97 protein-coding genes, 1 tRNA gene and 1 riboswitch (1 of these 99 running past the window's edge) are annotated in these 115,343 nt (G+C 57.4%); of the genes, 46 read left to right on the forward strand and 52 right to left on the reverse strand.

The window, feature by feature from the left end; translation table 11 throughout:
• Window positions 1-441: 441 nt before the first annotated feature.
• From ACZYUB_RS06430 to galR, 6 genes are all read right to left on the reverse strand, one after another.
• The gene (locus tag ACZYUB_RS06430; protein ID WP_463946496.1) at window positions 442-969 is read right to left on the reverse strand and encodes a GNAT family N-acetyltransferase; all 528 of its coding nucleotides are present in this window, start codon (window positions 967-969) and stop codon (window positions 442-444) included.
• A 666-nt stretch (window positions 970-1,635) separates the two neighbouring features.
• Window positions 1,636-2,673: a glycoside hydrolase family 53 protein gene (locus ACZYUB_RS06435; protein ID WP_463946497.1), complete on the reverse strand. Its 1,038-nt coding sequence runs from the start codon at window positions 2,671-2,673 to the stop codon at window positions 1,636-1,638.
• Window positions 2,670-3,791: a glycoside hydrolase family 53 protein gene (locus ACZYUB_RS06440; RefSeq protein WP_463946499.1), complete on the reverse strand. Its 1,122-nt coding sequence runs from the start codon at window positions 3,789-3,791 to the stop codon at window positions 2,670-2,672. Before ACZYUB_RS06440 ends, ACZYUB_RS06435 begins: the two co-directional genes overlap by 4 nt.
• 273 nt (window positions 3,792-4,064) lie before the next feature.
• Window positions 4,065-5,168 carry a glycoside hydrolase family 53 protein gene (locus tag ACZYUB_RS06445; RefSeq protein ID WP_463946501.1) on the reverse strand — a complete coding sequence of 368 codons (1,104 nt, stop codon included), beginning with the start codon at window positions 5,166-5,168 and terminating at the stop codon, window positions 4,065-4,067.
• 90 nt (window positions 5,169-5,258) lie between these two features.
• Window positions 5,259-6,497, reverse strand: a complete 1,239-nt coding sequence (locus tag ACZYUB_RS06450) for a maltoporin (RefSeq protein WP_463946503.1) — start codon at window positions 6,495-6,497, stop codon at window positions 5,259-5,261.
• Between the two features lie 527 nt (window positions 6,498-7,024).
• A complete protein-coding gene (gene galR, locus ACZYUB_RS06455; protein ID WP_463946505.1) occupies window positions 7,025-8,038 on the reverse strand; it encodes an HTH-type transcriptional regulator GalR in 1,014 nt (337 codons plus the stop codon).
• A 328-nt stretch (window positions 8,039-8,366) separates the two neighbouring features.
• On the opposite strand from galR, the gene galE reads away from it, so the two are divergent.
• From galE to ACZYUB_RS06490, 7 genes are all read left to right on the forward strand, one after another.
• Window positions 8,367-9,389: a UDP-glucose 4-epimerase GalE gene (galE, locus tag ACZYUB_RS06460; protein WP_463946507.1), complete on the forward strand. Its 1,023-nt coding sequence runs from the start codon at window positions 8,367-8,369 to the stop codon at window positions 9,387-9,389.
• Window positions 9,390-9,485: 96 nt separating this feature from the next.
• Window positions 9,486-10,526 (forward strand): galactose-1-phosphate uridylyltransferase, encoded by a 1,041-nt coding sequence (gene galT, locus ACZYUB_RS06465; RefSeq protein ID WP_463946509.1) that lies wholly within the window; start codon window positions 9,486-9,488, stop codon window positions 10,524-10,526.
• 7 nt (window positions 10,527-10,533) lie between these two features.
• On the forward strand, window positions 10,534-11,691 hold the full coding sequence (galK, locus tag ACZYUB_RS06470) for a galactokinase (protein ID WP_463946510.1): 1,158 nt from the start codon (window positions 10,534-10,536) through the stop codon (window positions 11,689-11,691).
• Window positions 11,692-11,698: 7 nt separating this feature from the next.
• Window positions 11,699-12,736 (forward strand): galactose-1-epimerase, encoded by a 1,038-nt coding sequence (galM, locus tag ACZYUB_RS06475; RefSeq protein ID WP_463946512.1) that lies wholly within the window; start codon window positions 11,699-11,701, stop codon window positions 12,734-12,736.
• 70 nt (window positions 12,737-12,806) lie between these two features.
• Window positions 12,807-13,805: an aldo/keto reductase gene (locus ACZYUB_RS06480; RefSeq protein WP_463946514.1), complete on the forward strand. Its 999-nt coding sequence runs from the start codon at window positions 12,807-12,809 to the stop codon at window positions 13,803-13,805.
• A 215-nt stretch (window positions 13,806-14,020) separates the two neighbouring features.
• A complete protein-coding gene (locus ACZYUB_RS06485) occupies window positions 14,021-15,727 on the forward strand; it encodes an ABC transporter ATP-binding protein/permease (protein ID WP_463946516.1) in 1,707 nt (568 codons plus the stop codon).
• A gap of 106 nt (window positions 15,728-15,833) precedes the next feature.
• Window positions 15,834-16,898 carry a transglutaminase domain-containing protein gene (locus ACZYUB_RS06490; RefSeq protein ID WP_463946518.1) on the forward strand — a complete coding sequence of 355 codons (1,065 nt, stop codon included), beginning with the start codon at window positions 15,834-15,836 and terminating at the stop codon, window positions 16,896-16,898.
• Here ACZYUB_RS06490 and ACZYUB_RS06495 read toward each other — a convergent pair.
• Window positions 16,862-17,113: a PilZ domain-containing protein gene (locus ACZYUB_RS06495; protein WP_463946741.1), complete on the reverse strand. Its 252-nt coding sequence runs from the start codon at window positions 17,111-17,113 to the stop codon at window positions 16,862-16,864. The genes ACZYUB_RS06490 and ACZYUB_RS06495 overlap by 37 nt on opposite strands.
• Before the next feature lie 112 nt (window positions 17,114-17,225).
• Window positions 17,226-17,316, forward strand: a riboswitch (TPP riboswitch).
• A gap of 61 nt (window positions 17,317-17,377) precedes the next feature.
• Between ACZYUB_RS06495 and thiB the strand changes: the two genes are divergently transcribed.
• From thiB to thiQ, 3 genes are read left to right on the forward strand one after another with little or no spacing between them, the layout of a single operon-like run.
• Window positions 17,378-18,358 carry a thiamine ABC transporter substrate binding subunit gene (gene thiB / locus ACZYUB_RS06500; protein WP_463946520.1) on the forward strand — a complete coding sequence of 327 codons (981 nt, stop codon included), beginning with the start codon at window positions 17,378-17,380 and terminating at the stop codon, window positions 18,356-18,358.
• A gap of 19 nt (window positions 18,359-18,377) precedes the next feature.
• Complete coding sequence (thiP, locus tag ACZYUB_RS06505; protein ID WP_463946522.1) at window positions 18,378-19,976, forward strand: thiamine/thiamine pyrophosphate ABC transporter permease; 1,599 nt, start codon at window positions 18,378-18,380, stop codon at window positions 19,974-19,976.
• Window positions 19,973-20,749, forward strand: a complete 777-nt coding sequence (gene thiQ / locus ACZYUB_RS06510; RefSeq protein WP_463946524.1) for a thiamine ABC transporter ATP-binding protein — start codon at window positions 19,973-19,975, stop codon at window positions 20,747-20,749. The genes thiP and thiQ overlap by 4 nt, the downstream gene beginning before the upstream one ends.
• 201 nt (window positions 20,750-20,950) lie before the next feature.
• On the opposite strand, the gene ACZYUB_RS06515 is transcribed toward thiQ, so the two are convergent.
• Complete coding sequence (locus ACZYUB_RS06515) at window positions 20,951-22,333, reverse strand: PhoH family protein (RefSeq protein WP_463946526.1); 1,383 nt, start codon at window positions 22,331-22,333, stop codon at window positions 20,951-20,953.
• 412 nt (window positions 22,334-22,745) lie between these two features.
• Between ACZYUB_RS06515 and parM the strand changes: the two genes are divergently transcribed.
• Together parM and ACZYUB_RS06525 are read left to right on the forward strand one after the other, a co-directional pair.
• Window positions 22,746-23,792 carry a plasmid segregation protein ParM domain-containing protein gene (parM, locus tag ACZYUB_RS06520; protein ID WP_463946528.1) on the forward strand — a complete coding sequence of 349 codons (1,047 nt, stop codon included), beginning with the start codon at window positions 22,746-22,748 and terminating at the stop codon, window positions 23,790-23,792.
• A 4-nt stretch (window positions 23,793-23,796) separates the two neighbouring features.
• Window positions 23,797-24,414 (forward strand): hypothetical protein, encoded by a 618-nt coding sequence (locus tag ACZYUB_RS06525; RefSeq protein ID WP_463946530.1) that lies wholly within the window; start codon window positions 23,797-23,799, stop codon window positions 24,412-24,414.
• 62 nt (window positions 24,415-24,476) lie between these two features.
• Here the strand turns inward: ACZYUB_RS06525 and ACZYUB_RS06530 are convergent, their stop codons facing one another.
• Window positions 24,477-25,949 (reverse strand): esterase-like activity of phytase family protein, encoded by a 1,473-nt coding sequence (locus tag ACZYUB_RS06530; RefSeq protein ID WP_463946531.1) that lies wholly within the window; start codon window positions 25,947-25,949, stop codon window positions 24,477-24,479.
• 357 nt (window positions 25,950-26,306) lie between these two features.
• Here ACZYUB_RS06530 and purH point away from each other — a divergent pair, with 357 nt between their 5' ends.
• From purH to ACZYUB_RS06560, 6 genes are all read left to right on the forward strand, one after another.
• Window positions 26,307-27,899 (forward strand): bifunctional phosphoribosylaminoimidazolecarboxamide formyltransferase/IMP cyclohydrolase, encoded by a 1,593-nt coding sequence (gene purH / locus ACZYUB_RS06535; RefSeq protein WP_463946532.1) that lies wholly within the window; start codon window positions 26,307-26,309, stop codon window positions 27,897-27,899.
• Window positions 27,900-28,023: 124 nt separating this feature from the next.
• Window positions 28,024-29,313, forward strand: a complete 1,290-nt coding sequence (purD, locus tag ACZYUB_RS06540) for a phosphoribosylamine--glycine ligase (RefSeq protein ID WP_463946534.1) — start codon at window positions 28,024-28,026, stop codon at window positions 29,311-29,313.
• Window positions 29,314-29,788: 475 nt separating this feature from the next.
• Window positions 29,789-33,949, forward strand: a complete 4,161-nt coding sequence (gene pulA, locus ACZYUB_RS06545) for a pullulanase-type alpha-1,6-glucosidase (protein WP_463946536.1) — start codon at window positions 29,789-29,791, stop codon at window positions 33,947-33,949.
• A gap of 333 nt (window positions 33,950-34,282) precedes the next feature.
• Window positions 34,283-34,477, forward strand: a complete 195-nt coding sequence (locus tag ACZYUB_RS06550; protein ID WP_460884804.1) for a hypothetical protein — start codon at window positions 34,283-34,285, stop codon at window positions 34,475-34,477.
• A gap of 333 nt (window positions 34,478-34,810) precedes the next feature.
• A complete protein-coding gene (locus ACZYUB_RS06555) occupies window positions 34,811-35,989 on the forward strand; it encodes a VF530 family protein (protein WP_463946538.1) in 1,179 nt (392 codons plus the stop codon).
• 27 nt (window positions 35,990-36,016) lie between these two features.
• Window positions 36,017-36,256, forward strand: coding sequence for a DUF2960 domain-containing protein (locus ACZYUB_RS06560; RefSeq protein ID WP_460884802.1), 240 nt, complete (start codon window positions 36,017-36,019; stop codon window positions 36,254-36,256).
• 83 nt (window positions 36,257-36,339) lie between these two features.
• On the opposite strand, the gene ACZYUB_RS06565 is transcribed toward ACZYUB_RS06560, so the two are convergent.
• The 4 genes from ACZYUB_RS06565 to ACZYUB_RS06580 all read right to left on the reverse strand — a co-directional run bounded on the left by ACZYUB_RS06565 (window position 36,340) and on the right by ACZYUB_RS06580 (window position 40,363).
• Window positions 36,340-37,530, reverse strand: coding sequence for a YcbX family protein (locus ACZYUB_RS06565; protein WP_463946540.1), 1,191 nt, complete (start codon window positions 37,528-37,530; stop codon window positions 36,340-36,342).
• 93 nt (window positions 37,531-37,623) lie between these two features.
• Complete coding sequence (gene yidA / locus ACZYUB_RS06570) at window positions 37,624-38,433, reverse strand: sugar-phosphatase (RefSeq protein ID WP_463946542.1); 810 nt, start codon at window positions 38,431-38,433, stop codon at window positions 37,624-37,626.
• A gap of 105 nt (window positions 38,434-38,538) precedes the next feature.
• Entirely contained in the window at window positions 38,539-39,741 is a 1,203-nt protein-coding gene (gltS, locus tag ACZYUB_RS06575; protein WP_463946543.1) for a sodium/glutamate symporter, read from the reverse strand.
• Window positions 39,742-40,093: 352 nt separating this feature from the next.
• Window positions 40,094-40,363 carry a metal/formaldehyde-sensitive transcriptional repressor gene (locus ACZYUB_RS06580; RefSeq protein ID WP_463946544.1) on the reverse strand — a complete coding sequence of 90 codons (270 nt, stop codon included), beginning with the start codon at window positions 40,361-40,363 and terminating at the stop codon, window positions 40,094-40,096.
• A 190-nt stretch (window positions 40,364-40,553) separates the two neighbouring features.
• Here ACZYUB_RS06580 and dmeF point away from each other — a divergent pair, with 190 nt between their 5' ends.
• On the forward strand, window positions 40,554-41,513 hold the full coding sequence (gene dmeF, locus ACZYUB_RS06585) for a CDF family Co(II)/Ni(II) efflux transporter DmeF (RefSeq protein WP_463946742.1): 960 nt from the start codon (window positions 40,554-40,556) through the stop codon (window positions 41,511-41,513).
• A 70-nt stretch (window positions 41,514-41,583) separates the two neighbouring features.
• On the opposite strand, the gene yjjG is transcribed toward dmeF, so the two are convergent.
• From yjjG to ACZYUB_RS06605, 4 genes are all read right to left on the reverse strand, one after another.
• A complete protein-coding gene (gene yjjG / locus ACZYUB_RS06590; protein WP_463946546.1) occupies window positions 41,584-42,270 on the reverse strand; it encodes a pyrimidine 5'-nucleotidase in 687 nt (228 codons plus the stop codon).
• 46 nt (window positions 42,271-42,316) lie between these two features.
• Complete coding sequence (locus ACZYUB_RS06595; protein ID WP_463946548.1) at window positions 42,317-42,784, reverse strand: hypothetical protein; 468 nt, start codon at window positions 42,782-42,784, stop codon at window positions 42,317-42,319.
• Window positions 42,785-42,958: 174 nt separating this feature from the next.
• Window positions 42,959-43,231 carry an HU family DNA-binding protein gene (locus ACZYUB_RS06600; protein ID WP_460884795.1) on the reverse strand — a complete coding sequence of 91 codons (273 nt, stop codon included), beginning with the start codon at window positions 43,229-43,231 and terminating at the stop codon, window positions 42,959-42,961.
• Window positions 43,232-43,637: 406 nt separating this feature from the next.
• Window positions 43,638-44,216: a YjaG family protein gene (locus ACZYUB_RS06605; protein WP_463946550.1), complete on the reverse strand. Its 579-nt coding sequence runs from the start codon at window positions 44,214-44,216 to the stop codon at window positions 43,638-43,640.
• Between the two features lie 149 nt (window positions 44,217-44,365).
• Here ACZYUB_RS06605 and ACZYUB_RS06610 point away from each other — a divergent pair, with 149 nt between their 5' ends.
• On the forward strand, window positions 44,366-45,310 hold the full coding sequence (locus ACZYUB_RS06610) for a D-2-hydroxyacid dehydrogenase (protein ID WP_463946552.1): 945 nt from the start codon (window positions 44,366-44,368) through the stop codon (window positions 45,308-45,310).
• Between the two features lie 525 nt (window positions 45,311-45,835).
• Window positions 45,836-47,308, forward strand: a complete 1,473-nt coding sequence (locus ACZYUB_RS06615; RefSeq protein WP_463946554.1) for a peptidoglycan DD-metalloendopeptidase family protein — start codon at window positions 45,836-45,838, stop codon at window positions 47,306-47,308.
• Between the two features lie 90 nt (window positions 47,309-47,398).
• Here ACZYUB_RS06615 and hemE read toward each other — a convergent pair whose 3' ends face one another.
• Window positions 47,399-48,463 carry a uroporphyrinogen decarboxylase gene (gene hemE / locus ACZYUB_RS06620; RefSeq protein ID WP_463946556.1) on the reverse strand — a complete coding sequence of 355 codons (1,065 nt, stop codon included), beginning with the start codon at window positions 48,461-48,463 and terminating at the stop codon, window positions 47,399-47,401.
• Between the two features lie 210 nt (window positions 48,464-48,673).
• On the opposite strand from hemE, the gene rsd reads away from it, so the two are divergent.
• Both rsd and ACZYUB_RS06630 read left to right on the forward strand, forming a co-directional pair.
• The gene (gene rsd / locus ACZYUB_RS06625; protein WP_463946557.1) at window positions 48,674-49,147 is read left to right on the forward strand and encodes a sigma D regulator; all 474 of its coding nucleotides are present in this window, start codon (window positions 48,674-48,676) and stop codon (window positions 49,145-49,147) included.
• Between the two features lie 98 nt (window positions 49,148-49,245).
• Window positions 49,246-49,638, forward strand: a complete 393-nt coding sequence (locus ACZYUB_RS06630) for a PilZ domain-containing protein (protein ID WP_463946559.1) — start codon at window positions 49,246-49,248, stop codon at window positions 49,636-49,638.
• A 69-nt stretch (window positions 49,639-49,707) separates the two neighbouring features.
• Here ACZYUB_RS06630 and radA read toward each other — a convergent pair whose 3' ends face one another.
• The gene (radA, locus tag ACZYUB_RS06635; RefSeq protein WP_463946560.1) at window positions 49,708-51,072 is read right to left on the reverse strand and encodes a DNA repair protein RadA; all 1,365 of its coding nucleotides are present in this window, start codon (window positions 51,070-51,072) and stop codon (window positions 49,708-49,710) included.
• A 94-nt stretch (window positions 51,073-51,166) separates the two neighbouring features.
• On the opposite strand from radA, the gene ACZYUB_RS06640 reads away from it, so the two are divergent.
• Complete coding sequence (locus tag ACZYUB_RS06640; RefSeq protein ID WP_463946562.1) at window positions 51,167-53,527, forward strand: PilZ domain-containing protein; 2,361 nt, start codon at window positions 51,167-51,169, stop codon at window positions 53,525-53,527.
• A 69-nt stretch (window positions 53,528-53,596) separates the two neighbouring features.
• On the opposite strand, the gene serB is transcribed toward ACZYUB_RS06640, so the two are convergent.
• From serB to ACZYUB_RS06680, 8 genes are all read right to left on the reverse strand, one after another.
• A complete protein-coding gene (serB, locus tag ACZYUB_RS06645) occupies window positions 53,597-54,601 on the reverse strand; it encodes a phosphoserine phosphatase SerB (RefSeq protein ID WP_463946564.1) in 1,005 nt (334 codons plus the stop codon).
• Between the two features lie 161 nt (window positions 54,602-54,762).
• Window positions 54,763-55,485 (reverse strand): purine-nucleoside phosphorylase, encoded by a 723-nt coding sequence (deoD, locus tag ACZYUB_RS06650; protein WP_463946565.1) that lies wholly within the window; start codon window positions 55,483-55,485, stop codon window positions 54,763-54,765.
• Between the two features lie 72 nt (window positions 55,486-55,557).
• Window positions 55,558-56,781, reverse strand: coding sequence for a phosphopentomutase (locus ACZYUB_RS06655; RefSeq protein WP_463946567.1), 1,224 nt, complete (start codon window positions 56,779-56,781; stop codon window positions 55,558-55,560).
• A 2-nt stretch (window positions 56,782-56,783) separates the two neighbouring features.
• Window positions 56,784-58,124: a thymidine phosphorylase gene (gene deoA / locus ACZYUB_RS06660; RefSeq protein ID WP_463946569.1), complete on the reverse strand. Its 1,341-nt coding sequence runs from the start codon at window positions 58,122-58,124 to the stop codon at window positions 56,784-56,786.
• A gap of 281 nt (window positions 58,125-58,405) precedes the next feature.
• Window positions 58,406-59,179, reverse strand: a complete 774-nt coding sequence (gene deoC / locus ACZYUB_RS06665) for a deoxyribose-phosphate aldolase (RefSeq protein ID WP_463946570.1) — start codon at window positions 59,177-59,179, stop codon at window positions 58,406-58,408.
• A gap of 242 nt (window positions 59,180-59,421) precedes the next feature.
• Complete coding sequence (locus tag ACZYUB_RS06670; protein ID WP_463946572.1) at window positions 59,422-59,592, reverse strand: XapX domain-containing protein; 171 nt, start codon at window positions 59,590-59,592, stop codon at window positions 59,422-59,424.
• A 237-nt stretch (window positions 59,593-59,829) separates the two neighbouring features.
• A complete protein-coding gene (locus ACZYUB_RS06675) occupies window positions 59,830-60,663 on the reverse strand; it encodes a TatD family hydrolase (protein WP_463946573.1) in 834 nt (277 codons plus the stop codon).
• A 152-nt stretch (window positions 60,664-60,815) separates the two neighbouring features.
• Window positions 60,816-62,021, reverse strand: coding sequence for a NupC/NupG family nucleoside CNT transporter (locus ACZYUB_RS06680; protein ID WP_463946574.1), 1,206 nt, complete (start codon window positions 62,019-62,021; stop codon window positions 60,816-60,818).
• A gap of 92 nt (window positions 62,022-62,113) precedes the next feature.
• Between ACZYUB_RS06680 and ACZYUB_RS06685 the strand changes: the two genes are divergently transcribed.
• Complete coding sequence (locus ACZYUB_RS06685) at window positions 62,114-62,428, forward strand: hypothetical protein (protein ID WP_463946575.1); 315 nt, start codon at window positions 62,114-62,116, stop codon at window positions 62,426-62,428.
• A gap of 372 nt (window positions 62,429-62,800) precedes the next feature.
• On the opposite strand, the gene prfC is transcribed toward ACZYUB_RS06685, so the two are convergent.
• Window positions 62,801-64,384: a peptide chain release factor 3 gene (gene prfC, locus ACZYUB_RS06690; RefSeq protein ID WP_463946576.1), complete on the reverse strand. Its 1,584-nt coding sequence runs from the start codon at window positions 64,382-64,384 to the stop codon at window positions 62,801-62,803.
• 164 nt (window positions 64,385-64,548) lie between these two features.
• Here prfC and ACZYUB_RS06695 point away from each other — a divergent pair, with 164 nt between their 5' ends.
• Complete coding sequence (locus ACZYUB_RS06695; RefSeq protein WP_463946577.1) at window positions 64,549-65,337, forward strand: substrate-binding periplasmic protein; 789 nt, start codon at window positions 64,549-64,551, stop codon at window positions 65,335-65,337.
• A gap of 90 nt (window positions 65,338-65,427) precedes the next feature.
• Here the strand turns inward: ACZYUB_RS06695 and ACZYUB_RS06700 are convergent, their stop codons facing one another.
• The 7 genes from ACZYUB_RS06700 to nudF all read right to left on the reverse strand — a co-directional run bounded on the left by ACZYUB_RS06700 (window position 65,428) and on the right by nudF (window position 73,167).
• Complete coding sequence (locus tag ACZYUB_RS06700) at window positions 65,428-67,758, reverse strand: methyl-accepting chemotaxis protein (RefSeq protein WP_463946578.1); 2,331 nt, start codon at window positions 67,756-67,758, stop codon at window positions 65,428-65,430.
• Between the two features lie 150 nt (window positions 67,759-67,908).
• On the reverse strand, window positions 67,909-68,511 hold the full coding sequence (locus ACZYUB_RS06705; protein WP_463946579.1) for a YitT family protein: 603 nt from the start codon (window positions 68,509-68,511) through the stop codon (window positions 67,909-67,911).
• Between the two features lie 224 nt (window positions 68,512-68,735).
• The gene (parE, locus tag ACZYUB_RS06710; RefSeq protein WP_463946580.1) at window positions 68,736-70,628 is read right to left on the reverse strand and encodes a DNA topoisomerase IV subunit B; all 1,893 of its coding nucleotides are present in this window, start codon (window positions 70,626-70,628) and stop codon (window positions 68,736-68,738) included.
• A gap of 19 nt (window positions 70,629-70,647) precedes the next feature.
• Entirely contained in the window at window positions 70,648-71,229 is a 582-nt protein-coding gene (locus tag ACZYUB_RS06715) for a YqiA/YcfP family alpha/beta fold hydrolase (RefSeq protein WP_463946581.1), read from the reverse strand.
• Window positions 71,229-72,011, reverse strand: coding sequence for a 3',5'-cyclic-AMP phosphodiesterase (cpdA, locus tag ACZYUB_RS06720; RefSeq protein ID WP_463946743.1), 783 nt, complete (start codon window positions 72,009-72,011; stop codon window positions 71,229-71,231). The genes ACZYUB_RS06715 and cpdA overlap by 1 nt, the downstream gene beginning before the upstream one ends.
• A gap of 65 nt (window positions 72,012-72,076) precedes the next feature.
• A complete protein-coding gene (locus tag ACZYUB_RS06725) occupies window positions 72,077-72,544 on the reverse strand; it encodes a DUF1249 domain-containing protein (RefSeq protein WP_463946583.1) in 468 nt (155 codons plus the stop codon).
• Window positions 72,517-73,167 carry an ADP-ribose diphosphatase gene (gene nudF, locus ACZYUB_RS06730; protein WP_463946584.1) on the reverse strand — a complete coding sequence of 217 codons (651 nt, stop codon included), beginning with the start codon at window positions 73,165-73,167 and terminating at the stop codon, window positions 72,517-72,519. The genes ACZYUB_RS06725 and nudF overlap by 28 nt, the downstream gene beginning before the upstream one ends.
• 265 nt (window positions 73,168-73,432) lie before the next feature.
• On the opposite strand from nudF, the gene tolC reads away from it, so the two are divergent.
• The 3 genes from tolC (at window position 73,433) to speE (ending at window position 76,296) form a co-directional block, all read left to right on the forward strand.
• Window positions 73,433-74,743: an outer membrane channel protein TolC gene (gene tolC / locus ACZYUB_RS06735; protein ID WP_463946585.1), complete on the forward strand. Its 1,311-nt coding sequence runs from the start codon at window positions 73,433-73,435 to the stop codon at window positions 74,741-74,743.
• Window positions 74,744-74,922: 179 nt separating this feature from the next.
• On the forward strand, window positions 74,923-75,369 hold the full coding sequence (locus tag ACZYUB_RS06740) for a hypothetical protein (RefSeq protein WP_463946587.1): 447 nt from the start codon (window positions 74,923-74,925) through the stop codon (window positions 75,367-75,369).
• A gap of 63 nt (window positions 75,370-75,432) precedes the next feature.
• On the forward strand, window positions 75,433-76,296 hold the full coding sequence (speE, locus tag ACZYUB_RS06745) for a polyamine aminopropyltransferase (protein ID WP_463946589.1): 864 nt from the start codon (window positions 75,433-75,435) through the stop codon (window positions 76,294-76,296).
• Between the two features lie 135 nt (window positions 76,297-76,431).
• On the opposite strand, the gene hldE is transcribed toward speE, so the two are convergent.
• Window positions 76,432-77,862 (reverse strand): bifunctional D-glycero-beta-D-manno-heptose-7-phosphate kinase/D-glycero-beta-D-manno-heptose 1-phosphate adenylyltransferase HldE, encoded by a 1,431-nt coding sequence (gene hldE / locus ACZYUB_RS06750; RefSeq protein ID WP_463946590.1) that lies wholly within the window; start codon window positions 77,860-77,862, stop codon window positions 76,432-76,434.
• A 122-nt stretch (window positions 77,863-77,984) separates the two neighbouring features.
• On the opposite strand from hldE, the gene lpxL reads away from it, so the two are divergent.
• Window positions 77,985-78,911 carry an LpxL/LpxP family Kdo(2)-lipid IV(A) lauroyl/palmitoleoyl acyltransferase gene (gene lpxL, locus ACZYUB_RS06755; protein ID WP_463946591.1) on the forward strand — a complete coding sequence of 309 codons (927 nt, stop codon included), beginning with the start codon at window positions 77,985-77,987 and terminating at the stop codon, window positions 78,909-78,911.
• A gap of 88 nt (window positions 78,912-78,999) precedes the next feature.
• Here the strand turns inward: lpxL and glnE are convergent, their stop codons facing one another.
• Window positions 79,000-81,864 carry a bifunctional [glutamate--ammonia ligase]-adenylyl-L-tyrosine phosphorylase/[glutamate--ammonia-ligase] adenylyltransferase gene (gene glnE, locus ACZYUB_RS06760; protein WP_463946593.1) on the reverse strand — a complete coding sequence of 955 codons (2,865 nt, stop codon included), beginning with the start codon at window positions 81,862-81,864 and terminating at the stop codon, window positions 79,000-79,002.
• Between the two features lie 179 nt (window positions 81,865-82,043).
• Window positions 82,044-83,570, reverse strand: coding sequence for a CYTH and CHAD domain-containing protein (locus tag ACZYUB_RS06765; RefSeq protein WP_463946595.1), 1,527 nt, complete (start codon window positions 83,568-83,570; stop codon window positions 82,044-82,046).
• Between the two features lie 165 nt (window positions 83,571-83,735).
• On the opposite strand from ACZYUB_RS06765, the gene ACZYUB_RS06770 reads away from it, so the two are divergent.
• From ACZYUB_RS06770 to ACZYUB_RS06780, 3 genes are all read left to right on the forward strand, one after another.
• Window positions 83,736-84,416, forward strand: a complete 681-nt coding sequence (locus ACZYUB_RS06770) for a TIGR00153 family protein (RefSeq protein WP_463946596.1) — start codon at window positions 83,736-83,738, stop codon at window positions 84,414-84,416.
• 18 nt (window positions 84,417-84,434) lie between these two features.
• On the forward strand, window positions 84,435-85,700 hold the full coding sequence (locus ACZYUB_RS06775; RefSeq protein WP_463946597.1) for an inorganic phosphate transporter: 1,266 nt from the start codon (window positions 84,435-84,437) through the stop codon (window positions 85,698-85,700).
• A gap of 186 nt (window positions 85,701-85,886) precedes the next feature.
• A complete protein-coding gene (locus ACZYUB_RS06780) occupies window positions 85,887-86,582 on the forward strand; it encodes a TIGR04211 family SH3 domain-containing protein (RefSeq protein ID WP_463946599.1) in 696 nt (231 codons plus the stop codon).
• Between the two features lie 83 nt (window positions 86,583-86,665).
• On the opposite strand, the gene gspB is transcribed toward ACZYUB_RS06780, so the two are convergent.
• Both gspB and ACZYUB_RS06790 read right to left on the reverse strand, forming a co-directional pair.
• Window positions 86,666-87,397 carry a type II secretion system assembly factor GspB gene (gene gspB, locus ACZYUB_RS06785; protein ID WP_463946601.1) on the reverse strand — a complete coding sequence of 244 codons (732 nt, stop codon included), beginning with the start codon at window positions 87,395-87,397 and terminating at the stop codon, window positions 86,666-86,668.
• A complete protein-coding gene (locus tag ACZYUB_RS06790) occupies window positions 87,397-89,013 on the reverse strand; it encodes an ExeA family protein (RefSeq protein ID WP_463946603.1) in 1,617 nt (538 codons plus the stop codon). Before ACZYUB_RS06790 ends, gspB begins: the two co-directional genes overlap by 1 nt.
• Before the next feature lie 203 nt (window positions 89,014-89,216).
• On the opposite strand from ACZYUB_RS06790, the gene ACZYUB_RS06795 reads away from it, so the two are divergent.
• On the forward strand, window positions 89,217-90,449 hold the full coding sequence (locus ACZYUB_RS06795; protein WP_463946605.1) for a multifunctional CCA addition/repair protein: 1,233 nt from the start codon (window positions 89,217-89,219) through the stop codon (window positions 90,447-90,449).
• Window positions 90,450-90,539: 90 nt separating this feature from the next.
• Here the strand turns inward: ACZYUB_RS06795 and ACZYUB_RS06800 are convergent, their stop codons facing one another.
• Genes ACZYUB_RS06800 through folB form a run of 3 tightly spaced genes read right to left on the reverse strand, consistent with a single transcriptional unit; the run spans window position 90,540 to window position 92,198 of the window.
• Window positions 90,540-91,337, reverse strand: coding sequence for an undecaprenyl-diphosphate phosphatase (locus ACZYUB_RS06800; RefSeq protein ID WP_463946606.1), 798 nt, complete (start codon window positions 91,335-91,337; stop codon window positions 90,540-90,542).
• The gene (gene folK, locus ACZYUB_RS06805) at window positions 91,330-91,848 is read right to left on the reverse strand and encodes a 2-amino-4-hydroxy-6-hydroxymethyldihydropteridine diphosphokinase (RefSeq protein ID WP_463946608.1); all 519 of its coding nucleotides are present in this window, start codon (window positions 91,846-91,848) and stop codon (window positions 91,330-91,332) included. Before folK ends, ACZYUB_RS06800 begins: the two co-directional genes overlap by 8 nt.
• Window positions 91,848-92,198 carry a dihydroneopterin aldolase gene (gene folB, locus ACZYUB_RS06810; RefSeq protein WP_463946609.1) on the reverse strand — a complete coding sequence of 117 codons (351 nt, stop codon included), beginning with the start codon at window positions 92,196-92,198 and terminating at the stop codon, window positions 91,848-91,850. The genes folK and folB overlap by 1 nt, the downstream gene beginning before the upstream one ends.
• A 123-nt stretch (window positions 92,199-92,321) precedes the next feature.
• On the opposite strand from folB, the gene plsY reads away from it, so the two are divergent.
• Complete coding sequence (plsY, locus tag ACZYUB_RS06815; protein ID WP_463946611.1) at window positions 92,322-92,930, forward strand: glycerol-3-phosphate 1-O-acyltransferase PlsY; 609 nt, start codon at window positions 92,322-92,324, stop codon at window positions 92,928-92,930.
• Window positions 92,931-92,965: 35 nt separating this feature from the next.
• Here plsY and tsaD read toward each other — a convergent pair whose 3' ends face one another.
• Window positions 92,966-93,982, reverse strand: a complete 1,017-nt coding sequence (tsaD, locus tag ACZYUB_RS06820; RefSeq protein WP_463946612.1) for a tRNA (adenosine(37)-N6)-threonylcarbamoyltransferase complex transferase subunit TsaD — start codon at window positions 93,980-93,982, stop codon at window positions 92,966-92,968.
• 197 nt (window positions 93,983-94,179) lie between these two features.
• Between tsaD and rpsU the strand changes: the two genes are divergently transcribed.
• The 8 genes from rpsU (at window position 94,180) to ACZYUB_RS06860 (ending at window position 101,774) form a co-directional block, all read left to right on the forward strand.
• Window positions 94,180-94,395, forward strand: a complete 216-nt coding sequence (gene rpsU, locus ACZYUB_RS06825) for a 30S ribosomal protein S21 (protein WP_377154016.1) — start codon at window positions 94,180-94,182, stop codon at window positions 94,393-94,395.
• A gap of 27 nt (window positions 94,396-94,422) precedes the next feature.
• Window positions 94,423-94,866, forward strand: coding sequence for a GatB/YqeY domain-containing protein (locus ACZYUB_RS06830; RefSeq protein ID WP_463946614.1), 444 nt, complete (start codon window positions 94,423-94,425; stop codon window positions 94,864-94,866).
• A gap of 147 nt (window positions 94,867-95,013) precedes the next feature.
• Window positions 95,014-96,786, forward strand: coding sequence for a DNA primase (dnaG, locus tag ACZYUB_RS06835; RefSeq protein WP_463946615.1), 1,773 nt, complete (start codon window positions 95,014-95,016; stop codon window positions 96,784-96,786).
• A 218-nt stretch (window positions 96,787-97,004) separates the two neighbouring features.
• Window positions 97,005-98,885: an RNA polymerase sigma factor RpoD gene (gene rpoD / locus ACZYUB_RS06840; RefSeq protein WP_463946744.1), complete on the forward strand. Its 1,881-nt coding sequence runs from the start codon at window positions 97,005-97,007 to the stop codon at window positions 98,883-98,885.
• 94 nt (window positions 98,886-98,979) lie between these two features.
• Window positions 98,980-99,056, forward strand: a tRNA-Ile gene (locus ACZYUB_RS06845).
• Window positions 99,057-99,226: 170 nt separating this feature from the next.
• Window positions 99,227-99,523: a hypothetical protein gene (locus ACZYUB_RS06850; RefSeq protein ID WP_463946617.1), complete on the forward strand. Its 297-nt coding sequence runs from the start codon at window positions 99,227-99,229 to the stop codon at window positions 99,521-99,523.
• A 1,031-nt stretch (window positions 99,524-100,554) separates the two neighbouring features.
• Entirely contained in the window at window positions 100,555-101,295 is a 741-nt protein-coding gene (locus ACZYUB_RS06855) for a pseudouridine synthase (protein ID WP_463946619.1), read from the forward strand.
• An 80-nt stretch (window positions 101,296-101,375) separates the two neighbouring features.
• Entirely contained in the window at window positions 101,376-101,774 is a 399-nt protein-coding gene (locus tag ACZYUB_RS06860) for an NUDIX hydrolase (protein ID WP_463946620.1), read from the forward strand.
• A 17-nt stretch (window positions 101,775-101,791) separates the two neighbouring features.
• Here ACZYUB_RS06860 and ACZYUB_RS06865 read toward each other — a convergent pair whose 3' ends face one another.
• The 4 genes from ACZYUB_RS06865 to ovoA all read right to left on the reverse strand — a co-directional run bounded on the left by ACZYUB_RS06865 (window position 101,792) and on the right by ovoA (window position 106,794).
• Window positions 101,792-102,703: a Gfo/Idh/MocA family protein gene (locus tag ACZYUB_RS06865; RefSeq protein WP_463946621.1), complete on the reverse strand. Its 912-nt coding sequence runs from the start codon at window positions 102,701-102,703 to the stop codon at window positions 101,792-101,794.
• Between the two features lie 29 nt (window positions 102,704-102,732).
• Window positions 102,733-103,272: a cupin domain-containing protein gene (locus ACZYUB_RS06870; protein WP_463946623.1), complete on the reverse strand. Its 540-nt coding sequence runs from the start codon at window positions 103,270-103,272 to the stop codon at window positions 102,733-102,735.
• A gap of 125 nt (window positions 103,273-103,397) precedes the next feature.
• Window positions 103,398-104,468, reverse strand: a complete 1,071-nt coding sequence (locus ACZYUB_RS06875) for an endonuclease/exonuclease/phosphatase family protein (protein WP_463946624.1) — start codon at window positions 104,466-104,468, stop codon at window positions 103,398-103,400.
• A 184-nt stretch (window positions 104,469-104,652) separates the two neighbouring features.
• Entirely contained in the window at window positions 104,653-106,794 is a 2,142-nt protein-coding gene (gene ovoA, locus ACZYUB_RS06880) for a 5-histidylcysteine sulfoxide synthase (RefSeq protein ID WP_463946626.1), read from the reverse strand.
• 159 nt (window positions 106,795-106,953) lie between these two features.
• Here ovoA and ACZYUB_RS06885 point away from each other — a divergent pair, with 159 nt between their 5' ends.
• Window positions 106,954-107,697 carry a substrate-binding periplasmic protein gene (locus tag ACZYUB_RS06885; RefSeq protein ID WP_463946627.1) on the forward strand — a complete coding sequence of 248 codons (744 nt, stop codon included), beginning with the start codon at window positions 106,954-106,956 and terminating at the stop codon, window positions 107,695-107,697.
• A 138-nt stretch (window positions 107,698-107,835) separates the two neighbouring features.
• Window positions 107,836-109,332 (forward strand): methyl-accepting chemotaxis protein, encoded by a 1,497-nt coding sequence (locus ACZYUB_RS06890; RefSeq protein WP_463946629.1) that lies wholly within the window; start codon window positions 107,836-107,838, stop codon window positions 109,330-109,332.
• A gap of 79 nt (window positions 109,333-109,411) precedes the next feature.
• On the opposite strand, the gene ACZYUB_RS06895 is transcribed toward ACZYUB_RS06890, so the two are convergent.
• Both ACZYUB_RS06895 and ACZYUB_RS06900 read right to left on the reverse strand, forming a co-directional pair.
• Window positions 109,412-110,785, reverse strand: coding sequence for an MATE family efflux transporter (locus ACZYUB_RS06895; protein ID WP_463946631.1), 1,374 nt, complete (start codon window positions 110,783-110,785; stop codon window positions 109,412-109,414).
• A gap of 180 nt (window positions 110,786-110,965) precedes the next feature.
• Window positions 110,966-111,877, reverse strand: coding sequence for a LysR family transcriptional regulator (locus ACZYUB_RS06900; protein ID WP_463946633.1), 912 nt, complete (start codon window positions 111,875-111,877; stop codon window positions 110,966-110,968).
• A gap of 119 nt (window positions 111,878-111,996) precedes the next feature.
• Here ACZYUB_RS06900 and ACZYUB_RS06905 point away from each other — a divergent pair, with 119 nt between their 5' ends.
• A complete protein-coding gene (locus ACZYUB_RS06905) occupies window positions 111,997-113,397 on the forward strand; it encodes an APC family permease (RefSeq protein WP_463946635.1) in 1,401 nt (466 codons plus the stop codon).
• 138 nt (window positions 113,398-113,535) lie between these two features.
• Here ACZYUB_RS06905 and lysS read toward each other — a convergent pair whose 3' ends face one another.
• Together lysS and prfB are read right to left on the reverse strand one after the other, a co-directional pair.
• Complete coding sequence (lysS, locus tag ACZYUB_RS06910; protein WP_463946637.1) at window positions 113,536-115,068, reverse strand: lysine--tRNA ligase; 1,533 nt, start codon at window positions 115,066-115,068, stop codon at window positions 113,536-113,538.
• 17 nt (window positions 115,069-115,085) lie between these two features.
• Window positions 115,086-115,343 (reverse strand): peptide chain release factor 2 gene (prfB, locus tag ACZYUB_RS06915; protein WP_463946639.1) (it continues 841 nt past the right edge of the window). Within the gene, window positions 115,086-115,343 belong to an annotated coding region that runs on past the window's edge; the region does not span the whole gene.

Raw genomic sequence — 115,343 nt, forward strand, 5'->3', positions numbered from 1 at the left:
CCCTCATCAGGCGCTAAAGATGAAAACCCCGGCGCAGGCCTATGCCCAAGCCGCTTAGTTGTGCAGGAACAGCTAGGTCATTACAGCCGGGCGTAGGGGTGGTCGGAGCCGGTGCGCGGTCAGGATGACCGTAAAAGGGAGCGTCACGCCAGGGATGGCGTGTGGCTCCCGGCCGGTGGAAGCAACCCCTGAGCTCGGGACCTTCCCGACAGTCGGCATACGCCAAGGGCCCGGGATTGCCAAGGGGGAGGCCTTTTCCCCCTTGGCCCGCCCCCGCCAAGCGGCAGGTTGGCATATCGCCCCAGCCGACCAAGGGCGGAACCGGACCAAGCAATATCAAAACACGGGAATACGTCGATAAAAACCTGCTGCCAGCCGGGGGGGCATCCAGCATTAAAATCCAACGCTAAACGGTGGGCTAGATTTTATTCCCGCCCTATCTTACCGCCTGCAGTCCAAGGAATAATAGGTACTGTCTCTGGGTTCATTGGAGATATTGGGATACATCAGTGTTCCGGACATCACGCCTTCACATCTCATGCCTAGCTTTAACATCACCCTGCCGGATGCTTCATTCTCGATATCGTGCGCTGCCCACAACCGATATATATTGGGGCTTTCATAAAGGAATTCGATAAGCGGCTGCATGGCTTCGGTCATCAGCCCTTGATTCCAATAGTGTCGCGCCAACACAAAGCCACAGTGGGCTTTATACCCTTCCAGGCGAAAATCAATCATGCCGATGGCTTCGGACGTTTCCTTGAACTGCAGGACAAACATCAAACTATGTTTGGTGTTCGCGTTTTCAATACAATATTGAATCCAACGTTGGGTCTCTTTTAATTCTCTATGCGGCCGCCAGGTCAAATACTTGGTGACTTCGCCATCTTGCGCATAATTACTGAAGATATCGTCGGCATCCTCCACACGCGGATGCCGGATAACCAGTCGGTTGGTTTCAAACTTCACCTTACATTCCCTTTTCAAAGCCAGTGATGCACATTCACACGGGGGTCCCTTGCGCACAGGCGCCGGAGTATCACCACCCGGCAGCTTGCGCTTTTTGAGTCCCTAGGCTAGCGCAATCACTTTTTCGCGCAAACAGCTTCGTGGGGGAAACGTGGCGACTATTGCGTTTTTGCTGCCTAGGCAGCAGCGAGAAGTGAGACAACGTCAACAACAGCCAGCACCATCTGCCGGTTCGGGTGAACCTAGCTGTTGCTCATGTCTGCGACACAAAACCCGAAGCCGTCTGTCGGGCCGGGCGCCGGGGTGGCTCGAGGCGGTGCGCGGTCAGGATGACCGTAAGAGGGAGCGTCACGCCAGGGATGGCGTGTGGCTCCCGGCTGGTGGAAGCAACCCCGGAGCTCGGGGCCTTCCCGACAGTCGGCCTAAACACGGGCCTGGGATTGCCAAGGTGGAGGCCTTTTCCCCCTTGGCCCGCCCCCGCCAACAGCGGGTTGGCTAATCGCAATAGCCGACCAAGGGCGGAACCGGATCAATACAAATCCTACCCCAAAGTACGCCAGCAGACGGCGGTCCTCTGCCAGGGTCCGAGCGAGGATCCGGCCCCAGGATCCGGGCATGAGGCCCAGCGACCAGGGACCAGGGGCCAAGCGCCGGGCGCCGGGCCGCCTAGAGCTGGCCCAATGCCGTCAGGGACGGCAGCACCTCGCCGTCATCGGCAAACAAAGTCGCATTCTGCCACACCCCGCGACTGCCATCGGGCAATGGTAGCAGTGCCGGCTCCCAGTAGAAGATCCCCTGCCCCAGCCCTTTGGGCACAGCGCGCAACACGGCGGCCAGTTCGCGGAGAAATTCCGCCTGGCCTTCGGGCGTGGCGGGATAGGGTTCAGCGCCGGTGTGCTGCAGCAGCCATTGGCCATTGCGCTGGAGATGTAACTGCCGTGGATAGGCGGTCTCGACCACCAGCAGCGGGCAGTTGTAGCGCTCGGCCAGCAGCTGCAGATTCTCCGCCAGATGGGGCAAGGAGCCATGCCAGCAGGGATAGAACGACAGGCCGATACAATCCCACTGCACATCCAGCGCCAGCGCCTGATCGAACCAGTGGCGATAGAGGATCTGATCGCAGCCGGCATCCAGATGCAGTACCACCTGGGCGGCGGGCGCGGCCTCACGCACGGCCGCCACACCGGCACGCAACAGGGCCGCCAGCGCAGGCCAGTTGCCGGGCAAGAAGCCCAACGGCCAGAGCATGCCGTGGCTAATCTCGTTGCCGACCTGCACCCAGCTCACCTCAATCCCTTCGGCCTGCACTCGCTGCAGGATATCGACCGTGAACAGGTACAGCCGCTCGCACAGCTCCGGCAAGGCCAATCCTTGCCAGGCATGGGGCATAAACTGCTTCTGCGGATCCGCCCACCAGTCGCTGTAGTGAAAATCGAGCATGATACGCAGACCTGCGGCCTGCGCGCGCCGCGCCAGCGCCACCACCTGCTCCGGACCATTGAAGCGCTGCACTCCGGTCTGGTTGGCGGGGAAATGATCCGGATTGCCCGGATCGTTCCACACCTTGATGCGCACCGCGTTGAGTCCCTCGGCTTTGAGCAACCTCAGGCTATCCACAGGTTCGCCGTCACGGCGCAGCACGCCGCCGTGATACTCCAGCTCCGGCAGCGACGAGATGTCGGCGCCGCGAATGAAATCACTCATTGCGCCGCCTCCGCGAACGTCTTGAGCCCCGGCAGCGCCCGGCCCTGGAAGTCAAACAGCGTCACATTGTCCCACTCATCCCCGGCTCCGGCCTTCCAGCCCGCTCCGGGGTGCGGAATAAAATCCGGCTCCCAGTAGATCACCCCTTCGCCACGGCCTTGCGGCACCGCCTTGACGGTTTGCCACAGCGCGGTCAAAAACTGTTGCTGGCCTTGCCGGGTCATCGGATAGGTTTCAGAACCAGTGCTGGTGTAGATGTTCTTCTGGCTATCGCCGTTCTGAGTGGTCCAGGGGTAAGCGGTCTCGACCACGATCAGCGGTTTGGCGTAGCGCTGGCTCAAGTCGTCCATGTTCTGTTTCAGATCCGTCAGCGAGCCGTGCCACACCGGATAGAAGGAGAGACCGATGACATCAAAGCTCACACCGCGCTCCACCATGGCATCAAACCAGCGACGGCAGCGGGCATTGTCGCCTCCGGCATCCAGGTGCAGCACCACCCGCGAGCTCGGCGATACCTCCTTGACGGCTCGGGCACCGGCCTTGATAAAGCTGGCCAGATTATCCCACTGCGGCACCCGGCCCAGCGGCCACATCATGCCGTTGGAGATTTCATTCCCTACCTGCACCTCGGCGGGAGTGACCCCGGCGTCTTTGAGCTGCTGCATCAGATCCCGGGTAAAGGTGTACAGTTTCTCGCTCACCGCAGCCGCATCCAGATTGCGCCAGGCGACCGGCATAGTCTGCTTGCCCGGATCCGCCCACCAGTCGCTGTAATGGAAGTCGATCATCACCTTGAGGCCCGCCGCCTCGGCCCGCTTGGCCATGGCGACCACATGGGCCGGATTGTTGTAACCTTCCGGCCCGCTCTGATCGGAGGGGAACTCGGCATACTTGCCCGGCTCGTTCCACACCTTGAGGCGAATGCGGTTGACACCGTTGCGCTTGAGGATCAGCAGCAGATCTTCGGCTGCGGTGGCATCCTGGTCATAAAATTTGGCACCGGCCGCTTCGAGTTGCGGCAAATGGGAAATATCGGCACCGACAATCGGCTCGGCTTGCGCCGCCGCCAACAAGCCGGTCGTCAGCAACATCACACCAGCTAGTGTTCGGGTCATCATGCTTGGGGTCTCCATGAAAAATTGAACGTCATTCGAAAAAAGAGCTCGTCCGCGAAGCGCAAAGAAGCGGTGCGAAAAGGCTGCGCAACACACCAATACAGATCAGGGACGGCGGGGAGTGTTCTCCTTGCACCAACCGTTGGCGGCAGGGATGCCGCCATCGAGCCCCCTTAGGATGGGTTCATGGCGTGTTGGTGAAAGGGAACCTTCCGGTATTTCCTTAATTGAACAGCATTGCGCACAACACACAGGTATAAGCACAGCCACAGGTCGTCATGGCGTACCCGCACGTCCCAATGCCGGCAACCCCGGCAGGGCGCGGCCGTTGAAATCAAACAGGGTGGCATTGTCCCAGCCGGTGACGGCGTGACTGCCCGACCGGGGAGTCGGGATCCATTCCGGCGCCCAGTAAAAGATCCCCTGGCCACCCGGCACGCCAGCCACAGCCTGGCCCAGGCGCGTCAGATAGGCGGCCTGCCCTTGCGGGGTCAGGGGCTCGGTTTGTGCACCAGTAGCGGTGTAGATATTGCGCTCGCTATCGCCGTTTTGCGTGGTCCAGGGATAAGCCGCCTCCACCACCATGACCGGCTTCTGGTAGCGGGTCTGCAAATCCTGCAGGTTCGCGGTGAGCTGAGCCAGAGTGCCATGCCAGCCCGGATAGAAGGAGAGCCCTATGATATCGAAGGGCACCTGTTGGGCCCGGATGGCATCGAACCAACGCCGGGACTTGTCATTGTCACCGCCACAATCCAGATGCAGGATCAGCTGACTATCCGGAAACACCGATTTGACAGCCGTACCACCGGCCTTGAGAAAGCCGGCCAGATTCTCCCACTGGGGCACCCGACCGAGCGGCCAGAGCATGCCGTTGGTGATCTCGTTGCCCAACTGCACCCACTTGGGGGTTACGCCCGCCTGCTTGAGTTGCACCATAGTCTGTTGGGTAAACCCGGCCAGCGCCTGGGTCATCTGCGGTACCGTCATCGCCTCCCATGCCACCGGAACATATTGCTTGCCCGGATCGGCCCACCAGTCGCTGTAGTGGAAGTCGATCAGGACATCCAGCCCCAGCGCTTGCGCCCGCTTGGCCATGGCCACCACCTGGGCCGGGCTGCTGTACCCTTCCGGTCCGCTCTGATTGGCCGGAAAACGCAGATCCTGTCCTGGCTGATTCCAGACCCGCAAGCGAATGGCATTGAAGCCATTGCGCTGCAAGATGACCAGCAGATCCGCTTGCCCCTGGTCATCGCTATAGCGAACCCCTGCCGCCTCCAGCTGCGGCAGGGCCGAGACATCCGCGCCGCGAATCAACGCCCAGGATGGCAGGCTATACCCCCCCGCCACGAGCAACAGCAGCGCCATTATTGACTTCCACATACAGGCCTCCTCAGGGTGCAGTCCGATGTGAATGGCATAAGAAAAAGGGAGCTTTCGCCCCCTTCTTGGTCACCTGGATAACAGGCTGGCTTACCACCAGGCTTCGGCTTGCACACCGAAGTTCATGGTGTTGTCATCAACAGAACCGTTGAAGGTCTTGTTCTCGCCATCGCCACCATCCTTGAGGTAGGAGGCGTAGACACGCAGTTCAGGACGAGCCCAGAAGCCTTTGCCGGCGGACCAGGCTTGCGCGATGGTGTACTTCTGACCGGCGTCTTTCCAGGTTGAACCAGAGGTGTATTCGGTTTCCTTGGTGAAGGTACCGGCTTCCACCACTGTCTTCATGATCTCGGTCCACTGGTAGTGGGCGCGACCGACCAGAGAGAACAACTCGGTGTTGTCAGTCCAGTCCGCATGCTTCTCGGCCTTGCCGTAGGTGAACACATAGTTGACGTAGAACTTGTCGCCCAGCGGCATATCGCCGTTGTTGATGAAGCGATAGCCCTTGGCGTCGGAGTTGTCACCACTCCACACGTCATACCAACCACCGCCCTGGTCGATCATGTTGTGGGCCAGGCCCTTGTCGGCATATTGCAGTACGAACTTCTCGTTGATACCGCTGGAAGCAAAGTACTGGCTCAGCTCGGCCGTCAGCATCACACTGTTTTTGAAATCTTCATAAGTGGCGGCGGTATCTTGTGCATCGGTGGCGTTGCCGATCGCGTAGTCGATACCCACTTCAGCCCAGGCACCTTCCCATGGCTTCAGACCGGCATAACGCAAATCCGCATAGTTGACGTTCAGCTTGTCCGCATCATTGCGGATCCAGGCCACCGCGAAAGCACCGTCGCCGGCCTTGATGTTTTCCACACCGGCACCGGCACCGGAAACGTTCCAGTACTTGCTGTCGATGATGTGCAGATCATGACGTTGGTAGTAACGCTTACCGGCCCACACCACAGCTTCCGGAGAGGCTTCGATCAGACCCTTGGCCTGGATGTTGAACTGGCGCAGGGCGAAGGTAGCATCGCTGGAGGTACCGGTGGCTTCCCAATCGTTGGAGCCATCGGAGTTCATGCTCAGCATGCTGTCCACGTAGAAGGTCTTGCCGCCCTTGTTGTACAGCTCCTGACCCAGACCGATTTCGGTGTAGGTATCGGCTTCGTTACCCAGACGACCCACATAAGGGATCATCCAGCTTTGGGTCGCGCCATCTTTGGACACGCCGACACCGGAGCGGAAGTAACCGGTGAAGTTAACCGCCGAAGCGGAGGTTGCAGTCAGAGCCAGAGCAATTGCAACGGAGGAGGCCAGCAATTTTGCTTTCATAGATATTCCTTTATTCATCCACTTACTTTGAGGGTGTATGAGCCAGAAGCACTTAGGTAAACGCTTTCACTGGCGCCGGGGAATTATAAGAAGATTGCGCGGCGCCATGTCATGACGCAACTCACAAAAAGAGATCGTTACACCGCGCAAAGGGTTTCACAAAATAACGCCAGACTCACAAACTCCACAACTAATTGAATAATAAGGAAATAAACTATACGGATGCCAGTGTGATCGATTACACAGATTGCGATCTTTTGTGATCCAAGAAGCTCAGAAGCAGGGTTCATCCGCCTCGGGGACTGGTTTTTACCGAGCCTTTACGCTTTCTTTTCACTCAGCTAGCGGCCATCTGGGCTGAGGATCCCGCCACGGGAGCGTGCCCGCGATGACTCATATTCCACGATTCGTCAGGTGTGAGCGAGTCACGCATAAAACAGGTCATCGCCCGACCCCAAGAGATGGTCGGGTAATAAAAAGCAGGGCGCTAGGCCCTGCTGGATGGGGGATGCATCGAAGCGGCGACTTTAGCCGCGCGGGGAGAGATTACTGACCGAGTGACGGCGCACCAGGGTCGGGCTGAACATATTGGTGGTTTCCGGCAGCGCCGCACCTTGGGACAAGGCCACGGCCAGCTCTGCCGCCTGGGTGGCCATGGCCGCCACCGGATAACGGACCGTGGTCAGCCGCGGCCGCAGGTAACGGGCGATCAACACATCATCAAAGCCGACCAGGGACATGTCCTGAGGGACCTCGATACCATTGTCGCTTAATACTGACAGAGCGCCGGCCGCCATGGAGTCGTTGTAGCAGACCACGGCCGTCATGCTGCGCCGCCCCCGGCCCAGCAATTCGGTCATCGCCTCTTCGCCACCCTCTTCATTGGGTGAGCCGCGGGAGATCAGCCGTTCATCCACGGCGATGCCGTGCTCTTGCAGGGCATCCAGATAGCCTTGAAGCCGATCATGGGAATCGGAGATGTCGTGGTTGGAGCATAAGAAGCCGATCTTCTGATGCCCTTCCTGGATCAGGTGACGGGTCGCCAACCAGGAGCCGTGGTGGTCATCCAGCGCCACACAGCGGGATTCATAGCCGGGCAGCGTGCGGTTAATCAGCACCATGCCGGGAATATGGCTCATCAGCAGGGAGAGATCTTCATCCGGCAGCATCTTGGCGTGGACCACCAGACCCGCACAACGATGGCGGATCAGCTGTTCGATGGCTTTTTTCTCCTGCTTGGCATCGTGATAGCCGTTGCCGATCAACAGGAAATTACCGGTGGCCTGAGCCACTTGCTCGACGGCCTTGACCATGGTGCCGAAAAACGGGTCCGACACATCGGCCACCACCAGCCCCAGGGTTTCTGCACTCTGGTGGGCCAGCGCCCGGGCATTGGCATTGGGGTGATATTTGAGCTCGGCCATGGCTTTGAAAACGGCATCTCGGGATGCCTGACTGGCTTTCGGTGAATCGTTAATGACGCGAGAAACCGTTGCGACTGACACACCCGATAACCGTGCCACGTCCTTGATTGTTGCCATCGTTTTATTACCCGCAGAGTGCTCAACATTATAGATGTTCGAATAAGTATCGAATCTTACCGGCGTTTCTACCTGATTACACTGCATTTTTATATAAAACAGCCAAGTTGGCTGCGCATGAACTCACAAAATTTACGTACTTACACTAAAGTTACACGGGTCAACGTTCACAAAACCGACAAGCCATACATTATTTGATCCCAGTCACGCAATTTTGTGGAAAAGAACTTCCAAAAAGCCCAACTCGCGCTTAAATTTAGGGTAAGCGATTACACAAGCACAGCGACGCGCCATTTCCAGGCCCGTCGGGACCCGTGAGGAGTCATTCATGTTACGAGTATTAGTCACCGGAGGCACCGGTTACATCGGCAGCCACACCTGTCTACAGTTGATTGCCGCGGGGATTACTCCGGTATTGCTCGACAACTTCTGCAACAGCAAACCCAGCGTCATGGCGCGCATCGAACAACTCAGTGGCCAGCAACCCACCCTGTATCAGGGCGACATTCGCGATGCCGCGCTGCTGGATCGCATCTTCGCCGAGCAGTCCATCGATGCTGTCATCCATTTCGCCGGGCTCAAGGCCGTGGGCGAATCGATGCAAAAGCCTCTCGAGTATTACGACAACAACGTCAGCGGTACCCTGGTCCTGCTGCAGGCCATGCGCCGGGCCAACGTCAAGAATTTCATCTTCAGCTCCTCCGCCACCGTGTATGGCGATCCGCAACAGGTGCCGATCACCGAGGACTCACCGACCCTGCAGGCCACCAATCCCTATGGTCAAAGCAAGCTGATGGTCGAGTTGATGGTCAAGGATTTTGCCCGTGCCGCGCCCGACTGGTCGCTGACCCTGCTGCGCTACTTCAATCCGGTTGGCGCCCATCCAAGCGGCACCATGGGTGAAGACCCGCAAGGGATCCCCAACAACCTGATGCCCTTCATCGCCCAGGTGGCCGTGGGTCGCCGCGAGCAGCTCTCGGTGTTCGGTGGCGACTACCCGACGCCGGACGGCACCGGTGTACGCGATTACATCCATGTGATGGACTTAGCAGATGGCCACGTTGCCGCCCTCAAAACCCAGCAGGATAAGCCCGGTGTGCATATCTTCAATCTGGGGACCGGTGTGGGTTACAGCGTGCTGGAGATGGTGGCCGCGTTTTCTCGCGCCTGTGGCCGCGATCTGCCCTACGTCATTGCCCCGCGCCGCGCCGGTGACATTGCCCAGTGCTGGGCCGACCCCGCCAAGGCCCGTCAGGAGCTGGGCTGGGAAGCCAGTCGCACCCTGGATGACATGACCGCCGATACCTGGCGCTGGCAGTCCCAAAATCCGAACGGTTATCCCGACGCCTGATAACCCTCAGTTCGGCCGGTTTAAGTTCAGTACCAGTTTAAGTTCAGTACCAGTTTAAGTTCAGTACCAGTTTAAGTTCAGTAAAAGGAAAGTTGTATGTTGTTCGAACCAACCGATCACCCGCATCGTCGTTATAACCCGCTCAAAGGCGAGTGGGTTCTGGTGTCACCGCATCGCGCCAAGCGCCCCTGGCAGGGACAGCAGGACGAGCCGGATCGTACCGTGCGTCCGCCCCATGACCCGACCTGTTTCCTGTGTGCCGGTAATACCCGGGTCACCGGTGATGTAAACCCAGACTATCCGGGCACCTTTGTCTTCACCAATGATTTTGCCGCCCTGATGGTCGATACCCCGGAAGCGCCGCAAAATCCGGATCCGCTGTTCACTCTGCAAAGTGCCCGAGGCACCAGCCGGGTGATCTGTTTCTCCCCGGATCACAGCAAGACCTTGCCCGAACTGTCGATCCCCGCGCTGACCGCCGTGGTCGATACCTGGTGTGAACAGACCAGCGAACTGGGCCAGGAGTATCCCTGGATCCAGGTATTCGAGAACAAGGGCAGCATGATGGGGTGCTCCAACCCGCATCCTCACGGCCAGATCTGGGCCAACAGCTTCCTGCCCAACGAGGCGGCTGCTGAAGATCGCACCCAGCGCGCCTACTTTGCCGAACAGGGCTCTCCGTTGCTGCTGGATTACGTACAGCGTGAAATGGCCGATGGCAGCCGCACCGTGGTGGAAACCGAATTCTGGTTGGCCGTGGTTCCCTACTGGGCGGCATGGCCGTTCGAAACCCTGCTGTTGCCGAAGTTTGCCGTCAAGCAGTTACCCGAACTGACCGAAGCCCAACGTACCGATCTGGCGCTGGCGCTGAAGAAGCTGACCAGTCGCTATGACAACCTGTTCCAGTGCTCCTTCCCCTATTCGATGGGCTGGCATGGCGCCCCCTTCAATGGCGAAGAAAATCCGCACTGGCAGTTGCATGCCCACTTCTATCCGCCCCTGCTGCGCTCTGCCAGTGTGCGCAAGTTCATGGTCGGTTACGAGATGCTGGCCGAGACCCAGCGCGATTTGACCGCCGAACAAGCCGCCGAGCGCCTGCGCGCCGTCAGCGATATCCATTTCCGTGAACAAATTTGAGGTTGCCATGAGTATCCAGTCCCTACAGCAGATTACCCAGTCCGTGTTTCAGCAGGTGTTCGGCTATATGCCGAGCCTGGATATCCAGGCCCCGGGCCGGGTCAACCTGATCGGTGAACACACCGACTACAACGATGGTTTCGTGCTGCCGTGCGCCATCGACTACCAGACCGTGATCAGCGCCTCTCCCCGTCAGGGTTCCGTAGTGCGTGTGGTTGCCGCCGACTACCAGAACCAGCAGGACCAATTTGACCTGAGCGGCCCTATCGAGCCGCACCCGGAGTACTTGTGGGCCAACTATGTGCGCGGTGTGGTCAAATACCTGCAAGAGCGTGGTTTTGTCCTGGGTGGTGCCGATCTGGTGATCACGGGTAACGTACCGCAGGGCGCCGGTCTGAGCTCTTCTGCCTCCCTGGAAGTGGCGGTCGGTCAAGCCTTCAAGGCACTGAACCATCTGGAGATCAGCCAGGCCGATATCGCCCTGAATGGCCAGCAAGCCGAGAACCAGTTTGTCGGCTGTAACTGCGGCATCATGGATCAATTTATCTCCGCCCTGGGTGAGGCCGGCCATGCCCTGCTCATCGACTGCCGCAGCCTGGAAACCCGCGCCGTGGCCATGCCCGCCGGTGTGGATGTGGTGATCGTCAACTCCAACGTCCGTCGCGGTCTGGTGGATAGTGAGTACAACACCCGTCGCCAACAGTGCGAGACGGCCGCGGCTCACTTCGGCGTCAAAGCGCTGCGGGATCTGACCCTGGCCCAGTTTGAAGAGCGTGCTCATGAGCTGGATCCTGTGGTTGCCCAACGAGCCCGTCATGTCATCACCGAAAATGCCCGTACCCTGGAAGCGGCTGACGTGCTGGCCCGCGGCGACCTGACCCGGATGGCGGTGCTGATGGCCGAATCCCATGCCTCCATGCGCGATGATTTCGCCATTACAGTGCCGCCTATCGATACCCTGGTGAACCTGATCAAGGAACAGCTGGGTGCCCAGGGCGGTGTGCGGATGACCGGTGGCGGCTTCGGCGGTTGCATCGTGGCCTTGGTGCCTTCGGCCATGACCGCCTCGGTCTGTGCCGTGATCGAAGAGCGCTATCCGCAAGCCACTGGCCTGCAACCGACCATCTATATCTGCCAACCTTCGGCTGGTGCCGGTAGCATTTGAGGTCCCGATGAACACCAAACCCTGCCCAGCAAGCAGCTATGCGGATGAGCCCCGGCTCATCCGTCTGGAAAATGGCAATGGTATGCAGATCACCCTGATGGATTGGGGCGCAACCTGGCTCTCCTGCCAGGTGCCCCTCGCCTCGGGTGAGCGCCGGGAAGTGTTGCTCGGCTGCGCGCAACCCGAAGATTACCGCCACCAGCAAGCCTATCTCGGTGCCATGATCGGCCGCTACGCCAACCGGATTGCCCGCGGACACCTGCCTTATCCGGGCGGCGATCGTCAGCTGGCCACCAATCAGGCCGGCAACCAGCTCCATGGCGGCCCGGGCGGGTTCGACAAGCTGCGCTGGCAGGTGCTGGAACAATCGGCGCAACAGGCGCGTTTCGGCTTGACCTCTGCCGCAGGGGATCAGGGTTTTCCGGGTGAGTTGACGGTGGAAGTGACCTACTGTCTGGGTGAGGACAACAGCGTCACCATCCAGATGCGGGCCCATACCGACACCCTGACACCGGTCAATCTGACCAACCATGCCTACTTCAACCTGGATGGCACCAAGAGCGATGTCCGTCAGCACACACTGCGACTGCGGGCTGACTTTATGGTGCCGACCGATGGCCACGGCATCCCCCTCGGCCCTCTGGCGCTGGTGGATGGCACTTCGTTCAATTTCAATCAGCCCAAGCGGCTGGCCGCTGATTTTCTGGCCGATGAGCAGCAGCAAGGGGCCAAGGGGTACGACCACAGCTATCTGCTGGACCGGACTCCGGGCAGTGACAATCAGGCCGCCGCCGAGCTGACATCCGCCGATGGTCAGCTCAGCCTGCTGCTTTCCACCAGCCTGCCCGGGTTACAGCTCTATACCGGTAACTATCTGGCGGGGAACCCCAGCCGGGATGGTGGCGAATATGCCGATTACGCCGGTGTGGCGCTGGAGCCCCAGTTCCTGCCGGATAGCCCTCACCATCCGGAGTGGCCGCAGCCCGGTTGCTGGCTGGAGCCCGGTCAGCAGTTCGAACACCATATCCGCTATCAATTCCGCTGAGCTGCTGTCACTCTCTAAGGGCCGATTTTCGGCCCTGTTTTTTTAATGCATGTCCCGATCAGGAGTTGCCATGACCACCCTCTACCAAGCTTGTGATCAGCGTTATCAGCAACAACCCTATCGTCGCAGTGGCCAGCATGGCTTGCGTCTGCCCGCCATCGCCCTGGGTCTGTGGCACAACTTCGGTGGCGTCAACAGCGAGGAGTCCTGTCGCACGCTGCTGCGACGCGCCTTCGATCAGGGCATTACCCATTTCGATCTGGCCAATAACTACGGCCCGCCACCCGGCAGTGCCGAGTCCATGTTCGGCACCCTGCTGCAGCAGGATTTCCTGCCCTATCGGGATGAGCTCATCATCTCCAGCAAGGCGGGCTATGTGATGTGGGACGGTCCCTATGGCGATGGCGGCTCCAGCAAGTATCTGTTTGCCAGCCTGCATCAGAGCCTCAAGCGCACCAGGCTCGACTACTTCGATATCTTCTATCACCACAGACCCGACCCCAATACGCCGCTGGAAGAGACCATGGCGGCCCTGGCGCTGATGGTACGCCAGGGCAAGGCGCTGTATATCGGCCTCTCCAACTATCCGGCCGAGCTCGCCAGTCGTGCCGCCGGCTTGTTGCGCGATCTGGGCACCCCGTGCCTCATCAACCAGCTGAAATACTCCATGCTCGAACGCAGCATAGAGCCGCAGACTTTGCCCGCCTGCAGCGCAGCCGGCATGGGTTGTATTGCCTTCTCGCCGTTGGCCGGTGGCCTGCTCAGTGACCGTTATCTCAATGGCATACCGGCCGACTCCCGGGCGGCCAGCGCCAGTCCCTTCCTGAAACCGGAGCAGATCACCGCCGAACGTCTGGCATTGCTGCAGCAGCTCAACCGCATAGCCCAGGATCGTGGCCAGAAGCTGTCGCAGATGGCCCTGCAGTGGGTACTGCGGGACCCGGCCGTCACCTCGGCACTGATTGGTGCCAGCCGGAGCAGCCAGATTGATGATGCGATTGCCGCGGTTCAGGCTCCCGCACTGGATGCCGATACCCTGACACGTATCGAGCAACTGCTGAGCGCCTGACGCCCGCTCGAACATCCAGTCGGAACCGCGCTTGCGGTTCCGGCTTGCCATCCCACACCCGCTCAATCAGGGCTCAGCCCCCATAAATCGCTGAATCATGAGCGGTTTATCGTCCATTCATTGATTTGTCGCCTCAGGCTCGGTCACAATCAGCCGCAGTGGCCCATGAGCGCCATCCAGTTGCGATGACTGGTTTTTATAGGGAGTGTTGGTTTATGAGTGCAAATCCACCGGTCAAACACCTGTGGCCCAATTTCTGGCGTCTACTCAAGCCCTATTGGGTGTCGGCCGAAGGCCGCAAAGGTTGGCTGTTGCTGATGGTCATCCTGACCCTGATGGGCGGCAGTGTGTATCTCTCCAAGCGCTTCAATGAGTGGTACAACACCTTCTACAACTCGCTCCAGGATTACAATCTGCCCGGCTTCACCGACAGTCTGGTGATGTTCTGCATCCTGGCGACCATTCATGTCGTGGTCGCGGTCTACCTCTCCTACTTCCAGCAGATGCTCAGCATCCAGTGGCGACAATGGCTGACCGACCACATCATGGCCAGCTGGCTGGATAAGGGAAATTACTACCGGCTGCAGTTGACCGACCGTCAGACCGATAACCCGGATCAACGGATCGCCGAAGATATTGCCCAGTTCGTCAGCAGCACCCTCGACCTGTCACTGAGTATCCTGCGGGATGTGGCCATGCTGTTTACCTTCCTGATGGTGCTGTGGACGCTCTCGACACCTCTGGACTTCACCCTGCTCGGACACGCGATCCACCTGCCTCAGGGCTATATGGTGTGGTTGGCGCTGGGATATGCCGTGGCCGGTACCGCCCTGACCTTCCTCATCGGCCGCCCGCTGGTGAGACTGAACTTTAACCAGCAGCGCTTCGAGGCCGACTTCCGTTATTCGCTGATCCGCCTGCGGGAAAACGCCGAATCCGTTGCCCTGTACAAGGGAGAACAAGAAGAGGGCAAAATCCTCGGTCTGCGCTTCGGCAGTGTGGTGAAAAACTACTTCCAGCTGATGCGGCGTCAGAAAAAACTCGGCTTCTTCACCCTGGGCTACAACCAGACTGCGGTGATCTTCCCCATCCTGGTCAGTGCCCCCAGCTATTTTGCCAAGGCAATCCAGCTCGGTGGTGTCATGCAGATCCTCAATGCCTTCGGCAAGGTGCAGGATTCGCTCTCGACCCTGGTCAACAACTTCACGGCGTTGGCCCAGTGGAAAGCAGTGGTGGATCGTCTGGCCACTTTCCAGCAAGGCATTGACCATACTGAGCAATTGCCGAGCCTGGATCCCCAACGCGAGGGCGCTGGCCTGAGCCTGCAAGGGGTGACGGTGCGGACTCCTCAGCACAGTGCCCTGATGTGTGATGGTAACTGGCAGTTAGCGGCCGGAGATTCGGTGCTGATCCAGGGGCCATCCGGTTGTGGCAAGTCGACCCTGTTACGCACCCTGGCGGGTCTGTGGCCCTATGCCGAAGGGCAGATCAGTTTTCCGGCCAACGGTCGTGTGCTGTTCCTCAGCCAGAAGCCCTATCTACCCCTGGGCACTCTGCGCGAAGCGCTCTGCTACCCGCTCCCGCCCCAGGACGATAGCGTGCTGAGCCCACTGCTGGCCGAGGTAGGTCTGGAGCGTCTCGCCGCCCGGCTGGATGACAACGAGCCCTGGTCCCATATCCTGAGTGTGGGTGAGCAACAACGCATCGCCTTTGCCCGCGCCCTGCTGGTTAAACCAGCCCTGCTGTTTATGGATGAAGCCAGCTCGGCGCTGGATGAAAGCAGCGAAGCGACCCTCTATGCTCTACTCAAGGCTCGGCTGCCTGCGACTATTCTGGTCAGTGTTGGCCACCGCAGCACCTTGCAGCCGTTCCATAGCCGTCTGCTGCGCTGGCAAGAGGGCGGTCACTGGCAATTAGCTTAAAGAAGTCGCCAGGAAGGCGCTGCAGGGATGGCGCCGGGAGGCTGACCGGCGTCAGCTTCCTTCCGCTGGATGACCCCGCGCAGCGCTCGAACCTGGAGACAACGGATTGATACGAGATCCCCAAGGCTGTAGCCGCCCCCCGCACTACGGACCAGGAGCCATCCTGGTTCTGGGCTGTTGCATGCTGCTCGGCCTGTTGCCCAGTGCTCCAGCTCTGGCTAAACAACTGAGTTTCAGCCGGGATGGCTTGACGCTCAATTATCGCTGGCAGCCTCCCTCGAGCGCGGCACAAGGCGCCGCGCAAACTCAGGAGCCCCAGAGCCAAGAGACACAGAGCAAAGAGACGCAGAGCCTCAGCCTGACATTGCCAGAGCAGAGCGAGTTGCGTTTTTTTAGTGCCTGGCGTCCTGATGCGGCGCGTCGCACCCTCTATACCCGGCTACTGCGCAGTGCTCGTCAGCAGTGGCCCGAGGTGCGTTTCGAACTGAAACGACAAGATCCCTGGAGCCTGGCGATCCATACCCGGGATCCCGCCCAGTTGGCCAAGGTACAGCAGTGGCTGGCGAATGAAGAGAAAAGCCAGTTTGATCTCCTGCTCAAGGAGAACTATCTGATCGCCACCAGTGACCCTCTGGGTCAGGCCGGAATCAAACCGGATCATGTGCGCATCATAGACACCAGCAGCAGTGAGTTGGGGGATGTGGCGGAGGCCTTATTGCAAGCTGCAGGTGGCGAGCAGGTCGAGCCGCGACAGTTGCTGAATTTTTTGCTGGCGTTTGTGCAGTCCATTCCCTACGACCGCCTGCAAAGCAGCGGCGGACAACGGGGGACCGGTTATCTGCTACCGAAACAGGTGCTGGAAAATAATAGTGGCGACTGCGACAGCAAGGTGGCCCTGCTGGCGAGCCTGTGGCGCTACCTGAAGCCCGAAATTCCGCAAGTGCTGTTGTTTGTGCCCGACCATGCCCTGCTGGGCGTGGCCCTACCGGCCCAGGGGCAGGACGAGACGCTGGTCGCTGGGGGCTATTCGCTGCTATTGCTGGAGCCCACGGGTCCGGCCGAATTACCGGCCGGACAGATTGGTGAGCAGAGTCGACTCTATATCAAGACCGGCCGCTACATGGCCGAGCCGGTTCAGGCCACCGAGACAAACTCGACACCGAGCCGGTAAATCGGCTCATGGGGGGTCGCCCGGATCACCCGGGCTTGCGCCTGGAACGGTGGTAGCAAATTGCTGCTGGTCGCCAGACTGACCAGCAGTTCGTCCCCTTCCCGGATCCCGTCCTCCTCGACCTCGATGGACATACCATTGGCACTGAGATCACGACAGATCCCGGCCAACCGACGGTTGCCATGAATGACTGTCACCGGCGCATCAACCACCATGCGCATAAATGTTCGTCTTTCCTTACTATGGTCTGTCAGCACAGAGCCTCCTTATTGACACCATCAGCCGCCTTTGGCTGGTATTGTTCACAAAACGTTAATAGAATGAGGCCGTTTTCAAACGGGGTGCGGGCGTCCGCTGAGATCATACCCGCGAACCTGATCCAGGTAACACTGGCGGAGGAATTTGAGACGACATCGCCCCCTCCTCACGGAGAGGCGCAGATGGGACGCCTGCCGACACACATCACAAGGAGTCTCGACGTGCGCTCTCTACTCTTACTCTCCACCCTGCTCGCCACTACCACCGCCATGGCCAGCGAACCGCTGACCATCTACACCTATGACTCCTTTGCCTCGGATTGGGGTCCTGGTCCGAAAATCAAGCAAGCCTTCGAAAAACAGTGTGGTTGCCAGATCAATTTTGTGCCACTCGAAGACGGCGTGGCGATACTTAACCGGCTGAAATTAGAGGGGAAGCACACAAAAGCGGATCTGGTCATCGGCATGGATGAATCCATGTTGCCCGAGGCCCGTCGCAGCCAGCTGTTTGCCGCGCATCAGGTCGATATGACTCCGCTAGCACTTCCCGGCGGCTGGCAGGACGACACCTTCCTGCCCTTCGACTATGGCTACTTCGCCTTCGTTTACGATGGCAACAAATTGAAATATCCACCCAAGAGCCTGAGCGAGCTGGCCAGCCGCCCCGATCTGAAGATCATCTATGAAGATCCGCGCACCAGCACCCCGGGACAAGGCTTGTTGCTGTGGGTCAAGCAGACCCAGAGTGAGCAGGCCGCGGCGTACTGGCAACAGTTGGCCAAGAAAACGGTCACCGTCACCAAGGGCTGGAGCGAAGCCTACGGCATGTTCCTCAAGGGCGAAGCGGATCTGGTGCTCTCCTACACCACCTCGCCGGCCTACCACCGCCTGGCCGAACAGAAGCAGAACTATCATGCCGCCCTGTTTGAGGAAGGCCATTATCGCCAGGTGGAGGTTGCCGCCCAGCTCAAGAGTGCCCACCAGCCAGAACTCGCCGCCCGCTTTATGAAATTCATGCTCAGCGATGAGTTCCAGAGCCTGATCCCGACTGGCAACTGGATGTACCCGGTGACGAAGGTCGCCTTGCCTGCGGGCTTTAACCAGAACGAAACCCCGGTGAAAACGCTGAACTTTACCGAAGCCGAGATCGCAACCGGTCGCAAAGCCTGGCTGCACGAGTGGCGCGGAGCCGTGAGTCAGTAATGGTGTCCGGTCGAGCAGCATGAATTCACCGCTAGCCCATAAAGCCTGGTGGCTATCCGGCGCCGGGACGTTGCTACTGCTAGGCGTCTGCGGGCTGGGCCCCCTGCTGGCCTTGCTGCATGAGGGGGGGCTCGGCGCCGCCCCGCTGTGGCAGGATGCCTACCTGCGGCATGTGGTGCAGTTCAGTGTGCTGCAGGCCGGACTCTCCACCCTGTTGAGTCTGGGGCTGGCCATTCCGGTGGCGCGGGCCCTGCACCGCCGTCACTTTCCGGGGCGCGGTCTGCTATTGCGGCTGTTCGGCATCTCCCTGGTCTTGCCGGTCATCATAGCCCTGTTCGGGCTGGTCGCCGTGCATGGCCAACAGGGCTGGCTGCCACGACTGCTGGCGAATCTCGGTCTCCAGACCGGCTCCTATCTGTATGGGCTTGGCGGTATTTTGCTGGCCCATCTCTTTTTCAATATGCCACTGGCGGCGCGCTGGTTACTGTTTGCACTCGAAGCCGTACCGGCGGAAAACTGGCGCCTAGCCAGCCAGTTGGGCATGAAATCTGGAGCCCTGTGGCGATTGCTGGAGTGGCCTGCCCTGCGCGGGCAGCTGGCACCACTGGCCAGCCTGATCTTCGTGCTCTGTTTTTCCAGCTTCACCACTGTGATGGCGCTGGGTGGCGGCCCGGGCGCCACCACCCTGGAGGTCGCCGTCTACCAGGCGCTGCGCTTTGATTTCGAGCTGGATACCGCCGCCCAACTGGCACTCTGGCACCTGCTGTTGTGTGGCGCGGCGCTGGCCCTCCACCACCAGTTGGCTGCTCCGGCACCCGGTCAACAGCACAGATCCTCTCGGGCAAGCCGCCCCGATACCCGGCACTGGCTGGGGCTCGCCGTCGATTGCTTCTGGTTGAGCCTAGCTCTGCTGTTGTTTATCCCGCCGCTGTTGGCCATCGTCACGGCCGGGCTCAAACCGCAGCTATGGCAAGCTCTCACCTCACACCAGCTCTGGGCCTCACTGCTCACCTCGCTGCAGATTGGGTTGGGTGCCAGCCTGTTGGCTTGTGCACTCAGTCTAGGGTTGCTATTCAGCAGCCGGCATCTGCGGCAACGGCTTGGCCGGCCCCATGCCGCCACCCTGCTGGAATCCTCGGGCTCGCTGATCCTGCTGATCCCGACCGCGGTGCTGAGCACCGGGCTGTTCATCCTGCTACTGCCGGTGGCCGACGTGTTCGGCTTGGGGTTCTGGCTGGTGATGCTGCTCAATGGCCTCGCCTGTTTGCCCTATACGGTTCGCACCCTGCAACCGGCGCTACAACAAGCGGTACTGCGCTACGATCGTCTGGCCATGAGCCTGGGACTTCACGGCTGGAGTCGCTGGCGCTATCTGGAGTGGCCGCTGTTGCGTGCCGCATTGGGTCGGGCTATGGCGCTGGCGGCCATCTTCTCGCTGGGGGATCTGGGTGCCGTGGCCATGTTTGGCAGTGACGAATTGCAGACCCTGCCCTGGTTGCTGTTTCAGCAACTGGGCAGTTATCGCCTGGATGATGCCGCCGCCACCGCCTTGTTATTATTGCTGCTTTGCACCGGTCTGCTGTGGCTGGTCGAGCGCGGATTTGGAGATCCCCGATGAGCGCCCCCCCCGAGACAATTCCAGCTCCGGTTGCTGCCCCCGCACCTGCACCACAAGCAGCGAGCGACCAGGCCCTGCATTGTCAGAACCTGACGTTGACCCGTGACGGCGAGCAATTCCGTTTCAGTTTCGATCTACGACCCGGCGAGCTGCTGGTGCTGGTTGGCCCCAGTGGCGCCGGCAAGAGCACCCTGCTCGACTTGCTCGGCGGCTTTATCGCCGCCGATAGCGGAGCGTTACTCTGGCAACATCAACCCTTGCAGTCGCTGCCGCCAGCCGAGCGCCCATTCACCACACTGTTCCAGAGTCACAACCTGTTCGACCATCTAAGCGTGCGGCAGAATATCGGTTTGGGCGTGCGCCCTGATTTGCGCCTCAGCGCCGAGCAGTGGCAGCAGGTGCATACGGCAGCCGAGCGCCTGGGATTGAGCGAATTCCTCTCCCGTCTGCCGCCCCAACTCTCCGGCGGGCAGCAACAACGGGTGGCGTTGGCCCGGTCGCTGGTGCGGCAACGGCCGTTTCTGCTGCTGGACGAGCCCTTCTCGGCACTGGATCCGGCGCTACGCCACGAGATGTTGCGCGAAGTGCAGCAACTGGCCCATCAGCAACAGATTGGCATACTGCTGATCTCCCACCATCCGGAAGAGGCGCGCGGAGTCGCCGATCGTATCGCCCTATTGCAAGCTGGCGAGATCCGCTTTTGCGGTGCCGTCAGCGAACTGGATAACGCGACCAATAACGACATGGCCCTCTATCTCGGCCGTCGGAGCTGAGCTGGATAACCTAGCCAACGACATGGCCCACTCTACTGTTCTCGGCCGCCGGAGCTAAGCTGGATAACCTAGCCAACGACATGGCCCACTCTACTGCTCTGGGTCGCCGGAGCTGAGCTGGATAACTCCAGCAACAACAACATGGCCCGCTATTTCAAGCGGGCCATGGTAACCATGCAGGAATAAACGTCCGCGCTAAAACTAGAGGTTCTCTTCAGCAAACGAGGCCAGACGACTGCGCACCACACCGTTGAGATAGATGTTGGCGCTGCCTTCGAAATCCTTGAAGCGCTCGACGATATAGGTCAACCCCGAGGTGACAGGGCTTAAGTAGGTGGAATCGATCTGCGCCAGGTTCCCGGAACAGACCAGCTTGGTCCCCTCACCACAGCGGGTAATGATGGTTTTGAGTTGGGACGGAGTCAGGTTCTGGCACTCATCCAGCAGCACAAAGGTATTCTGCAGACTGCGGCCACGCATGAAGTTGACCGATTTGAACTGGATATTGGCCTTGTCCATGATGTACTGCAGCGAACTCTCCTTACTGACATCGTGCTTGTGCAGCACCTCCAGAGTATCGGTCACCGCCGCCAGCCAGGGCAACATCTTCTCCTCCTCGGTACCGGGCAAGAAGCCGATGCTCTCGGCAATCTCCGGCGTGTTGCGGGTGACTATGATGCGATCGAAGATGCCACGTTCAATCACCAGCTCCAGCGCCGCCGCCATCGCCAGCAAGGTCTTGCCGCTGCCGGCCGGCCCAGTCAGGATCACCAGATCCAGGGTCGGATCCAGCAAGGCATCCAGTGCCATGGCCTGGAATATGTTCTTCGGACTCACTCCCCAGGCATGACGCCCCATCAAACGTTCACGGCTGAGATCCTTGATCTGTAACCGCCCGGCTTCACGGCCATGCACACGCCCGGCAAAGCTGTCCGAATCATCGATCAGATACTGATTGATATGGGTGTTGCTCACCAGCGTCTCATCCACCCAGTGGAATACATCCCGCCCGCTGGAGACGCTCTCGCATTCACCGACCTGGTCCCAGAATTGTCCCTCGATGGTCTGGAACCCCTTGGCCAGCAGGCGAATATCATCAATCAGCTGATCGGTACGATAATCTTCAACCCGCTTGAGCCCGGCCCCCTTGGCCTTGAGCCGCATATTGATATCTTTGGTGACCAGCACCACGGTGCGGCCGGGGAACTTCTTCTGCAAGAAGAGGGCGGCATTGATGATGCGGTTGTCATTCTCCTTGTTGGTGAAGACTTCCTCCCCTTCCGGCAGATGATGGTCGGCAAAGATGGCGAGACGTCCGGTACAGTTCTCGCCCACCCGATTCCCCAGATAGATGCCTTCGGCAATCTGCTCCGGGGTGGCATCGCGGAACACATCTTCCATGGTGCGGATTGCTACCCGCGCCTCGCGGCTGACATCTTTCTGGCGATCCTTGATGTTGTCGAGCTCTTCGAGCACCGTCATCGGCACTATGACGTCGTGTTCTTGAAACGAGTAAATGGCGAGGGGTTCGTGCAGCAGAACATTGGTATCGAGAACATAGAGTTTACGATCGTCGCTCTCCATAGGCAGCCTCCTTGGACGGCTAGGTAATCCGGTTGATGACACACACATGTCAGTTAAAGCACAACCAGATGACAGGGCTATGACTCCACCCTACGCCGCCGTTCACAAAGCTGCAACACAGCATCCACAGTTTGAGTTGTCGCTCCCGTTTCATCGCTAATTCCCGGTAAGCACTCAGGATGGGGGCTTGTCCGGGAGTCCCCCGCCATCACCAGTTGCCACCCGCGCATGCAGCAGTAAACCTCCCTTCCGCACGGAAGGAAAATTTCCATGCGGAATATAAATCTGCGGAAATAAATTTCACCGCTATTTTATTCGACAAAACAAATCAAAAGGATAAAATACAACCAATATTATTCGGGCTCTGTGCTCAGAAGTCTGCCTGGATCTGCCACCTCATCGAGAAGAATGTATGTCTGTTATCCCCATGAAGCTGGCCATCGATGATGGCTCCACCAATGTTAAAGTCAGCTGGATTGAACAGGGCACGCTGAAGACCATAGTGTCGCCCAACTCGTTCCGCAAAGACTGGAAAAGCGCCGCCCTGCTCAAGGGACAGAAGGTGTTCAACTACACCATAGGCACCACCAAATATACCTATGACGCCACCTCGGATAAGGCGTTATCCACCACCCATATCGAGTACCAGTACGACGATCTGAATCTGCTCTCCGTGCACCATGCCCTGTTGCAGACCGGCTTGACCCCTTGCCCGGTACATATCATCGTCACCCTGCCGATCACCGAATATTACAACCCGGATGATTGCCAGAAGAACGAGTCCAAGATCGAGGCCAAGCGCCGGAATCTGATGCGCGACATCAGCCTGAACAAGGGTGAGCTATTCCAGATTGTTGATGTGGATGTCATGCCGGAGAGCCTGCCGGCGGCCCTGTCCCATCTGCTGAACGCCAACTGCAATGAATTTACCAAATCCCTGGTCATCGACTGCGGCGGCACCACTCTGGATATGGGCGTCGTAGTCGGCGAGTTTGACGATGTATCGGCCATCTACGGCAACAACGAGATCGGCGTCTCCATGGTGACCGATGCGGCGCGCAAAGCGCTGGCCGCGGCTGACAGCGACTCTAGCTATCTGGTGGCCAATGAGCTGATCAAGCGCCGCCACGATATGGCTTTCTTACAGAGCGTGGTCAACGATGAAGCCAAGATCCCCGGCATCCTGACCAAGATCGAGACCAAGATCCGCGAGTTAGGGGATCAGGTTGCCTATGAGGCCAAGAAGTTTGCCAAGAATCCGAACCGTGTCTATCTGGTGGGCGGTGGCGCCTCTCTGATTGCCGATGCCATTCGTTCAGCCTATACCACGCTCGGTGAGCGGGTCGTGTTGCTGGATAACCCGCAAAGTGCACTATCCCGCGAGATCTGCCTCTACCATGCCGATGAAGCCGCCCACGCGGTCAGCTCGCCGGTGCTGCTCGAGGTAGGTGATGAGTAATGGCGTGGCCAGAAAACTGAATCTGGCCCTCTACCTCAACCCGGAGACCTCGGAAGCCGACCGCTTTGCGGTCGGAGCCCTGCGCGAGTGGTACGACAAGGCCAAGCGCAGCCATCCGGATCGCACCTCCCTGGAGATGGTGGTACGGCTGTTTCATCGCGATATCTATCTGGCCGGACTCTATGTCCATCTGCTCAATCCGCGGCTGAGCCGTAGCCTGTCGGTGGCACTGGATCCCGAAAATCTGACATCCACCGCCTTCTGGCGCCAGTTGCATGCCTGTGGTCTGAGTGACGATGGCAGTGAAGCCAGTACCGCCGAAGAAGCGCTGTTTTCGCCATCCCAGCTGACCCAGTTGCAGCAGCTGCTGGCCGAGCAGAATGCCCATATCGTCGCGGTCCAGCAGGAGCTGCAACAGTTACGGCAGTTGGCGGACAACCAGGCGCGCCAGCTCAAGCGCTTGCAAGGGCAGCAAAGTTCCGCAGCTCCGGACTCTGGGGCTCAAGGCTCAGGAACCCAGATCAGTGAAAGCAAGGGGATAAGTCTCGAAAGCACGGACTTGAGCGAGCTGATGCCGCCGAGCGCACAGTTGAAAAAAATCAAACAAAAGGGGCTGTTTTGACAGCCCCTCTGTTGTGCCTGTTCAGTGCTGGTTTGCCAGCTCAGTGCGAGTGGTACCGGGAATCAACGCAACGGATGGTCCAGGCTAATCAGCCACAAGGCGGAGCTGGCACCCTCACCGGTGAGCGGTTTGAAGCTCAGGCTACTGGCGACCGGCTTGCCCTCCAGCAGAAGTGTGCCGCTGCCATCCGTACTGTAATCGGTCGGATCCTTGGCCTCCCCAACCGCCTCCTTCACCTTGACTCCGAGGCCGAAATCATTGTCGCTGGTCACGGCGAGCGTCTTGCCATCAACCAGGGTTAATCCTTCCGCTTTTTCAGCACTCCAGCCCAGGGATTGCAAGTCCACCAGCAGCTGCTTACCCACCGGAACCACGCCTGCCGCCTGCAGTGCATCGGCATCGGCGTACTCCAGCGCCTTGTTGGCAATCAACTGCCCACTCAAGTCCGTAGCCTTGGCCAGATCCAGACGATAGATGCGGTTGTGCATCTGCTTGTCTTTATCCTTGCCCTGCTCGATCACCAGCAGGGTCTGCTCATCGACCGCGACCAGATCCCCAATCTTGGCATCCTTGTTTTTCTTGTAGAAACCGGATTCCAGCGGATAAGCCAGCATGCGGGTGTTGCCGGTTTGCGGATCCAGCTCCAGCAGGCGGATAAAGGTCGCCGACTTGGCGGTCTTCCCGTCGATATCCAGGGTGCTTTGCACGGCTGCGATGATCTTGCCCGACGGCAGACGCGCTATCCCTTCAAATCCACGGTTCGGCTGACGCCACGCCAACACCGAGGGTAAACCACCCGCGACCTGTTGTTCACCCGCTTGCGCATCGGGTCCAAACTGCTTGAGGATCTTGCCCTGCCCATCGACGTGGATCAGAAACGGGCCATATTCGTCACACAGCCAGAAGCCCCCCTGACCATCAGGGACCAGCCCTTCGGTATCCAGCCCCCGGCTATCGGTCAGAGCAATCGGCTGCAAGGCATCATTCAAGGCCATTTCACCGGTCGCGCCCACGGTTCCCGGCTGCAGCGGCAGACCATGAATGGAGCCTTTGCCATCGTGCAGCAACACCGGATGGCTCGCCTTGGCCTTACCGTCCTTGACCGTGACGGTCATCCACTGCGGCACGAAGTCCGGGCGGATAAAAATTTTGCTTTCCCGGGTCTGCCCTGCAGTGGTCCATTGCGGCGCATCGGCATTGGGACCCCGATCGGTCAGGGCGACAAATTGCAGGGCACCATCGGAGGTTTTGCCAACAAAGCTCAATCCGGAGCCCAACCCGATGGGCAACCCATCCGGAAATTGACTGGCCGCTTGCCCCTGATAGGTCAAATGACCGTCAGCTGGCAACTCGATGGCTAATTTGGCCAGCACCTGGGGAGCGGCTTGCGCCGCTGTGACCAAGCCGCTGGTTGCCATGCTGCTGATGGCCAACAGCGACACCAGCAAGGCTGGAGTTGCCGTTTTTTTCACTCCGCCATGACGGGCCGAGACCACCAGGGAGGAGAGAGAGTGTTTCGAGGTTACAAAGCGCATGCATGAGTCCTGAACGCTGAATTGAGATACCGGAAGGGCAAGCGTAAAGCGCCAGGATGAATATTCGGTGACAAGCCGATGGCAGAGGAATGACAAGCCGGCGCAGAATCCAAACCAATTCAACCCGTTACAGACAAACGTTTTTACCCGCGTCAGCACTGGCCCCGAGCCATGTAAAAAAATCGCCTTACATCACGCTTTTGTGTAGAATACGCGCCCACTCGGATGGGCATCCGGGTCTTGTCTTCAAGGGTATTTCTGCAAAGTTCATTTGATGGTCTGTGCACTTCGGTGGTGCCAGCACTCCGAGTAGATTTTGCGAAATTCCCCCTGGAACCTTTAGAGGACAACGAAGAGATGGAAAACACTCGACCGATCCGCCGCGCCCTGCTGAGCGTCTCTGACAAGACCGGCATTGTGGAGTTTGCCCGCGCCCTGCAAGCCCGAGGCGTAGAACTGCTCTCCACTGGCGGAACCGCTCGCCTGCTGGCCGATGCTGGCCTGCCGGTAACCGAAGTCTCCGATTACACCGGCTTTCCCGAAATGATGGATGGCCGCGTCAAGACCCTGCACCCTAAGGTTCATGGCGGCATCCTGGGCCGTCGCGGCATCGATGACGGCATCATGAGCCAGCATGGCATCAGCCCCATCGATCTGGTCGCCGTCAATCTCTATCCCTTCGCCGCCACCGTCGCCAATCCGGATTGCTCCCTGGCTGATGCCATCGAAAACATCGATATTGGTGGCCCGACCATGGTGCGCTCCGCGGCCAAGAACCACAAAGATGTCACCATTGTGGTCAACGCCCGTGACTATGACCGCGTCATCGACGAGATGGACAGCAACGACAACTCCCTGAGCTACGCCACCCGGTTTGATCTGGCTATCGCCGCCTTCGAGCACACCGCCGCCTATGACGGCATGATTGCCAACTACTTCGGCACCAAGGTGCCAAGTTACGGCGTCATTGATGAAACCAGTAGCGACTCCAAGTTCCCGCGCACCATCAACTTCCAGTTCATCAAGAAGCAGGATATGCGCTACGGCGAGAACGCTCACCAAGCCGCCGCCTTCTATGTGGAAGCCGATGTCAAGGAGGCCTCGGTTTCTACCGCTACCCAGCTGCAAGGCAAGGCGCTCTCCTACAACAACATCGCCGATACCGATGCCGCCCTGGAGTGCGTCAAGCAGTTCATCGACCCGGCCTGTGTCATCGTCAAGCACGCCAATCCCTGCGGTGTCGCCCTGGGTGACGATATCCTGCAAGCCTATGACCGCGCCTACAAGACGGATCCGACCTCGGCCTTTGGCGGTATCATCGCCTTCAACCGCGAGCTGGATGCGGCCACTGCCGAAGCTATCGTCAGCCGTCAGTTTGTCGAAGTGATCATTGCCCCGGCCGTTACCGCCGAAGCCCGCGACGTGGTGGCCAAGAAGGCCAATGTGCGCCTGCTGGAGTGTGGTTTCTGGACCGGCAAGAGCGAGGGTGTCGACGTCAAGCGCGTCAACGGCGGCCTGCTGGTGCAAGACCGCGATCAGGGCATGGTCAGCCTGCGCGACCTGAAAGTGGTCAGCAAGCGTCAACCCACCGAGAAAGAGCTCGAAGAGCTGCTGTTCTGCTGGAAGGTCGGCAAGTTCGTCAAGTCCAACGCCATCGTCTACACCAAGAACGGCCAGACCATCGGCATCGGTGCCGGTCAGATGAGCCGCGTCTACTCCGCCAAGATCGCCGGCATCAAGGCTGCCGATGAAGGTCTGGAAGTCCAGGGCTCGGTCATGGCCTCCGATGCCTTCTTCCCGTTCCGCGACGGTATCGACGCGGCGGCAGAAGCCGGCATCAGCTGCGTCATCCAGCCGGGTGGCTCGATGCGTGATCAGGAAGTGATCGATGCGGCCGACGAGCACGGCATGGTGATGGTCTTCACCAACATGCGTCACTTCCGCCATTAATCACGAACCGGCCGCTCTTTGAGCGGCCTTGTTTGCTTCAGATGTCGAGCCTTCGGTGAAACATCTCCCCCGAATTGCAGACGGGCCCCGCACAGAGCAGAGCCCGTTCAGAGGATGGAACAGAATGAAAGTATTAGTGATCGGTAACGGCGGCCGTGAACACGCCCTGGCCTGGAAGGCAGCGCAATCGCCACTGGCCGAGAAAATCTTCGTAGCACCGGGTAACCCGGGTACCGCGCGGGAAGCCAAGGTGGAAAACGTCGCCATCAGCGCCACCGACGTCCCGGCTTTGGTCGCCTTCGCCCAGAAAGAACAAATTGGCCTGACGATCGTTGGACCGGAAGCGCCGCTGGTGATCGGGGTTGTGGATGCCTTCCGCGCCGCCGGTCTGACCATCTTCGGACCGACTCAGGCCGCCGCCCAACTCGAAGGCTCCAAGGCCTTCACCAAGGACTTCCTGGCTCGCCAACAGATCCCGACCGCCGAATACCAGAACTTCACCGAAGTAGAGCCAGCGCTGGCCTATCTGCGGGAAAAAGGCGCCCCTATCGTCGTCAAGGCCGATGGCCTGGCCGCCGGTAAGGGCGTGATCGTCGCCATGACGCTTGAAGAAGCCGAGGATGCAGTACGTGACATGCTCTCCGGCAACGCCTTTGGCGACGCCGGCAGCCGCGTAGTCATCGAAGAGTTCCTCGATGGCGAAGAGGCCTCCTTCATCGTCATGGTCGATGGCCAGAATGTGCTGCCGATGGCCACCAGCCAGGATCACAAGCGGGTCGGCGATGCCGATACCGGCCCCAATACCGGCGGCATGGGTGCCTATTCTCCAGCTCCTGTGGTCACCCCGGAAATCCATCAGCGCGTCATGGAGCGCATCATCATGCCAACCGTGCGTGGCATGGCGGCCGAAGGTAACGTCTACACCGGCTTCCTGTACGCGGGGCTCATGATCGATGCGGCGGGCAACCCCAAGGTGATCGAGTTCAACTGCCGCTTCGGTGACCCGGAAACCCAACCCATCATGCTGCGCATGCAATCCGATCTGGTGGAGCTCTGCCTGGCTGGTTGTGCCGGTGAACTGAACCAAAAAGAAGCCCTCTACGACAGCCGCGCCGCCGTCGGTGTAGTGCTAGCCGCCGCCAACTATCCGGGTGACCCGCAAAAAGGCGATGTGATCCACGGGCTGGATGCCGGCAACAATATCGACGTCAAGCTGTTCCAGGCTGGTACCGCCGAGCAGAATGGTCAGGTGGTCACCAACGGCGGCCGCGTGCTGTGCGCGACCGCGCTGGGCCATACCGTACTGGAAGCCCAGCAACAGGCCTATGAGCTGGCCAAGCAGGTCAGCTGGGACGGCATGTTCTACCGGAACGACATCGGCTATCGCGCCATCGCCCGTGAGCAAGCGCAATAATAGTCAATAGATCCATCCCTCATCATCAAGGCAGCCATCTGGCTGCCTTTTTTACGCCGTAATTTTTAGCCGAATATCTGGCAAACCCCGCCAACAAACAGAAATAGAAGCAGGGACTAGGCGCACGGGAAGACGAAATAACTATCCACTGGAAACTCGGTTGCTTATCTCCATTCTGATTAGATACTGAAAATTTGTTACGGAATTTTATTTCAATTTATGAAAGCCTTTTCATAAATTTAACAGTTGAGCCAGCTCGCAACTTTCAAATTTGCTTTGATGACGACAAAAAGCAAACCGCTTGAAAACGTTTCCGTATCACATATTTAAGCCCTCGACCCTCCTATAGTGCGCGCCACTGTGTATGGATCTGCGCTTTCATGCTCCTTCGAAAGCAGAAAAAAATCCAACGCATGTCTTCCAAGTTTCACGCGATCAACAAGACTCCGTAAAACCTCAAAAAGGAAACGAAGGTATGGACTTCAGATTTAAAAAACTCGCCTGGTATGTGATGCCCAGCGTCGTCGCACTGGCTCTGGCCGGTTGTGGCTCCGATAACGACAGCAACACCACCTACACCCCCAGCAATCCAGCCGCGACTCTGCCGACCGTCACCAATCTAGAGACTCCGACTGAAATTTATGCAGATGGTGCTATTCCTGCTAACACCATGGTACTTAGCCTGGTAGATCAGAAGAGCATCATAGCGGCTACCACCAAGGGTCGTGCGGCAAGTGCCAGCGATTACGCCGGTTACAACCTCTACATCTGGAACGATGCCAACTGCGCCGGTGTGGCCGATGGTGCCACCTCCAGTAGCTGGGACGATGTCAGCAAGACTCCGACCAAAGTGGATAGCTACGGTCCGTACTGGGAAATCCCCGTCAATCCAAATGGCGATCCTGCCTGTATCAACGTCATAGTCCGTGATGCCAACAAGAACAAGATCAGTGGAAACAGCGACCTGCATATTTCACTGAGCGATCTTCAGCAATCGCTGATCGCCGGTGGCGAACTGTTCGACACCCGCGCCTTGGCTTTTGACAAAGTACCAGAGCAAACCGTTGGTATCTCGGGAGCTGCAGCCCATTTGATCGATGCCAATACCATCGTCTGGGAAGGCGCCAAAGACGCCGCCTATGCCAACCTCTACTACGATGTCGATGGCGGCATTGAGGCCGGAGCTGATAACAAGCTGAGCTTTGACAAGCGCTTCGATCTGAAAAAGACCACGCTGACCGATGCCCAACTGGCCATTCTCGATGCCAAGGATCGCAAGCTCAAAGAGTGGACTGCTTTCTCCCTGCCATCAGGTGTGGACATCAAGACCCTGCTCAAGGGTGAGTTGATCGCCGTCTCCACCGACAGCAAGGGTATCATCGACAGAGGCACCAAGGTGCAAACTGCCAAGGCTCTGGATGCCGTCTACGCCGATAAGGCCTCAACTCTGGAATACGGTGCCATCGTCTCCGATTCTGGCGTGAACTTCCGCCTGTGGGCCCCGACCGCGCAAAGCGTCAAGGTTGTTATCTACAACGCCAACAAGGAAGCAGTCAGCACCAATGACATGACTTTCGACAGCGCCAGCGGCTCCTGGAGCTATGCCGGTGCCGCCGATCTGAAGGGCATGTACTATCGCTACCAGATGACAGTTTATCATCCGCTGACCCGTAAGCTTGAAAGCTATGAAGTCACCGACCCCTACTCGCTGAGCCTCTCCATGAACTCCGAGTACAGCCAAGTGGTCGATCTGAATGATGCCGATCTGAAGCCGGAAGGTTGGGACACACTGAAGGCACCACACGCCCAAACCACACCTGCTGATGTGGCCAAAACTGTGGTGTATGAATCTCATGTTCGCGATCTGACCGCTTTTGATACCGAAGTACCAGCGGCCGAACGCGGCAAGTATGTGGCGCTGACCGAAGAGAACTCACTGGCCGTCAAACATCTGAAGGAGCTCTCTGCTGCTGGCGTTACCCATCTGCAGATCCTGCCAGCCTTCGATATCGCCACCATCAACGAAGATCCGGCCAAGGTCGCCAACCTGGATGATAAGTTCAGCAAGCTGTGCGACGTCAATACCAACGTAGCCAACAGCGACAAGTTCAAGGCCAACTGCAGCGGTGACAGCACAGTCGCCGAAGTGATGGCCACCCTGGACAAGGATGGCGAAGATCGTCAAGAGCTCAACCGTATGGTTGCTGATACTGACTCCTTCAACTGGGGCTATGATCCATTCCACTACACCACGCCGGAAGGTTCCTACTCCACCAATCCGGATGGCACCGCGCGTATCCTCGAATTCCGCAAGATGGTCAAAGCCATCAAGGAAAATATCGGCATGAACGTGGTGATGGATGTGGTCTATAACCACACCAACGAATCAGGCCTCGGTAACAAGTCAGTACTCGACAAGGTCGTGCCTTGGTACTACCAACGTCTGGATGAAACCTCTGGCGATGTCACCACCTCGACTTGCTGCTCTAACACGGCACCGGAACACGCCATGTTTGCCAAGCTGATGGATGACTCCCTGGTTACCTGGACCAAAGATTATAAGATCGACGCCTTCCGCTTCGACATCATGGGCCATCATCCGAAGGCGCAAATGGTCGATGCACTGGCCAAGGTCAAGGCCGTCGCACCTGAGATGTACTTCTACGGTGAAGGCTGGAACTTCGGTGAAGTCGCCGATGACGCCCGCTTCGAACAGGCACGTCAGGCTCACCTGGGCGGCACCGGCATCGGCTCCTTCTCGGATCGTCTGCGCGACGCCGTTCGTGGTGGTAGCCCGTTCGATGGTGGTGACGGCATCCGGAGCAGCCAAGGTTTCGGCAACGGCGCCTATGTACTGGCCAATGAAAAAGAAGGCGTCACTGAAGACAGCGCTCGCCATCTGGCCGAGCTGACCATGCTGGGCATGGCCGGTAACCTGAAGGACTTTGTCCTGGTCGACCGTGAAGGCGTTCCAACCAAGGGTGAAGACATCGACTACAACGGTCAGAAGGCTGGTTATGCCAACGACCCGATTGAAATCCAGAACTATGTCTCTAAGCACGACAACCAGACCATCTTCGACATCATTGCTTACAAGGCCGCCGAAGATGCATCTCTGGATACCCGTGTTCGTATGCAGGGTCTGTCGCTGGCGACCGTGCTGCTGGGTCAAGGTACCGCCTTCGATCAACAGGGCTCCGAGCTGCTGCGCTCCAAGTCCTTCGAACGCGACTCCTACGACTCTGGCGACTGGTACAACAAGGTCGACTACACCAAGCAAGACAACAACTACGATGTCGGTCTGCCACGCAAGGATAAGGATGGCGGCAACTACGATCTGATCAAGGCGGTCAAGGATGTGGCTGGTAAGCCAGGTGCAGCCGAGATTGCTCAGATGGATAGCTTCTACAAAGAGCTGGCCAGCCTGCGTCAATCTTCCCCGCTGTTCACCCTGGGAACTGGCACCGAAGTCATGAAGCGGGTCGACTTCCGCAACGTGGGTCCGGAGCAAACCACGGGTCTTATCGTCATGACCATTGACGATGGCATCGGTCAAACCGATCTGGACAAAACCACTGATGGTATCGTGGTTGTGGTCAATGCCACCGCAGACACCCAGACTGCCGGTAGCTTCCAGGATGGCAATGGTGCCGACATCGCCCTGAGCGGTTATGAGCTGAGCAGCATCCAGTCTGATCTGGGTACGGCCTCCATCGGTAATGGCGCCACCTTCGCCAATGGTGAGTTCAGCGTTCCAGCCTGGTCTGTGGCAGTGTTTGTCAAGCCGCAAGGCTCTGCACAAGGCGCTGGTCTGCCGGTCAGCAAGAAGCAGGATCCATCCACCATTGAACCCTTTGATGTGCCTGTCTATCTGCGTGGTAGCTTGGTTGGATCATGGGGCGCCGACACGACGAACCAGTTCACCTTTACCGGCGCTAACTACAGTTACGAATTCTCTACTGACGTAACTGAAGACATGTTTGGCAGCAAAGAAGTGAAAGTGGCCGATGCCAACTGGAGCTCCGTGAACTACGGTGTATGTACCGCTGGTGACAAGCTGGTGGTGGGTACTCCACTGACCCTGTGTACTGGTGACGCAGCCAAGGGCAACGTGGCTCTCGATGTAGCCAAGGTCGGAACCTACCACTTTGTCTTCCGTGTGGTTGACAAAGACAGCCCAACCCTGACTCTGGCGATTGATGAACCAGCCGCAGCTTGTGAGCTGCTGCCTGATTCAACAGAAGCTGCTACTCTGGGTGAGACCAAACTGGCACTGCGTGGTAACCACTCTGGCTGGGCCTGGGATGCGGCCTATCAGCTGACCTATAAGGGTAGCGGTATCTATGAAACTAAGGTGTCCGGTGTTGACCTGTCCGGAGGCTTCAAGATTGCAGCTGATACCACTAACTGGGATCCGCAATTCTTTGCAACCTCTGGTGGTAAGCTGGTAGCACCAATGGCAGCTGATACCGTCTATGAAGCCTACGGCCGCTTCGGTGGTGAGGGTACCGATCCAGGTAACAACACCATGACCCTGGGTGCAGGCAACTGGCTGTTCCGCCTGAAGCTGGATACCACTGCAGAAATGACTGGAGCTGGCGTCAAGGGAACCATCGACGTTTGCCAACTGCCGTAACACATCAAGATTTCATTCTTGAACTACAACCGGGGCCTAGTGCCCCGGTTTTTTATTGTCACTCAATGCCATTTCTGAACCCTGGCTATACCAGCCAGCAGAAAGCACTGCCTTACCGCCCACAAACATCGCTTGGGGCTTGAATGGCGGAAGATGAGACCTAGACTACTCGAGTCCATCAGGAATATGTGACAGCAACGGCCATGGATGCAGACGAAATCGCGAGTCAACTGCCGCACGATTTCTCCGGCTATCCATCAACCACGCTGAACACGCTTGTAGGTCCCGGCTGTCATCAAACAATCCGGAATACCGCAACGCGGAGGAGACCTGATGAGACAATCATTGATTGAAATAAGTAGCCGCATGCTGTTTACCGAATACTTGCAGCATCTGAACATTCGCGTGCCCAATCTGCAGCAGGAGTGGGTGTATACCCGCGAAAAACAGGTACTAGCCTGTATCCGTGTCGGAGCTGAGCAACCGCGTTTCTTTATCCAGGCTTCCGGCATGACGAGAAAGTCCTAACGTCTGATTAACGGTCCGATATTTGCCTTAATAGGCCTGCGACTCGAGGCCTGTAGTGACACGCAACCATGCGACCACAACCGCCCAAGTCTTTCCTGCTCCGCCTCTCCGCAGCTACAGAGCCCTGAAATAGACTTTCCTGGCACTTCTTGGCCAGTTTCTTTGACCGCGGAGTAAATTTGCGGTTCAATGCGCGCAATTAATGATGAAATTGAACCGGCTTCAGCCTTCGGCGATCAAACCGCTGCCGGCGAAGCTAGCCATTTTATCTGGGCGCAGCGATGGCAATTCATGCCGATGCGTCACCTTCAGCCGCACACCTTCAGGCATTTTATGAGCGAGAAACAAGAAAACAATCCGTTACACGGCATCACGCTGGAGAGCCTGCTCTCGGAACTGGTCAGCCTTTATGGTTGGCAAGGGTTGGCAGAACGCCTGCCGATCAACTGCTTCAGCCATGAGCCCAGCATGAAATCCAGCCTGAGTTTCTTGCGTCGCACCTCCTGGGCTCGTCAGAAAGTAGAAGCACTCTATCTGGCCAGCCAAGACAGCAGCCTGATGAATGCGGAAGTACCAGTGTCTGATGAACCCCGCAAGATCATGAGTCGTCCTCAGGCTACTGGACGCAAACAAGGTGAGCGTCGTCCACGTCAGGGATATGGCACGGATCGCCCGCTCCGCGCTGACGGCGACCAGCCACACGCAGAACGCAGCCCTCGTTGGGATGGCGATCGTCCGCAAGGAGAACGTCGTCCACGTCGTGATGGTGACCGTCCGCAGGGTGAGCGTTCCTCACGCCCTTATGGTGATCGCCCGCAAGGTGAGCGTGGCCCACGTCGTGATGGTGACCGCCCGCAAGGCGAGCGCAGCTCACGCCCCTATGGCGACCGCCCACAAGGTGAGCGTGGCCCACGTCGTGATGGTGACCGCCCACAAGGCGAGCGCAGCTCACGCCCCTATGGCGACCGCCCGCAAGGTGAGCGTTCCTCACGCCCTTATGGCGACCGCCCGCAAGGTGAACGCGGCCCACGTCGTGATAGTGACCGCCCACAAGGCGAGCGCAGCTCTCGTCCTTATGGCGATCGCCCACAAGGTAATCGCGGCCCGCGTCGTGATGGTGACCGTCCGCAAGGTGAACGTTCCTCACGCCCTTATGGCGACCGCCCGCAAGGTGAACGCGGCCCACGTTCTTATGGCGATCGTCCTGCACGCCCTTATGGTGATCGACCCAATGAACGGGGTGCGCGCTCCCAGGGTGAGCGGATCTTCCGCAATGACAATGACCCGGTACAACGGGAGCGTGCGCTGCAGCAACAAGAGGGGCAACGCCGCCAGGGGGGTGAACGGGGCGAACACTTCCCGCGTTCAGGCGAACGGCAGCACGGCCGCGATCATCAGCATGGTCGTCCACAACACAGTCAGCGCCCAGCGTCACCGCGGCCAAGCAAACCCAGCACTGGGACGTCCCCTTGGGGTACCCCGAAAAAGAAAAAGGAACAGGATGCCGAGTAAGTCGGCAACCTGGACAGTGGATAGCAGATGGCTCTGAAAATTAAATACCATTTCAACGGCAAACCGCGTCTCATCAATTTTGCCAATGATAAATATCACGACATCTATGAAGCGATGGCGGCGGCGGAAGGGATCGACTTGCGGCAGTTTCTGGCGATGGAAAAACAGATCGCCGCACTGACTCGTGACAAGAGCGCCAGTAAAGATTATCGGGATAACGAATTTCTACGCTTCGGTTTCAGCGAGATTGAAGTGATTAAAGAGTGATGTTCACCATCCTGTGCCAAGGCCACCGTTCGGTGGCCTTGGTTTTTGGCAAGCTATGATTCCCCCTCGCAAGCCACACCAGATTAGCGACGAAAGTTGAATGGCGGCTTCGCCAGGATCAGATCACTGCGTGCGCTGGCGCAGCAGGTCAGAATCAAACCATCCTCACGTTGCGTCGCGCTAAGCCCGGGCACCTGAGGCTGCTCGACCTCACCAGCGACTAGCATCTGTTTACACCGGCCACAGATACCCGCCCGACAGGCGTGAGGCAACTGAACTCCGCCCTCCTCCGCCTGTATCAACAAGGGCCGCTCGGGATCTGCCTGGAAAGAGGCATCCCCTTCCTCGGTCGATATCCGCACCGTAAACCGAGCGGACACTGAGCGAGCCAGCACCTCATCTTCCTGAACCTGGGGACGAATGGGCGCCGCGACCTGTTCGGCAGGTAATCGGGGACGCTCGGGGTAGGCAGGGGCGGTCTGCGTCTCCAAGACTTCCACCGGATCGCTGACGCTGACCCAGCCCTCATTTAGCGGGATCAGGTTCTGGCCGAAATAGATCTCGCCATCCTCCCCCAGCCGGTAAGTCGCCAGCGTGGCCAGGGGCTCCCGCTGCGGGTGGTAGTGTCCTGACTCGGCATCCAGCGTGGTCATCACGCAACGGCTACAGGGCTTGGCCACCAAAAACTCCACCTCGCCAATGCGGATCCGGCGCCAGCCATCCTCGGCAAACGCAGCCGTACCGCTCACCACCAGATTGGGACGAAATTGCTCCATACGCTGTGGTGTCGGTGAACGCCGATTGAGATCATCGAGTGAGGCTTGCGAGATGAGCAGCAGCGGATAACCATCGGCAAAACTGACATGTTGCTGCAATTTGGCGCGATAACGTGGCGATGATTCACCCAGCCAGAGTAGACGGGCCGGCTCCCCCAGCAACTGGCTGAACCAGGCGTCCGCCTCCATCCGGGTTGCACGAGCAGAAAAAGAGTCACTCCAGACGCCGGTGGTCACCTGCTCCTGGTCAAATTGCGCAGGAAACAGCTCCAAATCAGCCAGCCCAGGTGTACGCAGACAGATCCCCGCCTCCAACCACAGCACTCGCACCTGCTGCAGCTGGGGATGGGTTCGGGCGGTGATAAAACTGCCGTCCGGCCGGACAACCATATAACGGCGGTCACCCACCAGCCCTTCAGCTCCGACCCACAACCGCGACTCATCCAGTCCTCGACAGGACTTCACCGGATATCGGAATAACCCACTCAGCTTGACCATGGTTCGGCCCTTCAGCAACCCAGGAGGGGCACTAAGGTAACCTTCCGCTGCCATGGGCTCAAGGTGGTTTTTCCCTGGTTTAAGCCAGCAGCCTCAAGGCTGCAGCATAAAGCGTTCGATCACGTGGGCAACACCATCCTCTTGATTGCTGTGGGTGACAAAATCCGCCATCGCCTTGATCTCGTCAGTGGCATTACCCATGGCCACACCCAGTCCGGCATAACTGAGCATATGGGCGTCATTACCGGCATCACCGACACAGATGATCGCCTCGGGGCTGATCTCCAGGTGCGCCGCCAGCGCGGCAACCCCGGTTCCCTTGTTGCTATCCGGATGCAGGAACTCCAGAAAATAGGGGGTACTTTGTACCACGGTGAAACGCTGATACACCTCAGCAGGCAGGGCGCCCACGGCTTGAGCGAGGATCTCCGGCTCATCCACCATCATCACCTTGAGAATGGCTTCATCTTCGGGCAATTGAGCAAAATCCAGCTCGGTGAGCAGTAAATCATTGTGACTGCGCTCCAGCTCGGTATAGCGACTGTTCCGTGGCGCAATCAATCCTTGCTGGCGGGAGAAGGCATGAATATTCACCCCCAACTGCTGACTGATGGCGAATAAGTCGCGAACATCCTGACCATTCAGCAGACGGCTGGCCAACACGGCACCACTGCCCACATTCTGCACCAGGGAGCCGTTGTAGCTGAGGACATAGTCTTCGTGACTGGTCAGCGCCAACTGCTGCAAGAATTTTTCCATGCCGGCAATCGGGCGTCCCGAGGCCAGCACGACTTTGATGCCTTTTGCCTTCGCTGCCGCAATCGCCTGTTGCGTCCGCGCGGAGATGGAGCCATCGTCCCGCAACAAGGTTCCATCCATATCCAGCGCGATCAATTTATACATAACATCCTCGAAATCCGTCAAAGCAACCGGTTGCATTGTGCGAGCAAGTGAGCCAAAAAACAAGGGAGCACCAAGCTCCCTTGCCATATCCCCCTCAGAGCCAAATCAGGCAAGCCAGGGCAATGCCAGAAACAGCTTGATGATCACCGCATTGAGAATGTCGATGAAGAAGGCCCCCACCATGGGCACCACGAGAAACGACAAATGGGACGGTCCAAAGCGCTGGGTGATGGCCTGCATATTGGCGATGGCGGTGGGGGTTGCCCCCAACCCGAAACCACAATGCCCCGCCGCCAGAACGGCCGCATCATAATTGCGCCCCATCACCCGGAAGGTGACGAAGTAGGCATACAACGCCATAGCCAGGGTCTGTGCGGAGAGCAAGACGATCATGGGCAAGGCCAGCGCGGCCAACTGCCACAGTTTTAACGACATCAGCGCTATGGCAAGAAACAGCGACAAGCTGACATTACCCAGTAACGAGACTTCCCGCTCCCCGACTTCATGCCAGCGCAGTAACCCCAGCACGTTGCGTAACAACACCCCGACAAATAAGACGCAGACAAAGGTTGGCAGTTCACAGGCGGTCCCCTGTAGCAACAGTGCAACCTGGGTTCCGGCCATCAGGCTTACGGAGATAAGCGCCAAAGTCTCGATCATGGAAAAAGCCGTGATCGGACGTTCACGCTCCGGCAACTCAAAGCCCAGCGGTGACGAATCGGCATTTTCATCTTCACCGGGAACCGTTACCTGTTTCACCAACTTACGAGCGACTGGGCCGCCAATCAGGCCGCCGAGGATCAACCCGAAGGTAGCGCAGGCGATCGCCAGTTCCGAAGCGGACTGCAGTCCGTATTTCTCCGCGAAGGTCGCACTCCAAGCAGCTCCTGTACCATGCCCACCGGAAAGGGTAATAGACCCGGCCAGTAACCCCATGCGCGGATCGAGTCCGAGCAGCGAAGCCAGGGTGATCCCCAGGGTGTTCTGCATCAGCAGCAGACCGGTTACCACCAGCAAAAAGATAAACACAGCACGGCCGCCGCGGCGCAGGCTGGCAAAATCGGCATTCAGACCTATAGTGGCAAAAAACGCCAGCATCAAGGGCGTCTGCAAAGCCGGATCAAACTGGACTGACTTTCCGGTCACACAGAAAATCACTAACTGGATCAAGGCAATCAACAATCCACCGGCAACCGGCTTGGGAATATTGTAAGTCCGCAAGAAAGGGATGCGGTTAACCAAGGAGCGGCCGAGCAGCAAAACCAGCGATGCAGCCACCAAGGTGCCGTAAAAATCGAGTTGAATCATCCATCCTCCCTATTGATGGTCATAAAGCATTGGAAGCAGCCAATGCAGGGATTGTGCGTGCAAAATATGCATTCAGTTTGCGCGTTGCTCCCAAGTCTAGTCGCCTTGAGTGCAACGGATCGAAGCAAGCCGGGAGAAAGCGTCTAACGAGAGGCTCGGCTCACCCTGAGGATCTTGTGATGAGTCCTGTCACGCACTAAAAACAGTAACAAGCAATAGTGAAATACAACAAACAACTGGCCATTGTGCAGCAGAAAAACCAAACGAATATTAAACAATAAGATACATATATTTATATATGGCGCAATTTCAATATTAAATGTTGAGAAATCTGCATTCCTGGTGATGCAAACTACTTCAAATATGAGCGCAGAACCTTGATGATCCCTTCCGTGGCTTCCGGTTCATCGTCGCTGGCCAGGGGCTGCATATGCTCCCGGATGTGCCCTTCCAGCACCTGTCCCATCAGACCATTCACCGCGCCGCGCACCGCCGAAATCTGCTGCAGTATGTCATAACATCCCAGTCCTTGATCCAGCGAGCGCTCCAGACCATCGAGCTGACCACGCAGTCGACGGACACGATTAAGCAGGGCTTTCTTCTCTTTTTGGGTATGGCTCATCTTGATTCCTCGGCAAGTTCCGCCCGCATTATCCATGACAACCGGCTTGCTGAAATATACTGGGGGGGGGTATATTTGATTCACACTATGACAAAGAGATGCCTGCATGTCCATATCACACACCGCGGCTCCCGTGCCGCCACAGACCACAACACTGACCTGCATCCAGGCTCAGGCGTTTCATCGTCCGATGCAAGGTAGTGAACGCAAGATAGCCTGGGTGGTGGCACTAACGGTGACCATGATGGTGGTCGAAATCCTCGCGGGTTGGCAGTTCCACTCCATGGCCCTCCTGGCCGATGGCTGGCATATGAGCACCCACGCCCTGGCTCTGGGTATTTCACTGCTGGCGTATGCCTTATCCCGTCGTTTTGCCGGCGATCATCGCTTCGCCTTCGGGACCTGGAAAATCGAGATCCTGGGGGCCTATACCAGTGCACTGATCCTGGCCGCCGTAGCCTGCTCCATGCTCTGGGAATCTACGGTTCGATTGTTTAACCCAGGCACCATCCACTATGGCGAATCCATGCTGGTTGCCATGGTCGGATTGGTGGTGAATCTGTTGAGCGCCTGGTTGCTGGGTGAACAGGGACATAGCCATGGGCCCGGGCATCATCACGATCATGGGCATTCGGGCCACAGCCACGCCCATGTGCAACGGGCTCATGATCACAACCATGACCACGACCATGACCATGACCATAACCACGACCATGACCATGAGCATGGACATCAGGACCTGAATAAGAAAGCGGCCTACATCCATGTGCTCACCGATGCCGCCACCTCGGTGCTGGCGATTGTCGCACTCGCAGGCGGCATGCTGTGGGGCGCCGCTTGGCTGGATCCTGTGATGGGGCTGGTAGGTGGCGTGGTAATCCTCTACTGGGCCAAAGGCTTGCTCAGTGAAACTACACGCATTCTGATCGATGCCGAGAGTCATGGCACTGTCAGTGAGCAGATCCGTGACACAGTAACCCGCCACAACAGCTCGCTTCTTGACCTGCATGTCTGGCGTATCGGCGAGACTCGCTATGCCGCTATCGTCGGCTTGCCTGCAGTAACAGAGTCGCAATTGACTCACTTACGGCATCATCTGGAGCAAATCCCCAATCTGGCGCACCTGACGTTGGAAACCCACTCTCATTAGGCAAGAGAGACATGACACAACAGAGGCGCCATCAGGCGCCTCTGTTGTGAACTACCAATGCCCCGAAGGATCACAAGGCGAATAAGGGTTGTACTCGTGGCAGCATCAACAGCTCATGGAATCGTTCAATCGCATGATGCGAAGTCACGGATTGAGACTCACGGCGCAGATTAAACCAGCAGGTTTCCATCCCGACACCTGCTGCACCGGCAACATCCGTCTGTGGATTATCGCCGACCATCAGCACATCAGCAGGCTCGACAGACACCATGCGCGCCAACGCGGCCTCAAAGATCCGCGGATCGGGTTTGTTCACACCTAACTCTTCGGATACCAGCATAAAATCAAAGCAATCGGCTAACCCGCTCTGGTTGAGGCGCGCATGCTGGATATCCGCAAAACCATTGGTAATGATCCCCATCCCGACCTTGCCATGTAATTGACGCAGCGTCTGTTCGACCCCGGGCAACGGCTGACTACGTTGCAAAATAGCCTGTAAAAAGGTGTGGTTCAGCTCTAGCGGCGAAACGCCCGACTGTGGCGCTAAATCGCGAAAACGGGCTTGCTTCAAGGTTTCGGCGTCCAGCAGCCCCGCATTGTATTGCTCCCATAGCGCCTTATTCAGCGCCTGGTAATCCGCCAACATCTCGGCCGTCAGGGTCACCGAATAGTGCGCCAGCGCGGCATCTAATGCTTCAGCTGCCGGAAAATCAAACAGGGTATCGTCCAGATCAAACAGGATCCACTGATAAGCCATAATTCAGGTCCGCCCTTGTCATTAGGAGCGGGAATGCTACCACAGGCTAATCGAAGAGGGTCACATCATCGGCGTAGAGCTTGGTAATCAGCACTCGCAAATCCACGCCGGGAGACAAGCGCTGCAGCAAAGGTCGAAGCTGGGAGACTTGCTCCACCAGATGACGTTCCGAGTGTCGCACAACCCCTCGCATCATGAGATCGAGCATATGAGTCTGGAGCGTTGGCAAAGAGATCAGATTAACGCTGTGCTGCAACTCATGCTCCTCACACCAACACATGAGTTCATGCAGAGGGGGAATTACCTCCGGGCCCCCGAGCGCCCAGGCTCGAATGTCTGTGACCCGGATCCAGGGACCTGGTGGCAACTGACGGGCGGCGTTGATGATGGCATCCCGATAGCGACAGGCAAACTCGTAATTAATACCGCCAGCCACGCGGATCCAAAGCAAAGAACCTACCGCTTGATAGTTAAAAACACCATGGCTATCCACGGAGTCGCCCTCAATGACCATTAACAACGCTGATTCAGAATTTGAGAATGGCAAAATGGAACCCATTCGTCCATGCAGCGATCGACTGTGTCTTGAGGAAAGGCGCCCCAATAGCACCATAAGATTGAAAACTCACAGCTTTTCAGACAATAAAAAACCCGACATCAGGTCGGGTTTTTTCAACACGGGGGAAAATTATTTCACCGCATCTTTCAACGCCTTTCCGGCGACGAAAGCTGGCACATTGGAAGGCGCGATAGTGATTTCAGCACCAGTTTGCGGGTTACGACCTGTACGGCCAGCACGGTGATTAACCTTGAAAGTACCAAACCCGACCAACTGAACTTGATCACCCTCTTTAAGGCTCTGAGTGATGCTGTTCAGAATTTCTTCCAGTGCAACTTTGGCCTGGGCTTTGCTCATATCAGCCTTTGCTGCAATCGCATCGACAAGCTCAGTTTTGTTCATAGAGAGTCCTTTTTTATTCCGGCGCTAATTAAAAATCAGCGACCAATCTAGTCAAAAAAACAGCCTCAAGCAAAGGCTTTATCCCGCACCACGCGGTGATCGGCCAGCTTTTCGGCAAGAAGTGCCGAGCTCTTCACACTTATCCCACACATACCGCCAATTGTGCGCAGTTATCCAGCCAATAGCCCTTGGCGAAAGCGCTATCATCATTAATAAGCGACGCAACCCAGCAGAGTATTCGCCATCCACAATAGAAGAGTGTGGAGCCGTAAAACTATCACTCTGATTGTCGATGTGTGTGGTGGATTGGAGCTCGCCTGAACGCAAGATTTGCTGGAACTCCAGCTCGGGCCGGAGAGCAACGACCATCAGAGTTCGCTGCTGGTCGTCGTGATGAACCTCAAGCTTACTCGAGAGTAATCCCTAGATTGGAGACACCATCTTGAGCCGCCAGGGAGCGAATGGCCAGGATCTGGTGTGGATCACGAGGTCTGGAGACCTGATTCAGCAGCTCCACCTGGAATGCCATCTCCTGCTCCATCAACGGCTGTTCATACAGTTCGTCTTCGGTCAATTCTCGCTCTTCGAGCATCTCGATAAAGCCGGCCACCGAACCAATCGATGCATTACTCGCTTCCATCGGCTCTTCACCAATCCGGCAGATCACCGAATTGTAGGCACAGCCCAGAGCGACACAAGCGTCCAGTGCCGGATAGGCTCCATAGCTCTCTTCATGAGTGGGATCAGGAATAAACGCTTCGAAAGACTCCAGGATGGCCGACAGATTGACTCGCGAGCCTCTCTCCGTCAGATAACGCCACAGGCTATCCAGCGCCGCGCGAAACTCGATAGCATTACCTTTACCGGTGCTCTCGGCGTACAGATGATAATTGGGATACATGCGTTCGGCCAAAGCCAATGCAAATACACTCTGCTGCCAGGGTTCCAAATCCCCTAGACGTTTATAAAATTTATCGCCGAACACGCGGTTACTCCCTCACTGTGAATACGCTCATTGTATGCCGATGACCATGCTATTGCACTCTTCCCCTGATGCTCACTCATCCTGAGGACCAGGAACTCGAATCCTGAAACAGCCTGCGCTACCATCAAAGAAATCAGGAGATTCTCATCATGACTCATCACACCTTGTTGCTGCTTAGCCGTGACAACAACAGCTACCAACAATTGCTGACGCAACAAGCACTACCTAATCTCAGGTTACTCGTCGCTGATAACCCATCCGAAGCCCAGCAGCTTGCTCCGCAAGCAGATATTTTACTGGGTGAACCCGCGACTATCGCAACCGTATTATCCTTGGCCACCCAGTTACAATGGGTTCAGTCCACCTACGCAGGTATCGATGCACTACTGCAACCCGGCTTACGTCAGGATTATAAACTGACCAATATCCGGGGAGTCTTCGGCCCCCTGATGAGCGAATACGTCTTTGCGCATCTGCTCAGCCTGACCCGTCACTTACCCATCTACCGCGAACAGCAAAAGAATCGCCACTGGCAAGCGCTACCCTATCGCCCGTTGAGTGAACGCCGTCTGTTGATTCTGGGCACCGGCAGCATAGGCCAACATCTGGCGATGACGGCACACCAATTCGGTATGGAAGTGTGGGGAGTCAATCGCCGAGGTCACGAAGTGGCTGGGTTTGATGACATATTCCAACCTTCAGCACTGCCGCACCTGTTGCCGCAAGTCGATGTCATCGTCAGCGCCTTGCCGTCTACCCGGGAAACGAGTCACCTGTTCAACCGCGAGTTGCTCGCCTGCTGTAAACCAACGGCCATCCTGTTCAATGTAGGACGTGGCGATGCGATCCAGAGCGAGCATCTACTGGAGGCCCTCAAGTCCGGACGCCCGGGAGTGGCCATTCTGGATGTTTTCGAAGAGGAGCCGCTACCGCCTCATGATCCATTGTGGCAACTGCCGAATATCCTGATCACCCCGCACAATTCCGCCTGGAGTCATCCCGAACAGGTGGCCCGGATCTTCGAGCGCAACTATTTGCGCTACCTAGAACAGATGCCATTGGAATTCATGGTCGATTTTCAACGCGGCTATTGAATCGAAGTCCTGGACCTTTCCATTGGCCTGAGGCGCCCTCACAGAGTTGCCTCAGGCTGATGCCCCATATTGGTACATACTGCTCGATATCATGCCGCCATCCAGCCATTGATCATGAGATTGATCAGGATAATGCGTGATTCCAGATCTCAATCGACGCCATTTGAGCTGCTGAAAAACGGTATACTCCTTGCTTATATCTATCCGGCTTACAGTGCTGCCCAAGATCAGGCACTTGGGATTGACGAGGATCAGTCGAACCCGGAGTCGGATCGGCCCCTATCGGTTTAGGAGCAGGAACTATCGTTACCACCGAGTAAAAAAGCAGCATGTAACCGTTACATCGGCTCTGTAGGCCGCAAAAATCTTGGTTAGTGACCACTATCCGTGATACAAATCCGGTTTTGAAAGTGTCAGGCGCGCCTCTGCTTCGCCCCTGCGTTTCGTGATGATATAAATCATCGGTTTTCTATGTATCCAGTTTCGATAAAGCAAGGACACAGGATGAAACGGTTTTTAGCTCCAATGAGCAGAATCGCCGAGTGGGAGCCCCCCATTCCCCGGCAACACCTGTACGCCATCTTGATGTTGGCGGGGTTTTCTGTTGCCAGCGTAACACTGCTGCCTTCCCCGAATGAGCTGCTTGCGGATAATCCCATCACTGTACAAGCCCAAAATCTCTCTGCCGAAGCCAACATCTCCGGTTCCCAAGCTGCAGATACCGAATTTCTAACCATCCCTGATCACGAAGTGGTCGGTGATGAAGCATCCCCCGTTGACGGTCTGGAAGCGGATTCAGCACCTGACCTCGAATGGCTTGACTATAAGGTTAAGGGTGACGACAACTTATCCGTGATCTTCAACACCTTGAACCTGCCTGCCAAGACTCTGCATAAGTTGCTGGAAGTGGACATCCAGAACTCCCTGATCCGACTCAAGATCAACCAAAAACTCTCCTTCATGGTCGATGGCAACAATGTTCTGCAACAGTTGGCTATCCCATTGGACGGCGAGCGGCGCGTATTGTTCGAGCGCCAAGGCGACAATTACGTTTCTCGCGTTGAACCTGTGAGTGGTGAGGCAGCCAAGTTTGTCAGCAATACAATGGATGATGACGAGGCCGAGAGTGCAAAACCTCAACCTAAAGTTGTAACCCAAGCGGACACCAAAACCGATCTCAAGACAGCAAAAGCTGAACAGAAAAAGAAAGAAGTGGCTGCGGTTCGCCCGAGCCGGGTCATTAAAGGCAGTATCAGCGGCGCCTTTGTCACCAGCGCCCGTAACGCTGGACTGACCAATAACCAGATCCACAAGGTTGCCAACATGTTCCGGGGCCGCATCGACTTCCGTCGAGATCTGCACCGGGGCGATACCTTCAAGGTCTTGTTCGATAAAGCACACAGCGAAAATGCCAAGATCCTTGCCGTTGCGTTCACGATTAATGGCCGCAACTTTAGCGCCTTCCGTAACACGGATGGAAATTTCTATGATGAAAGCGCCTCCAGTTTCAGCAGCGCCGGCACTTTCATGCGTTATCCGATCCCGGGCCAGCGTCGCGTCAGCTCCGGTTTTAGCCCCAGCCGCCGTAACCCGGTGACCGGGCGAGTGCAACCCCACAATGGTACGGACTTTTCAGTCCGCGTCGGGACTCCGGTTCTGACGACCGGTGAGGGCATTGTCATCAAGGCCACCAGCCATAGAGATATGGGTCGCTACGTAGTGGTTCGTCATGGTGGCAAATACACCACAGTGTATATGCATCTGAGTAAGCTTCTGGTGAAACCCGGGCAAAAGATCAAACAAGGTCAGAAGATTGGCTTGTCAGGAAACACTGGCCGCTCTACTGGCCCTCACTTGCACTATGAGTTCCGCATCAACAACCGTCCGGTCAATGCCATGCGTGTCGATTTACCGATGAATGAAAGTATGGGCGGCAAGAGCAAGCGTCAATATCTGGCTAAGGTTCGCGAATACAAGCGATTAATGGCTCGGGGCTAGACGGACTCTTCGATAACAGTCAACAACAAGGCCGACAGCAATGTCGGCCTTGTTGTTTGATTGCGACCAGAAACATGGTGCCGATGATCATTACCGGTGATACGGCCGAGAAAGGCGATGCACAGCATCGACAAAATGCGTCGGCTGCGCCGGATCCACATCCTGGGCGATCCCGTGCCCCAGATTAAACACATGACCATTGCCTGGACCAAACTCCGCCAAAATACGAGCCACCTCCTGCTCGATTCCAGATGCCGATGCATAGAGCATGGCCGGGTCCATGTTGCCCTGTAGCGCCACCCGATGACCGACTCGACGCCGGGCATCGGCCAAATCCACCGTCCAGTCCAGCCCAATCGCATCACAGCCGGTGTCCGCAATCGCCTCCAGCCACTGACCACCATTTTTGGTGAACAGGGTGACGGGAACGGGATGACCTTCGAGCTCCCGGGTGAGCCCGGCAACAATCCGCGCCATATAATCCAGCGAAAAAGCTCGATACGCCGGTGTCGAGAGCACTCCACCCCAGGTATCAAAGATCATCAGCGATTGAGCACCTGCGGCTACCTGAGCATTCAGATACAGACACACACTGTCCGTCAGCTTGGCCAACAAGGCATGCAGGATTTCCGGCTCGCGTACCATCATCTGCTTGATGCGGGTAAAGGTTTTGGAACTGCCTCCCTCCACCATATAGGTGGCCAGAGTCCAGGGACTGCCCGCAAAACCAATCAGGGGAACCTGCCCCTGTAAGGCGCCACGAATGGTCCGGACCGCATCCATCACGTAGCGTAACTCCCCTTCCGGATCCGGAACCGGAAGCTGCTGCACATCGCGCAAACAGCTCACAGGGCGAGCAAAGCGCGGGCCTTCGCCCTGGCCAAAGGTCAATCCCAATCCCATGGCATCCGGTATGGTCAAGATATCGGAAAACAGAATGGCGGCATCCAATGCATAGCGACGCAACGGCTGCAGGGTGACCTCACACGCCAGCTCGGGATTACGACACAGCGACATGAAATCACCGGCTTGGGCACGCACATCACGGTATTCCGGCAGATAACGCCCGGCTTGCCGCATCATCCAGACCGGCGTTTCATCGACAGGTTGCCGCATCAGGGCTCGTAAATAACGATCATTCACCAAGGGTTGCATACTCTTTCCATTTCCTCGGACCATTGAGAATGGCGATTGTAACATTCTGGCCTGTAACCGGAAGCTCACTGGACGATAGCCTTTTGCTAACAAATCATGTCCGAGTTAACAGAGCGCAAAGAAAGGTAGCCAGGCTATTGACCTGATCTGAAATAACTCCGTTTAATGGCAATAACTAGAGTGTTACGACAAGTCAGATGGGGAGGCTCTATGCTCACTCGAATCAATAAAACCCGCCAGCTACTGGCCGGTAAGAATGAATCGATAGATGCGCTACTGGATGCACGGCATGAATTGCTGGTGCAGTTTGTCGGCCTTCTGAGTCACAAGAGCAACCGGAAAAAATGTCTCCCTTCCTGCACTCAGGTTCAGGATTTCTGCCAGCATCTGGTGGACTATATATCCGCTGGGCATTTCGAGATTTATCAGCATGTTATCAGTGCTATCGAGAAGGCCAGCGGACGCCGCCTGTCCATTGTGAATCGGATATTACCGAAGATAGAGGCCACCACCGAGTTTGCCCTGAGCTTCAACGACAAGTACGGCGATGGCCTGGACGAAGATAAACTGCTGGAGCTGGATGCCGATCTGAATGAACTCGGTCCACTGCTGGAAGAGCGCTTCCGCCTGGAGGATCGACTGGTCAAGGCCTTGCAGATCCTGGATGAAATTATCGCCGCCTGAGCATTTACCCCGTGCCTGAAGCACATTATTCAAGCATGGGGCTTACCTTGGTCCGCCAGATCCGCCTACACTAAAAACGACGAGTTCAGGAGGACACCATGATCGAGCGCCGCCGTTTTTTCCGCGTTATTTTTTCTACTCCGGCACAGTTATGTCAGGGTGAACGCTGCTGGCAGGTCAAGCTGCTGGACTTATCCTTGCAAGGGGCACTGGTTGAACAACCCGAGGACTGGCCGGAGACCGTAACGGGTCGTTTCGAGCTCAGCTTCGCGCTGGCGGGATCCGACATCGAAATCCATATGGAAGTCGAACCCAGTCATGCCGGGAAAAATCGCCTCGGTTTGTATTGCCACCATATTGATATCGACAGTGTCTCCCATCTCAAACGACTGATTGAACTGAACGTCGGCAACGCCGATATGCTGCAGCGCGAGTTGGCTCACCTGCTGGAAGAACATGTCGAGCATGAGCAATCCCATTCTGCGGATTAACTCTTGGGTCAATCAAAGCAGAGAGGCCACCCGACGGTGGCCTCATGCATTCATGCCTCAGAAAGCAGACTAAAGCAGCTCCAGCGCTTCAGCCAAGGTAGTGACTGCCAGGATTTCCATCCCCGGGATCGGTTGTTTGGGCATATTGCCCTTGGGAATGATCGCTTTGCGGAAACCATGTTTGACTGCCTCTTGCAACCGCTCCTGACCGGAAGGGACCGGGCGAATTTCGCCGGACAGCCCCACTTCACCGAAACTGATCAGATCCTGCGCTACCGGCCGATCGCGGAAACTAGAGACCATCGCCAGGATCAACGGTAAATCCGCACTGGTCTCCTCGACCTTGACCCCGCCAACCACATTGATAAACACATCTTGATCCGACATCTGCACACCACCATGGCGATGCAACACCGCCAACAGCAACGCCAGACGGTTATGCTCGGTCCCTACCGCCAGACGACGCGGATTGGAGAGCTGGGAGTAGTCCACCAGTGCTTGCAACTCGACCAACAACGGGCGGGTGCCCTCCCAGATCGCCATCACCACAGAGCCCGGACTTTCCGCTTCACCACGATTGAGGAAGATGGCCGAAGGATTACTGACCTCTTTCATCCCCTGGGCCGTCATGGCGAATACACCCAATTCATTGACGGCACCAAAACGGTTCTTCTGACACCGCAGGGTACGGTAACGGGAGTCGCCATCTCCCTCCAGCAACACGGAGCAGTCCACACAGTGCTCCAGCACTTTGGGACCTGCCAAGGTACCATCCTTAGTGACGTGGCCCACCATGAAGATGGCCACCTGATGCTGCTTGGCAAAACGGGTCAACTGGGCCGCACCCTCCCGCACCTGGGAGACAGAGCCCGGAGCCGAACTGACATCGGCCACATGCATCACCTGAATGGAGTCGATGACCATGATGGCGGGTTTTTCCTGCTGTGCCAGATTACAGATCTGCTCGACACTGGTTTCCGAGACTATCCGCAGTTTATCCGTCGGCAGGTTCAGCCGACCGGCACGCATTGCCACCTGCTGCAGCGACTCTTCCCCGGTGACGTAGAGGGTCGGCATCCGAGCCGCCAGCTGACACATGGTCTGCAACAGCAAGGTACTCTTACCAGCTCCAGGATGGCCACCAATCAGGATGGCAGAGCCTGGAACTATGCCACCGCCCAGCACCCGGTCCAGTTCACGAAATCCAGAGCTGAAACGAGGAATTTCAGTCAGGGCGACGTCGGCCAGGGTCTGCACCTTGCCACTGAGCTCACCGGCATAGCCACTCAGGCGCGAGCCACTCTTGGTCGTCGCTGTGCTCATCCGAATCTCGGAGATGGTGTTCCATTCGTGGCACTCACCGCACTGCCCCTGCCAACGGGGAAATTCGGCGCCACATTCACTGCAAACAAACGCAACTTTGCTTCGGGCCATCACACAAACTCATTAAGAAAACAAAGACATGGTCGATATAGTAAAATACATTTAGCCAACAAAGCTTGTTGTCATGGAACGGACTTACTCGGTTATGGATTCAGAAAGGCCACACCCTCTGCTCGAACAGCTATTGCCGCTGATCAGAGAGCCCGACTTTGATGAAATATTCAGTCGCCTGACCCATGGTGAGAACAACAATACCCGTTTTTTGCTCAAAATGGAGCTCAAGCGCAAATCCACCCCGTCCGTGCGGAGTATCGACCTGCGGGCCCGGAATAATGCCGTGCCGTTTGTCTATGCCGGGATCCAGCACTTTATGACCCCGGAAGATATCGAAGTGTTCCAGGCGACCATTCCCATCTATCACGGTAAATACACGGTGGGGGTCTACGAGGCCGTACTGGCAGCGCAAAAAGAGCGGCTGAAAAAAGACTCCCAGCTCGGCGAGGATCCATCCCATGATCCCCATCGTTTCGAGATCGATTCGGTGCACTTTGCCAGTTACTACCACAGACGCGAAGAGCGCATGCATTTCAGCTCACCTGTGGTACTCAAGCTCGGTTCCCAACCTGCGCTACAGGCCAAGACCTCGGATATCTCTCCCGGCGGCCTGCGGCTATTGCTGACCGCCCCCATCGCCTTCGAAGTGGGTGAACTGTGTCATGTCACCTTCACCGGCTTGCAGAAGGAGTCTCCGGCGCCCCTGATCAACGAACCGGTCTGCTATCAGATCCTCGGTGAAGAGCTGCGGGAAAACCGCTTCTGGCTCAAGTTGCTGCGCGCCGATTCCGATCCCGAGCTGGACCGTTATCTACACAACTTCATCGATACCAATAAAGTGCGTTACCGGGTCAGCATCGATTACCTGCTCTCCTCGGTCGAGGTAAAGGGCTACGAACAGTACTATCTGCCACGCATGACCGGCTTGCCGTTGTTCTTCAACAAAGAGGCCACCCCGCAGCTGGTACATGTGCTCAAAAGCGAGAACAACCAGGCCGTGCTGGAATACTGGCGTGACGAACGCAATAACGACAAGCTCGGCGGCCTGTTCACCCCGCTGCGGATGCAACGCCTGCTCAGCCAACCTCAGCCCCACAAACAATGCTGGATCTACTGTTTCACCCACACAGTGCGCAGTCACATCTACTTCTTCTCCGCCACTCAGGAGGAGCTCGAAGAGAGCGGTTTGCGTGACCTGTTCTTCACCGTCGGTGCCCGTCGCCCAAGCTGGCGAGTCTTCAAACTGGATCTGGAAGCCATCCAGCTCAACAGCCAGGGTCTCAAGAGCCTGATCAACATCGATGGCCTGCCTCCGGCCCACGTCGCGACGGTGGAACAACAACTGGAGCAGCTCGGCTATGTCGGCCAGCTCATTGCTGTCGATGATGATGCCCAGCGCATCGACTATCTGACCGATGCCCTGGAAGAGTTCCAGGCCAATCAGTTGCAGATCTTTGCCAATCCCATCGAGGTGCCCGCGTTCGAACTGGAACTGCTGCATTATGTGCAACTACGCAAGGAGCTGCGTTATATGCACAAAACCACAGTGGCCGTGAAACATGGCATCAATACCGTGGTCGGTTGGACCCGGGACATCTCCACACACGGTCTACAAGTCGAGCTCGAACAACCTCTGGCCTGTGAGCGGGGTGATGTCATCGGCTTGACGTTGCCCAAGCTGCAAGCCCTGACCCGGGATATGAAGTTGCAGAATCTGGCCTATCGGGTGGTGAACGCCAATCCGGCCCGTACCGTATTGAATCTATGCATCGAAGGATCGGCTGATACGCATATCGGCCGTCTGTTCTTCCAACGCCTGATCGACAGTAACCCGGACAAGCTCAAAACCGCTCGTGAGCTCAAACGCATGAGCGGCATGGCCCGGGCGCTGCGCAATCTGTATACCTACCACCTGTTCAATACCCCCTTATACCTGAGCAAGGCCAAGCCCAATCGGCTCGGCGCCATCGGCACCATCGACAAGCCTCGGCCACTACAAGGTTTGCTGACCGAGTGCTGCGTGGAAAAGCCGTTTAACCTGCTGCCACTGTTCCAGGGGCCACTGCTCAAGCATCTCATTTTGCTGCCGCTGCGCCAGTTGCGTCGGGAAGATGCCCCTCATAGCTGCGAGATCTTCATCAGCCGCCAGTTCGACAGGCAGGGTGACCTCTGCTACGACAGCCGCCTGGAGGATGAGTTCACCAGCGCCGAGGATAAACGCCACTTTGTGCGCACGGCCCTCAAGCGCGGCAACTTCTCCTCGGTGCGGCTGTTTCTCTCCCGCACCGGTCGCCCGGATGTGGACTTCATCGCCGGTGAGCTGGATTACGTCGCCAAATATGCCATCCATAAGGCACGGCAGCTGGAGGAAACACTGTGGAGTGTGGTCGGCATCTGCGACATGATGGATACCACGGCGGCCACCCTGTACCGTTTGAAAATCAAACGCTAGTCGTTGGAGGGCCCGTGAATACGCACAAAAAAGGGAGCCTTGAAGGCTCCCTGATTCGTTAGGCTCGGTTCACCGCAAGGCCGCGACTCGCGCCCCGGCGTGCAGCAAGCAGAGCACGGCTTCCAGATCCAGCTGGCGGATCGCCACCTGTGCCTGCTCGCGCACTATGGGCTTGGCATGGATCGCCACGCCGAGTCCGGCTGCCTTGAGCATCGGCAAGTCATTGGCACCATCGCCGATGGCCACCGTCTGGCCACTGGCAATACCATAGCGGTTTTGCAGCATCTGCAGGGTTTCGGCCTTGACCTTGGCATCGACGATACGTCCCAGCACCTGACCGGTCAGCACCTCACCCGCCGTTTCCAGATTGTTGGCTTCGATATGATCCAGTCCCAGATCCTGCTGCAGCTTGCCGGCAAAGCGGGTGAAGCCCCCGGAGGCGATCGCCACCTTCCAACCGGCCGCCTTGGCGCCATCCACCAGCAGCGTCAGACCCGGCATCAGCGGCATATTGGCCGCCACCGCATCCAGGATCGCCACCGGAGCATCCTTGAGCAGCGCGACCCGGTTGCGCAGGCTATCGGCAAATTCCAGCTTGCCCTGCATAGCCGCCGCAGTCACGGCCGACACCTGTTCACCGACACCGGCCAGACGAGCAATTTCATCGATGCACTCGATCTGGATGGCGGTGGAATCCATATCCATCAGGATCAGGCCCGGCTCAGCCAGGTTGGGCAGTTCAGCGACATGAGCAGCATCCAGCGGCCACTCCTGGGCCTTGAGCCAGAGTGCCAGCTCGGCATCATAGCGATCCAGCGCCAAGACCAGCACCTGCACTTCCGCCAGCACGAATGGTGGCACCAGCGCCCACGCAATATCACGACTCTGCAGCTGGGCAACCACAACCGCCAGCTGTTCGCGACTCATAAACTCGCCCATCAGCACCAGATAGCCACCATGCACCGGCAAGCATTCGCGGGGCTGTAGGGTATCGGCATGAGCGACATAGACGGGGGCGGCGGCCAGGATCGACGACCAGGCGGCAATATCATGGGGCAAGTGTGAGAATGGCATCTGGCGTAGGGCTCCCTGCTGAACGCAAAAATGAGGGCTCAGGGTAGCGATCCGGCTGGCAACAGGCAAGGTTTTGCGCCCATAAAAAGGGGACGCTCGGCGCGTCCCTTATTTGACTATCACCCAGGCTATGCATGGGTGCTATTTCAAGCCGCTAATCCTCAGGCCGCTTGATCGGCGAGCAGCACCGAATCCAGCGCGATCAGGATCATCTCGTTGAACGTCAGCTGACGCTCTTCGGAGCTGGTTTGCTCATGGCGCTTGATGTGATCGGAGACGGTACAGATGGTCAACGCCTTGGCACCGAATTCGGCCGCCACACCATAGATACCGGCCGCTTCCATCTCGACGCCGAGGATGCCGTATTTCTCCATCACATCGAACATAGCCACATCCGGGTTGTAGAACAGATCGGCGGAGAACAGGTTGCCGACCTTGACGGCGATGCCCCGGGCCTTGGCGGCATCCACGGCGTGGCGCACCAGATCAAAATCAGCCAGCGCGGCAAAGTCATGGTCCTTGAAACGCATGCGGTTCACCTTGGAGTCGGTGCTGGCACCCATGCCGATGACCACATCGCGCAGATTGACATCATCCCGTACCGCGCCGCAGGAGCCGACACGGATCAGGGTGGTCACCCCATACTCGGTGATCAGCTCCTTGGTGTAGATGGAGCAGGAGGGGATCCCCATGCCATGACCCATGACCGAAACGCGGCGTCCCTTGTAAGTGCCGGTGTAGCCATACATGTTGCGGACATCGGTCACCAGCTCGGCATTGTCGAGAAAGGTCTCGGCAATGTATTTGGCGCGCAGCGGATCGCCCGGCATCAAGACGACATCGGCAAAGGCACCCTCTTTGGCATTGATATGAGGAGTTGGCATCGTTTAGTTCCTTATAGTTCCTGGTAGCACTGTCTTATTCAGGACCGCGGGCCGGGCTCGCGGTCCGGTTCATCATTCAATAAAGCTGGTCCCGTAATCGAGCGCTGGCAAGCCATGGTAGCGGGCAATGCTCTGGCCGATATCGGCAAAGGTCTCGCGGCGGCCCAGATCCTGCGCCGTTACCGCCGGGCCACAGAAGATCATCGGCACATATTCGCGGGTATGGTCGGTGCCGGTCCAGGTCGGGTCGCAGCCATGGTCGGCGGTCAGCACCACCAGATCACCCTCGCCCAGCTGTTCCATCAGCTCCGGCAAGCGGCGGTCAAAATACTCCAGCGCCCGGGCATAGCCCGCCACATCGCGACGGTGACCGTAGGAGGAGTCAAAATCGACGAAGTTGGTGAAGATGATGCTGTGATCCCCGGCCGTTTGCAGTTGCTGCAGCGTCACATCCCACAGCTCCTCAAGGCCGGTGGCCTTGAGCTTCTGGGTGACACCGCAACCGGCGTAGATATCGGAGATCTTGCCGATGGCAATCACCTCGCCACCCGAGGCCTTCATCTTGTCCAGCAGGGTCGGCATGGGCGGCTCGACCGCGTAATCATGACGATTGCCGGTGCGCTGGAATTCACCGGGTTTGTTCCCGGTAAAGGGCCGGGCAATGACCCGACCTATGTTATAGCCACCGCGCGTCAGCTCCTCGCGGGCCAGTTCACACAGGGCATAGAGAGCATCGAGACCATAGGTCTCTTCATGGCAGGCAATCTGGAACACCGAATCGGCCGAGGTGTAAAAAATCGGCTTGCCGGTACGCATATGCTCTTCGCCCAGCTCATCCAGGATCACGGTGCCGGAGGAGTGACAATTACCCAGATAGCCAGGTAATTTGCCCTGGATCACCAGCGTCTCCAGCAGGGCGGGCGGAAAGCTCTGCTCCTTGTCGCTAAAGTAGCCCCAGTCGAACAGCACCGGCGAACCCGCCATCTCCCAGTGACCAGAAGGCGTATCCTTGCCCGAGGAGATCTCTTGGGCATAGCCATAGGCCGCTTGGGGCACCACGCTCTGATCAAGCCCCGCCGGAAACTCGCCACTAGCCCCGGCACAGGCGTGAGCCAAACCCAGACGGGTTAAATTGGGGATCTGCAGCGGCCCCTGGCGGTCGATATCGGCCCGCCCGGCGGCACACTCGGCAGCAATATGCCCCAGAGTATTGGCCCCCTCGTCCTGAAAGCGCGCCGCATCGGCGGCAGCGCCAATGCCCAGTGAGTCCATCATCAGAATAAAGGTACGTTTCATGGCTATAGCTCCTTCACATCGCTGGCCGTGATGCGTTGATAAACCTCGGGTAACGCCTCGGGACAAGTATCCCCGATGACGATGGCCTGCCGCAGGGCCTGGGCCGCCTCCTGATAATCCGCTTCGCTACGGGCATGGATCAGCGCGAGCGGTTGCCCGGCTGTGATCGTCTGTCCCAGTTGGCAGAAGTCACTGAAGCCGACTCGGTAGTCGATGGTATCGCTGGCCCGACGGCGCCCCCCCCCCATGGCTACCACCGCCATACCGATGGCACGGGTGTCCATGCGCTGCACGAATCCGCCACGCTCGGCCAGCAATGGCCGGATCACCGGCGCACTGGGCAGGTACTCGTCGTAACGACTCATGAAATCAGCCGGACCGCCCAGAGCCGCCACCATGCGGCCGAAGCGCTCGGCCGCAGCGCCATTATCCAGCACAGTTTGCAACTTGGCATGGGCTTGGCGCTCATCGGTAGCCAATCCAGCGGCCACCAGCATATCGCTACACAGCGCCATGGTCACGGCATGCAGCCGTGGGTTACGGTACTCGCCGAGCAGATAACGCACCGCTTCGCGCACCTCCAGGGCATTGCCGGCACTGGAGGCCAGCAACTGGCTCATATCGGTGAGCAGCGCCGAGGTCTTGCAACCGGCACCGTTGGCCACCGCCACTATGCTGCGCGCCAACTCGGCCGATTTCTCGAAGCTGGGCATGAAGGCACCGGAGCCCACCTTCACATCCATCACCAGCGCCTGCAGACCCGCCGCCAGCTTCTTGGAGAGGATGGAGGCGGTGATGAGCGGAATGGCCTCCACCGTGGCCGTTACATCCCGTGTGGCATAGAAGCGCTTGTCGGCGGGCGCCAGATCACCGGTCTGACCGATGATCGCCACCCCGACCTCCTTCACCACGCGGCGCAGCAACTCGGTGCTGGGCGCCGTCTGGTAGCCGGGAATGGCATCGAGTTTATCCAGGGTACCGCCGGTATGGCCCAGGCCACGGCCGGAGATCATCGGCACGAAGCCGCCACAGGCGGCCACCATGGGCCCCAGCATCAGCGAGGTCACATCCCCCACCCCGCCGGTGGAATGCTTGTCGACAATCGGCCCACCCAGCTCCAGCGATGTCCAGTCGAGGACCGAGCCGGAATCGCGCATGGCACAGGTCAGCGCGATGCGCTCGTTCATGGTCATGTCATTGAAATAGATCGCCATCGCCAGAGCGGCAATCTGCCCCTCGCTGACGCTGTCGTTGGCGACCCCCTGAATAAAAAAGCGGATCTCGTCGGCGGAAAGCTCGCGGCCGTCGCGTTTGTTGCGAATGATCTCCTGGGGAAGAAACATTGCACACCTCTGAGGTTGATTCCGTAGTCTTGTTGGTGCAAACCGGGTGCGGGCCATGCCACGTCATCACCGGCTTGTCGTTATCTGTTGCTCGTATCACCCGACGACAGGATGCCGATGCCACACCGCGTTTAACCTCGGGGGCTTGCCTTACGCCAACTCGCCGTAAACCCATCCCTGGGGGCTCGACGGCGCCATCCATGGCGCCAACGGTTGGCGTTAAGACAATTCCCCCTAGGTTTCGAGAGACCAGCGATCGAATGCCGTCAGGAGAACCGCTATCAGTAGCCGTTATTGGCTGCCGGTGCCGGGCCATGCCCCAGAGTCGCCAGCAGACTGGCCAGCAGGCTCGAAGCCCCGAAGCGGAAGGTGCGCGGGCTGACCCAGTTCTCCCCGAGGATAGAAGCAGCCAGATCCAGATACTCCGCCGCCTTGGCGGCATCCTTGACGCCTCCGGCCGGCTTGAAGCCTACCGCCGGATTGCGCGCCAGGATCACTTCCATCATGATGCGGGCCGCCTCCAGAGTCGCGTTCACAGCCACCTTGCCGGTCGAAGTCTTGATAAAATCGGCACCGGCATCAATTGCCAGCTCCGAGGCGCGACGGATCAGGGCTTCGCTCTTGAGCTCACCGGTCTCAATAATTACCTTGAGCAGCACCTGGTCGCCACAGGCCGCCTTGCAGGCCTTGACCAGCTCGAAACCCACCTGCTCGTTACCGGCCATCAGCGCCCGGTAGGGAAACACCACATCCACCTCATCGGCGCCATAGGCTACGGCAGCACGGGTCTCGGCCACGGCGATGGCGATATCGTCATTGCCGTGGGGGAAGTTGGTCACGGTGGCAATCCGGACCGCGTCGGCACCGATCTCGCGCAGGGTCTTGCGGGCAATCGGGATGAAACGCGGGTAAATACAGACCGCGGCGGTCAATCCGGCCGGGCTCTTGGCCTGATGACACAGGGCAATCACCTTGGCATCGGTATCGTCATCATTCAGGGTGGTCAAATCCATCAGGTTCAGCGCGCGCTGGGCGGCTTGTTGCAAATCGCTCATCGAAAACTCCAATGCAAAATTAAAAGCTGCAGTGTTAAACCCAGGCCTCGCGAGGAGGCCAAACTCGTCAACTGTCATCTCCGGTACGAACACCGGCTCATAACAGGAGCGGACTTGGTTCCGTGAAGAGCGCACGCGACCCGATCCCGGGTGACGGCTTCAATTCCATTTGACCGCAGACCCACCCTCCGGCGGGTCATGTGTGTGGATGCGACTCCATGCCGCATTCCGTGGCGCATTTTTCAGGAAAAAAAGCGCGCCAACAACCAATAGTAGGCCTGAGCGCCAAGATAAACCCCGACAATGCCCATGACCCCTGATAACACCGGGGGTGCCGGGATCGGCAACTTCAAAAACGCAAACAGTAATCCGACCGCACCACCCGCCAACAAGGAGAGCACAACTTCGTTCATCTCATACCTCTATACCCAGCATATCAATCACCCGGACTCCGGATCTGGCGACGCAAACGCTTTTCAGGAGCCGAAAATGTCAACGCCACAGCATGGCTGTGGCGTGGTCCAGCCCGGTTTCCCGGGAAGTGGCTTCGTGGACAGGCTCATCCTATCCAAGCCGGAGTCAACAGACTGAGAGAGCAAACGCTTTTGCGCAAACAGCCCTGCTCGCCACCTCGTTCGGCGGTCGCATCATCATGCGATGCCGCCATTAAGCGCGCTCCGATCGGGGAAAAACAGCGCCTCCACATTGGCCTCCAACTGCGGCATCAGCACCTCGACCGGCTGCTGGCGCAATTGCGCCAGGATCGCCAGCACCTCGCTCACCCGCCAAGGCTCGTTACGCTCCCCCTGGGCACCCGCTAGCGGCATGCTCGGGCCGTCGGTCTCCAGCAGCAGCGCCTGCACCGGTAACTGGGCCACGGCACGCCGCGTCTTCTGGGCGCGCTCATAGCTGATGACGCCCCCGACCCCTAAGCGAAAGCCCAGGGCCCAGAGCTGCTCACCTTGCTGGCGCGAACCGGCAAAGCCGTGCAACACGCCACCTGCAGGCGGACGATAGCGGGCCAGCAGCGCCAGCACCTCGTTGTAGCAGCGGCGACAATGCACAATCAGCGGCAGCTTGAGCTCGCAGGCCAGTTGCAGATGCCGCTCGAACCAGGGCAACTGCTCGGCCAGCGGCAGGGCGATGGCGCCATCCAGTCCGCACTCGCCGATCGCCACCAATCCCTCGGGTCGCGCCGCCAACCGGCGGGCTAACGCCTCCAACGCCCGGGGCGACTCTTCGGCCAGAAACCAGGGGTGCAAGCCGAGGGCATAAAACACTCCCGGCTGCGCCGCGTGCAGTGCCGCCAGTCGATCCCAGTGACGGGAAGCAATCGCCGGCACTATCCAGCGCCCGACCCCGACCGCCCAGCTGCGGGCCAGCACGGCTGGCAAATCCCCGGCAAACTCATCCAGATCCAGGTGGACATGGCTATCAGTCAACGCCTGGCGGCTATCCGTCAACGCATGGCTATCGGTCGGCATGGGTCATGACTCGCAAGATAAAGAACGATCACCTTCAGGCTAATCACTCCACCGCCGCTTGTCAGCCTTAACCTCGTTCTCCCCGCGAAACATCGGGATTGCTAACGACAAAAGGGCCTCCGTCACCGGAGGCCCTTGTTCAAATCCATCACTCAGAGCATCACACCGGTGACGACGGCCGAGAGCAAGCTCACCAGGGTCGAGCCGTACACCAGCTTCAGACCAAAGCGCGACACCATGTTGCCCTTCTCTTCATTCAGCGCCTTCACCGCACCGGCGATGATGCCGATGGAGCTGAAGTTGGCAAACGAGACCAGGAATACCGACAACATGCCCAGGGTGCGCGGTGACAGACCAGCCGCCATCTTGCCCAGGTCCATCATGGCCACAAACTCGTTGGTCACCAGTTTGGTCGCCATGATGCTGCCCGCTTGCATGGCTTCACCACCGGGGATGCCCAGCACCCAGGCGATCGGGAAGAACAGATAACCCAGTACCTGTTGGAAATTCATGCCAAAGGCGGCATCAAACAGGTAGTTGATCATGGCGATCAGCGCGATGAAGCCGACCAGCATGGCCGCCACGATCACCGCCACCGTGAAGCCGGCCATGATGTATTCGGCCAGCATCTCGAAGAAGTTCTCGCGCTTGGGAGTATGGTGCTCATCCCCTTGCGCCAGTTTGGCCGCATCGGTGGCACTGTTGTCCGGCTCGTAGGGGTTGATGATCGACAGCACGATGAAGGTGCTGAACATATTGAGCACCAGAGCCGCGACCACATAACGGGGCTCAATCATCTGCATGTAGGCACCAACGATGGACATGGAAACCGTCGACATCGCCGTGGCCGCCAGGGTGTACATCTGCTTCTGGTTGATATGGGGCAGTATGTTCTTGATAGCGATGAAGTTCTCGGATTGGCCGACAATCATCGAACTGATGGCGTTGAAGGACTCCAGCTTGCCCATGCCGTTGATCTTGGCCAGCACAGTGCCGATCCCCCGGATGATCAGCGGCAGCAGACGGATGTACTGCAGGATACCGATCAGCACCGAGATAAAGACGATGGGCATCAGCACCTTGAGGAAGAAGGTAAAGGCCCCTTCATTCATCAGGCCACCGAAGACGAAGTTGGTGCCTTCGGCGGCAAAATCCATCAGTTTATTGAACGCGGCAGCAAAAGCACCGATCACCGCCAGACCAACCTGGGAGTTGAGCATGAACCAGGCCAGAGCCAGTTCGACCACCAGCAGTTGCACCACGAAGCGCAACTTGATCTTGCGCCACTCTTTGGGGTTGGCCGCCAGGGCTAACCCCAGAACCATGATGAGCCCGAGAACAAAATGTAAATATGCCATTTCCGTAGACCTGTTTTAATAAGTGGGGAGGACGGGGCTCATAGTAATTAACAGCCGAATTAAAAATTGACCAGCCATCACATTGTTTAATCATGAATAAATTATTCAGACCAGAAAAACGTTTTATTTCCAACTCTATTTTTTTTCACGAAGAAAATAAGGATTCATTCGCTAGCTGGATGAGGAAATCCTGGCAACGGCGTGATACACCAATGGCAAGTGATTGTAATTTATGTAAAACGTTTTTATTTGGCGCTGGTTTCGAGAATGAATTATATCAAAGAGGCGAGAAAAACGATTGTATCGAAGTGTGTCGGAATTATATCCATAACAAGCAAACGTTTTTATTTGCGGTCTATATTCAAGAATGGGACGTCACATGGGAAATAATGAATCCGTATTTATAAAAAATAATCATCTTCTTATTGTTCGCCAATAGAACTCGATTCATGGATACCAAAAGGTCATGCCCCAATCACCTGTTAGCCATCAAGAGGGCTGGAGTCTAATGCCAGTTGCGTTAGCGAAGGAGAGATAGCCTGTTGAGCCAACCGTTGGCGGCAGGGATGCCGCCATCGAGCCCCCAGGGAAGGGTTTACGGCGAGTTGGCGAGAGAGGGGGTCTCTCCCGAACTTTTTAACTGGCAAGCATTCGGGCTGGAGTCTGCCTTTCGTGCGGACTCCTACCTCAAGCCTGTACAGGAGCTATCAAGCCATGACTAGGGCAGAGCCATACAAAAAGGGCCGCCCGATGGCAGCCCTTGCAAGCACAGGAAGCGCTTAGTGTTCCCGGGTCTTGTGGAATACCACATCCGGATAGCGCTCCATGGTCAGATTCAGATTGACCATGGTCGGCGCTATGTAGGCCAGGTTATCGCCGCCATCCAGCGCCAGGTTGATGGCACACTTGCGCTCGAACTCATCAAGCTTCTTGCCATCCTTGCATTCCACCCAACGGGCGGTGCTGACGTTGATCGCCTCATACAGCGCCTCGACGCCATATTCACTCTTCAACCGCGACACCACCACGTCAAACTGCAGCACACCGACGGCACCGACGATGAGATCGTTGTTCTCGATGGGACGGAACACCTGCACCGCGCCCTCTTCGGAGAGCTGCACCAGCCCCTTGAGCAGTTGCTTCTGCTTGAGCGGATCCCGCAGCCGGATACGACGGAACAGTTCCGGCGCAAAGTTCGGGATCCCGGTAAAGCGAATATCTTCACCCTGAGTGAAGGTATCACCGATCTGGATGGTGCCGTGGTTGTGCAGACCGATAATGTCCCCAGGATACGCCTCTTCGGCCTGCTCCCGATCCCCGGCCATGAAGGTCACGGCGTCGGAGATATTCACATCCTTGCCCAGACGCACATGACGCATCTTCATGCCCTTCTCGTACTTGCCCGAGACCACGCGCATAAAGGCGATACGGTCGCGGTGCTTGGGATCCATGTTCGCCTGGATCTTGAACACGAAACCGGAGAATTTCTCCTCGCTGGCCTCGACGGTCCGCTTGTCGGTTTCCCGCGGCATGGGCGCCGGCGCCCATTCGGTCAGGCCATCGAGCATATGATCCACACCGAAGTTACCCAGCGCGGTACCGAAGAACACCGGCGTCATCTCGCCCTTGCGGAAGGCCTCCAGATCGAACTGGTGGGAGGCTCCCTGCACCAGCTCCAGCTCCTCACGCAGCTGATCGATCAGATCCTCACCCACCGCCTGATCCAGCGCCGGGTTATCCAGCCCCTTGATGATGCGCTTCTCCTGGATGGTGTGCCCCTGACCGGATTGGTACAGATAGACTTCGTCCTTATAGAGGTGATACACCCCCTTGAACTGCTTGCCACAACCGATGGGCCAGGTGATGGGGGCGCACAGGATATTCAGCTCGTTCTCGACTTCATCCAGTACTTCCATCGGGTCGCGGACTTCACGGTCCAGCTTGTTCATGAAAGTAAGGATCGGCGTGTCGCGCAAGCGGGTGACTTCCATCAGCTTGCGGGTACGGTCTTCAACCCCCTTGGCGGCGTCGATGACCATCAGGCAGCAATCCACCGCCGTCAGGGTGCGGTAGGTATCTTCCGAGAAGTCTTCGTGACCCGGCGTATCCAGCAGATTGACCAGACAGTCGTTGTAGGGGAACTGCATCACCGAGGTGGTGACCGAGATGCCCCGCTCCTTCTCCATCTCCATCCAGTCGGATTTGGCATGCTGACCCGAGCCGCGGCCCTTGACGGTACCGGCGCGCTGGATCGCGTTTCCGAACAGCAGCACCTTCTCGGTGATGGTGGTCTTACCCGCATCGGGGTGGGAAATGATGGCGAAGGTGCGGCGTTTGCCCACCTCGTTCAGGAACTCAGACATGAACACGTCCCGTAAGCTGGCTATGACGAATTTGGCCGCGGATTATAAACCCAAGGGCAGTTTTTGCCCAAACAATTGCGCATAGCCATGGCAGACAAGCGGTGGCTCGAACGATACACTTCTTTCATGAGCCATGGGTTTGCTGCCCTTTTTTCGGAGTCGCCATGCTATCTCGTGCCTGCCTGTGCATCCTGGGCCTCGTCGTCACCCTGACGAACGGACTGGCCATGGCTGCCAGCGCCGGTCATTTGCACATCGGCGTCAGCTTTTCCATCCCGCCTTATGTGATTCAGGAGGAGGATCGCGGCATCGAAATCGATCTGCTCCGTGCCACCCTGCAAGCGCCTGAATATGACCTGCACATTCACTACCTGCCGCTGGCGCGCAGCTTCCAGATGCTGGAAAGCGGCGAGCTCGATGGCATCATCAACGTGCGCCCGGGTATGCTCGATGCCAGCCGGATCCAGAAGGTCTATTACAGCCAGCCGGTGATCACCTTCCACAACCAGCTCATCACGCTCAGCAGTCGCTGGCCTGCGGGCAAATTGACCCAAATGGCACAACTCTCCACACTCAAGCTGTTGGCCTTTCAGCGGGCGACCCAGATTCTGGGCCAAGAATTTGCGGCTGCGGTGGCGAATTCGCCCTATTACGTCGAGACCGCCAAACAGCCCCTGCAGGTGCGCCAACTACTACGCGGTCGTATCGATGGCGCCATCATGGAGACACGGGTCTTCAACTACTATCTGCGTCAAGCCCAGAACAGCGGGCAATTTCTGGATCATGAACTGGCCCAGCCGGTGGCCCGCCACGCACTTTTCCCGCCAACCATCTATCACTTCGCCTTTCGCGATGCCATGGTCCGCGACCACTTCAACCAGCGTCTCGACGAATTACAGCGCGATGGCGGCTATCAGAAGATCTTGGCGCGCTATGGCGCCAACGACAAATAACCGCCGTCGCCCAAAGCGCTGACGAAATCCTATACAAGCGCTCATGACCACCAAAGCAGAGCCAGCAGCGCCCATGAGGCTGATTGAATATCAGGTGTTGAAGCGCCCCACCAGCTCACTCAGCCGGGACGAGAGCGCCTGCAAGCGTTCTGCTTCGCTCGATGCCTGGGAGGTATGCTGTTCGCCGGTCTGCGACAAGGCGTGAATTTCGATCACATTGGCCTCGATCTCTTTGACCGTGCTCTGCTGCTGACTCAAGGCGCTGGTGATCTGGGCATGCATGGTCTGGACGTCACTGACCAATTGGTGAATTTGCTCGATTTCGGCTGCAGTCTGATGCACCAGACCAATGCTGCTGTCGGCGTTGACATGCGCCGCGGTGACATGGGCCACCGATTGCTCGGCCGCGGTGCGCAACAGCTCCATTTTCTTCTGGATATCCACCGTCGAACTCTGTGTCCGGGAAGAGAGTGAACGAACCTCATCGGCCACCACCGCAAATCCGCGTCCCATCTCCCCGGCCCGGGCCGCCTCAATAGCCGCATTCAACGCCAGCAAGCTGGTCTGCGAGGCGATGCCATTGATCACCTCCAGCACGGTACTGATGTCCTGAATTTGCTGGCTGAGATGGGACATGGACTCCGCAGAGTGCTTGGTGCCCTGGGCCAACTTGTCGATCTCGCTGGCAGAGCGCTGCGCATTGTCAGTGCCGGAGACCGTCACCTGATCCGCTAGCATCATGGCGTTGGAGGTATCGTGACTGTTGCGCGCCACCTCATCGATCGAGGCGGCAAACTCGGTCATGGCACTGGCAATGGTCTGGGATTTGGCACGCTGCTCCGACATACCGTGCAGGGTCTGGCTCATCTGATGGCGCAGGGTGAGCGCCAGCTGACTCAACTCGCTGGCCGAGGCGGAAACCTCCATCACGATCTCGCGAATGTTGCGGATAAAAGCATTGAAGGCGACGGACAGTTCGCCAATTTCATCATCCCGCTGGGCACTCGCCAACTGCACCTGCAGATTCCCTTGCCCTTGCGCCAACTCCTGGAAGGATTGCACCAGCTCGCGCAGCGGGTTGATCAGCTTCTGGGCCATGGTCAGGCCGAACGCGGCGGCAATCAGGGTGACGACCAGCAGAATGATCAGGGTATTCTGGGTGATGGACGCCATAATGGCCGAGACTGCGGCAAAGGCTTCCCCCTGATCCATCTGTGAAAAGATTACCCACTTCTGCCCCAGGATATTCACAGGCGCGTAGGCAATGATGGCATCACGTCCCAGATAATCATTCTCCTGCACCAGCCCGGATTTACCTTGCAAGGCTTGCTGCAACGCGCTCGACTGGATCTTCAAATAGCCGCTAGAGGCTTGTCGCGCCTTGATGGCGGCCAGAGTCTTGTCCGGCTGCAGCCCGGTTTCCGCTACTTGTTGTAAAAATGTTTGCGGGGAATCCAGCAACAGGCGGCTTTCCGAGCGCGTCAGACCGTCGGCCCCCACCAGCAATGACTCACCGGTGTCACCGAGCCCGATATTGGTCCACTGCTGATTGCTGGTCATCAACTTATTCAGCTGCTCCTGGGAAACCTGCACCACCAGAGTTCCGATGCGCTCCTCTCCGTCAAACACCGGCGCCGACATAAACGCGGCGGGAGCCCCATACGAGGGTTTGTAGGCCGAGAAGTCCGTCAGAGCAACCTGCCCCTTCGCGGCCCGGGTTGCCGCCTGCCACGCCTTTGCCAGACCCGAGTCGGCCAACCCTCCGCTCGCCAGGGATGCCGCATAATCGGTTTCCTTGAACACCGTGTAGACGACTCGGCCGTCGTTGTTGATGAGGAACAGATCATAAAAGCCAAATTCGGCCTGCTCTTTACGGAAAACAGGATGGTAAGTAGCATGGTATCTGTCATAACGGGAGGCAAATTTACCCTTGCTGGCGGCCTGATCCAGCAACTGCTTGGAGCCCACCGGATTCGGATTCTTCGAGATATAGCGCGCCTGGTAAAACAGTGTGGCTGGATCAGATTTCTCAACCAGGGAGATGATGTCGCTGTCGCGGATATTGAGATCCAGCTTCTTGTATTGGGTCAGAAAATCCTGCCGGTAATAGTCCTGGATTGACTGCAAGTCGGCCGTATCCGGCTCAGACGACACATCAAAGCCATTGGCAAAATCCCGGGCAGCAGCGGCGGTATTGGCACTATTGGCCATGCTGGCGACGATCGTCTTCAACTGGGTGAAGTAATCGTGGATTTGTTCGCGCCGCATTTCACGTACTGCGGTCAATTTTTCCGAGGCCTGTTTGTACAGGGCCTGGTTGACTTGATCCGTAATGGAGTAACCGATGACGCCGGTTGCACAAATAAGGGGCAAAATGCCAATCCCCAAGATCGCCAACAGCAACTTGTTCTTTATTTTCATCGTCATTCCCATCCAGAACTTGCTGACATCGCGAGCTGATCGACAGCCTATAAGACCTGGTTCTAGCAAGAACCAGGCCAGCACCATGGCTGGACAATTGAGTCCACACCATTAAGTTGTAGTCGACTAGGAGGAAAAGGATGGATTGATTTAAGAGGCAACCGGGCTGTAACGGCCCGGTTTATGATTCAGGGTTAAAACCAGATTGATGATGACGGAAGCGACCACCGAGACCAGCAGTGTCAGACCATCCGCCGCTATCGACGAGCCCAGAACAACGCAGCAATCCAGCACCATCTGGGTTTTGCCAACCGGATAGCGGTAACGCTCCTGCAACCACAGACACAGAATATTGAAACCGCCCATACTCGCTTTGTGGCGGAACAGGATCATCAGCCCGATCCCGATGAGCAAGCCGCCCACCACAGCCGCATACATAGGCTGCAGCGTCGAGATCGCCAGCAGGCGGTCCATATGGTCGCCGCAGACGGCGACACTACCGACCACCAGCATGGTCTTCAGCACGAAACTTTTGCTCATATTGCGCAGCGCCATGGCATAGAAAGGGATATTCACCACGAAGAACCAGGTGCCAAACGACCAGGCGCTCACTTTTTGCAGCAGCAGCGCCAAGCCTACGGTGCCGCCGACAACGATGCCCGCCTGCTTGAAGAGGACTATCCCCAGCGAAATCAGCGCCACCGAGGTGATCAGCGCAAACAGGTCTTCAAACCAGCCATGGCTCGGTTGCATCGCACACTCCTTGATCTTCAGAAACCGATGTTCAACGGCCCGGATCCTATCAATCCGGATCCGACATCTGAATTCTACGGGAGGCATCCCGGGGGGCTTCGGGTGTAAAGAAAAGCTGACGCCGATGTCAAGGAATGGGCATTTCGTGTAGATAACAAACGGCCCGAGCCATAAGCTCGGGCCGCAGCACGCTCACAAGGGTCCTCAAGCACCCAGATTAGGGATCAAATCACCTCGGCCAGATTGCCCTTCTCTTCCAGCCACTCCCGGCGATCCCCTGCACGCTTCTTGGCCAGCAACATATCCATCAGCTGCAGGGTGTCATCGCCTTCTTCCAGCGTCAGTTGCACCAGACGGCGGGTGTTGGGATCCATGGTGGTTTCCCGCAGCTGTTTCGGGTTCATCTCACCCAGACCTTTGAAGCGGGTAACCTGGATGGTGCCGCGCTTCTTCTCGGCCCGCAACCGCTCCAGAACCCCTTCTTTTTCACTCTCGTCCAGGGCGTAATAGACCTCTTTGCCCAAGTCAATCCGGTACAAAGGCGGCATGGCCACATAGACATGGCCACGCAGCACCAGGGTCCGGAAGTGCTTTACAAACAATGCACACAACAGGGTGGCGATGTGCAGACCATCCGAATCCGCATCGGCGAGGATGCACACCTTGCCGTAACGCAGTTCGGAGAGATCGTCAGAGTCTGGATCCAGACCGATGGCGATGGAGATGTTGTGCACTTCATCGGAGGCGAGCACTTCGGAGGCGTCCACTTCCCAAGTATTCAGGATCTTGCCACGTAGCGGCATGATGGCCTGGAACTCCCGATCCCGCGCCTGCTTGGCGCTACCGCCTGCCGAGTCCCCTTCCACCAGAAACAGCTCGCCCTGCATCGGATCGGAACAGGCGCAATCGGTCAGCTTGCCCGGCAAGGCCGGTCCCTGGGTGACTTTCTTGCGCACCACGGTTTTGGCGGCCCGCAGACGTTTCTGGGCACTGCTGATACACATCTCGGCCAACTGGCTGCCGAGCTCGATATTGACGTTGAGCCACAGGCTGAAGGCATCCTTCACCACGCCGGAGACAAACGCCACGCACTGGCGGGAGGAGAGCCGCTCCTTGGTCTGCCCGGCAAATTGCGGATCCTGGATCTTCACCGACAGGATATAGGCGCAGCGATCCCAGATATCTTCCGGCGTCAGCTTGATGCCTCGCGGCAGCAGGTTGCGCAGCTCGCAAAATTCACGCATCGCATCCAGCAACCCCTGACGCAGGCCGTTGACGTGGGTGCCGCCCTGAACAGTCGGGATCAGGTTGACGTAGGACTCGGCCAGAGTGTCGCCACCTTCCGGCAACCAGCACAGCGCCCAGTCGATTGCCGACTGATCCGTACTCAGCGAGCCAGTGAAGGGTTGCTCCGGCAAACAGACCGACTCCTTGACGGTGTCGATCAGATAATCGCGCAAACCATCCTGATAGCACCACTCCTGGTGTTCACCACTCTGTTTATCATCGAAAGAGATAGTGAGGCCAGGACAGAGCACGGCCTTGGCCTTGAGCAGATGGACCAGTCGGGAAACGGAGAACTTCGGCGAATCGAAATAACTGGCATCGGGCCAGAAACGCACCCGGGTGCCGCTGACGCGACGCCCACAGGTGCCGGTAATCGCCAGCTCGACGGCCTTGTCACCATTGGCAAACGCCATTTCGTAGACCTGACCATCCCGCTTGACGGTGACTTCGACCCGGGTTGACAGGGCATTCACCACCGAGATACCGACCCCGTGCAGACCACCGGAGAACTGATAGTTCTTGCCGGAAAATTTCCCGCCTGCGTGCAGCTTGCAAAAGATAAGCTCGATGGCCGGGACGCCCTCTTCGGGGTGGATATCCACTGGCATCCCCCGACCATCATCGATCACTTCCAGCGACTGATCCTCATGCAGGATCACCTGAATCGAGCGGGCATGACCGGCCAGCGCCTCATCCACACTGTTATCGATAACTTCCTGGCCGAGATGGTTTGGCCGGGAGGTATCGGTATACATGCCGGGGCGACGACGAACGGGTTCGAGGCCCTTCAGGACCTCAATGGCATCTGCCTGATAATTGCTGCTGCTCATGTAGGGGCTTCTGCTGACGTTAGAGTTGGAGGAAGTTTACAATTTCTGGGCAGTAACGCTCAAATCCGCTGAATGCGTGGTTACCCCCCTCTTCGAGAGTAACACGACTGGCGCGGTAGAAGTCGATAGCCACACGGTAATCCAGGACTTCGTCGCCACTTTGCTGTAACAACCACAACCGCTGCGGATGTTGAAGCGATTCCGGATCCAGCGCCGCCAGTTCCTGCATATGCTCGGGTACCAGGGTATAGGCCGCTCCGGTGTAGGGATTGACCTGTGCCCCCAAAAAATGACGCAGCAATAGCTGGGGATGCACCGCCGGATTCACCAGCACAGCGGGCAGCGCAAATTGCTCAGCCGCCACCGTGGCCCAGAACCCTCCTAAAGAACTGCCAATCAGGCCGATCGGACCGGAAGATAACGCCGAGGCGATACAGGCGGAAATAGCCGCCCACGCCTCACTCGGCGTATCAGGAAATGTGGGTCGTAGATAGTGGATATCGGGTCGAGCCTGCGCCAGATAAGCCCCCAGCAACCGGGCCTTGGCCGAGTCACCGGAGGATTGAAAACCATGCAGATAGATGAGAGTTGGCTGCGCCATTAATAGCCGCCTGCGGCACCATCGGGGATGAAACAACCAGCGGGTAAACGATGCACCTGGGTCTCGACGCGGCCATCGGCATACAGTTGCAGATAACGCCAACCCGGGCCCTTGCTATCGAGGCCAAAGTCGCGACTCAAAGGCTCGAACTGGATACAGGTCGAAGGCGAGGAGATAAACCGCACGCCGTTGTGTTCCAGATCGCTTTCCTGATGGACATGACCGCACAGCACCAGTTTGACGTTTGGAAAGCGCGCCAGCAGCGCCAGCAGATCCGGGGCGTTCTTCAAATCGTGCTGATCCAGCCAGGTACTGCCAACCGGGAAGGTGTTGTGATGCAGACAGATCAGGGTAAAGCGCTCAGGCTGCTGGTTCAGGCACTGTTCGAGAAAACCCATCTGTTCGGGTTTGAGCCAGCCATGGGGCACGCTGTACACCTGCGTATCCAGCATGATGATCTGCCAATCCGCCATCAGGATCTGCTGGGCATTGCTGATGCCGAAATCGGGCATCACCTGCCGCATCAAGGGACCGTCATCATGATTGCCTGGTAACCAGAAGATGGGGCGCCCCAACGGCTTGACCATATCGGCAAAGCGGCGGTAGGAGTCCGGGGTATAGTCCTGAGAGAGATCCCCTGTCGCCAGGATCAGATCGTAAGGCTGATTCTGATCCTGAATGGCCGCGAGAACAGCCGCCAGACTATCGGCGGTACGAATGCCCAATAGCTGTCCCTCTGCTTGAGCAAAGAGATGGGTGTCCGTGATCTGCAACAGGCGAATCGGTTGCTCGCTGCCGCCAACAGGGAGAGTAACAGTATCCAATTGGGCTATATTCTTCGTCGTAATTAATCTGGTCTGAATTCAAAAGCACCGTAGCCGTGGGCCAGACAAAACCGCAACCATTCCGCCAGAAAGTGATTGCACTGCTCTTTCTCGTCTCTGTGATGCATCTTTTCGTTCGGGTAATGATAGCTAGACCGCAGCCGTGAAATCTGCTGACTGACACACACTTCGGCCATGCGGGCGTCATGATACAGACGCACCTGCAAATATGCCCTCAGATATTGTGGTAAGTTTTCATTATTTTGCGCTACTTCAAGTAACGTCGTGAAACGGCTCTCTTCGAGTACCCGAAGGCGAAAATCCAGGCCATCCGCCGCACTCAGCGCATAACCTCGCTTTTCGAAGGCGATGGACGGCAACAACTTCATCAGCCCCATGTAGTTGGTTTCGCAAATTCGATGCAAATTGGCCAGATCAGGAACATGCCGTTTCTTGAGCGTGATCATGCTGCCGCCACAGGACTCAACCATGCTTGACGCACGCCATCCAGATGCAACTGCAGCCACTGCAACGCGATCACGGTAGCGGCGTTGTCGATACGCCCGGACTCGACCCAGGCATAGGCTTGTTCGCGAGAAACCACATGCACCCGAATGTCTTCCCCCTCATCGGCCAGGCCATGCACGCCGCTGGCCAGGCTACTATCCACTTCACCAATAAACACATCGATACGCTCTGTGGTGCCCCCCGGACTGACCAGATAACTCAGCGCAAACTGACTGCGAGCCACCGTCAATCCGGCTTCCTCTTCCGCCTCGCGATGAATGACACTAGCCGGGGATTCACCAGGATCTATGATGCCCGCCACCATCTCCAGCAACCAGGGGCTGCGTTCGCCATCCACGGCACCGATACGGAACTGCTCCAGCAACACCACTTCATCCCGTTGCGGATCATAGGGCAACATGGCGGCAGCATGACCCCGTTCGAACAACTCACGAGTCAGCGGCGCAGACCAGCCGCCGGCAAATAGCTTATGGCGCAGGGTATAGCGATTCATACGAAAGAAACCCTGATGACAGTTTTCCTGGCGTAAAATTTCAACATCGGCTGCGGTAAAATAGGGCTCGGCAGCCAGCGGTAGTTGCGACATGATAGACTCCGACAGGATCAGTTAGTGGCGGAAGTGAAACTAATGAAAGAGGCAAACAGAGAGCCGTGAGGCAGGCAGGTTAACCTGAACCCGAGACCAATGGTAAGCTTGAGAGCAGTTTTTTTCGCCACCCCAACGCTATAGTAATGTCTCTAAACTGTTTTTTTACTTACACTCGTCATTATTGGTGTCGTTCGGCAAGCACCGCTTGCGATACAGCCTTGCTCACTCGCTCAAGTCAGAATAATTCGGAGAAGCCCATTTTATGAACAAGCGTCTATTGTCCGCCCTCATCGTGATGAGTTTCAGCGGGTTCGCCAATGCAGAAAACCTGCTCGATATCTATCGTCAGGCGCAGGAAAAAGATCCGCAACTGCTGGAGTCGAAAGCCCAGCGCGATGCTGCCTTCGAAAAAATCAATGAGGCGCAGGCCGCCAACCTGCCGCAAATCAATCTGGGCGCTGACCTGAATTATCAAAAAACCAACCAGGATGATAAACAGACTGCAGGCACGGCAGGGGCATCCCTGGGGTTGTCACAAGCCATCTACCGCCGCAGCAACTGGATCAATAGCGATATCTCCGAGAAACAAGCGGCTCAGACCGATGTAGCTTACAACTATGAAAAGCAATCCTTGATTGTACGGACCTCGGATGCCTACTTCTCGGTTCTGGCCGCCAAAGATACGCTCGAATACGTCAATGCCAACCTGGATGCCTTGAAGCGTCAGCTCGACGAAACCCAACAACGTTATAACGTCGGTATGACCGCCATTACCGATGTGCATGAAGCCAAGGCCGCTTATGATCTGGCCAGTGCCGATGTCATCACCGCCGAGAATAATCTGACCAACAGCTATGAAGGCTTGCGTCAGCTCACCGGCACCGAGCATAAACAACTGGATCTGCTGGATACCCAGCGTTTCACGCCGGTCGCCCTGAACGAAGGCTCAGACAGCTGGATGAAACTGGCCGAAGAAAACAACCTACAACTGCACCAACAGCGCATTGCCAAAGATATTGCCAAACAGCAGATTGACCTGGCACAAACCGGCAATGATCCAACACTCGATCTGGGCGCCAATCTGGGTAGCACCTATACCGACTACAAGAACAGCGGTACCGGTTATGATGACGGCACGCTGAACAGCGGCAACATAGGTTTCAAATTTAACCTGCCTCTGTATACCGGTGGAGCCGTGGATTCTCGCGTCAAACAGGCACAGTTCAATTATGTTTCCGCCAGCGAAGCGCTGGAGAAGAGCCATAGATCGATTCAGGCAGATCTGTATCGCAACTACAACGATGTGAACGCTGCGATCGGCACGGTGCGAGCTTACCAACAGTCCGTCATCTCGGCCGAAAGCGCGTTGACCGCGACACGGGCTGGTTATGAAGTCGGAACCCGTACCATCGTCGATCTGCTGGATGCAACTCGCAAACTCTACTCCGCCAAACAACAGCTCTCAGCGGCTCGCTATGACTACATCCTCAAGCGTCTGCAACTCAAGCAGATTGCCGGTAATCTCCAAGAGCAGGATCTGGTTGAAGTCAACAGCGGTTTAAGCAAGGGCTAATTCAGACATTCAGTCTCCAGAAGGCGCCTGCGGGCGCCTTTACATTTATTAACGACCGGCTTTTCGCTCTTTCGAGCTTGATCGCGTTTCCAGCACTTGTAAGCGGTTAACATTCAGTCTATCAACATCTTCAGTAACTTAGTTCGTTACCGGTTTTGTGCTGATTGAAGGAGGCACGCATGAGTTTGTGGGATAAAGCCAAGCAACTCTTTGGGCAGAGCCCGCAGAGCAGCACCTTGCACGCGGTCAGTGCGCAGGATCATCTGGATGCCATCATCAAGGAGCGCCCGGATCTGTGCGATCCACTGACCAGCGATCCTAACGAAAAAACCGTCACCCGCGACAATGGCCGCGACATCATCTTTCTCGGCTGGCAAGTCTGTAATGTCGAAGAACGTCATATCAAAGACAATCGTCGTCTCGCCTATCTGAAACTGTTCCAGACCCGGGCCAACAAGTATGTCTGCCAACGCATGACGCTGATCGACAACGAAGAGAAGAGCTATCAGGCCGTGACCGTGGAAGATCTGGAAGGTGTAAAACGCTTCTTTGGCGAAGGTAGCCTGGCGTTGGCACTCTATATCATGCTGGATCGTCAGTTTCCGGTGAGCAAGAAGAGCGCCTGAGCCACGAAACACAAGACGGATGACAGCCAGGGGTTGTCATCCGTTTTTTTATAGGAGCGCCTTATGAGCCGAGACGCCTTGGTGGACTGGCATTCTCCGGATTTGGCGACCCAACTGCCCATTGAACGGATGCTGCTCGACCAACACACAGGTCTCCAGCATCTGCAGCTAGTCGAAACACGTGCCTTCGGTCGCGCCTTCTTGTTGGACGGGCATCTGATGAGCAGCGAAGGTGACGAATTCTTCTATCACGAACACCTGGCCCAACTTCCCGCCATCAGTCACCCCAATCCCGTCAACGCCCTCATCATAGGGGGCGGTGATGGCGGCTCGGCGCGACAACTGCTGATGCACCAGAGCATCCGTGATATCCAGATTTGCGAACTGGATGTTCAGGTTCTCACCATGGCTCGCCAGCACCTGCCCGGCATTCATCACGGTAGCCTAGAACATCCCCGAGTGCGGGTCCAGATCGGTGATGGGCTCAAATACGTGCGTCAGTATCAGGGACAGGTCGACCTTATCATCCTCGATTTAACGGATCCTCAAGGCCCCTCGGCTCCTCTGTATGATCGACACTTCTTCGCCCACTGCGCCCGAGTGCTGGGCGAGCAGGGGATCCTGAGCCTGCATCTGTGTTCACCCCAACTGGATCCCGCGCGCTTCTCCCATCTGTTGGCTGAACTGACGGCGGTCTTTCGCTGCGTCCGGCCGATGTTGGTTCCGATAGCACTCTATGGCGGCCTGTGGAGTCTGGCCTGTGCCAGCCAAAGTTGCGATCCCAAAACGTTGCATCCCGAGACCATCCAGCAGCGCTTGCTCCAGCGACAGATCACCGATCTGCGCTATTACAACCAGGAGACCCATGCCGCGGTCTTCGCACTGCCGAATTTTGTCCGTGACCTGCTCCCCTCTTCCACGCCGTAAACCATTCCGGACTACACATGCCGAGCCATGTCGATAGAACCTCCAAAGTGACAAAACGGGTTCTGGTGATGTTATTCCGATAAAGAAAAGGCCAGCTCCTGAGGCTGGCCTTGAGACGTCGCATCACTGGGAGGATCAGGATTCGCGTTCGATGATGGTTTTGATGATGGCACTGGTGGAACATCCATCTTCAAAATTCAGTACCAGCACCTGACCACCGTTGGCCGTCACTTCTTCATAACCGGCAATCTCGTGAGGCTGATAATCGCCCCCCTTGACCAGCAAGTCCGGCAAGGTTTCGGCAATCACCCGGCGCGGAGTATCTTCGCTGAAGGGCACGACCCAATCGACTGCACCCAGACCGGCAAGCACAGCCATACGACGGTCCACCGGATTGACCGGACGACCAGGTCCCTTCAAGCGGGTTACCGAAGCATCATCGTTCACCGCCACGATCAGACGATCACCCAGCTTGCGGGCATTTTGCAGATAGGAGACGTGACCGGCATGCAGGATGTCGAAGCAGCCATTGGTCATCACCACCCGCTCACCACGACGACGCGCGGCGTCCACCGCAAATTTCAACTGCTGCTCGGTGACCACACCAAAACCGGATTCATGGTCACCATACACCGCATTGGCCAACTCAATCGGGCTGACAGTAGAAGTCCCCAGCTTGCCCACCACGATACCGGCCGCCGTGTTCGCCAAGGCACAGGATTCATCCAGTGTCTTGCCCGCCGCCAGTGCCGTCGCCAGGGTTCCAATGACTGTATCGCCAGCCCCGGTGACATCGAACACTTCGTGGGCTTGGGCTGGCAGATGTAACTCTTCTTCTCCGGCACGGATCAGGGTCATACCATGTTCGGAGCGGGTGACCAGCAAGGCATCCAGTTCGTAACGAGCCACCAGCTCCAGTCCCTTTTTCACCAGGTCCTGTTCGTCACGCACCTTACCAACCACGGCTTCAAATTCGGACATATTCGGTGTCAGCAAGGTGGCCCCGCGATATTTCTCGAAATCGGTTCCCTTCGGATCGACCAGTACCGGAACTCCGGCGGCCCGCGCCAGGGTGATCATCTGCTGAACCGCCGCCAGAGCGCCCTTACCATAATCGGAGAGGATGACCACATCAACGCGCGACAAGGCGGCTTGGGTTCTGGTCAGCAAGGCTTCCGGATCCACGGCATGGAAACCTTCTTCAAAATCCAGACGCAACAGTTGCTGGTTACGGCTGAGGATCCGCAACTTGGTAATGGTCGGGAAGTTGGCCAGACGCACAAAATCGGTTTCAACACCGACCGATGTCAGCTTGTCGGCCAAGGCAGTCGCCGCCTCATCCTGACCGGTCAGACCTAATAGAATCGAGCTAGCCCCCAGTGCGGCAACGTTCAACGCCACGTTGGCGGCCCCCCCCGGGCGCTCCTCATTGTGTTCGACCTTGACCACCGGAACCGGGGCTTCGGGAGAAATGCGACCGGTGGGACCAGACCAATAGCGGTCCAGCATGACGTCGCCCACCACCAACACTCGGGCCTTTTCAAAATCAGGCAGCGTGATCTTCATAATCAGACTCTCACAGACAAAATCCTGGCGCAGTCTAGCACACAGACACCGGCGATTCGCCTGATGCAAGGCAAATCTGCTAACATGCAGGGCGTTTTCCACTCGCATCGCGGAGTATTTTGATGTCTTCAGCACCCACCGCTCGCCTGAGTCTGGCGATGTGTCATCCTCGTTATTGGCCACTCTGGGCCGGGCTCGGCCTGCTCTGGTTATTGGTACAACTGCCTTACCGTTGGCAGATGGCTCTGGGACGCAAGCTCGGTCGGCTCTCGATGTTAGTACTCAAACGGCGGGTTCAGATCGCCCGTCGCAATCTGCAGCTGGCGATGCCGGAGCTGGATGATGCCGCTCGCGAACAGTTGCTGGTCGCCAACTTTGAAAGCGTTGGCTGTGCCGTATTCGAAACCGGAATAGCCTGGTATTGGCCCGATCAGCGGCTGCGCCGCATCATGCACATCCAGGGCGACGAACATGTGCGGGAAGCGGTTGCCGGCGGCGAAGGCATGCTGCTGCTCTCCTGCCATTTCATGACGCTGGAGCTCAATGCCCGGATGTTCGGTATTCTGCATCCCGGCGTCGGTGTCTATCGACCCAACGATAATCCGGTGATGGAATATGCCCAGGTACGCGGTAGAACCCGCTCTAACAAGTGCTTGCTGGATCGGGGGGATATCAAGGGCATGATCAAAGCCCTGCGCAAGGGAGAGGCGCTCTGGTACGCCCCGGATCATGACTATGGTCGCCACGCCAGCGTGTTTGTTCCCTTCTTTGCCGTCGAGCAAAGCGCCACCATCACAGGTACCGCGACGCTGGCTCGGGTCAAAAATGCCGTGGTGTTGCCCTGTTATACCCTGCGCCTGCCTCAGGGTGGCTACAAACTGGTGATCGGCGCGCCGTTGCAGAACTTCCCGACTGGTGACGACATCGCCGACGCCACCCGCAGCAATCAGGTGATTGAAGCCGCCGTCCGTCAGGCGCCAGAGCAATATATGTGGCTGCACCGCCGCTTCAAGACCCGCCCTCGCAAGGAGGATCCATCCCTCTACTGAGGCTGACGGCCATAGGGCAATCAGCAAAAAGGCAATGTCGACGGACATTGCCTTTTTTGTTCACGGCTTGCGGACGCCCGCGTCCATTTTATCCCTGGTGGTTGACCAGCAATTTCTGCCACAAGGCGGTGACCCACGCTCGCTCGGCCAGTAATTCACTGCCCTCAACAATTCGACTCTGGCCGGAAAGCGTGCAGCGGTGGGCCATATCGCGAATGGCTAGGTAGGCCTTTTTCAATCGGGCTGATTCCTCGTCTGTCAGCAATCCCTCCTCGGCGCAGGTATCGAAGATCCGCACATTATCACTCCAGCGGGTCATGGTGTCGGGATGGGCTTCGGCATGGGCCAGCACCAGATACTGGGCCATAAACTCGATATCGGTCATCCCCCCCGCACCTTGTTTTAAATCATACTGCTCGGCGGTACCTCGCAGCAGATGAGCGCGCATCTTGTCGCGCATTGCCACCACCTCCTGCTGCAAGGCGGCCTGATCGCGATGGCGACTCAGCACCTGTTTGCGGATCTGGTTGAAATCGGCCACGATCGCCGCCTCCCCGACCACAGCCCGCGCCCGCACCAACGCCTGATGCTCCCAGGTCCAGGCCTCGTGATGGAGATAGTGCTCATAGGCATGCAACGACGAGACCAGCAGCCCGGAATCACCGGAGGGGCGCAGGCGCATATCCACATCGTAGAGAATGCCGGAGGGGGTCCGGGTACTGAACAGATGCAGGATGCGCTGCGCCAGCCGGACATAGAATTGCCGCACATCGATGGGCCGATCGCCATCGGTGACACCTGCCGGATCGCCGCCATGCAGGAACACCAGATCCAGATCCGAGCCATAGCCCAGCTCTATGCCCCCCAGCTTGCCATAGGCCACGACACAGAAGCTGCGCTCTCCGGTTTGCCGGGTATGGGGCGGAAGGCCGTAACGCACGATCAGTTGGCTCCAGGCCTGCGCGACCACCTCTTCCAGGATCGCCTCGGCGAGCCAGGTCAGATGGTCACTGACCTTCATCAGCGGCAGGGCGCCAGCAATGTCTGCGGCGCTGATCCGCAACAGCTGGATCTGTTTGAATTGCCGCATCGCCTCCATCTGCTGCTCGACATCTTCCTCGGGCACCCGCATCAGGTATTGCCGTAGTTCATCTCGATATTGATCCAGAGGAGTGGGGTGATACAGATGCTGGGGATCCAGCAGCTCATCCAGCAAGATCGGGAAACGGGCCAGTTGCTTGGCTACCACCTCGCTGGCGGCACACAACTGCAGCAACTGGTTCAACACGCCGCGATTCTCTACCAGTAACTGCAGATAAGCCGAACGGGTCATGATTTGGCTGAGCAGCGTCTGGACCCGGGCAAACAGTGTCGCAGGAGCCTCATGGCCGGCAATGGCCAGTAACAGTGCTGGCATTAGGCGGTTGAGCGCCTCGCGCCCTTGCGGACCGATGGAACGTCGATGGCAGTCCGCACGGAAAGTCACTAAAGCCGCCGCCAGCGCCTCCCCCTCCTGAGGGCACACCGCCAGCAGCAAGGGCGAGGTCTCCTCCAGAGTCAGATTGGTTTGCCAGAGATCATGCCAAATTTGCGGCACATCATCCTGCTCCGCGTCGGCATCGCCGATCACGGCAATGAATTCACGCCGCACCAGGGCCATCACCTGCTGTAGCTGGTGATAGAAACAATTCCAGTCGGCATAGCCCAACGCGGTAACCAGGCGGAGACGATCCCGCTCGGACTCCGGCAAGGTTTGAGTCTGCTGATCACCGATCTCCTGCAGTATGTTCTCGACCCGGCGCAAGAAGCGATAGCTCTCCAGCAAGCCATCGACACTGGATTGGGCCAAAGCGCCGCTGCGCCCCAGCTCGACCAGCACGGCAGGCAAATGACGGATTTGCAGAGCTCGCTCACGACCACCGCGGATCAGCTGGTAGACCTGGGCGATAAACTCTACCTCGCGGATCCCCCCGGCCCCCAGTTTGATGTTGTCCTTGAGCCCCTTGCGCCGCACCTCGGCTTCAATCATGCCCTTCATTTTGCGCAGAGCCTCAATGGCACCGAAGTCGATGTAGCGCCGATAGATGAAGGGGCGCAGTAGCTGCTGCAACTCTTCGCCGGCGGCGGTTTTCGGCCCCAACACCCGGGCCTTGACCATGGCATAGCGTTCCCAACTGCGGCCATGATGCTGGTAGTAATCCTCCATGGCGGCAAAGCTCACCGCCAGAGGGCCGGCATCGCCGAACGGTCGCAACCGCATATCCACCCGAAACACCTGACCATCGGCCGTGGTTTGATGCAGTGCGTTGATCAGCTGTTGTCCCAGACGAATGAAGAAGGTCTGATTGTCCAGCGCCCGACGCCCACCTTGAGTCTCGCCATTTTCCGGGAAACTGAAAATCAGATCGATATCGGAGGAAAAGTTAAGCTCGCCACCGCCCAGCTTGCCCATGCCCAGCACCACCAACTCCTGGGGAACCCCGTCGGCATTCACCGGTGTGCCCTGTTCCCGGCAGGCCTTGGCGTAGAGCCAAGCCAGCGCCTGAGTGATAAGGGCATCGGCTAGCGCCGAGAGATGAACAAAACTTTCCTCGACGGCGGAGAGCCCCAGCAACTCACGCCAGGCAATCACCATCATGTGACGGCGACGAAAACGGCGCAGCAGCTGCTTGAAACGATCTTCGTTGTCTACGGTCGCCAATTCACTCGCCAATGCCGGCGCGTAGTCACTATGACGCTCGGCCTGTTGCAGCTCTGTGCCCTGCAACAGTTCGATCAGCAATGCCGGAGCATGAATGGCCGACTCGGCAATAAAATCGGAGAGCGCGAAGACTCTCATTAACGTGGGTTGGAATGGTGTGATAGCGGTCAGCTGCTCCGCATCCAGCAGCGGTAGCAAACGCTGCCAATGACGGTTGGCCTGATCCTGAAGCACAGAGGGTAAATCGGACATGAAACATTCCTGCATGACGAGGCGCCAGCGGGCGCAGATGGCCTCAATCTAGCACTGCCAACCCGTCATGGCAGCCTTTGTGGGGAAAAAGCCGGATCCGGATCGCCAGGTTCCCTCCCCACAGTTTCTCAGATTGCCGGCACGATACCCGACTCTGGCAGAAACACAAAAGCTGGGGCTTACTCCTCAGCCGAGGAGGATTGCTGCCAATACGGCAGCATGTCCCGTGCCTGCAGCCGGGCCTGATCCAGCTCGATGAGTCGCGGTTCAATCTTGGCTGTCAGCCACTCCTCCAACTCCAGTCGCGCCGGAGTGCTCAGGGTGACCGCCGCCTTATCCAGTACCTCGAACTGCTCCAGCTCTTCCATGCGCCGCAAGATATTCAACCAGGGCAGTCGGAAGCCCTGCTGCAGCTCATCATCAAACAGGGCGGCAAAACTGACGCCCACCAATAGATTACGCCGCAGTTTGCCGACCAGCGTCAGATAGGCACTGTACTCCAGTTGTGGTTCCTGCATATCGCCCTGATGAAGCTCCTGCCAGCTCTGATCCAGCTCGGCCCGCGCATAGGGACGCAGAGGCAGACGCGCCAGCTCCGGCAACTGGCCTGCGGCATTCTGGGCGGCAAACAGCCACTGATTCACATCCAGCAGCAAATGAGCATAACGCGCGGAGTAACACAGCTGCTGCATGGCGGCCAAGGATGGTAGTTGCTGTTGTCGCTGCTGCAGAGCCAGGAGTAACGGATCGTGACACGACAGGCCACGGAAATAATGACCTCGTTCGGCGGTCAAACGCTCCAGTGCCAGGGCCTCATCCAGCCACTGCAACTCGTGCTCCAGCCAGCTCAGCGCATCCTGCCAAGGCCGAGGCGCCATATGAACCAACAGATCGGCAAAGAATTGCTGGGTCTGCTGCAACAGCGCGACTCCGTTGCGCAGTTGGGTCAGGGCTGCCAGGGAGGGTTGTTCGAGAAACAGCTGCTCATGATACTGCCAGTGATTGAAGGCAAAACCGAACACGGCAAACAGCCCATCGACCACCTGCATGGTCTCGCCGACCGGGACAAACCCCATGCGCTGAACTTCCGGCTCCGGAGTTAATCCGGCCAGACGGTAACCACGCTGCGCCTTGGAGATGCTCCCCAGCCGCAGGTTACCTAGCGCCAGCAGCTCCCGGGCGACGCCAAACAGACTCAGCGCATCGCCGCTGATCAGCTCCAGCTCCAGTTCGCACAAGGGCTCTTGCAGACCGGAGGCCTCGATAAATCCCTGATCGAACGCCAGTTCGATTTCAGTGCTGTCGGCCAGCAGCAAGCGCCAGGCCTGACGACGAAAATCGGTCCGGAATTGGGGACGGATATCCTGTTGCAATGCCCCCAGATCGATATCTTGTGGCCAGATCTCTGCCGGAAAGGCTGCCAACTGCGGCCACTCACCGTCCAGAGGTAGATTGTATTCTGGACGCTGGTGCAGGCCGCCAATCGCCTGGCCACGACACTTGATGGTCTGCTCATGCTGACCATCCTGAGTCCGGATCCGCAATCCGTATTGCCAGCTGCGCAGACGTCGATCTTCGGTATCAAAATAGACATTGGCCAGGTGCCGATCCGTGTGACTTAACACGGTATACGTCGCCAGTTGCCGGGCCAGATCGTCGGATAGATCCCGGTTGGCTAAAAATTTTAATTCGACTTCAGTAGTCATCAGACAAGTCCACAAGGCAGGGGATCCAGGCCATCCATTACTGGATGTGCAGGTTTAACCGTTATATTTAACATGAATTTCCGTGTTATTTCCGCATCCGGCTTCGGTTAGGATGCGCGCCTGCATCGTCAGAATGCACATAAATTCACCAGCATAGGTATCGCCATGCCAGTAAATACCATATTAGGACTCTTTGCCAAGTCACCACTCACCCCGCTGCAGGAGCATATCCGCAAGGTGCATGAGTGCTGTACCTTGCTACGTCCCTTTTTCCGGGCCGTGGAGGCCGGCGACTGGAACAGCGCGGCACAACAGCAGCAGGCGATAGCCCATCTGGAACGCGAGGCGGATCAGCACAAGCGCGATATTCGTCTGAAATTGCCTCGCGGTCTCTTTATGCCAGTAGCACGTACCGATCTGCTGGAGCTATTAAGCCAGCAGGACAAGATCGCCAATCGCGCCAAGGATATCGCTGGGCTCATGCTGGGCCGCCGTCTGGTGATCCCTGCCGGGCTGGGTGATGATTTCGACACCTATCTGAGCCGCTGCCTGGATGCCACGGCCCTTGCCAGTCAGGCCATCGGCGAGCTGGATGATCTGCTGGAAACCGGCTTTCGCGGCAAGGAGCTGGAGCTGGTCGAGCAGATGGTGCAGCAGCTGGATGATATCGAAGATGACACCGATCGCTTGCAAGTAGAGCTGCGGCAAAAGCTCTATGCCCGTGAAGCACAGATGAACCCGATCGATGCCATCTTCCTCTACAAGGTGCTGGATCAGATCGGTGATCTGGCCGATCAAGCCGACCGCGTCGGCGCCCGCCTCGAACTAATGCTCGCCCGTAGCTAACCCTGACGAGACTCATTGATGGATATTTTGACCCAATACGGCACCCAACTGGTGCTGATTGCCGCCGCTTTTGGCTTTCTGATGGCCTGGGGGATCGGCGCCAATGACGTGGCCAACGCCATGGGGACCTCGGTCGGTACCAAGTCGTTAACCATTCGCCAGGCGATCCTAATCGCCATGGTGTTCGAATTTGCCGGTGCTTATCTGGCCGGTGGTGAAGTGACCGCCACCATCAAGGATGGCATCATCGACAGCACCGCCTTCAGCGCCCAACCGGATCTGTTGGTGCTAGGGATGATAGCGGCACTGCTCGCCGCCGGGATCTGGCTGGTGCTAGCCTCTTTCTACGGATGGCCGGTCTCCACTACGCACTCCATCATAGGTGCCATCGTTGGCTTTACCCTGGTCAGTGTGGGTGCCGATGCAGTGCAATGGGGCAAGTTCGCCGGTATTGTCGGCTCCTGGATCGTCACTCCCGCGCTCTCCGGATTGCTGGCCTATCTGCTGTTTGTCAGCGTGCAGCGCTTCATCTTCAACACATCCCATCCGCTGGCAAGCGCCAAGCGAGTAGGACCATTTTACATTTTTCTGACCGCCCTCGTGATCTGCGTGGTAACCCTGCAAAAAGGTCTCAAACATGTGGGCCTGCAGCTGAGCACCCCGGAAAGCCTGCTGATTTCGACTCTGATCGCGCTGTTGGCCGGTGTAGTTGGCTGGTTCTTTATCCGCCGTATGCACTTTAATCCCCAGGCTGATATCCGGATGCATTACACCAATGTGGAGAAGGTGTTCGGTATTCTGATGGTGGTAACGGCTTGTGCCATGGCGTTTGCCCACGGCTCGAACGATGTTGCCAATGCCATCGGCCCCCTCTCCGCCGTTGCGGCTACCGTCAATAATGCCGGAGAGATAGTGGCCAAGAGTCATATCGACTGGTGGGTGCTACCGCTGGGAGCGGTCGGTATAGTGCTCGGTCTCGCCGTTATGGGGAAGCGAGTCATGGCGACCGTTGGCACCGGCATCACCCATCTGACCCCGAGCCGCGGATTTGCCGCTCAACTGGCAACCGCCAGTACCGTGGTTATCGCTTCAGGAACTGGATTGCCCATCTCGACAACCCAGACGCTAGTCGGTGCCATCATGGGAGTGGGTCTGGCTCGGGGCATAGCCGCGATCAACTTAGGAGTGGTGCGCAATATCGTCATCTCCTGGGTCATCACCCTGCCAGCCGGAGCTTTACTCGCCATTCTGATGTTCCAGATCTTGCGCTGGTTCTTCCAGTAATCGCCACCGCTATTCGAGCCCGGCACACGAACAGTGTGTGCCGGATTATCTAGCCAGCGAGAGGCTCGACACAGCAAAGCAGCAGGCAATGGTGTGTCTTGAAGACCACATTGCCTGCGACCGGGGCTTGTCGGAAAGAGCCGTGCCGCTTATGCTGCCGATTCCTCCTTCTGATGGATACCCAGTGTGAAAGCGACTCCTGTAGCCTTGCTGCTCGCCATGAGCCTGCCCGTGAATATGGCATTCGCCGAACCCTCCGCCGCGGCACCAGAGGCCACGCCTGCCACCACGCAGGAATCAGCCACCAGCTCCACGCCTGGCTCAGGCGTCAACCGCTATGTCTCGGACGACATTTTCACCTACCTACATGGCGGCCCGGGCAAGCAATACCGGATCCTCGGCAGCGTCAAGGCCGGAGACAAGGTCCAGTTTCTAGCGCTCGATGCCAGTGGCAAGTATGCCCAAATCATCGACGGTAAGGGCCGCACCGCCTGGATCCTCGGCAAGGAGCTGCAAACAGCCCCCAGTTACCGTGCTCAGGTCACTACTCTGCAGGAACAACTCCGCCAGTTGCAGTTGAAGATGGATAACATCGATTCGGATCAGGCACGGGAGCTAAAAGAAAAACGGGAGCGCCTGACCCTGCTCGAACAACAGGTCAGTCAGCAAGAGCAGCAACTGGCAGAGCAGAGCAAAGAGCTACAGGCCCTGCGCCAGCAAAAGCAAAAACTGCAACAAGACTTGGGCACCAAGGAGCAGGATCAGCAATACCGTTGGTGGCGCGAAGGCGGCTATATCGCCGGGGTCGGCCTGTTACTCGGCCTGCTGCTGCCCTATTTACCGCGTCCCCGTCGACGCAGCAAAGATCGCTGGATGAATTGATCCAGTCTGATCTCAAGCGAGCTCTGAACTCGATAAAAAAGCGCCGGATCGGGCGCTTTTTGGTTTTCCTCGGTGGCAACCGCCTACTGCGGGCCATTCCAATCGGTAAGGGATTGCAGACTGAAGCTCTGCCGACCGACACGGAAGATGCTGTAATCGGCCTGGATCTGCAGCAGCTTGACGCCAGGAGCTACCTCATCCCCTTCATGGTAATCCCGTCCGTTCAGCGTCACGATACGGTTGCTGGCCGTCGACGAATAGACATGGGAGCTGTAACGCAACGCTGGCACCTGATTGCTGATCTCCGCCGGTAAGTCGGCTAACGGCGTCGCCGAAGGTGGAGCCACTTCGGCTACCGGCTGGATCTCGCTAGCCCCTGGTTCTCCAGGAGCCGCCTGCACCGCTTGCATGAAGCGCTGGGCCAGCGCTGGGGATACCCCATCCATATTCATGTTACTCATTGGATCTGTCGCCCGCGGAGCAAGGCTCGGATTCGTCGGCGGCATCACCACTTCGGTCACCTCCGGGGCAACCGGGAAGGGAATGGTGGTGAACTCGTAGGCGGTCGAAGCCAAACGATAGGGTAACGGGGTGGGCTCCTTGAGCTCGACCCGCTCCTCAATCGGCTGGTTGTGCCACCAGTGCCAACCATAATTGGCTGCGGCGCCCAGCACCAGACACAAGGGTAAGCCAATCAGCCAAGCCAGCAGCGGCCCCAACCATTGCCGCTCCCGCTCGACTCCCAGTCCCAGGCTCGCCTCGAAGGCATGCCCCGGACGTTCATGCTGCCGTTTGGCAGATAGCAGAATAGACATCAGCTGGCTCCCTGTTCCGATGATGGTGTGCTGGCGTTGAGCTCATCCAGCGGTCGATCCAGACGCGGCATGGGTTCCCGACTGCGAGCATTGAGGCGGATCAGCGTCTGGGTTCCCGCCACTCCATCCGGCTTGAGTCCTTCACTTTCCTGGAAGCGTTTGAGTTTGGCCGCCAATTCAGTGTCAAATTTGCTGACTTTGCGCGGCCGCTCCTTGAAGGCCCGGCTCAGGGCATTCTCCAGCCATTGCAGATCGGCCTTGTTGCTGCGTGGCGTGATGCTGCGCGAACCACTCTTCGGCAAGCGCCAGAGCAAGGTGTACTCATCCCCCCAGGCCTGACTCAGCCACTCCCGGGTCACGGTCCAGGCCTCACCATCCACCAGCAGATCGGCTTCCTTCTCGTCAATGCGCAGCAGGTCGGCGTAAAACTCGGTGGCATTCTCGTCATACAAGCGCACCACCGCCGGATGATCCAGCGACACCAGCTCATCCAGTGGCCCGCTGCCCTGCTGGCAGAGCAGGCCGACTCGCGACGCCGCGTCACAATTGGCCTCGTCCAGCGATGGCTCGAAGCCCCAGACCCGGAACAGAGTCAACATGGCTTCATCTTGGTAGACGGCCTGCTGCAGAGACTTCTCGAAATGTTTCATCAATTTGGCATCCGGCGGCAATTTGATCGGGACTTCGACCCGATGCACTTGCTGCTCGGGAAAGAAGCCCCACTGCTGCCAGCCAAGCCAGCCAACCCCCAGCATGAGCAGACCACACAGAGCAAAGGCGGTGACACCCCAACCACTGGTACCCTTATCCTGCACCCCCATGGCATCATAGGCGGCTTGCACCACCACCTTGTCGCTGATCTTCGCCTGCCCTTCGGCATAAGCGCCTAGCAGAGCACGTTCGGCAATCAAGTTGATGATGCGGGGAATACCACCACTGAGGCGATGCAAAGCCCGGATCGCCACGGGCGTAAAGATGGGCTGCACACAACCGGCCACCTGCAAGCGGAATCGCACATAGGCGTCGACGTCGTCGCGCGACAGTGGCAACAGGTGATAACGCGCGGTAATCCGTTGTGCCAGTTGTCGCAACAAGGGTTGGCGCAAGAGCTGCTGTAGTTCCGGCTGGCCGATCAGCACCACTTGCAGTAGCTTGGCATCATCGGTTTCCAGATTGGTCAATAACCGCAACTGCTCCAGCACTTCCGCGGAAAGGTGCTGGGCCTCATCGATCAGCAAGAGCGTCTTGCGTCCTGCCGCCCGGTTGGCCAGTAGGTAATCGCGCAGCAGATCGAACAACTCCTTGATGCCGGCCTCGGCGGTGTAGGCCAGCTTGAACTCATCGCAAATTGAGGCCATCAATTCGCGCTCGGTCAGCGTTGGGTTGAGGACCAACGCCAGATCGGTATCCTCTGGCAGTTGCTGGCGCAGACAACGGGATACCGTGGTTTTGCCAGTACCCACCTCACCGGTGAGCAATACAAAACCACCGCCTTCGCGCAAACCATAGTTCAGATGGGCCAGCGCTTCGGTATGGCGCTCGCTCATATAGAGGTATTTGGGGTTTGGCGAGATGGAAAACGGACTCTCCGTCAGGCCAAAGAACGTTTTGTACATAGTGACTCTCCCAGCGAGGAGCAACACAGACACCCCTGTCTCACCAAGCCCGAGGCTCGACCGCAAGGCTGTCTGCTGTTCCTACGAATAGGCGGCAGGTTAAAGCCAGCACCATGGGATGTCAAAGCGGATATACTCTGCTTGTTAGCCCGAGGGGATAAGACCCCGAAGAATCACAATTTCGAGATCAAAGCGAGGTGGTTGTGCAAGTTTATCTGGTGGGTGGCGCGGTACGGGATCGACTCTTGGGGCTCGAGATCAAGGAGCGCGATTATGTAGTGGTCGGCGCTCGCGCCGAGGAGTTGCTGGCCGAGGGCTATGAGCCAGTGGGCCGGGATTTCCCGGTGTTTTTGCACCCGCGCACCCGTGAAGAGTATGCCTTGGCCCGCATCGAGCGCAAACAGGGCCATGGCTATACCGGATTTGCCTGCTATGCCGCCCCCGAGGTCACCTTGGAAGAGGATCTGCTGCGCCGGGATCTCACCATCAACGCCATCGCCGAGGATGCCGAGGGTCAGTTGCACGACCCCTACGGAGGTCAGGCCGACCTCGAGGCCCGGCTCTTGCGGCATGTATCACCGGCGTTCAGTGAAGATCCGTTACGGGTGTTACGCGCGGCTCGCTTCGCCGCGCGTTTTCATCATTTGGGATTCCGGATCGCCGGGGAAACCCTGGCGCTGATGGGCGATATCGCGCGCAGTGGTGAGCTCGCCCATCTGACGCCGGAGCGAGTCTGGAAAGAGCTGGAAAAGGTGCTTGGCGGCGATAATCCACAGGTGTTCTTCCAGGTGCTACGGGATTGTGGTGCCCTTGCCGTTCTGTTCCCGGAGCTGGACAGGTTGTTTGGTGTCCCGGCCCGTCCACAGTGGCACCCGGAAATCGATACCGGCATTCATGCCCTGATGGCGATCGAGCAAGCAGCCCGGATCAGTCCCGAGATGAGCGTCCGGTTTGCTACCGTGTGTCATGACTTTGGCAAGGCCGAGACGCCCGCCGAGATGTTGCCCAGCCACCATGGTCATGGCGAGCGGGGCCTACCGCTGATCCGCGACTTCTGCAGCCGCTACCGGGTACCCAACGAGTGCCGGGATCTGGCCTTGCTGGTTAGCGAATTCCATTGTCTCATTCATATCGCCACCGAACTCAGAACCGTGACCCTGCTGCGATTGTTCGACAAACTCGACGCCTGGCGGCGTCCGCAACGACTCGCTCAGCTGCTCGATTGCTGCCGCGCCGATTTTCATGGTCGTCTGGGATTTGCCGAGCGGGAATATCCGGAGCCTAATTATGTCGCCGAAGCCTTCGCCGCAGCACAAGCCGTTCCGGTACAACCCATTATTGCCGCCGGTTACCAGGGTGAAGCGATCCGGCAGAAGCTGGGCCGGGAGCGGCAACTGGCCATTCGCGCCGTCCGCGAACGCTGGCTGGAGCGCTAGCGGACGCGACTCAGCAACGTCGAATGGCTGGCGCCACTCGCAGACCAAACCCAGTAAACGATGAAGGGGCCATGAGGCCCCTTCACTGTTTCAGACGACAAAGAGCAGCAGCCCAGCCCCCAGCAACAAGCGATAGAGGACAAAGGGCCACAGGCCAATATGTGCCAACATCTTGAGGAACAGGTGGATCACCAGCAAGGCGCTGACAAACGAGACACAGATACCGATGCCGATTTCACGCCACGCCACCGCACCCGGACTATTGAGCAGATGCAAACCCTCGTAACCTGCAGCCATGAGAATCACCGGCACCGAGAGTAAAAATGAAAACCGTGCGGCAGCCTGCGGGGTCAACCCGAGCAACAGACCCATGGTCATGGTGATGCCGGAGCGTGAGGTGCCGGGGATAAGGGCAACCGCCTGGGCACAGCCAATCAGCAGCGCCTGTTTGAGCGTCAAGCTGGCCAGAGGTTGCGTCTTGCGTCCAATCCGATCAGCAACGGCCATCAGCAGACCAAAACTGATGGTGCTGATGGCAATCACCACGGCAGCTCGCAGATGACTACTAATAAAACCATTCAACAACAAGCCAGCGACTGCAGCAGGCAGAGTCGCCAGTACGATGAACCAGGCTAGGCGCCCATGCTCATCACACTGGCGGGAGTGGATAGAGCGCCCCCAAGAGAGAACCATCTGCGCGATATCACGTCGAAAATAGAGTAATACGGCAGCCAAGGTCCCCAAATGTACCGCCACATCAAAGGCCAACCCCTGATCCGGCCAGCCCAGCAGTTGCGAGGGCAAAATCAGATGCGCCGAGCTGGATACCGGCAAAAATTCGGTCAGCCCCTGTAACAGAGCCAAAATGACTGCGTGCAGATCAGACACGAACCAGATACTCCCCGGTAGATAATTGCCACTCGATTGCAACCGGCGTCAAGGGCTGACGGCCGGCATCATAGGCTTGCCAGAGTGCAGCCATCGACAGACCCAGCCGAGGATGGATGAGCTCAGGATTCAGCTCGGCCAATGGCCGTAACACAAAGGCATTGCTCAGAATTTCGGCCCGCGGTAACTCCACCGGCTCATCCTGCAGCAACTGGTCATAGCACAGCAGATCCAGATCCAGAGTCCGAGCGGAAAACTTCTTGGCATTCAGTGGCCGACCATGGGCGTACTCAATCTGCTTAAGGGTGGCCAGCACCTCAGCCACCGACTGCTCGGTCCGGGCTTCCACCACCAGATTATAAAAGTTGGAGCCATTGAAGCCGACCGCCTGACTCTCGTACACGGTAGAAAGGCGCAGCTCTGCAAAATGGGCCGCTAACGCCTGAATACCACGGCGGACAAAATGCTCGCGGTCAATATTGCTTCCCACACCGATATAGATGAGCGCCATCAGGCCTCCCGCACGATCTCGACACCGACACCACGAGCGGTCACCACAGCCGTCGGCTTAGTAACCCTGACACGCACTTTGGGTACCGAAAATTGCTGCAAAATCAGGGCGGCAACCCGCTCGGCCATGGTTTCAACCAATTCAACGGGTTCGGACTGCACGAGTGCCGTCACTCGGGAGGCCACGGTGGCGTAATCCAGCGCCAGCGCCAGATCATCCTGCAACCCAGCTGGACGGTTATCGAAATCCATCTCCAGATCGAACACCAACTTCTGCTGGATCCCTTTTTCCCATTCGTAGGCACCAATAGTACAGAGCACCTCTAAACCGGCGATAAACACCTTGTCCATTTGTTTCTCTCTTCTGTTAACCTGCAGAGGTCGGATACCTCTTTTGCCCATTTGGGCCTATGATTTGCCCGATTGCGGATGGATCTTACCCCAGTCCCTCACCAAGACAACCCTTGAGAGCCAATGACAGCCTTAAGCCTTGCCATGATCATGCTCGCCTATCTGGGCGGCTCCATTTCCAGCGCCGTATTGGTCAGCCGCTGCTATGGCCTGCCCGATCCCCGAGAGCACGGCTCCCATAATCCGGGCACCACCAATGTGCTGCGACTGGGCGGGCGTTCGGCGGCTGTCCTGGTCTTGCTGTGCGATATGAGCAAAGGCACGGCGCCTGTCTATCTGGCCTGGTATCTGGGGGTGACGCCGTTTTTTCTCGGTTTGATCGGCGTCGCGGCCTGCCTCGGACACATGTATCCGTTGTTTTTTCACTTTCAGGGCGGTAAAGGCGTCGCTACCGCGCTGGGGGCTATGTTACCCATCGGCCTGGACATGGGGGCCATGATGCTGACTACCTGGGTTGTCGTCCTGTTGCTCAGCGGCTATTCGTCGTTGGCGGCCCTCGTCGCTGCCCTGCTGGCACCTCTCTACACCTATTGGCTGAAACCGGAATTCACCATGCCCGTGGCCATGCTGTGTGCCCTGATTGTCTATCGCCACCATGAAAACATCCTGCGCCTGCTCAACGGCCAGGAGGACAAGATCTGGCGTCGCAAACAAAAACGCCGCCCCGATTAGGGCGGCGTTAACAATCCAGGACGCCTGTACGCGCCTTATTCAACCGGTAACAAGGTATCCAGGCTCCAGCGCGGTTGGACGCTCAGCTCAAGACCCACGGTATGGCCGGCTTTCAAACGCTGTAAACCGGCATAGGCAATCATGGCGCCATTATCGGTGCAGTACTCAGGGCGCGGGTAGAATACTTCGCCACCCAACTCAGTCATCATCTGCGCCAACTGGGCGCGTAATTGCCGATTCGCGCTCACGCCGCCAGCCATGACCAACCGTTTCAGGCCCGTTTCCTTGAGTGCCCGTTTGCACTTGATGGCCAGAGTATCCACGACAGCACACTGGAAGGCATGAGCGATATCCGCCTTGGTCTGAGCATCGGTACCTTGAGCTCGAATCGTGTTGGCGGCGAAGGTTTTGAGGCCGGAGAAACTAAAATCCAGTCCCGGACGATCCGTCATCGGCCGTGGGAACACGAAACGCCCGGGAGTCCCGCTTTCGGCCATCTTCGACAGCAAGGCGCCGCCTGGGTAGTCCAACCCCAGCAGCTTGGCCGTCTTGTCGAAGGCCTCACCCGCGGCATCATCGATGGACTCCCCCAGGATCTGGTAACGGCCGATACCATCGACCCGCACCAGCAGGGTATGACCACCGGAAACCAACAACGCCAAAAACGGAAACTCGGGCGCATGCTCTTCCAGCATGGGTGCCAACAAGTGGCCTTCCATATGGTGCACGGCGACTGCCGGTTTATTCCATGCCAGTGCCAGACTGCGACCTATGGTAGCCCCCACCAACAAGGCACCAACCAGTCCTGGGCCTGCCGTATAGGCAATGCCATCGATATCGGCGGCAGTGCAGCCGGATTCAGCCAGTGCCGCCTGGATCAACGGCAAGGTTTTGCGCACATGATCCCGGCTCGCGAGCTCAGGAACCACACCGCCGTAATCGGCGTGCAGCTTGACCTGGCTGTAGAGTTGATGGGAAAGGATCCCTTGTTGATCGTCGTAGATCGCGATCCCTGTCTCGTCGCAGGAGCTTTCAATACCTAAAACACGCATGGCGGAAAAAAAACCACTGGAAAATTGAGGGCAGTATGTTACCCTCCGCCGGTTTTTTACACCAGTCTCTTCTGATAAGGGTTTACTTTAGCCGCCCAATCGGATTAGAATTTCGCACCATTTTTACTCGGGCTGCTCAACATCGTTTTGGTGTTTGTTGCTAGCCGTAAAATATCTATCTCTGAGGTGAGAGGCACATGCCAGTAATTAAAGTACGTGAAAACGAGCCGTTTGATGTCGCTCTGCGTCGCTTCAAGCGTTCCTGCGAAAAGGCCGGTATCCTGGCCGACGTGCGTAGCCGTGAGTTCTACGAAAAGCCGACCACTATTCGCAAGCGCGCCAAGGCATCTGCCGTCAAGCGTCATGCCAAGAAGCTGGCTCGCGAAAACGCTCGTCGTAACCGTCTGTACTAATTTGCGTTAAACCGGAGTGCCTCGGCCATGTCTCTGCAGGAACAACTGAAGAGTGAATTGAAGACGGCGATGCTGGCCAAAGATAAGGCTCGCGTCGGCACTATTCGTCTGTTGATGGCCGAGATTAAACAGAAAGAGGTCGATACACGTACCGTTCTGAATGATGAAGAGATCATTGCTGTGCTGACCAAAATGGTCAAACAGCGCAAAGACTCCATCAGTCAGTTCGAAGCTGCGGGTCGTCAGGATCTGGTGGATGTCGAATCTGCCGAGATCGCTGTCCTGCAAGCCTTTTTGCCTCAGCCATTGAGCGAGGCCGAAATCGACACTCTGATTGACAGCACCGTGACCCAGCTTGCCGCTACTGGTATGCAAGACATGGGAAAGGTGATGAATGCACTCCGTCCCCAACTTCAGGGGCGCGCAGATATGGGTCTCGTCAGTGCCAAGATCAAGGCACGTCTGGCGTAATTCATAAGCAAGACATTTCGACCATGAGCCGCGCATCCTGTGATAGCGCGGCTTATTTTTTTATGCGACCTTAACTGTCCCGGCAGCTTACTCCTCAAGTCCGCTGATCCGTTCCGCTATCCAGTAATTCAATGAGCAGATCCCGACATGGCAGGCAAGATCCCCCAATCCTTTATCGATGACTTGCTGGCTCGCACCGATATTGTCGAGCTGATCGACAGCCGGGTCCGGCTGAAAAAAGCAGGCAAGAACTATCAAGCTTGCTGCCCGTTTCATAACGAGAAAAGCCCCTCCTTCTCGGTCAGTCAGGAAAAACAGTTCTACCACTGTTTCGGCTGTGGCGCCCATGGTAATGCCATCGGCTTTTTGATGGAATTTGATGGTCTGAACTTCCCGGATGCCATCGAAGATCTGGCCGGACAACTCGGTCTGACGGTGCCTCGTGAAGAAAATGGCAGCTACGGCCCTTCGCAACCCGCCCCCGTGATCAGCGCCGATCAGTATCAGCTGATGGAACAAGCTAGCCGTTTCTTTCAGGGCCAGTTGCGGCAATCAAAAGCCGCGATCGACTATCTCAAAGGCCGCGGTCTGAGTGGTGAAATCGTAAAAAAATACAGTATTGGTTATGCGCCTGCCGGCTGGGACGGATTGCGTCAATTGCTGGCTCGTAGCCGTGAACAGGAACAACAGCTGATTACATTAGGCATGTTGATCCAGAAAGATAACGGCGGCAGCTACGACCGTTTTCGCGACCGCATCATGTTCCCCATTCGCGATCGTCGCGGCCGGATCATCGGCTTCGGCGGTCGGGTGCTCGGCGAGGGTACACCGAAATACCTCAATTCCCCGGAAACTCCTATCTTCCATAAGGGGCGCGAGCTATTTGGTCTCTTCGAAGTCAAGGAAGCCCATCGTAACCCAGGCCGCATTCTGATCGTGGAGGGGTATATGGATGTGGTGGCGCTGGCCCAGTACGGCATCGACTATGCCGTTGCTTCGTTGGGAACCGCGACCACCAGTGACCATATGCAACTACTGTTTCGGACCGCGCCGGAAATCATCTGCTGCTACGACGGTGATAATGCCGGTCGGGAAGCTGCTTGGCGGGCGCTGGAAAACGCATTACCGGGTCTGCAGGATGGTCGGGAACTCAAATTTGCCTTCCTGCCAACCGAGCATGATCCGGATTCCTTTGTCCGCGCCCATGGCCGTGAGGCCTTCGAAACGTATCTCGACCAGGCACAACCCTTTAGCGAGTTTCTGTTTGAACGTTTGACCCGGGATCTGAATCTTTCGGGCGAAGCCGGACAGAATGAACTGGCGAACAAAGCCGTGGCCCTGATTCGTCGGGTACCCGAGGGCTTCACCCGCGAGGGATTGATCACCAAGCTCTCCCAGCGTCTGCGCTGGGGCGAAAACGAGCGCCGTCTGCGCGACATCTTCGCCCGTCAGGAAAAAGAAGAGCAGCAACCGGCCACCCAGCAGCGGCCGGGCAAGATGAAACTGACGCCGGTGCGACGCGCGCTCGCCCTTATCGTTCAATACCCACAGATTGCAGCCCAGTTACCTCCCCTGCCCCATGAACTCCTGGGATTGCGCGAACCCGGGGTCGGTTTTTTGCTGCAACTGCTGACCCAGTTGCACCACAACCCGATGACCACAGGGCAATTACTGGAGCAATGGCGGGGCACCAAAGAGGGGGAAGGTTTAGCGCGACTCGCCATGCTGGACGAGATCACCGCAGGAGAGAATATCCAGCAAGAGCTGGAAGATACCTGCGCCCGCCTCATCGATCTGTTTTTAGAGCAGCGCATGGCCGAGTTGCAAAACAAAGCCACGAATGGCGGGCTGAGCCATGATGAAAAGCAGGAACTGATGTTGTTGCTGAACGAAACCAAACAAAAAAATAATGCCGGTTAAGCAATTTAAACTTGTAATTTTGAGCCATTATCCCTATATCATAGGCACGCCCGGTTCACGGGAACTATCAAAACGAAATTGAAGATAACCGCATTACAGAGACCGCATCGCCTGGCCACAAGCCTTGGGCAACGGTCTTTTTACGCATTCATCATGGTCAACGTGCAAAACTGGTCGATTTTTAGTATGATCGGCGGTTTGCGCAACTACGCGCATTTCTGGCGCAAACAAGCAACACCAACCGGATGAGTTCTATGGAGCATACCCCGCAGTCGCAGCTTAAACTCCTCGTTGCCAAGGGCAAGGAACAGGGATACCTGACCTATGCCGAGGTGAACGATCATCTGCCTCAAGATATCGTTGATTCGGATCAGATCGAAGATATTATTCAGATGATCAATGACATGGGTATTCAGGTGGTAGAAAGTGCCCCTGATGCCGATGATCTGATCATGACCGAAACGGCTCAAGATGAAGATGCCGCAGAAGCCGCTGCTCAGGTTCTGGCTTCGGTAGAGTCCGAAATTGGCCGGACCACGGATCCTGTCCGCATGTACATGCGTGAAATGGGTACCGTCGAGCTGCTTACTCGCGAAGGCGAAATCGACATCGCTAAACGCATTGAAGATGGTATCAACCAGGTACAAAGCTCGGTCGCCGAGTATCCTGAGGCCATCACTTACCTGCTGGATCAGTACGACAAGTACGAAGCCGGTCAAATCCGCCTCGGTGACATCATCGCCGGCTTCGTCAATCTCGACGAAGACGATCTCCCTCCTACCGCAACCCACATCGGTTCCGAGCTCAGTGAAGAGGAGCTGGCCGATGAGGATGATGAGGAAGAGGAAGACGAAGAAGGTGACGACGACGACAGTGATGACGATGGTGGCCCGGATCCGGAACTGGCGCGCGAGAAATTCGGCGAGTTGCGTTCCCAATCCGAAGTAACCCGTGAGTCAATCAAATCCTATGGCCGTGAAGACAGTCGGACGCAGGAAGAGATCCAGCGTCTGGCGGATGTATTCCGTCAGTTCCGTCTGGTTCCCAAGCAGTTTGACCGTCTAGTTAACAACATGCGCGACATGATGGAGCGAGTCCGAGTCCAGGAACGCATCATCCTCAAGAGCTGTGTTGAGCGCGCCAAGATGCCGAAGAAAAACTTCGTCAGTCTGTTCACCAACAAAGAATCCGATCTGGCCTGGTTCAATCAGGCATTGGCCGCTGGTAAATCCTGGTCTACCGCGCTGCAAGATGTCAGCGAAGAAGTGGAGCGTGGGGTTGCCAAGCTTCAGCAGGTAGAAGTGGAAACCGGTCTGTCCATTTCCCAGATCAAGGATATCAACCGCCGTATGAGCATCGGTGAGGCCAAGGCCCGCCGAGCCAAGAAAGAGATGGTTGAGGCCAACCTGCGTCTGGTGATCTCTATCGCCAAGAAGTACACCAACCGGGGTCTACAATTCCTGGATCTGATCCAGGAAGGCAACATCGGCTTGATGAAGGCGGTCGATAAATTCGAATACCGTCGTGGTTACAAGTTCTCGACCTACGCGACTTGGTGGATCCGCCAAGCTATCACCCGTTCGATTGCGGATCAGGCCAGAACCATCCGCATCCCGGTGCACATGATCGAAACCATCAACAAGCTGAACCGGATCTCCCGGCAGATGCTGCAAGAGATGGGGCGTGAACCGAGCCCGGAAGAGCTGGCCATGCGCATGGGAATGCCGGAAGACAAGATCCGCAAAGTGTTGAAGATCGCTAAAGAGCCTATCTCGATGGAAACCCCCATCGGTGATGATGAAGACTCCCACTTGGGTGACTTTATCGAGGATACCACCCTCGCTCTGCCAGCTGATGCCGCAACTGCGGAAAGCCTGCGCGCCGCTACCCGCGATGTGTTGGCCGGTCTGACAGCCCGGGAAGCCAAGGTTCTGCGCATGCGGTTCGGTATCGATATGAATACGGATCACACCCTGGAAGAAGTCGGTAAGCAATTCGACGTCACCCGGGAGCGTATCCGCCAGATCGAAGCCAAGGCTCTGCGCAAACTGCGTCACCCCAGCCGCTCGGAAGTGCTACGCAGCTTCCTCGACGAGTAGGAGCGATACTCAACTGGTTGATGTTTTTATAGACATCTAACTTGTTGATATCTGGACTATCTGGGTCAGGGTCTCTATAATCCTGACCACATTTGGCCCTTTAGCTCAGTTGGTTAGAGCAGACGACTCATAATCGTTTGGTCGCGGGTTCAAGTCCCTCAAGGGCCACCATACACAAAAAGGACCGACAACTATCCGTTGTCGGTCCTTTTTATTTTTCAGCACTCCATACTGATGGTTGTGGCCCCCAGTTTTCGTAGGCTCGGCAGCGTCATCGTCAGAGCCGAAATCCAGGCACCGATGCTACTATGGGGATACCAGACTCGGAACACGATAATCCTATGCTGAAAAAACTCATACCTCGCAACCTCACCCAACTCCTGAGCAGAGGATCACTCTTGGCCACGCTGGGCAAGCTACTGGATTTCCAACAACGCATCTGGATCGTCAGCATCCACCACGAAAGCTACTCCGATACCTTTGTGATCAATGAAGACAGCTTTGCTGAGCCGATGCAGTGGATGCGGCGTAAGGGCTATAGCGAGGCCATGTTGCAACACGTCGAACAGCTACAACGCTCCCAGACGGTACAATTCAATCTCGATGGCTGCAGCCATCAGCTGTTGCGCGTGAAGTAATGAGGAAATGAGGAGTAGGGGGGCACACGGACGTTAACCCTCTATTCGAATGTCCATGACAAATAGCAAGACCAGTCTTACGGGTGCCAATCGGCGAATAGGGAACCGACAATGAAGCATGGCAATCGTTGGTAACAGACAATATGGGAGATGTGGCAGCACCACTATCAGGCCCCGCCGCGTTATGCGGGTCCGTTGGTGAAGGCAAACAACGAGGTAGTCATGAAAGGGTGGGCCCTGATCGGGCACTACATCGACAAGTCGTGAAGTGAGGTGGACTCAGTCACGGGGAGCGGCTTGGTTTGACGGCTGCTGACCCGTCAGGACCTGGCTCAGAAAGGCAAAACAGAGTGCATCATAAGTAAACATGGCAATTCTCCTTAATCTCGGGATGACATAGCGTCAAACCCAAGCGGCGCTTAGTTACGGGTAGAGCCGTTATTGCTGTTTTTCTTGTCGTTCAGCAGTTGGCTCAGGAAGGCAAAGCACAGGGGATCGTAGTTAAACATGGTGGTTCTCCTTGAGAATGATGTGAGAGGGTCTTGTTTGACGACCTCAGGTGCATCATAAAGCGAAAAACGTGATCCATGCAACGATTTTGTGAAGAGCATCACGTTTTGTTCATCATCGATGCTCTATCCAACCACTGCCTGCTTTCCCCTCTGTTTCGTGATCCAGCCCGCCAACTATGCTAAATTGCTCGCCGCCAGCAGCCCCAGGCGGCGTTTATAGCGTGGCTCACGGCGGCAAGCCAACAACCGTTTGCTTTACTCCGCAATGAACAGGAACGAGTCAAACGCGATACCAAGACACCACCGGCACGGTCTTTTACACCCGACATGTTTTCTATCGACCCAAACAACAGCTCTGTCTCGAACACCACGAACACCCATGGCTCAGCATCCGTCGCTATCCATGCCAGCACCTGGGTGCAACCTCAGGGTCAGTGGCCGACTCTGCTCGCTTGTTTGTGCGACAGCTTTCCAGCCATATCGCCAATGAACTGGCGCAGCCGATTCGAGAGAGCTCTGGTGCTGGATGCGCATCATCAACCCTTGCCCTCGGATACGCCTCATCAACCCGGAGTGCGGATCCACTACTTTCGTGAGATCGCCGATGAACCGGACATTCCGTTTTACGAGAGCATTCTCTATCAGGATGAACACCTATTGGTGGTCGATAAACCCCATTTCCTTCCGGTGATCCCGACAGGAGCCTACGTCACACAAACCCTGCTGCACCGGCTGATGCTCCGCCTGGACAATCAGGAACTGCAACCATTGCACCGACTGGATCGACACACAGCCGGACTGGTGTTGTTCTCGACACAACGCAGCTCACGTAGCCGCTATCAGCGGCTATTTCAGGATCGTGGCATCGATAAACGGTATGAGGCTATCGCTCCTGCCCTCCCCCAACTGACATTTCCCCATCAGCGCAGTTCACGGATCGAGCGAGGCGAACGCTTCTTTCTATCCCGAGAAGTCGCAGGCATCGCCAATGCCCACACCGAGATTGAGGTGCTGGAGCGACGAGGAGCTCTATGGCGCTATGGCTTGAATCCCATCTCGGGCAAGAAGCACCAATTGCGACTGCATATGGCCGCCCTGGGTGCTCCCATCTGCAATGACTGCTTCTATCCGAGGGTGAATGATGATCTCGCCAACGACTACCAGCGCCCGCTGCAACTGCTGGCCAAGGAGTTACGCTTTATCGATCCTGTCAGCCGCATCGAGCATCATTTCCGAAGCCAGCTGACGTTACAGCGGTAGCAATTGAACCCCTTCGTCAGCCGCGCTGGCAGGACAAATCGGCGCTATACTCGGCCGCAATCATTCGTTGAGGAAAACCCATGAACCATATCGATAAACTAGCCTGGCTATACCTGAAAGATCGGCGCTTGCTGGTTGTCCGCTCACACCAGAAGAGTCTCTTTTATCTGCCCGGCGGCAAGCGAGAGCCGGGTGAGAGTGATGCGACGGCTCTCAGCCGCGAGATCAAGGAGGAACTCTCGGTTACCCTGTTGCCCGAGAGCCTGCAGTTTACCGAGTTCTTCAAGGCACAAGCCGATGGCAAGCCGGCGGGAGTTCAGGTACAACTGACCTGCTATCAGGCTGAGTACAGCGGCCAACTGCAACCTGCCGCCGAAATTGCGGAACTGGCTTGGTTCAATAGTGCCGATCTGGAGCGCAGCTCCGTGGTCGCCACTCTGGTTCTGGAGTGGCTCAAAGAGCGGGATCTGATTGATTGATGCAAACCGCCTGGCGCTTAGTCGCGCCAGGCCTGCTGGATCAACACATCGATAGGGAACGCTTTGGCGGCATTGAATAGCCCCTGTGACAGTCCTTCCCGGACCGAGGTATCTCCTCGGAACTGGCCGACCATGGCGGCAATGCTGCGAATATTGGCGCGGGTCCAGCAATCTTCGGCACACCACTCCCCTGCGGTCAGAGCCTCACCATTGAGACGTAGTGGTTCATAGCGCCAACTTTGCCCCCAGACAAAGCCGCCTTGCAGCTCCACCAGGCCCGCATCGGTATGCAGGCGGATCAGCTGACGGATCCCGGATAAACCCGGGCGCAAATGACAGCTCAGATCCGCCTGTGTGGCCCCCAAGCGACACAGGATCTGATCGCCAAGCCGGTGACTCTCTCCAGGGAGCCAGCGCGGCTCACCACACAGATGAACCAGGAATGATAGCGGGTGACTGGCCACCTCCAACCACCATTGGGCCGGAGAAAACTGCAACGGCAACTCATAGTGACAGTGCAATTCAACTCGGTGGATGACTCCCAGTCGTGGCCGCAACGCCAGCAGAGCCTGAGCGGTATCAAGAAACGCGAAAGCATAGTTGACCCAGAGTTGACTCCCCAGGCCTTCTAGCGCCGCAGCACTCGCCTGAAGCCCGAATAGCGGCTTCTCGCAGATGACCGGAATATCGGCAAGCTCCCGCAGCCAGTCAGCATGGCTGGCTGCCGGTGTGGCCAAGGTCACCAGATCCGGCGCCAGAGCGCGGATCTCGGCGGCCGAATCGACGATATGGGCAATGCCATGCAGGGTCGCCACATTCGCCAACTGGGATCGATCCCGTCCGCCCAAAGCCACGACCTCGACCCCGGCCTGCCGCAAGGCATAGACATGCACCAGGCCCCAATTTGCGCCGATCACGACCGCTCTCATTGCTTGCTTCCTCTCATCATTTTTCCAGCTCAACAGCGAATCATCACCGCCATAAAACGGGCACCATCGCCACCGGCCTGCGCCGTATGGCTCATACCAGGACCCACACGATGGCTATCTCCCGGCTGCAAATGCCAACGGTGCAGCTGGCCGCTGGTATCCACCATCTCCACCGTCAGTTGGCCAGCCAGCAGGTAATAGATCTCTTCGCTATACAAATGAGTATGCCAGCCAATGCTGGCGTTCGGCTCCAGATAACTATCCAGAATGCCATCCAGAGCGGACTGACTGATGCCTTCGGCTTGCGCCCCCTGTTCACCTGCAACCCAGATGCAGTAATTGTTACCCTGTCCAGCACCGGCTCCCGTGACCGAGGCATTGGCATGCGCCGGGGAATAACAGACATGAGCCATACCTCCACCCTGCTTGAAATAGGTGGCCGTAGCCCTGTCACCCTGATAAACCGCCCCTTGCTGTTGATGAAATGAGTCGCCGGATTGCCAAGTGCCAGCAGGAGCATCGGCCGCGGGGGTGGAAAAATTCGGGTTCAAGTGAGTAGGAAATGGCATGCTATCGCCTGAGAGTAAACATCCGATATGCGCACCCTACGCGGTGGCGTAAAAATGGCAAGCACGGCACGGGTGGAATCTGGCGGTGGAGGATGCAACCACCCACGAGCGGGGGCGAGCTCAACTCAAGGCCATGTTAGATCAACCCGCAGCGGGCAATGATCACTCAAAAAGCGATAGGCATAGGCGTGTAATTGACCCGGATGAGCCGGGTCGAGAAATGGTTCCGCCGTCAGCGACTCCGGCAATGCATGCCCGCGCAAACCGCCAGTCAAGAGGATGTGATCAATGGGTCCACGCCCGTACCGACTGGAGTAACAGCCACGCGGTTGACGAAACCCCCGAGTCAGCAATTCAGGCTCGGCATCGGCGGGGAGCTGCCCCGCCAATCGGGCCCACAGGCTGACACACGGCTGGTCGAGGGATGAACATGCCGCCACCTTCGGCTCTTCATCGAAGGCGCGGTTGAAATCCCCCAACAGGATCATCGGCACTTTCTGAGCCTGCCATTGGCGCAGTAACGAGGCCAATATCTTCCCCTGAGCCGCCAATTGCTGACACGCCCGATCCGTCGCATTAGCCAGCCCAGCAGCCCGGCATCCAGACTTCAGATGCAACACCAATACCTGGAACGGCTCACCCTGCACTGGCGTTAGCTGTACCAGTAATCCACCACGCGCCTCCCGTTGTAATGGCACCCCCAGCTCGGGGACAGAAATCACCCGCATGGCCCGCACTTTTGAGCGCCGGACAGCAAGAGCAACGCGTTGCTTGCCATGCCGTGGCAGTGGATTGGTGACCCACCACCAATCCGCACTCTCCTGAATCCGCGCAACAGCATCGGTGGCCGATACGGTTGACAGCCGGGGATGCCATGTCGATGCCAACCCCAGCACCCGCGCCAATGCGGCGTCGCCTTCAACCTCCTGAACCGCCAGCACATCGGCATGCAAGGCTGCGATACTGCGAGCCAATAACCGATAGGCGCCAGCCGTGCGAAAGATGCCTTGCCGACAACGAGGTGTGGGACGGGATTCCAGCGTTGGATAACGACTCGCCTCGCGTTGGCAGGCGGCCACAGCAGCCATATCGGGCAACGGCTCATTGGCCAGCCAAGCGATATTGAAAGTGGCAATCCGCAAGGTGGCACACCCGGCAACGCCGGGCCAGGCCAGCAGCAGTCCAAGGAGGAGCACTGACCAAACGAGAAGTAGCAACGGCAAACAAGACAGAGCAGAGCGACGCATCGACTGGCCTTGGTGGGCAGGCCGGATTGGCCAGCCCTTATCCTGCGCAGCAAGAAGTCTGACGTCTAACTGTCAGCTCATCTGACAGCGCATATCGAGAGCCCGTCAGCGTGCGCCAGCAGTGTCGGCCGCACTAATCCCGTTTGCGCCAGACGGTCACCTGGGCGATGGAGTGTTGATACTTGCGGGCCGTTTCCCGGATCACAAAGGGTAGATCCTGCGGCGGAGCCAACTCCTCAAATTCAGCCGCCAGCAGTCGTTGCAAGGCTTGATAGGTACTCAAGGCCTCACCGTTCTCACGCACGCCGCCCAACCAGTGCGTCTTGGGGGTAAAGGACTCCTGCCAGCTATAGGGCGAGCTGAGCACCAGCACACCACCGGCATTCATCCGTTTGCCAATCTCGCCCAGAAACCGCTGGGGATCCCGCAAGCGATCGATCAGGTTAGCCGCCAGAACCAGATCGTAGCCTTGATACTTGGGTTTGAGGTTGCACGCATCCCCCTGGCTGAATTGCACCCGCGCCAGTTGCTCCGCACCGATGCCCAGCGTCGACAGCCGCGCTTCGCAATACTCCAGCAGCTCCCCTTCTTGAGGCAGCGCATAACGAAAACGGTCCTGACGCGCCAGGGTCAACGCCACATCAATGAAGCGTGCCGAGAAATCAACCCCCTCGACATGAGCGCAGTGACGGGCCAACTCCAGACTGGCGCGCCCGACCGAGCAACCCAGGTCCAGAGCTTTGCCCCCGGCAGGCACATAACGACTGGCCAGCTGTGCCAACGCCTGGGCATAGTTGGCGACGCCAAAATAGTCGGGACCGTAGTGGGCGTCCAGATACTGGGCGACCAAGGCATCAGTCTCGTACGGGTTCACACTCTCCGTTTCGCGATGAGAGGAGACCACATAACGGAAACCGGCATGCTGGAAGAAGTGGCGACGGAATGCATAGCGGGAGTGGCGGAGGGCCAAGTTACCGGTAGAAATCCAGGAGCCGCCCTTGATCAGGTTATGCTTGCCATCAAAAGTCGGGGTCGAAAAATCGTCATACAGGGAATGAATGCAAAAACCGTCGAAACCATCGATAGCTGAACTACTCCACTGCCAGACATTCCCCAACAGATCAAAGAAGTCGCCCTGCGCAAAGAGATCCACCGGGCAAGAGGAGGCCCAATACTCCAGATTGATATTGCCAGGAGCCTGTGGCCAGTCCGGCTGATCAACCGCCACCTGTTGCCGTAACTGATACCACTCGGCCTCGCAAGGCAACTGCACTGACAGTCCGGTTTGCGCCGCCTTCCAACGACAGAAAGCTTCCGCCTCCAGTTGATTGACCTCCACCGGCCAATCCCACGGCATCGGCACTTCTTCACACATCAACCGCAGGCGCAAATCAGCGCTCGGTTCACCAACCCAGAACGTGGGCTGTACGGCTTGGGTAAACTGACGCCAGCCCCAGCCCTCATCGCTCCACCAGCGAGGATCGAGATAGCCCCCGGCCTGCACAAAATCCAGAAACTCGGCATTGCTCACCAGCATACGACTGGCTTGAAACGGCGCCAGTTGCACCTCCCTCCGGCCATACTCATTGTCCCAGCCGTAGGTGGCATCGCTATCCGGTTTCCCCAGACAAACCAGTCCCCCGGGTACAGCCAACAGGCTGTTGGCCGGTACCTGAGCAACCTGATGACGGGCCATCGGGCAGATGGGCCATTGGGCCGAAGTCTGCACCCGGTGGAGAGGCAGTTGCCGGATCAGCACCGAGGAGGTTTCCAGATGGATGCGTTCGTGTTCAATGCCCATCAGGATAACCCACGCCGGACTGTGCCAGTCGATAGGCAGGCTCATGGGCATGGTCTGGATAAACTCGCTGACCCGCTGCCGGACTCTGGCGCGATACTGGCGCAGTTCGGCGACGCTCGGCCAGGCATAGTGACTCTCGTCCAGGTCGTCCCAGCTCATTTCATCGACGCCGATGGCGACCAGCGCCTCGATTCGCGAGTCCAAGCGTTGCTGGATCCAGCCCCCCGCCAGCAATTTATTGATAAAGAAAGCCGCGGTATGACCGAAATAGAAGATCAGCGGATGACGCAGCGGAATAGCCTTGTTGAACCAGGCCTCATCACCGACCAGAACATCAAACAACGATTCATACAGATCATAGGTTTGCTGAAAATAGTCGAGCAACTCCCGACGCTTGCTCTCGACATCATCACCATGCAACCCGAGGGTACGCGTGCGGGGGGTAATAGGGACAGCTGGGCGTTCGACGTTCACGTCACGGCTCCTTGTGGGCGACTCAACAGAATTGAAACGGGTATGCTCACCGTTATGGCTTGCGCGTTGGTATCTGACTATAACGAATCTAAATCCGTAAATGATCAATTCGTTTACTCGGAACATTGCATATCGACTGTTGGCTGTAGAGGAGGGTCGATGCGGAAACTAGTCAGTGGAATATTATTCTGCATGCTCCTGCTGAGCCTGAGCGTTGGCGGACAAGCCGCTCCGCTGCGCGTCGTCGTCAATCATGCGCCCCCTTACCGCATCATAGATCCGCCCTACTACGGCGGTTATTACATCGAATTATTCCAATTGGCCGCTGCCCAGGCCGGGTTGGAGATCCGTTTTTTGAGCGCTCCTCTCAAACGAGGTCTTCAGATGCTGGAAACCGGTGATGCCGACCTGATTCTAGGACCAAATCGCACCGCGGAGCGCGAGAAGTTCCTAGTCTTTTTGAACGAGATCCCCTTTCCGGCCGAAGACAAAGTCTTTGTCGTCGCCCACCTGGATCAGGTCATCACCAACCTGAATGACTTACAACACAAACGCATCGATGTCCTGGCTGGAGCTGCTTACCACCCAGATTTTGATCGGGCCAGTCACTTTGACAAGCATGAGCTCAAAACCTACGAACAAGGATTACAACGCCTGACTCGAGATCGTAGTGATGTCGTCATCATTCCCGAGGCTCAAGCAGACTGGCTCATCAACTCACTTCATCTCTCACTCTTTAAATCGCCTTATCGCCTGCGGGGAGCTCCCTCCTATATCGCCTGGTCTCGGGTGAACTATGACGCCGATTTGGCACAACGCCTAATTCGCGGCATGCAACAGGTGCAGAACACTCCGCAAGCCCGAGCCATCCGCCACCATTACTTTATTTCGTCCCCCCCCTGATACATATCTCAGGTATCTCACCTGCTATGCCATGGTGCTAGACCAAACCCGACATGGTTTTGATTCATCATCTATGCTCCTTTGGTCAGATGGATCCCATTTGTTAAGTTTCTGCCGATATGACTCAAGGAGCTGTCGATGCGTAATAACCAGCCGATCACCCAACAAGAAAAAGAGTTCAGCGCCGACACGCGTTTGGTGTCGATGACGGATCTGCAGGGTGACATTACCTTTGTTAATCTCGACTTCCTGCATATCAGTGGTTTCACTGAACAGGAGTTGCTCGGTAGCCATCACAATATTGTCCGCCATCCGGATATGCCACCAGCCGCTTTTGCCGACCTATGGCGAACCATTAAGGCCGGGAAAACCTGGCGCGGTCTGGTCAAAAATCGCTGTAAGAATGGCGATCACTACTGGGTCGACGCCTATGTCATGCCCATAGTGCAAGAGGGCGAAACTGTGGGTTATCAATCGGTGCGCAGCAAACCCTCCCGAGCCCAGATTGCCGAGGCCGAACAGCTATACGCCCGGATGCGCAAAGATCCCTCGCTCACACTGCCGACCAAGAAGGGATGGCAGCATATCTCGCTAGCTCTCAAGGGGTGGCTACTGGGGGGAATTGCCATGGTCAGTTCCTGCGTGCTTCTGCTGGACGAGCTATTTGGCTTTGCGGACCCATCGAATCCTCTCATCGCAGATCTGTTTACCCTGTTACATCTGCTTAATATGTTGGCGGCGTTTGCGCTGGTGGGTTTGCTCTATTTCAGCGTGATTAAACCGCTCAGACGCTGCGCCCATTATCTGGTGGATATTGCCAATGGTAATTTGACCGAGTCGCTACCGGACATGCCGCACAACGAAACCGGCCAAATCATGCTGGCAACCCGAATGATCCAGTCACGGTTACTCGCCATTTTCGGCCGTTTTGGGGAAGCAACATCCGCGCTCTCCAACTCGGCCGACCGCTTAGCGGCCACCTCGCTCACCATGAGTCAAGGCGCCAGCGAACAAGCTGCCAGTGTCGAGGAAACCTCGGCGTCCATGGAGCAGATGTCGGCCTCTATCGCGCAAAATACCGAAAGCTCGAAGCTCACCAGTTCCATCTCGGCCAAAGCCTCCCAAGATGCTCAGCACGGAGGCGAAGCCGTCAAACAAACAGTCGCGGCAATGAAACAGATTGCAGGCAAGATCGGCATCATCGATGACATCGCCTATCAAACCAACCTGTTGGCTTTGAATGCCGCTATCGAAGCAGCCCGGGCCGGCGATCATGGTAAAGGTTTTGCGGTGGTCTCGGCAGAAGTGAGAAAGCTCGCGGAACGCAGTCAGATCGCGGCGCAAGAGATTGGTAAAGTCGCTGCCAGCAGTGTCACCCTGGCTGAGCAAGCCGGTGCTTTGTTTTCCCAACTCGAGCCAGATATCCAACGCACATCCGATCTGGTGCAAGAGATCACCTGCGCCTCGCAAGAACAAAGCCTGGGAGTCAATCAGATCAATCAGGCAATGAATCAACTCAGCCAAATCACTCAACAAAGTGCCTCGGCCTCGGAGGTGCTAGCCGAGACCGCCCGGGAGGTAAATGGCCGCGCCAGCCAACTGTCGGAATTGATCACCTGCTTCAAGGTAAAGTAAGCCGAAAAAAATCAGGTCGTGAGTCCATCGCCACGACCTGATCCATCAGAAGGTTTGCCGCATTAGACCATGAAGGAATTCAAGCCGGTGCCAGGGTTTCATCTGCGGTATCAACCAGCGAGCGGACCCACTTCTTCGACCGCACCCGTGCGTAGCCGACCACAAAACGAACCACTTCCTCAAAGGAGAGAATGAAGTAAACCCAGTAGATTGGCAGCTCGAAATAAAAGGCCATCACAAAGCCCGATGGTACACCAATCAGCCAAGTGGCCATCGATTCCATGCCGAAGACAAATTTACTGTCGCCACCACTATTGAGTACCCCACCCGCCACTATCATGTTGGCCACTTTGACCCACAAGAAAGCGCAGAACACCAGTACACAGAGCTGCCCCATATGCTGCACATGAGCTGAAGTACCATAGAGCGCCACATAGTAGGGAGAGAACAGCGCCACGGCACCCCCAATCACCAGTGAACAGAGCACACCAATACGGATCAGCTTGCCCGCATAGTCGATAGCCTCATCAAAGTTGTTCGCGCCGAGGCGATTACCAATCAGTACCGAGGCAGCCCCCGCCAGTCCGGATAGCAGGCCAATCGAGAGCCCCTGCAATGGATAGGTCATGGTCATGGCGGCCAGCTCGTCGGTCCCCATACGGCCATAGACCACCGCATAACCACTTTCTCCCAGCACCCAGAGCAGTTCAGTCATCACGATCGGCAGCGAGGTCGCAAAGAAACGGCCGAGCAAGCCCCGCTCCATACCGCACAAATCTCCCAACCGCGTCACAGCCACCACATGGCGCTGCCAGTAAACGGCTACGAATATGATGCCGAATTCGATACAGCGGGAAATGCAGGTGGCAATCGCGGCCCCCATCAGTCCTAGTTTGGGACACCCCATATGACCGAAGATCAGCAGATAGTTCAGCACCAGGTTGATCACCACGGCGCTGGTGCTGGCATACATGGGCAGCTTGACCTCACCGGTACTGCGCAGCACCGCCGAGTAGATCATGGTCAGCATGCTCGGCAGATAGCTGATGGCCAGTAGTTGTACGAAGAGCGCGCCCTCGGACAACACCCTGGAGTCTGTGGTAAAGGGCGACATAGCCAGTTGCGGCATGGCACCGACCACCAGTGCCAAGGCTCCGGCAAAGAGCATGCCGACACCGAGTCCAAACCCCAGCAGATGACGGATCCGTACCGTATCGCCTTTTCCCCAATACTGAGCGCAGTAAATAGAAATACCCGAAGCCAGTCCAGCCAACACCACGGAGACGATGGAGGTGAGCTTGGCACTGATGCCAACGCTGGCGATAGCCACCTCTCCCAGTTGTCCGACCATCAGCTGATCAGTCATGGTCAGCAGTGACATGATGACGCTCTGCAGGGTAATGGGCAGTGCAATCCGCACTATGTCCGACATAAACGCCTTATCCTTGAACATGATGTTCCCTCAGATGATGTTGCACGATCTGCTTGTGATTATGATAGCTCCACTCGGCACCCTACAAGGAGTGTTTGCCCATTTATCACTGAATAACACCATCCCATATCGCACAACCACGACCCGATGAGCTAAACCAGCTTGCGGGTATCACAACGTCAACAATCTTGAGCTGTAGATTCAACCGTTTTCGGCAAGATGCGCAAACGTGCACTGGCTGATCTGCTCGATCAGCCAACGGATATCCGGCTGATGGTCATACAAGGAGTGACTGAGGATGGTGAGTGTCAGATCCGGTGCCCCGTCCGGTAATTCCAGAATGCGCAACGGCAACATGCTGACCAGCTCACGGGCAATCAGGTAGGGGACACACATCAGATAACCCGATGCCGCCACTACTCGTCCTCCCACCGCATAACTCTGTACCACAGTCGCCAGAGTGCGTGACAAGTGATTGGCCGTCAGCCAGCGCTCGATCAGATCCGCCCCTGAGCTCACGGCCGGCAGGTGGACTTGCGGCTCGGCCAGAAACTGCTTGAGCGATAGCTGTACCGGAAGATCCTGACGTTCCCGCGCCGTAATGGCGACAAACCGATCCTGCAGCCAGGTGCGTTTATTAAAAAAATGCGGCACATACTGGAGAGAATCGATGCCAACGAAGACATCCAGCTGACCGGATTCGACCCCCTCATGCTGGATCTTCTCCGCCAGGATATCCACGCTCAGGCGAATATTGGGCGCCTCGGTTTTAAACTGGGAGACCAGGCGCGGCAGCCCGAGAAACTCGAAATAGTCGACCGCCCCCAGGTAGAAAGTTCGAGCCGAAGTCGCCGGATCAAACTGCCGACTACCGGTCATCCCCCGCTCCAGCCGCCCCAACGATTCCCGGATAACCGGGATCAACTGTCGCGCTCGCGGAGTCGGCTCCATCCCCTGACTGGTACGGATAAACAGCGGATCATCCAATTGTTCCCGCACCCGATTGAGCGCATGACTGAAGGCCGATTGGCTCATGAAGAGCCGATCCGCAGCCTTAGTGACACTTTTCTCATCGGCGAGTACTGGGAGTAATTTCAATAAATTCAGATCCATAGATATCTCTATGATTTAATTTCATCAAATGATGTAAATATTGCATTTCAATCATATCACCAAAATGGGTATTAGTTTCCCTTAAGAAACCGCACCTTCATTCGGCTAAAGGGACTTTTATGCCTACATCCACTACCACCAGACAGATGGGTCTGGTCAGTCAAATCCTGTTTATCCTCTGCTCTGTGCTCATCATCGATACCCTCACCGCAGCGGCCGCCTTGGGAACCGGCGTCATCGGCTGGTGGATCGTCACCCTGCTGTTCTTCGTCATTCCCTACGCCCTGATTGCGGCCGAGCTGGGAACCAGCTATCCCTCGGACGGTGGCATCTACTCCTGGGTGAAACGCGCCTTCGGCCTCAAGATGGCGGCTCGCACCACCTGGCTGTACTGGATCAATGTGGGTCTGTGGATGCCTGCAGTCTATATACTGTTCGCTGGCATGCTGTCCGAGTTATTTCTGCCGGATCTAAGTCTGGGCTGGCGCGTCGCCATCTGCATCGCCCTCATCTGGCTGACGGTGGGATTCTGTAATGTGTCGGTGCATGTCGGAGTCTGGGTTAGCCAGGTTGGAGCTTTGCTCAAAATTACCGTCATCACCACGTTGGGCGGCGCCGGTTTTTACTATGCCCTGAAGCATGGCATGGCCAATGATCTGACCCTGCGCAGCATGCTGCCCTCGCTGGAAGGTGGTGTCAGTTTCCTGCCCGCCATCATCTACAACCTGTTGGGGCTGGAGCTCATCGCCTGTCTGGGTAAAACCCTCAGAGATCCGGTGCGCACCATGCCACGGGCCATGATCGGCGCCAGCGTCATCATCGCCGCCCTCTACCTGTTCGGCACCCTGGGGATCCTGGCTGCCCTGCCGGTGGAAAAGGTAGGTCTGATTGCTGGCATTACCGATGCTTCGCGCATTCTGTTTGCTGATTCTCCCTGGGCCGATACCCTAGTGAGCGGACTGGGGGTTCTGGTACTGCTCACACTCATCAGCAACATGGTGAACTGGACCATGGGCTCCAGTCGCGCCGCCGCCGAAGCCGCCGAGGCGGGTGAACTCCCCGCCTATGTCGCCCGTCGCCATCCGAAATACGGCTCCCCCGTGGGTGCCAACACCGTGACCGGTGTTGTGGCGACGCTGGTGATCCTGGCCTATGCCCTGCTGGCTCAGAGTAATGATGAGCTGTTCTGGAGTGTATTTGCCTTCTCGAGCACCATCTTTTTGATGCCCTATCTGCTGCTCTTTGCCTCCTTCCTGCGTCTGCGTCGTCAGGATCCGCTGACCCCGCGCGCCTTTAGGGTTCCCGGCAGCCGATTCCTGATCGCCCTGATGACCACCAGTGGCCTGCTGTTTGTGTTGGGCGCCCTGCTGCTGTTCCTGTTCCCGCAACTGCCAGAAGGCCAGATCGACTGGCACACCAGCGGTCCCTTGCTGATCGGTCTGTTCCTGACGCTGGGGATCGGGGAATGGCTGGTGAGCCGTTCGCTGAACCGTAGCGCATTAAACCCCGTTACCGCCTGATCACCACCCTGCCGCGGCGCGCAAGGCGTCACTAAAAACAAACCCCGCATCGTCAATGACGGTGCGGGGTTTGTTTTATTTCAACCAATCCAGCAAGCGCAGGCTCAGAGCTGTGAGCCGGCTTATTTCTGCGGACTCTTACTTTTGCGGACGCAGCGCCGGGAACAGGATGACGTCGCGGATGGTGTGGCTGTTGGTAAACAACATCACCAGACGGTCGATGCCGATACCTTGACCGGCCGTCGGCGGCAGACCGTGCTCCAGCGCGGTGACGAAATCGGCGTCATAGAACATGGCCTCGTCGTCGCCCGCTTCCTTCTGTTGCACTTGAGCCTGGAAGCGCTCGGCCTGATCCTCGGCATCGTTGAGCTCGGAGAAGCCGTTAGCCAGCTCGCGACCACCGATGAAGAACTCGAAGCGGTCGGTGATTTCCGGGTTCTCGTCGTTACGACGAGCCAGCGGTGACACGGCAGCCGGATACTCGGTGATGAAGGTCGGTTGCATCAGTTGCGCTTCCGCCGTCTCTTCGAAGATGGCGGTGATGATATGGCCCAGCTCCCAGCTCTTCATCAGCTCGACATGGTGACGCTTGGCCACCGCCTTCGCGCCTTCGAGCGTGGTCAGCTCTTCCGCCTTCACATCGTTACCGTACTTGAGGATCGCCTCGACCATGGTCAGGCGGGCAAACGGCTGGCCGAAGTCGATCTCGAAGCCCTCTTCCCCTTCCTTGGCATAACGGATGGTGGTGGTACCGTGAATATCCAGCGCCAGGGTGCGCAGCATCTCTTCGGTGAGATCCATCAGATCGCGGTAGTCGGCATAGGCCATATAGAACTCGAGCATGGTGAATTCTGGGTTATGGCGCACCGAGATCCCTTCGTTGCGGAAGTTACGGTTGATCTCATACACACGCTCGAAACCACCGACCACCAGACGCTTCAGATAGAGCTCGGGGGCAATACGCAGGTACATGTCGATGTCCAGCGCATTATGATGGGTGATGAAGGGACGAGCGGAGGCGCCACCGGGGATCACCTGCATCATGGGGGTTTCCACTTCCATAAACTGCTTAGCGTTCAGGAAGTTACGGATACCGTTGACCACCTGGTTGCGGATCTTGAAGGTCTTGCGCGACTCTTCGTTGGCAATCAGATCCAGGTAACGCTGGCGGCAACGGGCTTCCTGATCGGTCAGACCCTTGTGCTTTTCAGGCAGTGGGCGCAGCGCCTTGGTCAGCAGACGGATGTCGGAAACGTGCACCGAGAGCTCGCCGGTATTGGTGCGAAAGACTGTGCCTTCCACGCCAACGATATCGCCCAGATCCCACTTCTTGAACTGCTCGTTGTAGAAGCCTTCAGCCAGATCGTCACGGGTCACATAGACCTGTACCTTGCCGCCCATGTCCTGCAGGGTGGCAAAAGAGGCCTTACCCATGATGCGGCGAGTCATGATGCGACCGGCGATCTTCACCTTGGCATTCAGTTCCGCCAGCTCTTCGGCACTCTTGTCACCAAACTGCTCGTGGATCTCGCTGGAGATATGGTCTCGACGGAAGTCGTTCGGGAACGGATTGCCCTGCTCACGCAGTGCCGCCAGCTTGGAACGGCGCTGGGTCATCTCGTTGTTGAACTCTTGAACATCCAGTTCCGGGGTTTGATTCTGTTCTGACATGATAATTCCTGCTTGGATTACAGCCCGGACTTCAGGCTGGCTTCAATAAACTTGTCCAGGTCGCCATCGAGGACTGCTTGCGTATTACGGGTTTCAACTCCGGTACGCAGATCCTTGATGCGGGCGTCGTCGAGCACATAGGAGCGGATCTGGCTGCCCCAACCGATATCAGACTTGGTCTCTTCCAGCGCCTGCTTCTCAGCATTCTGCTTCATCATCTCCAGCTCATAGAGTTTCGCTTTGAGCTGTTTCATCGCCTGATCTTTGTTCTTGTG

The organism is Pseudaeromonas sp. HNCC25DJ182 (assembly GCF_055413365.1).

Coding starts and splice junctions, on each gene's coding strand:
- glnE (WP_463946593.1), bottom strand. CDS start 81,864: ATGTCCGATTTACCCTCTGTGCTTCAGGATCAGGCCAACCGTCATTGG.
- nudF (WP_463946584.1), bottom strand. CDS start 73,167: ATGTCGCAACTACCGCTGGCTGCCGAGCCCTATTTTACCGCAGCCGAT.
- prfC (WP_463946576.1), bottom strand. CDS start 64,384: ATGTCTGAGTTCCTGAACGAGGTGGGCAAACGCCGCACCTTCGCCATC.
- ACZYUB_RS06685 (WP_463946575.1), top strand. CDS start 62,114: ATGAATAAATTATTCAGACCAGAAAAACGTTTTATTTCCAACTCTATT.
- galE (WP_463946507.1), top strand. CDS start 8,367: ATGTTACGAGTATTAGTCACCGGAGGCACCGGTTACATCGGCAGCCAC.
- ACZYUB_RS06775 (WP_463946597.1), top strand. CDS start 84,435: ATGGATATTTTGACCCAATACGGCACCCAACTGGTGCTGATTGCCGCC.
- ACZYUB_RS06450 (WP_463946503.1), bottom strand. CDS start 6,497: ATGAAAGCAAAATTGCTGGCCTCCTCCGTTGCAATTGCTCTGGCTCTG.
- ACZYUB_RS06610 (WP_463946552.1), top strand. CDS start 44,366: ATGACTCATCACACCTTGTTGCTGCTTAGCCGTGACAACAACAGCTAC.
- parM (WP_463946528.1), top strand. CDS start 22,746: ATGTCTGTTATCCCCATGAAGCTGGCCATCGATGATGGCTCCACCAAT.
- ACZYUB_RS06765 (WP_463946595.1), bottom strand. CDS start 83,570: ATGACTACTGAAGTCGAATTAAAATTTTTAGCCAACCGGGATCTATCC.
- ACZYUB_RS06495 (WP_463946741.1), bottom strand. CDS start 17,113: ATGGTGGTTGATGCGCCGGTGACAGTCATTCATGGCAACCGTCGGTTG.
- deoC (WP_463946570.1), bottom strand. CDS start 59,179: ATGAGCGATTTGCAACAAGCCGCCCAGCGCGCGCTGAACCTGATGGAT.
- pulA (WP_463946536.1), top strand. CDS start 29,789: ATGGACTTCAGATTTAAAAAACTCGCCTGGTATGTGATGCCCAGCGTC.
- dmeF (WP_463946742.1), top strand. CDS start 40,554: ATGCAAGGTAGTGAACGCAAGATAGCCTGGGTGGTGGCACTAACGGTG.
- ACZYUB_RS06565 (WP_463946540.1), bottom strand. CDS start 37,530: ATGGTCAAGCTGAGTGGGTTATTCCGATATCCGGTGAAGTCCTGTCGA.
- yidA (WP_463946542.1), bottom strand. CDS start 38,433: ATGTATAAATTGATCGCGCTGGATATGGATGGAACCTTGTTGCGGGAC.
- ACZYUB_RS06580 (WP_463946544.1), bottom strand. CDS start 40,363: ATGAGCCATACCCAAAAAGAGAAGAAAGCCCTGCTTAATCGTGTCCGT.
- ACZYUB_RS06515 (WP_463946526.1), bottom strand. CDS start 22,333: ATGGAGAGCGACGATCGTAAACTCTATGTTCTCGATACCAATGTTCTG.
- ACZYUB_RS06600 (WP_460884795.1), bottom strand. CDS start 43,231: ATGAACAAAACTGAGCTTGTCGATGCGATTGCAGCAAAGGCTGATATG.
- ACZYUB_RS06480 (WP_463946514.1), top strand. CDS start 12,807: ATGACCACCCTCTACCAAGCTTGTGATCAGCGTTATCAGCAACAACCC.
- yjjG (WP_463946546.1), bottom strand. CDS start 42,270: ATGGCTTATCAGTGGATCCTGTTTGATCTGGACGATACCCTGTTTGAT.
- lysS (WP_463946637.1), bottom strand. CDS start 115,068: ATGTCAGAACAGAATCAAACCCCGGAACTGGATGTTCAAGAGTTCAAC.
- rsd (WP_463946557.1), top strand. CDS start 48,674: ATGCTCACTCGAATCAATAAAACCCGCCAGCTACTGGCCGGTAAGAAT.
- ACZYUB_RS06890 (WP_463946629.1), top strand. CDS start 107,836: ATGCGTAATAACCAGCCGATCACCCAACAAGAAAAAGAGTTCAGCGCC.
- ACZYUB_RS06550 (WP_460884804.1), top strand. CDS start 34,283: ATGAGACAATCATTGATTGAAATAAGTAGCCGCATGCTGTTTACCGAA.
- folB (WP_463946609.1), bottom strand. CDS start 92,198: ATGGACAAGGTGTTTATCGCCGGTTTAGAGGTGCTCTGTACTATTGGT.
- ACZYUB_RS06615 (WP_463946554.1), top strand. CDS start 45,836: ATGAGCAGAATCGCCGAGTGGGAGCCCCCCATTCCCCGGCAACACCTG.
- folK (WP_463946608.1), bottom strand. CDS start 91,848: ATGGCGCTCATCTATATCGGTGTGGGAAGCAATATTGACCGCGAGCAT.
- dnaG (WP_463946615.1), top strand. CDS start 95,014: ATGGCAGGCAAGATCCCCCAATCCTTTATCGATGACTTGCTGGCTCGC.
- tolC (WP_463946585.1), top strand. CDS start 73,433: ATGAACAAGCGTCTATTGTCCGCCCTCATCGTGATGAGTTTCAGCGGG.
- plsY (WP_463946611.1), top strand. CDS start 92,322: ATGACAGCCTTAAGCCTTGCCATGATCATGCTCGCCTATCTGGGCGGC.
- ACZYUB_RS06680 (WP_463946574.1), bottom strand. CDS start 62,021: ATGGCATATTTACATTTTGTTCTCGGGCTCATCATGGTTCTGGGGTTA.
- ACZYUB_RS06560 (WP_460884802.1), top strand. CDS start 36,017: ATGGCTCTGAAAATTAAATACCATTTCAACGGCAAACCGCGTCTCATC.
- hemE (WP_463946556.1), bottom strand. CDS start 48,463: ATGCAACCCTTGGTGAATGATCGTTATTTACGAGCCCTGATGCGGCAA.
- gspB (WP_463946601.1), bottom strand. CDS start 87,397: ATGTCTATTCTGCTATCTGCCAAACGGCAGCATGAACGTCCGGGGCAT.
- ACZYUB_RS06715 (WP_463946581.1), bottom strand. CDS start 71,229: ATGGCGCAGCCAACTCTCATCTATCTGCATGGTTTTCAATCCTCCGGT.
- gltS (WP_463946543.1), bottom strand. CDS start 39,741: ATGATTCAACTCGATTTTTACGGCACCTTGGTGGCTGCATCGCTGGTT.
- rpsU (WP_377154016.1), top strand. CDS start 94,180: ATGCCAGTAATTAAAGTACGTGAAAACGAGCCGTTTGATGTCGCTCTG.
- galK (WP_463946510.1), top strand. CDS start 10,534: ATGAGTATCCAGTCCCTACAGCAGATTACCCAGTCCGTGTTTCAGCAG.
- deoA (WP_463946569.1), bottom strand. CDS start 58,124: ATGTTTCTTCCCCAGGAGATCATTCGCAACAAACGCGACGGCCGCGAG.
- parE (WP_463946580.1), bottom strand. CDS start 70,628: ATGAGCAGCAGCAATTATCAGGCAGATGCCATTGAGGTCCTGAAGGGC.
- galT (WP_463946509.1), top strand. CDS start 9,486: ATGTTGTTCGAACCAACCGATCACCCGCATCGTCGTTATAACCCGCTC.
- ACZYUB_RS06905 (WP_463946635.1), top strand. CDS start 111,997: ATGCCTACATCCACTACCACCAGACAGATGGGTCTGGTCAGTCAAATC.
- ACZYUB_RS06865 (WP_463946621.1), bottom strand. CDS start 102,703: ATGAGAGCGGTCGTGATCGGCGCAAATTGGGGCCTGGTGCATGTCTAT.
- ACZYUB_RS06555 (WP_463946538.1), top strand. CDS start 34,811: ATGAGCGAGAAACAAGAAAACAATCCGTTACACGGCATCACGCTGGAG.
- ACZYUB_RS06900 (WP_463946633.1), bottom strand. CDS start 111,877: ATGGATCTGAATTTATTGAAATTACTCCCAGTACTCGCCGATGAGAAA.
- ACZYUB_RS06870 (WP_463946623.1), bottom strand. CDS start 103,272: ATGCCATTTCCTACTCACTTGAACCCGAATTTTTCCACCCCCGCGGCC.
- ACZYUB_RS06530 (WP_463946531.1), bottom strand. CDS start 25,949: ATGCGCTTTGTAACCTCGAAACACTCTCTCTCCTCCCTGGTGGTCTCG.
- ACZYUB_RS06885 (WP_463946627.1), top strand. CDS start 106,954: ATGCGGAAACTAGTCAGTGGAATATTATTCTGCATGCTCCTGCTGAGC.
- purH (WP_463946532.1), top strand. CDS start 26,307: ATGGAAAACACTCGACCGATCCGCCGCGCCCTGCTGAGCGTCTCTGAC.
- purD (WP_463946534.1), top strand. CDS start 28,024: ATGAAAGTATTAGTGATCGGTAACGGCGGCCGTGAACACGCCCTGGCC.
- ACZYUB_RS06695 (WP_463946577.1), top strand. CDS start 64,549: ATGCTATCTCGTGCCTGCCTGTGCATCCTGGGCCTCGTCGTCACCCTG.
- lpxL (WP_463946591.1), top strand. CDS start 77,985: ATGTCTTCAGCACCCACCGCTCGCCTGAGTCTGGCGATGTGTCATCCT.
- ACZYUB_RS06850 (WP_463946617.1), top strand. CDS start 99,227: ATGCTGAAAAAACTCATACCTCGCAACCTCACCCAACTCCTGAGCAGA.
- ACZYUB_RS06485 (WP_463946516.1), top strand. CDS start 14,021: ATGAGTGCAAATCCACCGGTCAAACACCTGTGGCCCAATTTCTGGCGT.
- ACZYUB_RS06670 (WP_463946572.1), bottom strand. CDS start 59,592: ATGAACGAAGTTGTGCTCTCCTTGTTGGCGGGTGGTGCGGTCGGATTA.
- ACZYUB_RS06725 (WP_463946583.1), bottom strand. CDS start 72,544: ATGGTTGAGTCCTGTGGCGGCAGCATGATCACGCTCAAGAAACGGCAT.
- ACZYUB_RS06700 (WP_463946578.1), bottom strand. CDS start 67,758: ATGAAAATAAAGAACAAGTTGCTGTTGGCGATCTTGGGGATTGGCATT.
- ACZYUB_RS06640 (WP_463946562.1), top strand. CDS start 51,167: ATGGATTCAGAAAGGCCACACCCTCTGCTCGAACAGCTATTGCCGCTG.
- ACZYUB_RS06595 (WP_463946548.1), bottom strand. CDS start 42,784: ATGGTCATTGAGGGCGACTCCGTGGATAGCCATGGTGTTTTTAACTAT.
- ACZYUB_RS06440 (WP_463946499.1), bottom strand. CDS start 3,791: ATGATGACCCGAACACTAGCTGGTGTGATGTTGCTGACGACCGGCTTG.
- hldE (WP_463946590.1), bottom strand. CDS start 77,862: ATGAAGATCACGCTGCCTGATTTTGAAAAGGCCCGAGTGTTGGTGGTG.
- ACZYUB_RS06770 (WP_463946596.1), top strand. CDS start 83,736: ATGCCAGTAAATACCATATTAGGACTCTTTGCCAAGTCACCACTCACC.
- radA (WP_463946560.1), bottom strand. CDS start 51,072: ATGGCCCGAAGCAAAGTTGCGTTTGTTTGCAGTGAATGTGGCGCCGAA.
- ACZYUB_RS06740 (WP_463946587.1), top strand. CDS start 74,923: ATGAGTTTGTGGGATAAAGCCAAGCAACTCTTTGGGCAGAGCCCGCAG.
- ACZYUB_RS06435 (WP_463946497.1), bottom strand. CDS start 2,673: ATGAGTGATTTCATTCGCGGCGCCGACATCTCGTCGCTGCCGGAGCTG.
- thiP (WP_463946522.1), top strand. CDS start 18,378: ATGAATTCACCGCTAGCCCATAAAGCCTGGTGGCTATCCGGCGCCGGG.
- ACZYUB_RS06630 (WP_463946559.1), top strand. CDS start 49,246: ATGATCGAGCGCCGCCGTTTTTTCCGCGTTATTTTTTCTACTCCGGCA.
- galM (WP_463946512.1), top strand. CDS start 11,699: ATGAACACCAAACCCTGCCCAGCAAGCAGCTATGCGGATGAGCCCCGG.
- ACZYUB_RS06860 (WP_463946620.1), top strand. CDS start 101,376: ATGAACCATATCGATAAACTAGCCTGGCTATACCTGAAAGATCGGCGC.
- speE (WP_463946589.1), top strand. CDS start 75,433: ATGAGCCGAGACGCCTTGGTGGACTGGCATTCTCCGGATTTGGCGACC.
- ACZYUB_RS06655 (WP_463946567.1), bottom strand. CDS start 56,781: ATGAAACGTACCTTTATTCTGATGATGGACTCACTGGGCATTGGCGCT.
- ACZYUB_RS06790 (WP_463946603.1), bottom strand. CDS start 89,013: ATGTACAAAACGTTCTTTGGCCTGACGGAGAGTCCGTTTTCCATCTCG.
- ACZYUB_RS06895 (WP_463946631.1), bottom strand. CDS start 110,785: ATGTTCAAGGATAAGGCGTTTATGTCGGACATAGTGCGGATTGCACTG.
- tsaD (WP_463946612.1), bottom strand. CDS start 93,982: ATGCGTGTTTTAGGTATTGAAAGCTCCTGCGACGAGACAGGGATCGCG.
- ACZYUB_RS06675 (WP_463946573.1), bottom strand. CDS start 60,663: ATGCCGACCGATAGCCATGCGTTGACGGATAGCCGCCAGGCGTTGACT.
- deoD (WP_463946565.1), bottom strand. CDS start 55,485: ATGCCAACTCCTCATATCAATGCCAAAGAGGGTGCCTTTGCCGATGTC.
- ACZYUB_RS06830 (WP_463946614.1), top strand. CDS start 94,423: ATGTCTCTGCAGGAACAACTGAAGAGTGAATTGAAGACGGCGATGCTG.
- galR (WP_463946505.1), bottom strand. CDS start 8,038: ATGGCAACAATCAAGGACGTGGCACGGTTATCGGGTGTGTCAGTCGCA.
- ACZYUB_RS06705 (WP_463946579.1), bottom strand. CDS start 68,511: ATGCAACCGAGCCATGGCTGGTTTGAAGACCTGTTTGCGCTGATCACC.
- serB (WP_463946564.1), bottom strand. CDS start 54,601: ATGCCATTCTCACACTTGCCCCATGATATTGCCGCCTGGTCGTCGATC.
- ACZYUB_RS06445 (WP_463946501.1), bottom strand. CDS start 5,168: ATGTGGAAGTCAATAATGGCGCTGCTGTTGCTCGTGGCGGGGGGGTAT.
- thiQ (WP_463946524.1), top strand. CDS start 19,973: ATGAGCGCCCCCCCCGAGACAATTCCAGCTCCGGTTGCTGCCCCCGCA.